Origin of the sequence: Bradyrhizobium sp. NDS-1 (assembly GCF_032918005.1) — a bacterium.
Lineage (GTDB): Bacteria > Pseudomonadota > Alphaproteobacteria > Rhizobiales > Xanthobacteraceae > Bradyrhizobium > Bradyrhizobium tunisiense.
Window position 1 is genome coordinate 1,705,629 of sequence record NZ_CP136628.1, and the last position, 114,566, is coordinate 1,820,194.

Annotated in this window: 110 protein-coding genes and 2 pseudogenes (2 of these 112 cut by a window edge); 63 read left to right on the forward strand and 49 right to left on the reverse strand. The window is 63.0% G+C overall.

What is annotated here, in order from left to right; translation table 11 throughout:
• A protein-coding gene (locus RX330_RS08055) for an SDR family NAD(P)-dependent oxidoreductase (protein WP_212091787.1) crosses the window boundary here: on the forward strand, positions 1-81 show its 3' end. 666 nt of this gene lie to the left of the window's left edge; the window shows 81 of its 747 coding nt (coding positions 667-747); the start codon falls outside the window, past its left edge; its stop codon occupies positions 79-81.
• 68 nt (positions 82-149) lie between these two features.
• Here RX330_RS08055 and RX330_RS08060 read toward each other — a convergent pair whose 3' ends face one another.
• From RX330_RS08060 to RX330_RS08155, 20 genes are all read right to left on the reverse strand, one after another.
• Positions 150-2,519 carry a xanthine dehydrogenase family protein molybdopterin-binding subunit gene (locus RX330_RS08060; RefSeq protein WP_317242646.1) on the reverse strand — a complete coding sequence of 790 codons (2,370 nt, stop codon included), beginning with the start codon at positions 2,517-2,519 and terminating at the stop codon, positions 150-152.
• Between the two features lie 14 nt (positions 2,520-2,533).
• Positions 2,534-2,992, reverse strand: a complete 459-nt coding sequence (locus tag RX330_RS08065; RefSeq protein WP_212091791.1) for a (2Fe-2S)-binding protein — start codon at positions 2,990-2,992, stop codon at positions 2,534-2,536.
• A gap of 16 nt (positions 2,993-3,008) precedes the next feature.
• Positions 3,009-3,863 carry an FAD binding domain-containing protein gene (locus RX330_RS08070; RefSeq protein WP_317242648.1) on the reverse strand — a complete coding sequence of 285 codons (855 nt, stop codon included), beginning with the start codon at positions 3,861-3,863 and terminating at the stop codon, positions 3,009-3,011.
• A 26-nt stretch (positions 3,864-3,889) separates the two neighbouring features.
• A complete protein-coding gene (locus RX330_RS08075; protein WP_317242649.1) occupies positions 3,890-5,851 on the reverse strand; it encodes a hydantoinase B/oxoprolinase family protein in 1,962 nt (653 codons plus the stop codon).
• 3 nt (positions 5,852-5,854) lie between these two features.
• Entirely contained in the window at positions 5,855-7,879 is a 2,025-nt protein-coding gene (locus RX330_RS08080; protein ID WP_212092127.1) for a hydantoinase/oxoprolinase family protein, read from the reverse strand.
• Between the two features lie 170 nt (positions 7,880-8,049).
• On the reverse strand, positions 8,050-9,009 hold the full coding sequence (locus RX330_RS08085; RefSeq protein WP_317242650.1) for a helix-turn-helix domain-containing protein: 960 nt from the start codon (positions 9,007-9,009) through the stop codon (positions 8,050-8,052).
• A gap of 128 nt (positions 9,010-9,137) precedes the next feature.
• Positions 9,138-10,103 (reverse strand): LysR family transcriptional regulator, encoded by a 966-nt coding sequence (locus RX330_RS08090; RefSeq protein ID WP_212091799.1) that lies wholly within the window; start codon positions 10,101-10,103, stop codon positions 9,138-9,140.
• Between the two features lie 234 nt (positions 10,104-10,337).
• Positions 10,338-11,315, reverse strand: a complete 978-nt coding sequence (locus tag RX330_RS08095) for a biotin-dependent carboxyltransferase family protein (RefSeq protein WP_317242651.1) — start codon at positions 11,313-11,315, stop codon at positions 10,338-10,340.
• Entirely contained in the window at positions 11,305-12,180 is an 876-nt protein-coding gene (locus tag RX330_RS08100; RefSeq protein WP_212091803.1) for a 5-oxoprolinase subunit B family protein, read from the reverse strand. Before RX330_RS08100 ends, RX330_RS08095 begins: the two co-directional genes overlap by 11 nt.
• Positions 12,181-12,223: 43 nt before the next feature.
• A complete protein-coding gene (locus RX330_RS08105; protein ID WP_317242652.1) occupies positions 12,224-13,624 on the reverse strand; it encodes an acetyl-CoA carboxylase biotin carboxylase subunit in 1,401 nt (466 codons plus the stop codon).
• Between the two features lie 16 nt (positions 13,625-13,640).
• Positions 13,641-13,883 carry an acetyl-CoA carboxylase gene (locus RX330_RS08110; protein ID WP_212091807.1) on the reverse strand — a complete coding sequence of 81 codons (243 nt, stop codon included), beginning with the start codon at positions 13,881-13,883 and terminating at the stop codon, positions 13,641-13,643.
• A 39-nt stretch (positions 13,884-13,922) separates the two neighbouring features.
• On the reverse strand, positions 13,923-14,651 hold the full coding sequence (locus RX330_RS08115; protein WP_212091809.1) for a LamB/YcsF family protein: 729 nt from the start codon (positions 14,649-14,651) through the stop codon (positions 13,923-13,925).
• Between the two features lie 90 nt (positions 14,652-14,741).
• Positions 14,742-15,929, reverse strand: coding sequence for an ABC transporter substrate-binding protein (locus tag RX330_RS08120; RefSeq protein ID WP_249153697.1), 1,188 nt, complete (start codon positions 15,927-15,929; stop codon positions 14,742-14,744).
• 28 nt (positions 15,930-15,957) lie between these two features.
• Positions 15,958-17,028: a branched-chain amino acid ABC transporter permease gene (locus RX330_RS08125; RefSeq protein ID WP_317242653.1), complete on the reverse strand. Its 1,071-nt coding sequence runs from the start codon at positions 17,026-17,028 to the stop codon at positions 15,958-15,960.
• A 3-nt stretch (positions 17,029-17,031) separates the two neighbouring features.
• Positions 17,032-17,946: a branched-chain amino acid ABC transporter permease gene (locus RX330_RS08130; RefSeq protein WP_212091815.1), complete on the reverse strand. Its 915-nt coding sequence runs from the start codon at positions 17,944-17,946 to the stop codon at positions 17,032-17,034.
• Positions 17,947-17,948: 2 nt separating this feature from the next.
• Positions 17,949-18,671: an ABC transporter ATP-binding protein gene (locus tag RX330_RS08135; RefSeq protein ID WP_212091817.1), complete on the reverse strand. Its 723-nt coding sequence runs from the start codon at positions 18,669-18,671 to the stop codon at positions 17,949-17,951.
• Positions 18,668-19,444: an ABC transporter ATP-binding protein gene (locus RX330_RS08140; protein ID WP_317242654.1), complete on the reverse strand. Its 777-nt coding sequence runs from the start codon at positions 19,442-19,444 to the stop codon at positions 18,668-18,670. Before RX330_RS08140 ends, RX330_RS08135 begins: the two co-directional genes overlap by 4 nt.
• A 12-nt stretch (positions 19,445-19,456) precedes the next feature.
• Positions 19,457-19,687, reverse strand: coding sequence for a hypothetical protein (locus RX330_RS08145; protein WP_317242655.1), 231 nt, complete (start codon positions 19,685-19,687; stop codon positions 19,457-19,459).
• Positions 19,687-20,643, reverse strand: a complete 957-nt coding sequence (locus tag RX330_RS08150) for a phosphotransferase enzyme family protein (RefSeq protein ID WP_249153699.1) — start codon at positions 20,641-20,643, stop codon at positions 19,687-19,689. The genes RX330_RS08145 and RX330_RS08150 overlap by 1 nt, the downstream gene beginning before the upstream one ends.
• Before the next feature lie 23 nt (positions 20,644-20,666).
• A complete protein-coding gene (locus RX330_RS08155) occupies positions 20,667-21,473 on the reverse strand; it encodes an HAD-IIA family hydrolase (RefSeq protein ID WP_317242656.1) in 807 nt (268 codons plus the stop codon).
• Between the two features lie 333 nt (positions 21,474-21,806).
• On the opposite strand from RX330_RS08155, the gene RX330_RS08160 reads away from it, so the two are divergent.
• The 4 genes from RX330_RS08160 to RX330_RS08175 all read left to right on the forward strand — a co-directional run bounded on the left by RX330_RS08160 (position 21,807) and on the right by RX330_RS08175 (position 27,206).
• Positions 21,807-23,369, forward strand: a complete 1,563-nt coding sequence (locus RX330_RS08160) for an ABC transporter substrate-binding protein (protein ID WP_317242657.1) — start codon at positions 21,807-21,809, stop codon at positions 23,367-23,369.
• Between the two features lie 114 nt (positions 23,370-23,483).
• On the forward strand, positions 23,484-24,464 hold the full coding sequence (locus RX330_RS08165) for an ABC transporter permease (protein WP_212091829.1): 981 nt from the start codon (positions 23,484-23,486) through the stop codon (positions 24,462-24,464).
• A 2-nt stretch (positions 24,465-24,466) separates the two neighbouring features.
• Entirely contained in the window at positions 24,467-25,384 is a 918-nt protein-coding gene (locus tag RX330_RS08170) for an ABC transporter permease (RefSeq protein ID WP_317242658.1), read from the forward strand.
• 1 nt (position 25,385) lies between these two features.
• A complete protein-coding gene (locus RX330_RS08175) occupies positions 25,386-27,206 on the forward strand; it encodes an ABC transporter ATP-binding protein (protein ID WP_317242659.1) in 1,821 nt (606 codons plus the stop codon).
• A 3-nt stretch (positions 27,207-27,209) separates the two neighbouring features.
• Here RX330_RS08175 and RX330_RS08180 read toward each other — a convergent pair whose 3' ends face one another.
• Complete coding sequence (locus RX330_RS08180) at positions 27,210-28,616, reverse strand: amidase (protein ID WP_317242660.1); 1,407 nt, start codon at positions 28,614-28,616, stop codon at positions 27,210-27,212.
• Between the two features lie 148 nt (positions 28,617-28,764).
• Between RX330_RS08180 and RX330_RS08185 the strand changes: the two genes are divergently transcribed.
• On the forward strand, positions 28,765-29,790 hold the full coding sequence (locus RX330_RS08185) for a phosphotransferase (RefSeq protein ID WP_317242661.1): 1,026 nt from the start codon (positions 28,765-28,767) through the stop codon (positions 29,788-29,790).
• Positions 29,787-30,743 carry a choline/ethanolamine kinase family protein gene (locus RX330_RS08190; protein ID WP_212091837.1) on the forward strand — a complete coding sequence of 319 codons (957 nt, stop codon included), beginning with the start codon at positions 29,787-29,789 and terminating at the stop codon, positions 30,741-30,743. Before RX330_RS08185 ends, RX330_RS08190 begins: the two co-directional genes overlap by 4 nt.
• A 30-nt stretch (positions 30,744-30,773) precedes the next feature.
• Here RX330_RS08190 and RX330_RS08195 read toward each other — a convergent pair whose 3' ends face one another.
• From RX330_RS08195 to RX330_RS08205, 3 genes are all read right to left on the reverse strand, one after another.
• Positions 30,774-31,565: an inositol monophosphatase family protein gene (locus RX330_RS08195; RefSeq protein WP_212092129.1), complete on the reverse strand. Its 792-nt coding sequence runs from the start codon at positions 31,563-31,565 to the stop codon at positions 30,774-30,776.
• 65 nt (positions 31,566-31,630) lie between these two features.
• Positions 31,631-32,665 carry a helix-turn-helix domain-containing protein gene (locus RX330_RS08200; protein WP_212091840.1) on the reverse strand — a complete coding sequence of 345 codons (1,035 nt, stop codon included), beginning with the start codon at positions 32,663-32,665 and terminating at the stop codon, positions 31,631-31,633.
• A gap of 13 nt (positions 32,666-32,678) precedes the next feature.
• Entirely contained in the window at positions 32,679-33,515 is an 837-nt protein-coding gene (locus tag RX330_RS08205; RefSeq protein WP_212091842.1) for a DeoR/GlpR family DNA-binding transcription regulator, read from the reverse strand.
• 400 nt (positions 33,516-33,915) lie between these two features.
• Here RX330_RS08205 and RX330_RS08210 point away from each other — a divergent pair, with 400 nt between their 5' ends.
• From RX330_RS08210 to RX330_RS08275, 14 genes are all read left to right on the forward strand, one after another.
• The gene (locus RX330_RS08210) at positions 33,916-35,199 is read left to right on the forward strand and encodes an aspartate aminotransferase family protein (protein ID WP_249153749.1); all 1,284 of its coding nucleotides are present in this window, start codon (positions 33,916-33,918) and stop codon (positions 35,197-35,199) included.
• Positions 35,200-35,417: 218 nt separating this feature from the next.
• The gene (locus tag RX330_RS08215; protein WP_317242662.1) at positions 35,418-36,584 is read left to right on the forward strand and encodes a glutamine synthetase family protein; all 1,167 of its coding nucleotides are present in this window, start codon (positions 35,418-35,420) and stop codon (positions 36,582-36,584) included.
• A gap of 64 nt (positions 36,585-36,648) precedes the next feature.
• Complete coding sequence (locus tag RX330_RS08220) at positions 36,649-37,821, forward strand: iron-containing alcohol dehydrogenase (protein ID WP_317242663.1); 1,173 nt, start codon at positions 36,649-36,651, stop codon at positions 37,819-37,821.
• Positions 37,818-39,041 (forward strand): allantoate amidohydrolase, encoded by a 1,224-nt coding sequence (locus RX330_RS08225; RefSeq protein WP_317242664.1) that lies wholly within the window; start codon positions 37,818-37,820, stop codon positions 39,039-39,041. The genes RX330_RS08220 and RX330_RS08225 overlap by 4 nt, the downstream gene beginning before the upstream one ends.
• The gene (gene otnK / locus RX330_RS08230; protein ID WP_317242665.1) at positions 39,017-40,531 is read left to right on the forward strand and encodes a 3-oxo-tetronate kinase; all 1,515 of its coding nucleotides are present in this window, start codon (positions 39,017-39,019) and stop codon (positions 40,529-40,531) included. The genes RX330_RS08225 and otnK overlap by 25 nt, the downstream gene beginning before the upstream one ends.
• Positions 40,528-41,175 (forward strand): class II aldolase/adducin family protein, encoded by a 648-nt coding sequence (locus RX330_RS08235; RefSeq protein WP_317242666.1) that lies wholly within the window; start codon positions 40,528-40,530, stop codon positions 41,173-41,175. Before otnK ends, RX330_RS08235 begins: the two co-directional genes overlap by 4 nt.
• Before the next feature lie 13 nt (positions 41,176-41,188).
• Positions 41,189-41,977, forward strand: coding sequence for a shikimate dehydrogenase family protein (locus RX330_RS08240; RefSeq protein WP_317242668.1), 789 nt, complete (start codon positions 41,189-41,191; stop codon positions 41,975-41,977).
• A 101-nt stretch (positions 41,978-42,078) separates the two neighbouring features.
• Entirely contained in the window at positions 42,079-43,188 is a 1,110-nt protein-coding gene (locus tag RX330_RS08245) for an ABC transporter ATP-binding protein (protein WP_317243858.1), read from the forward strand.
• On the forward strand, positions 43,185-44,060 hold the full coding sequence (locus tag RX330_RS08250) for an ABC transporter permease (protein ID WP_249153714.1): 876 nt from the start codon (positions 43,185-43,187) through the stop codon (positions 44,058-44,060). The genes RX330_RS08245 and RX330_RS08250 overlap by 4 nt, the downstream gene beginning before the upstream one ends.
• Positions 44,057-44,851, forward strand: coding sequence for an ABC transporter permease (locus RX330_RS08255; protein ID WP_212091865.1), 795 nt, complete (start codon positions 44,057-44,059; stop codon positions 44,849-44,851). The genes RX330_RS08250 and RX330_RS08255 overlap by 4 nt, the downstream gene beginning before the upstream one ends.
• A gap of 34 nt (positions 44,852-44,885) precedes the next feature.
• Entirely contained in the window at positions 44,886-45,953 is a 1,068-nt protein-coding gene (locus RX330_RS08260; protein WP_375848899.1) for an extracellular solute-binding protein, read from the forward strand.
• Between the two features lie 49 nt (positions 45,954-46,002).
• Positions 46,003-46,353, forward strand: a complete 351-nt coding sequence (locus tag RX330_RS08265; RefSeq protein WP_212091868.1) for a hypothetical protein — start codon at positions 46,003-46,005, stop codon at positions 46,351-46,353.
• The gene (locus tag RX330_RS08270) at positions 46,343-48,604 is read left to right on the forward strand and encodes a N,N-dimethylformamidase beta subunit family domain-containing protein (RefSeq protein ID WP_317242670.1); all 2,262 of its coding nucleotides are present in this window, start codon (positions 46,343-46,345) and stop codon (positions 48,602-48,604) included. Before RX330_RS08265 ends, RX330_RS08270 begins: the two co-directional genes overlap by 11 nt.
• An 80-nt stretch (positions 48,605-48,684) precedes the next feature.
• The gene (locus RX330_RS08275) at positions 48,685-50,361 is read left to right on the forward strand and encodes a N,N-dimethylformamidase beta subunit family domain-containing protein (RefSeq protein WP_317242671.1); all 1,677 of its coding nucleotides are present in this window, start codon (positions 48,685-48,687) and stop codon (positions 50,359-50,361) included.
• Positions 50,362-50,470: 109 nt separating this feature from the next.
• Here RX330_RS08275 and RX330_RS08280 read toward each other — a convergent pair.
• Positions 50,471-51,175, reverse strand: a pseudogene (locus tag RX330_RS08280) (GntR family transcriptional regulator); the annotation flags it as partial.
• Positions 51,176-51,451: 276 nt separating this feature from the next.
• Here RX330_RS08280 and RX330_RS08285 point away from each other — a divergent pair.
• A complete protein-coding gene (locus tag RX330_RS08285; protein ID WP_317242673.1) occupies positions 51,452-52,678 on the forward strand; it encodes an aminotransferase class III-fold pyridoxal phosphate-dependent enzyme in 1,227 nt (408 codons plus the stop codon).
• 470 nt (positions 52,679-53,148) lie between these two features.
• On the opposite strand, the gene RX330_RS08290 is transcribed toward RX330_RS08285, so the two are convergent.
• Positions 53,149-53,436: a hypothetical protein gene (locus tag RX330_RS08290; RefSeq protein ID WP_317242674.1), complete on the reverse strand. Its 288-nt coding sequence runs from the start codon at positions 53,434-53,436 to the stop codon at positions 53,149-53,151.
• A 167-nt stretch (positions 53,437-53,603) separates the two neighbouring features.
• On the opposite strand from RX330_RS08290, the gene RX330_RS08295 reads away from it, so the two are divergent.
• The 15 genes from RX330_RS08295 (at position 53,604) to RX330_RS08365 (ending at position 66,799) form a co-directional block, all read left to right on the forward strand.
• Complete coding sequence (locus tag RX330_RS08295) at positions 53,604-54,101, forward strand: pilus assembly protein N-terminal domain-containing protein (RefSeq protein WP_317242675.1); 498 nt, start codon at positions 53,604-53,606, stop codon at positions 54,099-54,101.
• A gap of 406 nt (positions 54,102-54,507) precedes the next feature.
• Positions 54,508-54,717, forward strand: a complete 210-nt coding sequence (locus tag RX330_RS08300; protein ID WP_317242676.1) for a Flp family type IVb pilin — start codon at positions 54,508-54,510, stop codon at positions 54,715-54,717.
• A 285-nt stretch (positions 54,718-55,002) separates the two neighbouring features.
• Positions 55,003-55,509 (forward strand): prepilin peptidase, encoded by a 507-nt coding sequence (locus tag RX330_RS08305; protein ID WP_317242677.1) that lies wholly within the window; start codon positions 55,003-55,005, stop codon positions 55,507-55,509.
• A 1-nt stretch (position 55,510) separates the two neighbouring features.
• Positions 55,511-56,467 carry a Flp pilus assembly protein CpaB gene (gene cpaB, locus RX330_RS08310; protein WP_317242678.1) on the forward strand — a complete coding sequence of 319 codons (957 nt, stop codon included), beginning with the start codon at positions 55,511-55,513 and terminating at the stop codon, positions 56,465-56,467.
• Complete coding sequence (locus RX330_RS08315) at positions 56,467-57,663, forward strand: CpaE family protein (protein ID WP_317242679.1); 1,197 nt, start codon at positions 56,467-56,469, stop codon at positions 57,661-57,663. The genes cpaB and RX330_RS08315 overlap by 1 nt, the downstream gene beginning before the upstream one ends.
• Positions 57,660-59,093 carry a CpaF family protein gene (locus RX330_RS08320; RefSeq protein ID WP_317242680.1) on the forward strand — a complete coding sequence of 478 codons (1,434 nt, stop codon included), beginning with the start codon at positions 57,660-57,662 and terminating at the stop codon, positions 59,091-59,093. Before RX330_RS08315 ends, RX330_RS08320 begins: the two co-directional genes overlap by 4 nt.
• Complete coding sequence (locus RX330_RS08325) at positions 59,090-60,022, forward strand: type II secretion system F family protein (protein ID WP_317242681.1); 933 nt, start codon at positions 59,090-59,092, stop codon at positions 60,020-60,022. Before RX330_RS08320 ends, RX330_RS08325 begins: the two co-directional genes overlap by 4 nt.
• The gene (locus RX330_RS08330) at positions 60,019-60,906 is read left to right on the forward strand and encodes a type II secretion system F family protein (protein ID WP_317242682.1); all 888 of its coding nucleotides are present in this window, start codon (positions 60,019-60,021) and stop codon (positions 60,904-60,906) included. The genes RX330_RS08325 and RX330_RS08330 overlap by 4 nt, the downstream gene beginning before the upstream one ends.
• A gap of 39 nt (positions 60,907-60,945) precedes the next feature.
• On the forward strand, positions 60,946-61,371 hold the full coding sequence (locus tag RX330_RS08335) for a hypothetical protein (protein ID WP_317242683.1): 426 nt from the start codon (positions 60,946-60,948) through the stop codon (positions 61,369-61,371).
• Between the two features lie 9 nt (positions 61,372-61,380).
• Complete coding sequence (locus tag RX330_RS08340) at positions 61,381-62,748, forward strand: pilus assembly protein TadG-related protein (RefSeq protein ID WP_317242684.1); 1,368 nt, start codon at positions 61,381-61,383, stop codon at positions 62,746-62,748.
• Positions 62,748-63,164, forward strand: coding sequence for a TadE family protein (locus RX330_RS08345; RefSeq protein WP_317242685.1), 417 nt, complete (start codon positions 62,748-62,750; stop codon positions 63,162-63,164). The genes RX330_RS08340 and RX330_RS08345 overlap by 1 nt, the downstream gene beginning before the upstream one ends.
• Positions 63,165-63,582: 418 nt before the next feature.
• Positions 63,583-65,169, forward strand: coding sequence for a type II and III secretion system protein family protein (locus RX330_RS08350; RefSeq protein WP_317242686.1), 1,587 nt, complete (start codon positions 63,583-63,585; stop codon positions 65,167-65,169).
• Between the two features lie 12 nt (positions 65,170-65,181).
• Entirely contained in the window at positions 65,182-65,580 is a 399-nt protein-coding gene (locus RX330_RS08355) for a hypothetical protein (RefSeq protein ID WP_317242687.1), read from the forward strand.
• A 106-nt stretch (positions 65,581-65,686) separates the two neighbouring features.
• The gene (locus RX330_RS08360; RefSeq protein ID WP_212091906.1) at positions 65,687-66,223 is read left to right on the forward strand and encodes a tetratricopeptide repeat protein; all 537 of its coding nucleotides are present in this window, start codon (positions 65,687-65,689) and stop codon (positions 66,221-66,223) included.
• Between the two features lie 144 nt (positions 66,224-66,367).
• Positions 66,368-66,799, forward strand: a complete 432-nt coding sequence (locus RX330_RS08365) for a hypothetical protein (RefSeq protein ID WP_212091908.1) — start codon at positions 66,368-66,370, stop codon at positions 66,797-66,799.
• Between the two features lie 43 nt (positions 66,800-66,842).
• On the opposite strand, the gene RX330_RS08370 is transcribed toward RX330_RS08365, so the two are convergent.
• The gene (locus RX330_RS08370) at positions 66,843-68,015 is read right to left on the reverse strand and encodes a hypothetical protein (RefSeq protein ID WP_317242688.1); all 1,173 of its coding nucleotides are present in this window, start codon (positions 68,013-68,015) and stop codon (positions 66,843-66,845) included.
• A gap of 537 nt (positions 68,016-68,552) precedes the next feature.
• Between RX330_RS08370 and RX330_RS08375 the strand changes: the two genes are divergently transcribed.
• The 10 genes from RX330_RS08375 to RX330_RS08420 all read left to right on the forward strand — a co-directional run bounded on the left by RX330_RS08375 (position 68,553) and on the right by RX330_RS08420 (position 77,491).
• Positions 68,553-69,422 (forward strand): AraC family transcriptional regulator, encoded by an 870-nt coding sequence (locus RX330_RS08375; RefSeq protein WP_317242689.1) that lies wholly within the window; start codon positions 68,553-68,555, stop codon positions 69,420-69,422.
• 197 nt (positions 69,423-69,619) lie between these two features.
• Positions 69,620-70,831, forward strand: a complete 1,212-nt coding sequence (locus RX330_RS08380; RefSeq protein WP_317242690.1) for an ABC transporter substrate-binding protein — start codon at positions 69,620-69,622, stop codon at positions 70,829-70,831.
• A gap of 65 nt (positions 70,832-70,896) precedes the next feature.
• Positions 70,897-71,763, forward strand: coding sequence for a branched-chain amino acid ABC transporter permease (locus RX330_RS08385; RefSeq protein WP_317242691.1), 867 nt, complete (start codon positions 70,897-70,899; stop codon positions 71,761-71,763).
• Entirely contained in the window at positions 71,760-72,764 is a 1,005-nt protein-coding gene (locus RX330_RS08390) for a branched-chain amino acid ABC transporter permease (RefSeq protein WP_317242692.1), read from the forward strand. Before RX330_RS08385 ends, RX330_RS08390 begins: the two co-directional genes overlap by 4 nt.
• On the forward strand, positions 72,761-73,507 hold the full coding sequence (locus tag RX330_RS08395; protein WP_317242693.1) for an ABC transporter ATP-binding protein: 747 nt from the start codon (positions 72,761-72,763) through the stop codon (positions 73,505-73,507). The genes RX330_RS08390 and RX330_RS08395 overlap by 4 nt, the downstream gene beginning before the upstream one ends.
• Positions 73,500-74,201, forward strand: a complete 702-nt coding sequence (locus RX330_RS08400) for an ABC transporter ATP-binding protein (protein WP_317242694.1) — start codon at positions 73,500-73,502, stop codon at positions 74,199-74,201. The genes RX330_RS08395 and RX330_RS08400 overlap by 8 nt, the downstream gene beginning before the upstream one ends.
• 32 nt (positions 74,202-74,233) lie before the next feature.
• On the forward strand, positions 74,234-75,436 hold the full coding sequence (locus RX330_RS08405; RefSeq protein WP_317242695.1) for a CaiB/BaiF CoA transferase family protein: 1,203 nt from the start codon (positions 74,234-74,236) through the stop codon (positions 75,434-75,436).
• Positions 75,437-75,459: 23 nt separating this feature from the next.
• The gene (locus RX330_RS08410) at positions 75,460-76,203 is read left to right on the forward strand and encodes an SDR family NAD(P)-dependent oxidoreductase (protein ID WP_317242696.1); all 744 of its coding nucleotides are present in this window, start codon (positions 75,460-75,462) and stop codon (positions 76,201-76,203) included.
• Positions 76,203-76,850, forward strand: a complete 648-nt coding sequence (locus RX330_RS08415) for a glutathione S-transferase family protein (protein ID WP_317242697.1) — start codon at positions 76,203-76,205, stop codon at positions 76,848-76,850. Before RX330_RS08410 ends, RX330_RS08415 begins: the two co-directional genes overlap by 1 nt.
• Positions 76,851-77,101: 251 nt before the next feature.
• The gene (locus RX330_RS08420; protein ID WP_317242698.1) at positions 77,102-77,491 is read left to right on the forward strand and encodes an acyl-CoA dehydrogenase family protein; all 390 of its coding nucleotides are present in this window, start codon (positions 77,102-77,104) and stop codon (positions 77,489-77,491) included.
• Positions 77,492-77,529: 38 nt separating this feature from the next.
• Here the strand turns inward: RX330_RS08420 and RX330_RS08425 are convergent, their stop codons facing one another.
• The 11 genes and pseudogenes from RX330_RS08425 to RX330_RS08475 form a co-directional block, all read right to left on the reverse strand.
• On the reverse strand, positions 77,530-80,652 hold the full coding sequence (locus RX330_RS08425; RefSeq protein ID WP_317242699.1) for an efflux RND transporter permease subunit: 3,123 nt from the start codon (positions 80,650-80,652) through the stop codon (positions 77,530-77,532).
• Complete coding sequence (locus tag RX330_RS08430) at positions 80,649-81,890, reverse strand: efflux RND transporter periplasmic adaptor subunit (RefSeq protein WP_317242700.1); 1,242 nt, start codon at positions 81,888-81,890, stop codon at positions 80,649-80,651. Before RX330_RS08430 ends, RX330_RS08425 begins: the two co-directional genes overlap by 4 nt.
• Before the next feature lie 55 nt (positions 81,891-81,945).
• Positions 81,946-82,188 carry a hypothetical protein gene (locus tag RX330_RS08435; RefSeq protein ID WP_317242701.1) on the reverse strand — a complete coding sequence of 81 codons (243 nt, stop codon included), beginning with the start codon at positions 82,186-82,188 and terminating at the stop codon, positions 81,946-81,948.
• 82 nt (positions 82,189-82,270) lie between these two features.
• Entirely contained in the window at positions 82,271-82,549 is a 279-nt protein-coding gene (locus tag RX330_RS08440; RefSeq protein WP_317242702.1) for a hypothetical protein, read from the reverse strand.
• A 14-nt stretch (positions 82,550-82,563) separates the two neighbouring features.
• Positions 82,564-83,121: an HdeD family acid-resistance protein gene (locus RX330_RS08445; protein ID WP_317242703.1), complete on the reverse strand. Its 558-nt coding sequence runs from the start codon at positions 83,119-83,121 to the stop codon at positions 82,564-82,566.
• 139 nt (positions 83,122-83,260) lie between these two features.
• Positions 83,261-83,746 (reverse strand): DUF992 domain-containing protein, encoded by a 486-nt coding sequence (locus tag RX330_RS08450; protein ID WP_317242704.1) that lies wholly within the window; start codon positions 83,744-83,746, stop codon positions 83,261-83,263.
• Complete coding sequence (locus tag RX330_RS08455; protein WP_317242705.1) at positions 83,747-84,340, reverse strand: hypothetical protein; 594 nt, start codon at positions 84,338-84,340, stop codon at positions 83,747-83,749.
• A gap of 11 nt (positions 84,341-84,351) precedes the next feature.
• A complete protein-coding gene (locus RX330_RS08460; protein WP_212091943.1) occupies positions 84,352-85,473 on the reverse strand; it encodes an AI-2E family transporter in 1,122 nt (373 codons plus the stop codon).
• Positions 85,474-85,514: 41 nt separating this feature from the next.
• On the reverse strand, positions 85,515-85,751 hold the full coding sequence (locus RX330_RS08465; RefSeq protein ID WP_212091945.1) for a hypothetical protein: 237 nt from the start codon (positions 85,749-85,751) through the stop codon (positions 85,515-85,517).
• 30 nt (positions 85,752-85,781) lie between these two features.
• A pseudogene (locus RX330_RS08470) lies at positions 85,782-87,220 on the reverse strand (basic amino acid/polyamine antiporter).
• Positions 87,221-87,309: 89 nt separating this feature from the next.
• Positions 87,310-87,591, reverse strand: coding sequence for a DUF6894 family protein (locus RX330_RS08475; RefSeq protein WP_212092141.1), 282 nt, complete (start codon positions 87,589-87,591; stop codon positions 87,310-87,312).
• 255 nt (positions 87,592-87,846) lie between these two features.
• Here RX330_RS08475 and RX330_RS08480 point away from each other — a divergent pair, with 255 nt between their 5' ends.
• Positions 87,847-88,560 carry a Bax inhibitor-1/YccA family protein gene (locus tag RX330_RS08480; RefSeq protein WP_317242706.1) on the forward strand — a complete coding sequence of 238 codons (714 nt, stop codon included), beginning with the start codon at positions 87,847-87,849 and terminating at the stop codon, positions 88,558-88,560.
• Positions 88,561-88,578: 18 nt separating this feature from the next.
• Here RX330_RS08480 and RX330_RS08485 read toward each other — a convergent pair whose 3' ends face one another.
• Positions 88,579-89,082, reverse strand: a complete 504-nt coding sequence (locus RX330_RS08485) for a DUF1269 domain-containing protein (RefSeq protein ID WP_212091950.1) — start codon at positions 89,080-89,082, stop codon at positions 88,579-88,581.
• Positions 89,083-89,513: 431 nt separating this feature from the next.
• On the opposite strand from RX330_RS08485, the gene RX330_RS08490 reads away from it, so the two are divergent.
• From RX330_RS08490 to RX330_RS08545, 12 genes are all read left to right on the forward strand, one after another.
• Positions 89,514-90,947, forward strand: coding sequence for a basic amino acid/polyamine antiporter (locus RX330_RS08490; RefSeq protein ID WP_317242707.1), 1,434 nt, complete (start codon positions 89,514-89,516; stop codon positions 90,945-90,947).
• Positions 90,948-90,973: 26 nt separating this feature from the next.
• The gene (gene arcA, locus RX330_RS08495) at positions 90,974-92,233 is read left to right on the forward strand and encodes an arginine deiminase (protein ID WP_317242708.1); all 1,260 of its coding nucleotides are present in this window, start codon (positions 90,974-90,976) and stop codon (positions 92,231-92,233) included.
• 256 nt (positions 92,234-92,489) lie between these two features.
• Positions 92,490-93,308 (forward strand): outer membrane beta-barrel protein, encoded by an 819-nt coding sequence (locus tag RX330_RS08500; protein WP_212091956.1) that lies wholly within the window; start codon positions 92,490-92,492, stop codon positions 93,306-93,308.
• Positions 93,309-93,998: 690 nt separating this feature from the next.
• Positions 93,999-95,141 (forward strand): ATP-binding protein, encoded by a 1,143-nt coding sequence (locus RX330_RS08505; RefSeq protein WP_317242709.1) that lies wholly within the window; start codon positions 93,999-94,001, stop codon positions 95,139-95,141.
• Positions 95,142-95,227: 86 nt separating this feature from the next.
• Positions 95,228-95,857 carry a response regulator transcription factor gene (locus RX330_RS08510; protein ID WP_317243860.1) on the forward strand — a complete coding sequence of 210 codons (630 nt, stop codon included), beginning with the start codon at positions 95,228-95,230 and terminating at the stop codon, positions 95,855-95,857.
• 161 nt (positions 95,858-96,018) lie between these two features.
• Positions 96,019-96,654, forward strand: coding sequence for a response regulator (locus tag RX330_RS08515; protein WP_212091960.1), 636 nt, complete (start codon positions 96,019-96,021; stop codon positions 96,652-96,654).
• 151 nt (positions 96,655-96,805) lie between these two features.
• Positions 96,806-97,069, forward strand: a complete 264-nt coding sequence (locus RX330_RS08520; protein WP_317242710.1) for a PepSY domain-containing protein — start codon at positions 96,806-96,808, stop codon at positions 97,067-97,069.
• A 670-nt stretch (positions 97,070-97,739) separates the two neighbouring features.
• The gene (locus RX330_RS08525) at positions 97,740-98,939 is read left to right on the forward strand and encodes an ABC transporter substrate-binding protein (RefSeq protein WP_317242711.1); all 1,200 of its coding nucleotides are present in this window, start codon (positions 97,740-97,742) and stop codon (positions 98,937-98,939) included.
• A gap of 617 nt (positions 98,940-99,556) precedes the next feature.
• The gene (locus RX330_RS08530) at positions 99,557-99,775 is read left to right on the forward strand and encodes a DUF6894 family protein (protein WP_212091966.1); all 219 of its coding nucleotides are present in this window, start codon (positions 99,557-99,559) and stop codon (positions 99,773-99,775) included.
• A 262-nt stretch (positions 99,776-100,037) separates the two neighbouring features.
• Positions 100,038-101,384, forward strand: a complete 1,347-nt coding sequence (locus RX330_RS08535) for a hypothetical protein (protein WP_317242712.1) — start codon at positions 100,038-100,040, stop codon at positions 101,382-101,384.
• 12 nt (positions 101,385-101,396) lie between these two features.
• The gene (locus RX330_RS08540; RefSeq protein WP_317242713.1) at positions 101,397-101,906 is read left to right on the forward strand and encodes a DUF2249 domain-containing protein; all 510 of its coding nucleotides are present in this window, start codon (positions 101,397-101,399) and stop codon (positions 101,904-101,906) included.
• Entirely contained in the window at positions 101,903-102,226 is a 324-nt protein-coding gene (locus RX330_RS08545) for a metal-sulfur cluster assembly factor (RefSeq protein ID WP_317242714.1), read from the forward strand. The genes RX330_RS08540 and RX330_RS08545 overlap by 4 nt, the downstream gene beginning before the upstream one ends.
• Before the next feature lie 23 nt (positions 102,227-102,249).
• Here RX330_RS08545 and RX330_RS08550 read toward each other — a convergent pair whose 3' ends face one another.
• Positions 102,250-102,846 carry a UbiX family flavin prenyltransferase gene (locus tag RX330_RS08550; protein ID WP_317242715.1) on the reverse strand — a complete coding sequence of 199 codons (597 nt, stop codon included), beginning with the start codon at positions 102,844-102,846 and terminating at the stop codon, positions 102,250-102,252.
• The gene (locus RX330_RS08555; RefSeq protein ID WP_317242716.1) at positions 102,843-104,342 is read right to left on the reverse strand and encodes a UbiD family decarboxylase; all 1,500 of its coding nucleotides are present in this window, start codon (positions 104,340-104,342) and stop codon (positions 102,843-102,845) included. Before RX330_RS08555 ends, RX330_RS08550 begins: the two co-directional genes overlap by 4 nt.
• A 131-nt stretch (positions 104,343-104,473) precedes the next feature.
• Between RX330_RS08555 and RX330_RS08560 the strand changes: the two genes are divergently transcribed.
• From RX330_RS08560 to RX330_RS08570, 3 genes are read left to right on the forward strand one after another with little or no spacing between them, the layout of a single operon-like run.
• A complete protein-coding gene (locus RX330_RS08560; protein ID WP_317242717.1) occupies positions 104,474-105,019 on the forward strand; it encodes an SCP2 domain-containing protein in 546 nt (181 codons plus the stop codon).
• Positions 105,019-105,996: a peptidase U32 family protein gene (locus RX330_RS08565; protein WP_317243861.1), complete on the forward strand. Its 978-nt coding sequence runs from the start codon at positions 105,019-105,021 to the stop codon at positions 105,994-105,996. The genes RX330_RS08560 and RX330_RS08565 overlap by 1 nt, the downstream gene beginning before the upstream one ends.
• 26 nt (positions 105,997-106,022) lie before the next feature.
• A complete protein-coding gene (locus tag RX330_RS08570; protein ID WP_317242718.1) occupies positions 106,023-106,943 on the forward strand; it encodes a U32 family peptidase in 921 nt (306 codons plus the stop codon).
• Between the two features lie 23 nt (positions 106,944-106,966).
• Here the strand turns inward: RX330_RS08570 and RX330_RS08575 are convergent, their stop codons facing one another.
• The 8 genes in view from RX330_RS08575 to RX330_RS08610 are tightly spaced (at most 31 nt apart) and all read right to left on the reverse strand, a layout consistent with a single transcriptional unit that may run on beyond the window.
• On the reverse strand, positions 106,967-107,593 hold the full coding sequence (locus RX330_RS08575; RefSeq protein ID WP_317243862.1) for an FMN-dependent NADH-azoreductase: 627 nt from the start codon (positions 107,591-107,593) through the stop codon (positions 106,967-106,969).
• Between the two features lie 3 nt (positions 107,594-107,596).
• Positions 107,597-109,174, reverse strand: a complete 1,578-nt coding sequence (locus tag RX330_RS08580; protein WP_317242719.1) for an isochorismatase family protein — start codon at positions 109,172-109,174, stop codon at positions 107,597-107,599.
• Positions 109,175-109,194: 20 nt separating this feature from the next.
• Positions 109,195-110,043, reverse strand: coding sequence for an MBL fold metallo-hydrolase (locus RX330_RS08585; RefSeq protein WP_317242720.1), 849 nt, complete (start codon positions 110,041-110,043; stop codon positions 109,195-109,197).
• Between the two features lie 31 nt (positions 110,044-110,074).
• Positions 110,075-110,959, reverse strand: coding sequence for an amidohydrolase family protein (locus RX330_RS08590; RefSeq protein WP_317242721.1), 885 nt, complete (start codon positions 110,957-110,959; stop codon positions 110,075-110,077).
• Positions 110,956-112,077 carry a vWA domain-containing protein gene (locus RX330_RS08595; protein WP_317242722.1) on the reverse strand — a complete coding sequence of 374 codons (1,122 nt, stop codon included), beginning with the start codon at positions 112,075-112,077 and terminating at the stop codon, positions 110,956-110,958. The genes RX330_RS08590 and RX330_RS08595 overlap by 4 nt, the downstream gene beginning before the upstream one ends.
• Positions 112,074-112,955: an AAA family ATPase gene (locus tag RX330_RS08600; RefSeq protein ID WP_317242723.1), complete on the reverse strand. Its 882-nt coding sequence runs from the start codon at positions 112,953-112,955 to the stop codon at positions 112,074-112,076. Before RX330_RS08600 ends, RX330_RS08595 begins: the two co-directional genes overlap by 4 nt.
• 10 nt (positions 112,956-112,965) lie before the next feature.
• Positions 112,966-113,988, reverse strand: a complete 1,023-nt coding sequence (locus RX330_RS08605) for a xanthine dehydrogenase family protein molybdopterin-binding subunit (protein ID WP_011086158.1) — start codon at positions 113,986-113,988, stop codon at positions 112,966-112,968.
• 1 nt (position 113,989) lies between these two features.
• A protein-coding gene (locus RX330_RS08610) for a xanthine dehydrogenase family protein molybdopterin-binding subunit (RefSeq protein WP_317242724.1) crosses the window boundary here: on the reverse strand, positions 113,990-114,566 show its end. The gene runs 1,019 nt beyond the window's last position; the window shows 577 of its 1,596 coding nt (coding positions 1,020-1,596); the start codon falls outside the window, past its right edge; the stop codon is at positions 113,990-113,992.

A 114,566-nucleotide genomic window follows, 5' to 3' on the forward strand; every position in this document is an offset into this window, starting at 1 on the left:
GTGGCGTTTTTCGCGTCCGATGATTCAGCGTTTGTGACAGGTCAGGCCCTCAACGTGGACGGAGGTATTTTCTACAGCTAACGCGTGCAACCCGGCGTCCCGAGCCGGCAGGCAACTCATAGGCGGATGGTCTCGTCGCCTTCGGTTGTTCAATTCGATCCGCCACCGCTGTGCGGGCGCACCAGATTGTCTGTCCAGGCCGCGGCAATGTGGGACAGGGAGAGAGTTGGCTTTTGGTCGAGGAGGAGTTCGAGCACCCGCGGCGGAGTCAATGGCAGTTCCTGGACAGGCTTTCCGGTTGCGTTGGCGACGGCACATGCGACGGCGGCCGCGACATTCAGGATCGGAACTTCGCCGGCGCCCTTCGTCCCTAGCGGTCCGATCGACGGCGCACCTTCGTACAGGTTGATATCGACCGGCAAGACATCGAGGGCCAGCGGCACGCGGTAGGTCTCGAAGCCATTTTGACAGACGCGGCCATTGCTGCCGATCGTGACTTCCTCGTGCAAGGCGTAACCCAATCCCTGAACCACGCCACCCTGGATCTGGCCATGGATCGCGCGCGGGTTCAGCGCGCGGCCAACGTCCTGGACGACGCGGTAGCTCAACACCTCGACGTGTCCTGTCTCGGTGTCGACGGCGACCTCGCAATCATGGACGGCGAAGACGGGGATGTCGATCGCGTCGATGAAATGGCCGGCGACGCAGCCGGGCATCGAGGGCACGCCAGCTCCCGTGAAGGCCCCGGTGCCGGAGATCGGACCGATCTGCGCCTGGGCACGCGTTGCGACTTCGGAGATCAGGCGGCCGGAGCCGGGCGCTCCGGCGATTTCAATCCGCCCCGATCGCATGACCAGATCCTCAGGCGCGGCCTCGATCATCTCGGAGGCGACCTTCAACAGTTTCGTGCGGACCTCTTGCGCCGCCGACAGACTGGCGGCACCGAGCGAGACAGTGGTTCGGCCGCCTCCGACACCGACATCGTAGCCGGCGGCATCGGTGTCGGCCGCGCGGACGATCACATCGTTGGGGTTGAGGCCGAGCGTGCCGGCCACGATCTGAGGCAGAGCCTGCATCATGGAGCCTGACCCGATCTCGACGCCCGATGTCACCAGCGTTGCCGTCCCGTCGGCATTCATGTTCACGGTCGCGGCGGATGGTCCGACAAAGACGAACCAGGTGCCGACAACCGTCGCGCGTCCATAGAGCCGGCCGTCGGTACGCTTGGGCGGCGTTGCGGCGGCATCGCGCAACGTATCCATCCGGTCAAGCATCGGACCGAGCACGTCGCCTTCGAACACCTGGCCGGTGGCGCCGAGATCGCCGTCGCCGAGCACGTTGCGGCGGCGGAAGGCGAGGGGGTCCATGCCGATTCTGGCCGCGATTTCGTCGGTATGCCGCTCGAGCGCGAAGGTGTTGTAGACGCCGTTGCAGGCGCGGAAAGCGCCGTTCGGGGCGGTGTTGGTATAGACCGCGCGCGAGACCAGCCGGACCGCGCCAAGAGAATAATTTCCGCCGAGCGTGTGAGCGGTCATCGTGGTCAGGAAAACCTGTTCGCCACCATACGCGCCGCAATCCATCAGGACCACGGCCTCGCGTCCGACGATCTCGCCATCGCGCGTCACCGCCGAGCGGATGCGGATGTCGGCGTTTTCGCGAAAGAGGCAGGTGAGCATCTCGTCCTCGCGCGAATTGACCAGCCGGACCGGCCGTCCGCTTGCCCGCGCGAGCAAGGCTGCAAAGGGCTCGATCGCGAGATCGAATTTGAGGCCGAAGCCGCCGCCGACCGGCGGTACGGTGACGCGAACCTGGGAGGCCGGCACGCCCAGCAGGCGTGCGGTTGCGTTGCGGATGGTCCAGGGCACCTGGGTCGACGTCTCGATGTGGAAGCGCCCGTCTTCATAACTTGCGACCACCGCGCGCGGCTCGAAGGCGACATGGTTTTGGCGGCCGACCCGGAACGAGCTTTCGATGATGTAGACATCGGGCCGGGCAAACGCGGCATCGACGTCGCCGCGAACGACGGTCGCCTCCCAGGCGACGTTGCCTCCGCGGGCCCCGCCTTCGAGCAGAACCTCGTAGTTCCGCCAGTCGGGGTGCACGAGCGGAGCGCCAGGCGCAAGCGCATCCGCCATGGTGAGAACCACGGGCAGCGGTTCGATCTCGACGTCAATTGTCGCAAGCGCGGCCCGCGCCTGCACCAGCGTGTCCGCCGCGATCGCGGCGATCGGCTCGCCGTCGTAACGGATCACGTCGCGGGCAAACAGCGGGTGGTCGGCGATGCCGATTCCGATCATGCCGGGCGCATCGGCTGCGGTGACGATGGCGCGCACACCGGGCATGCGGGCAGCCTTGGTGATGTCGAGGCGGGCGATCCGGCCCGACGGCACGCCGGCGCGCAAGATCGCCGCGTGCAGCATGCCGGGCAGGTAACGATCGATGGTGTAGCGCGTGCGGCCGCGCAGCTTGTCGGCCGCGTCGCGTCGCGCGAAATTCATGGTTGCGGAAGCGTCGGACATCTTTGCCTCTCCCGTCATGTCGTCGCAAGCGCCAGCAGTGCGGCCTCGATGATGCGTTCGTATCCGGTGCAACGGCAGATGTTGCCCGTCAGTGCAGCTCGAATGTCGTGGCGCGTTGCCCCGGGGCGGGTCGTCAGGAGATGCGTCAGGCTCACGACCATGCCGGGAAAGCACATGCCGCATTGGACTGCGTCGCAGGCCTCGAGCGCGGCCTGGATCGGGTTCAATCCGCCATTTATGGCAAGGCCTTCGACGGTGCGGATATCGCAGCCCTGGGCGAGCGCGACCGGCATCAGGCACGACGGGGTGGGATCGCCGTCGATCAACACCATGCAGGCGCCGCAAAAGCCCTCGCGACAGACGGGCTTTGCGCCTGTCAGATGGAATTCCTCGCGCAGGACGTCGACGAGAGGCGTGACAGGATCGGCAGTGGAGGTGAGGTGGTCGCCGTTGACGGTCAGGCTATGGCTCATGTTCACCCCCGACGGTTCAAGAGCCAAGCGCGGCGACTGCACGGCGGACGAGGCCGGGCAGGACGCGCGCCCGGTACCAGGCAGGCACGTCGGCACTGTCGCGGCCTGTAAATTTGTCCGCGAGCCCGGCCGCGGCCTCCGCGGCCCTCGCCGCGTTCAACGGACGTCCAACGAGCGCGGCCTCGAGGCGCTCCCATCGGCGCGCGACCGGCTCGACTGAACCGACGGCGACACGTGCCGTCTGAACGCGCTCGGCATCGTCGATGCTCACGGCGAGACTGACGATGGCAGTCGGATAGTCCCCGGCCTGCCGCAGCGGCAGGCGGGCGTGAACGGTCTTGCGCCCGCGCCGGGGCACGATGATCCTTTGGAGCAGCCGCCCGGGCGCCAGTGTCGATCTCATCCTCAGGAACTGCTCCATGCTGGTTCGCTCCGGGCCGCCTCGGCTCGCGATCTCGACGTCGGCGTCGAGGCAGAGAAGCGCGGGCACGCAATCGGCTGCGGCGAACGCCGTCGTTGCGAGATTGCCGCCGATGGTCGCCATCCCGCGGATAGCAGGATTGGCAGAGCGGCCGGCTGCCGCCGTAAGCACGTCAAACTCCGAAATTTCCGCCAGCGCTGCCGCTAGCGCGGCGTGCGTCACCGCCGCACCGATCTCGACCTCGCCGACATCGATCTTGATCGCGTGGAGCTCTGGTATCTTCCCGATCGCAACGTAACGCGACTTGAGCGGCTCATGCCGGATAGGGGCGCGCATGATCCACGTGCCACCGGCGAAGGGCGCGGCTTCAGAGCCGCCTTCGTCGAGCGCATCGAGCGCCGCCATTAGCGATGGCGCGACATAGAGGGATCCTGAAGCAAACGTCTCCATGGTGGCGGCACTCCCGATTCGATCCGTCAGCCTGTGCTCCATTTCGCCACCGACCGCCGCTCGAACACCTCGCGGAACTGGCTTGTGGATTTTGGAAGCAGGGCGCCCGTGCCCCAGTCGAGGATCACGGCATGCTGGCGGATCACGTCGAGCGCGCCGATCGTGCCGCTGCGGTAATTCTCCGCCACGATCTCAGGATCGAGCCGCACATTGGCGACACGCTCGGCCCTGATCTTGGCGCGAAGCGCTGCGGTCGCGGCCTTGTCCACCTCATAGTCGCACAGCTCGGCATCGACGGTGCGCACGACCACGCCATAATCCTTGGCAGCGCGTTCGACCGAGACGTAGTCGTCCTTGATATCTTCGATCACGAGGGCCGGGTCGCGTTCGAGCGGATCGCCGAATCCGCCACCGCCGGCTGTCGGGCGCGAGAAAATATCGCCTTCGCCGATCGGGACATCGGAGAAGATCGAGCCGAGCCGCTCTTCGCCTTTGCCGCCGGCACGCGTCAATGTCAGCCCGTGCGGCATGGACGGCAGGCCACCCTCGATGCCCCACACCACGGCGCGCTCGCGGTCGCAGATGTAGGAAATCACGGTCTTCTCGGCCTGGAGCATGCGGGAAGTTTTCACGACACCGGCGCCGCCCCGCCATTTGCCCGGACCGGGCGAGTCCTTGAGGATCTCGCATTCGGTGGTCAGGATCGGATTGGCGCGCTCCTGGCCTTCGACGGGTTGCGACATCAGGCCGGTGCCGAAGCAAGCCGTCGTGACATTGCTGCCGTCCTTGCCGTTGCGTCCGCCCCAGCCGCCGGGTAGCCAGTCATAGAACATGAAGATGGGCTTGTCGGAACTGCGGGCGTCGAGCCCGCCGGTGAGCAGATATTCGAGATTGAAGGCGCAGGCGAGCGCGCGCTCCGGCATCAGTTTCGACCACATCTCGTAGATCGAGTTCATGATCTTCTCGAACGGCATCAGGAATCCGGTGACCGCGATCGGCCATTTGGCATCGACGATCGAGTCTTCCGGCGCGATGATTTCGAAGCAGCGGTAGAAGCCCGAATTGAGCGGAAGGTCCGGGAAGAAGGTTTTCATGCCGGCTGCGACGGCGGAGAAGGTCGTGCCGAAGGCGGAGTTGTAGATCGAGCCGATGGTCGGATGGCTGCCGGTAAAGTCGTAGATGGCGCGGTCGCCCTTGATCGTCAGCTTGATGCGGATCGGAATCATGCCCTCGCTGCCGGCGGGATCGCGGTCGATGAAGTCCACCGTCTCCCACTCGCCATCAGGCAGGGCCGCGATGCGCTGGCGCACCGAACGTTCGACATAGTCCTGCACGGCAGCAAGGCCGGTCTCGACCGTGTCGCGACCGTACTTGTTGACGAGGCGCAGGATCTCACGTTCGCAGACCTGGGTGGCCTGGGACTGCGCCTGGATGTCGCCGATGATCGACGCCGGATCGCGGGTGTTGGAGGCGATCAGATGTGCGACGTCCTTGCAGAAGCGGCCCTTGTCGAACAGGCGGATCGGCGTGATGCGCAGGCCTTCGCGGAACATTTCGCGCGCGGCGACATCGAACGATCCCGGCACGCTGCCGCCGACGTCGGACCAATGGCCGTTCGACTGGCTGAAGGCGATGATCTTGCCGTCGGCGAAGATCGGCCGGATCAGGCGCACGTCCGGGAAGTGCGTGCCGCCGGCGTAGGGGTCGTTGATGGCGAAGACGTCGCCCTCATGCATGTCCCCGTCGAAGAAACGCATGACGTCCTTGCAGGTGAAATGCAGCGTGCCGACATGGACGGCGATGTCCTGATTGCCCTGTGCGGCGCATTCGCCCTTGGCGTCGTGCAGGGCACTGGAGAAATCGCGGTTGTAGATGACGAAGGAGTAGCAGGTCCGCAGCACCTGCTCGCCCATCTGGTCGACACTGGTGATGAAGGAGTTCTTGAGAACCTCGAAGGTCACGGGGTCGAGCGGGAGATCTCCGGCCATGGTTCACTCCTTCACGCGGATGATGATGTTGAGATATTTGTCGACTTCGGCGCTGGCGCCTGGCGGCACGACGGTCGTCGCGTCGACCTGCTCGACGATCGCGGGGCCTTGAAAGGAGAAGCCGCAGGGCAGGTCGTCGCGCTCGTAGACGGGCGTGTCCAACCCGTTGCCTTCGAACCACACCCTGCGGCGGCCAACCGGCTCAGGGATCACACCGGTCGGTTCGTGGACGGCGAACTCCGCCTTGGGGACGACGCCCACCGCCTTGAGATTGAGACGGAAGAAGCTGACCGGGGCGCTGTCACGGCGAAAATTGTATTCGCGCTGATGCTCGGAATGGAAGCTCTGGACGAGGTCGGTGATTGCGCCGATCGGACTGGGCGCGTGGACCGCGAGCGAGCGCCACTGACCGCGATACATCATGTCGATGGAGCGCTGGAGCACGATATCCTGTGACGCGATGCCTTCATGGGTGAGCCGGGCAAGCGCATCCTTCTCCAACGCCGCGAACTGCGCCTCGATGTCGGCGGCATCGGCCTCGTCGGCGCCGACCATGCAGCTCTGCGAGAAATCGTGCTGCATGTCGACCAGCAGACAGCCGAGCGCCGAGGTCACGCCGGGATTGGGCGGCACGATCACGACCGGGATCGCCAGTTCGCGCGCGACATCGACCCCGTGCAGCGCACCGGCGCCGCCGAAGGCCACCAGGGCAAAGTCGCGTGGATCGTAGCCGCGGCTGATTGAGATTAGCCGCACCGCGTCCGACATGTTGGCGTTGGCAACCTTGACAATCGCGTCGGCAGCTTCGTGCAATCCGAGACCGAACGGCTTTGCGACGCCGTCCTCGACCGCCTGGCGTGCCAGTGCGGGGTCCAGCTTTACCTTGCCGCCCGCCAGATTGGTGCCGAGCCGGCCCAGGGTGACGTTGGCGTCCGTGTTGGTCGGTTGCGTGTTGCCGTTGCTGTAGCAGGCCGGGCCCGGAAAGGCGCCGGCCGATTGCGGGCCGTTGCGCAGGGAGCCGGCCGCGTCGGTCCAGGCCAGCGATCCGCCGCCGGCACCGATGGTGAGGACCTCGATGGACGCGAAGCGGATCGGATAGCCGAACTCGATGTACCAGTCCTTGGTGATGCGCGACTGCCCTTCATAGGCCAGCGACACGTCGGTCGAGGTGCCGCCCATGTCGAGGCCGATCGAATTGGGAAAGCCGCAGAGGCCGGCGATGTAGCGGCTGGCGATGGCACCGGCGGCGATTCCGGAACCAGCTAGGCGCGCGGCGAAGTCCTTGACGCTGGCCGGCGTCATGACGCCGCCACCGGTGTGCAGCAGCAGGAGATCGCGGGTATAGCCTTCGTCGGCGAGACGTTCGCCGAGCCGGCTCGTATAACTGACGACGACCGGACTGACGACGGCATTGGCGACCGTGGTCGAGAACCGCTCGTGCTCGAAGATTTCAGGGAGCACCTGCGAGGAGATCGAGACTGGAATGTCGGGCATTTCCTCGATGAGGATGTCGCGCATGGCCCGCTCGTTCGCCCCGTTGAGATAGGCATTCATGAAGCAGACTGCGATCGCGGCAACGCCGCGGCGCTTGAGAATGCGCGCGACGTTGCGTGCGGCCTCGACATCGAGCGGCTCGATCACGATGCCGCCGGCATCGACGCGCTCGGGCACGGTCAGGCGGTCGCGCCGCGGAACGTAAGGCTTGACGACATCCTTGTAGGTATCCCAGAGGTCTTCCTTGTTGGCGCGCCGGATCTCGATGACGTCGCGAAACCCCTTGGTCGTGACCACGGCGGTGCGGGGCAAGCGGCGCGTGATCAGTGCGTTGGTCGCAACTGTCGTGCCATGAGAGAACAGCGCCACCCCGGCAAGATCGACACCGGCCTTGGACACGCCGCCCATGATCCCGTCGATCGGATCGGGGGTTGACGCCGTCTTCTCGATGCGGATGAGGCCGGTTGTTTCGTCCATGATGCAGATGTCGGTAAAGGTGCCGCCGACGTCGACGGCCACACGAAGGTTCTGCACCATGCGACTTCCTCATCGAATTGCGTTTCGCCGATCATAGGCAGATCGGTGGCGGCAGTTCTTGACGCTGAGCGCAGGAAGATTTGTGCGAGAGAGCACCAACGGCCGATCCGCCAGGAGGGCTGCCGGATGCCTAAGGATCGGTCAGGTCGCGGCGCACGGATGCGCTGTCAGGGAAGGGCGATGCGTGCCGCGGCGCGGGCTTCGCTCGGGGTGCAGCCGAACCGGCGGCGGTAGTTCCGGCTGAACTGCGCCTGGTCTCCGAAACCCCATTGGTAGGCGATTTCCGAGATGCTCTTGCGGCAGCCGGGATCACGCAGCATGGCGTCGGACATCGACAGGCGTTGGTTCCTGATATGGGCGCAAACGGTGATGCCTTCTCCCTCAAATATCTGGTGCAGATATCTAAGCGAGATGCCACAGCCGTCCGCGACCATTTGCGGGGTGAGCCGCATGTCGGCAAGGCGTGAGCGAATGAACTGTTCGCAGCGATGGAGGTGGCCGTTGCGAACGGAGGAGGAATGCCCGACCAGCACGCGGTCGTCGGACTCGATCACCATCGCCAGGAGATCGATGAGATGCTTGCCCATCACGGTGCGGGCCGCATCGTCCATGTCCGCGATGCGTTCGCCGGCAAGCCGCAGCGTGTCGACGAAAAGCGCGCCCACGCTGCGGCTGGCGTCGAATTGCAGCGTCGCAAGGCGTTCGGGGCGCGATATCCGGGCGCGCAGGACGGCGCTCGGCACTTTCAGCACCCATAGCGCTGCCGGATCCTGATGGCTGAATTCGTAGGGCAGATGGCTTCGCTCGATCACGAAGGCGCCCGGCCGGCAGCGCACGTCCTTGCCGTCCTGCTCAAAACGGATCTCGGCGAGCTCAGGGACCGTAATGAGGAAGCATTCTTCGCGCTCGTTCACGAGGTGCTGCTCGCGGCGCCTGTAGAGCAGGCCATTCGAGACATTGCGGGATACCGAGAGCGGACCCATGGACCAGGCGCCCAGGCTCGCGTGGAAGTCGCGGCCGCCGGGAAAGACAAGCTCGAGTGGGAAGTAGGTTTTGGAGACAACGTCCTGCCAGAAATGCCGCCGACTTTGCGAGGGAACATTGCTGGTCGCGTAAGTGGCCTGCATGCCGCACTCCGTCCCTGCCGTCGCCCGTTCGGGCCCTATGCTCTGTCATCGCGCCGGCCGCCGTGATCACCCAAGCTTGGCGAGGACGACTTGACGGCGTCAAATCGAATTAAGCGGGCACCGATATCTCAGATTTCGATGGCCTCGTCCGATCGTTGCCGGTGGTCGGTGCCGACCGGAGGACGCGCCGGGCCGACGCCCGCCACGGCAAAGCGCATGAAGTCGCGATACGCCTTCGCGGCCTCGGAAAATTGGCTGTCACGGCGCCAGGCCAGTCCGACGTCCATGCTGGGCACCTCGTTCTCGATGACGCGCGTCTCGATCCGCTGGCCCTCGAGCGACCAGGGCCGGTAGACGAGGTCGGACAGGATGGTGATGCCCATTCCGCCCGCAACCATGGACCGGACGGCTTCGACGGAGGAGGTGCGGAAGATCGTTCGTGGTTCGAGCGACAACGCGTTCCAGTAGCGCATCGACGTGTGCTTGGCCTCGTCGACGGTGAGCATGACGTAAGGGTAGGTTGCGATCTCAGCGAGATGGACCCGCTCGGCGCGCGTTAGTGGATGATCAGGAGCAAGCCACAACCGGCGCGGCGAGCGCAACAACGTCTCGCTCGCAAGCATGGCATTATTGTGCAGGTTCGAGACCAGCATGACGGCGAGATCGAGCGCACCGTCAACGACGGCGCGTTCAAGCACGTCGCGCGGCGCCTCGTACAGCTCGACCGTGATCCCGGGAAAGCTCGCCTGGAAACGCATCTGATGGCGCGGCAGAAAATAACCGGAAACGGTATAGGTGACGCCGATGCGCACCGTTCCGAATAGCGGACCGGCGGACATGTGCGTCCCGCGGACGGCTTCGGCGACGGAAGCAAGGATCTGGCGCCCCTGCGACAGGAACCGGTTGCCCTCCATGGTGACCGTCACGCCGGTCTGGGTGCGTTCCAGCAGGCGGGCGCAGACTGTGGCTTCGAGTTGCTGGATCGCGGCGGTGACCGCGGATTGCGAGACATTCAGGTCGATGGCCGCCTGGCTGATGCGTCCAGTTTCGGCTGCGGCGACGAAATAGCGGATTTGTTTCAGAGAAACGGACATCGCGGTCGATCCGATATTCTGATTTTGCTTAAACTCAGGAGCGGTCGAGCAAGGCTTCTCGGCGCAGAGGTTTTCACTGCAACTCTCGTGCCCAACGGCGCACTGGCAAGTGGAAGAACAGAATTAGTGGAAAGTTGGGCGGTCAGAGCGACCAGGCGCCGTCGCATCGGCGCCTGGCAGTCGGGTATACAGCCAGATACCGCACGCCCCTTCAGTGCCAGAGCTGCAGGGCGGCTATGTCAAAGCGCTGCGAAGCTTGCCCAGCAACTCGGCCCGGCTCTTGCGCGCCGCAAGAGCCTCATCCATTCCGACCTTTACGAATTTCACCGGAGTGTTGGGCTGGAGCTGGCCGATCAAATCCATGTCCGCTGCGATGACCGTGCCGACCATGAAATAGCCGCCGCCTGAGACCGCGTCACGATGCAGCACGATCGGCTCGGTGCCGCCGGGGACCTGGATCGAACCATAGGGATAGCAGGCATCGGTGATGTTGGACGGATCGGAACCCGCGCCGAAAGGCGGCTCGCGCGGCACGAATTCGAGCGGCTTGCCGCCCTTGAAGCGATAGCCGATCCGGTCAGCTTCCGGCGCGACCTTCCAGGTGTCGCCGAAAAACCCGACGCCGGCCGTCTCGGTGATGCGATGCCAGTAGAGCCCGGGCATCACGCGCAGTTCCGTCGGCATCGCCGCCGGCAGGCCGCGCAGCTCCTTCGCGACGGTGCGGCCGTCCTTGACGGGCAGACTGGCCTTGCCGATGGGAAGTTCGTCACCGGCTTCGAGCTTCCGGCCCTTGAAGCCGCCGAGCGCGCCGAGCGCATAGGTGGAGCGAGAGCCCAGGACGAGCGGCACGTCGATGCCGCCGGCGATTGCAATATAGCCGCGCGCGCCCTGCTTGAGGAAATCGAAGGAGAGTTTTTGGCCGCGCTTCACCTTGAAGCTCGTCCAGGTCTCGCGCGGCTCGCCATCGAGCTTTGGCGGCAGCTCGGCGCCGGTGACTGCGATCAGGGCGTCCTCGGTGAATTCGAGCTCCGGCCCCATGAAGACGGCCTCGAGGACGGCTGCGCCCTCCTCGTTGCCCACGAGCAGGTTTGCAGCGGCGAGCGCGTGACGATCCATGCCGCCGGAGAGCGGGATGCCGATGTGATAGTAGCCGGGACGCCCCAGATCCTGCACGGTGGTGGCAAGGCCGGGCTTCAAGACTCTAATTGCCATGGAGAACCCCCTCGAGCTTGCGATTATAGGCGTCGATGTCGTTGTTGAACTCGGTCAGCGAGAATGAGACATCGCGGATGATAGGCGCGAAACGGCCCGCATCGACATCGGCGACCGCAGCGTCATAGGCCGGCCGGTCGATCGGTTTCCATTTCACGATGTCGCCCGGCTTGAACAGGCACATGAAGTCGCGCAGATAGCTGATCTTCTGGTTAGGGTCGTAGATCGGCATCGGCGTGATGCCGAACATCTGATAGCCGCCGGCGCCGCGTACCGAATAGATGCAGCTGAAGCATCCGCCGTGCCCGACGGTGAGTTTTGGCGTGTCCGTGCGCGGACGCAGATATTTCGGCGCCTGGATCTGCCGCTGGCGCTCCACCATCTGGTACAGGAACGGCAGGCCGGCGACGAAGCCGACCATCGAGACGAACCACGGCGCGCTGGAGTGCGCCTTGATGAAGGCGTCGACTCCGTCGAGACCGTTGATCCGCGCAGCGTATTCGAGATCGGTGCCGTTCGGATCCTGATGGCGCTCACGGAAGCGCATCAAGGTCTCGTGCGTCCAGGGATCATTGTAAAGAACGGGGATTTCGATGATCCGCGTCTTGATGACCGGTGCGGATGTTTCAGATGCGGAATCCAGCTGTTTCAGCTCGGCAAGCAGGTCATCGGGCTTGATCCGGTCCGGATCGAACTTGACCTGATAGGATGCGTTGGCCGGGCAGATCTCGGTCACGCCCTTGATCTTGGCGTCGCGGACCGCATTGGTGACGAAGAGGCCCTTGAAGAAGGCCTCCAGCGACATGGACTCGGCGACTTCGGCGAAGATGTGCTCGTCGCCGCCGTAGGAAAATCGGGTTTGCATGACTAGCGGCCTCCTGTTGCTGACGGGGCGGGTTCTCTCGCGGTCATTGTGCGACCTTGGCGGTCGGTGACGGCGTCGCGGTGCCGAGCGACGAAGCATGGGTTTCCAGCCATGGCTCAAGCCAGGCTGTATGAAAGCGCGCGGCCATGACGTCGGGATCGCGCGCGAGCGCCTGATGCAGGGGCTTTGTGGTCGCAAGGCCCTCGACGCGGAGCTCCGCAAGGGCGCGCTCGAGCCGCCGGATCGCACTCGGTCTATCCTTGTCGTGCACGATCAGCTTGCCGAGCAGGCTGTCGTAGAACGGCGGCACCGTGTAGCCCTGGTAGAGCATGCTGTCGAAGCGCACGCCTTCGCCTTCGGGCACACTGAGTGCGCTGATAGTGCCGGGGCTCGGCATAAAACCCTTCGCCGGATCCTCGGCGTTGATGCGGACCTCGATCGAATGACCGCGAACGCGAATCTGCTCCTGGCGGATGCGCAGCGGCTCGCCGCCGGCAATCCGGATCATCTCGCACACGAGGTCGATGCCGGTGATCATCTCCGTCACGGGATGCTCGACCTGGATGCGCGTGTTCATCTCCAGGAAGTAGAATTCGTGACTGCGGTCGTCATAGAGATATTCGAGGGTTCCGGCACCGCGATAGTCGACGGCCTTGGCAAGCGCAACGGCAGACGAGCACAGTCTGTCACGAACCGCCGGCGTCAGCGAAGGCGAGGGGGCTTCCTCCCAGACCTTCTGGCGGCGTCGTTGCAGCGAGCACTCGCGCTCGAAACAATGGATGACATCGCGCCCGTCGCCGAGGATCTGCACCTCGATGTGCCGCGCGCCTTCGATCAGCTTCTCGACATAGAGCCCGCCATCGCCGAAAGCGGCGAGCGCTTCTGCCTGCGCCTGCGGCATCAGATGATGGAATTCCTCGGCCGAACGCGCGATGCGGATGCCGCGTCCGCCGCCGCCGGCGGCGGCCTTGATCATCACGGGAAAGCCGGTTGTCTCGACCAGAGCGAAAGCTGCGTCGGCAGATTCCAGGCGTCCGGCGCTGCCGGGGACGGTCGGCACGCCGGCCGCGGCCGCAGCCTCGCGAGCCGCAACCTTGTCACCCATCAGCCGGATCGATTGCGCCGTCGGGCCGACAAAGACCAGTCCCGCCGCCTCGACGGCGGCGGCGAACTCGGCGTTCTCGGCCAGGAAGCCGTAGCCGGGATGGATGGCGTCGGCGCCGGTCGTACGCGCAGCAGCGAGGATCGTCGTCTGGTTGAGATACGACTTTGAAGCCTGCGGCGGGCCGATCTCGATCGACTCGTCAGCGAGCCGGACAGCAAGCGAGTCCTTGTCGGCCTTGCTGTAGACCTGGACGGTCGCAATGCCGAGTTCGCGCGCCGCACGAATGATGCGGACGGCGATCTCGCCGCGATTGGCTATGAGGAGCTTGTGAATGGTCATGGACGCTTGAAAGCTCTCAAACGTCGATTTCGGCGATCGGCTGGCCGGCCATCACCGGTTCCTCGTTCTCGGCCAGGAAACGCAGGATCTTGCCTGCCGCGCCGGCCTTCACTTCGTTGAATGACTTCATCACTTCGATGAGCCCGATCGTGTCGTTCTCCGTGATCGCGTCTCCATCGGTCTTGTAGTCCGGCTTGTCGGGTGCGGGTTTGCGATAGAATATGCCCGGTAGCGGCGAGAAGATCTGCTGTGTTGCCATGGGGTTCTCCTGGTGGATCGTCTTTTCCGGCCTTCCGCCTCACCGCGCGGTGAGATAGGGGCGGACGGCCTCGCGAACGGCGTGCGCGATTGCAACCGCATTGGGCGTGTCGGAGTGGATGCAGATCGAGTCGGCTCCGACCAGGACGTCGTTGCCGGCCACCGAGCGGGTCTTGCCTTCATTCACGGCTCGTGTGCATCGCGATGCCGCATCGGCCGGATCCTTGGCCTCGTGCTCGCGCGTGATGATGAGACTGCCGTCGGCATTGTAGTCGAGGTCGGCGTAGTATTCGGCGACGAAGGTGTGGCCGCGCCGCTCGTAGACCATCTGATGCAGCGTGCCCTTCATGCCGAGCAGCGGTACCTTGTAGACATCGGCGGCGTCCGCGACGGCCTCCGCGATGTTCTCGTTGCGCGCGGCCATGCCATAGAGGGCGCCGTGCGGCTTGATGTGATTGAGCGGCAGGCCTTCGGCATCCAGGAATGCCTTGAGCGCGCCGATCTGATAGAGCAGGCAGTTCGTCAGCTCCTCGCGGTCGATCTTCATCTCGCGCCGTCCGAAACCCTGCAAGTCCGGCAGTGACGGATGGGCGCCGACCTTGACGCCGAATTGCTTGGCGAGCTGCACCGTCTTGCGCATGTGGTTGAAGTCGGATGCATGGAAGCCGCAAGCCACGTTGGCGACATCGATGTGGGGCATCAACCCCTTGTCGTCGCCCATCTTGTAGAGGCCATAGGCCTCGCCCATGTCGCAATTAATCACGACCATTCTCCTGTTTCCTCTCAACGGCTTGCGTTCGATCCAAGGGGGACGGCAGCCCGCAGGTGCGACAGGCACCGCGGGCGGCGCGTGGCCGGTTTACTTCGAGACCAGATAGTCGACCGGGATCTTCTCCGAAATCGTCCACTGATCGACCATCTTCGGCTTGCCGCCCTCGGTGTCGATGATCAGGTAACGGCCCTGGTTCTGATGGTGGATGTCCTTGTTGAAGGTGCGCGGTCCGAACAGCGTGGCCTCGTTGTTCATCTTTTCCAGCTCGGCGACGACGGCCGGGGCGTCGGTGGTCTTGGCGCGTTCGACCGCCTTGGCCCAGACTTCGATCAGGACATAGCCGGGATAGACGTACTGGCTGGAGGGATCGCCGCCGGTCACGTCCTTGTACTTCTTGTTGAACTCGTTAACCTTCGGATTGGGATCGTCGCCGTAGATCGAGCCTTGCACCGGAACGTAGAAGTTCGACAGGTCAGGAATGGCGTTCAGCCAGTAGCTGCCGTCCATGCTGGAGCCGTTGAGGATCATCGATTTGATGCCGGCGGCCCGGATCTGCTTGATGGCCGAGACCGCGCCCGGCATCATCGTGCAGACCATGATGGCGTCGGGCTCCTTCGGCAGGCTCTTGATGCGCGTGATCTGGGACGCGATCGAGGCGTCGTCATTCTTGAACGTGTCGCTTCCGGCCAGCTTGGCGTCCTTCAGCTTCGGCATCATCCAGTCGAAACCGTCGCAGATACCCTTGTTGTAGACGGTCCAGCTGTCGAGCAGCCGGTAGAAGCTGCGGGCATTCTTCTTGTTGTAGGCCCATTCCGCCATGGTCGCGCCTTGCACAGCGGCCAGCACGGAGGCGGAGAACGAGTAGGGACCGACGCCGGGGATGCCGGCTTTGATCGATTCGGCGCAAAGGAAGAACGAGACCTTGCCGGCCGCTTGCGCCTGGAGCGCCGCCGGCGCGCCGAAGTCGTAGTCGCAGGAAACGATCACGAGGTCGGCGCCCTGGTCGAGGACGGCGAGGCCGGCCTTGGCGCCTTCAGCCTGATCGGTCTTGGTGTCGGCGAAGACGGCCTTGATTTTCTTGCCGAGCAGGCCGCCCGCCTTGTTGATCTCGTCGATGCGGATCATGGCCGCATCCTGTGCCGGCTTGTCATAGGCCTGCATGAAGCCTGAAGCCGCGGTCGCAAATCCGATGACGATCTCGTCGGCCGCTTTGGCCGGTGTGAGCCAGAGTGCGGCCACTCCGGTCAGGACGCCCAGTATTCTCGCAAGACGCATAACCATTCCTCCAGTTGTGCAGTGAAATTCAGCTCAGTTCCTTCGCCGTCCGCACGGGGCGTGACCATCGTCGCAGCACCGGCCATCCGCGCCAGGAGAACTCCCGGTTGCGAGTGAGGCCGGTCGGCAGATACATCAGGATGACGATGGTGATGATGCCGATCGCGATCTCCTGGATCCCGTTGGGCAGTGCGACCTTGAGTGCGCCAAGGCTGATGCCCTTTTCGAGGTTGCGGAACAGCTCGATCAGCACCGAGATCGCGACGACGCCGGTGACGGCACCGCTGAGGCTGTACATGCCGCCGACGACCAGCATCGACAGTGTGATGAACGTCGTGCGCAGGTAAAAGGCGCCGGGATTGACGATGCTGAGGAAGTGCGCATAGAGCGCGCCGGCGATGCCGATGATGAAGGCGCTGACCACGAACGCGATCAGCCGTTCGCGGACAATGTCGATTCCCGAGGCGCTGGCGGCGACGGACTCGTCGCGCGTGGCGCGAAGCGCGAGCCCGGAGCGGGAAATCGCGTACAGGTATGCGATCACGATCGCAACCGCCGCACCCAGCCAGCCGATCCAGACGTTCATGGTCGGCGGTATGCCGACGATCGAACCCTGTCCGCCCGTGACCGAATCCCAGTTCGAATAGACGTTGTTGATGACGCCAAGCAGTCCGAAGGTCGCGATCGAGGCCGCAATCCCCGACAGGCGCATGATCACGCGTCCGACGACGAGCGCGAACAAGGCCGCGAAAATCCCTGAGATCGGTGTGGCCACCCACATCGGCAGTTGCGTATGCAGCAGCCAGGCGGGCAGTCCCTTGAGCGTGATCGATTTCATCACGGGCGGAATCGCGAGCCAGGCGGTCATGTAAGCGCCGAGGCACATGAAGCTGATGTGCCCGAACGACAGCAGGCCGGAATTGCCGACGAAGACGTAGAGGCCGACGACCACCATGATGTTGATGAACATCTCGACCGCAGTTCGGTTGAACGCACGGCTGCCGAATTGATAGCTTAGAGCGGCCATGACGAGCAGCACGACGATCAGGATGATCGGTGTCAGGATCGTTCGCCGGATGACAGACGGCCGCTTTGGCATCGATCAGACCCTCTGCTTGGCGGATTTCGGTGCGAACAGGCCTTGCGGCCGCACCAGCAGGACGACGATCACCGCGCCATAGACGAAGGCGTCACGGAAGACGCGCGCGTCGTGCGGCAATGTTGCCTGGAAGACGACGCTGGCGGCGCCGATGATGAAGCCGCCGGCGACAGCGCCGGGCACACTGCCGAGACCGCCGATCACGGTGGCGATGAAGGCGATCAGCATCACATTGGCGCCCATGTTGATGTCGGCCGTGCCTGAGATGGTGGCCAGGATTAATCCGATTGCCGCGGCCAGCATGCCGCTGATGGCAAAGGCCAGCAGGATGACGCCGTTGGCACGGACTCCGAGCATGCGCGCCATGGTGAAGTTTTCGGCGGCCGCGCGCATTTCGAGGCCATAGCGCGTGCGCTTGAGGAACAGCACGAGCACGGCGAGCGCGGCCAGCGTGATGACGATGGTCACGACTTGCAGCATCGGGATATGGGCGCCGAGAAATTCCACCGGCAGGCCGAGGCTTGGCCACAGGGTGATCGATTTCGGGCGGCTCGAATAGAAGGTCAGCAGGACGTGGCGGATGACGAATCCGAGAGCGAAGGAGGCGATCATCATCGTTGCCGGATTGGCGTTGCGGAAACGGCGGAACACGACGATCTCCGACAGGATCGAGAGTGCCGCGCCGATCATGAGCAAGAGCGGAATCAGGAGATAGAACGGCAGCATGCCGGCAAAGACCACCGCTGTTGCGTTGACCGACGGCCACAGCATTGCGAACACACAGAAGGCGATGAAGTCGCCATGGGCGAAGTTGACGAGCCGCATGACGCCGAAGATCAGCGCGATACCGAGCGCGCCCAGGGCATAGAGACTGCCGAGGCTCAGTGCGTCGAAGATGATCTGCAGGACCGCGGTCATTCTCAGTGATCTCCGAAGCCGAAATAGGCCTGCTTCAGGCGCTCGTCCTTGATCATGTCGGCGGCTGCGCCCTCGAGGACGATGCGCCCGCCGCGGATCAGGATCATGCGTCCGCCGGCCATCATGGCGCGCGTCGAGCTCTGCTCGACGATCAGCAGCGTCAGCTTGCGCTGCGCCCGCAGCCGCACCAGGATCTCGTAGACCTGATCGATGATCTTGGGTGCAAGTCCGAGCGACGGCTCGTCGATCGCCATGATGCGCGGAGCCGTCATCAACGCGCGACCGATGACGAGCATCTGCTGCTGGCCGCCCGAGAGCATGCCGGCCGCCGTGTGTCGGCGATCGGCCAGCATCGGGAATTCGGCGTAGACCGACTCGAGGTCGCCGGCGATCTTGTGCCTGTCGGCTCGCATGCCGGTGCCGACCTTGAGATTCTCCTCGATGCTCAGTGCGCCGAAGACGTTGCGTCCTTCCGGCACCAGCGAGAATCCGCGGCGCGCGATGTCCTCCGGCGCGGCGCCCGTCACTTTCGCGCCGTCCATGGTGATGGAGCCCGATCCCACCGGTACGACCCCGGCGAGCGCGTTCAGCAGCGTCGACTTTCCTGCGCCGTTGGGGCCTGTCACGAAGAGAACCTCACCCTCGGCGACCTCTAGCGTGACGCCGCGCAGGGCTGTCAGGCGTCCGTAGCTGACGGTGATGTCGTCGACGGCGAGCAGCGTCATGATGCGGCGCCCATCTCGGTCGCGAGCGCCGGAATCACGTCGTCGCGCTGCGTGCCCATGTAGGCGTGCCGGACCGCGTCGCTGTCGCGGATCTGCGCAGGCGCGCCGACTTCGATGATCTCGCCGGAATCGAGCACGAAGATGCGCTCGCAGAGTTCAAGCACGAGGCCAATGTTGTGCTCGATCAGCAGCACGCCGACGCCGAGTTCGCCGGCGATCCGCCTGATGATGACGGCCAGATCGTGGCTTTCATGCTCGGACATGCCGGCCGCGGGCTCGTCCAGCAGCAGATAGCGCGGCGTGCACATGATGGCGCGGCCGATAGCGACGCGGCGTTCGTCGGTATAGGGCAGGGCGCCTGCGATCGTGCTGCCGAGGTGCGATATGCCGAGCCAGGTCAGCACGCGCTCGGCCTCCGTGATCGCCTCGCGCCGGGTCTGACCGAGACCCACGCCTGTAACCTCTAGATTGTCCACAACCGGCAGATCGCGGAAAAGTCGTCCGGACTGGAACGTGCGCGCGACGCCCTTGCGTCGCAGCTTGTGGGCCGCGATGCCGTTGAGGACCTCGCCTTCCAGCTCGACGGTCCCCGTGCCGACCGGCTGAAACCCCGTCAGCACATTAATAAGTGTCGTTTTCCCGGCGCCGTTGGGGCCGATCAGTCCGGTGATGCGTCCCCGCGGAACCGTGAGCGTGACTTTTGACAGCGCCTTCAAGCCTTCGAACTGGACGCTGACGTCGCGAGCGCCCAACTCCAAACCACCGGAAGCCATCTCAACGCCTTCTCACTCGCCGCCCATCACAAACGGAGTTTTGCGTTGCGGCAGACGCTTGTAAAATTCGAAATATCGTTCGCCGATATCGGAAATTGTGATGATGCTGACGTTCCCAGGATTCTTTCCCGGCTGGGCAGCGCCGGTCATGGCGCTCTGGAGCCGCGGAACAGCAAGACTGGAGCGAGGGCAAAACTGGAACGAAATCAAAACAAGCGACTTGGTCGCGTCACGCGCGACCATCAAAGCGCTTGCAGGAATCGCTCTCCCATCGCGACGGTTGCATCGGTGTAGTCCGTTCCCAGCCGTCGTGCGGTCTCGGTGTCCGAATGCGAGGCGATCCAGGCAGTCAGCAGCATGCGCCGGAGCATCACGAAAATGGGCAGCATGAGCTCGTCTTCGCGCGAAACCGACGCGATCGCGCGATATCCGTCGAGCCATGATGCCTGGAGTTCAGCCACCACGGGCTCGTGCTCCATGAAGCTGACGGCGGCGGCAAAGTCGTAGAAGAACCAGGAGAAGCCGCAATCGTCGAAGTCGATGACGCCGAGACGCGCACCGTCGACGAGAAGATTGGCCGGCCGCAGATCGGCGTGGATCAGACCGAATCGGTCGTGAGTGTTTCCGTAGCTATCGAGACGCTGCTTGAGTGTGTCGGCGACCCTCTGCAGCAATTGTCGGCCATCGTCGCGAAGACCGAGGCCGGCCCGCCAATCGCCCCACAACGGTCGTGTGCCCAACATTGCATCAAAATCCCAGATCTTGCGCTGAAAGTCCGGCGGCCGCTTCCATCGGCGGCTATGCGCATGAAGCCTGGCACAGATCGCACCGAGCTTGCCGAACCAGGCAACGAGATCGTCCGATGGATCGGGCTCCTTGCCGCTGAGAAACTCGAATGCCGCAACCTGTCGCCGCGAGCCGTTCAAGACGATCGGACATAGCGCCCGGCTCTCACGATCGGCGACCGGGCGAGGCGTGACGACAATATCCTCCGCTATCAGCGCATTGATCCAGGCGAGCTCGGACCTGATCTCGGCCGACGTGTGGTAGCCGATCCGTTGCACGCGCAGCACAAGCCTCCGTCCAGATGCCGCATCCTGTGCCAGGAATGTCGTGTTCTCGGAATGGCTGAGGAAGGAGACCGTCGATTGTGACGAGAGACCCCAGAGCGGCAATGCCGCGCCAAGCTCGGTCTGCATGCTTTCGATCAAGCTCGGAGTCATCATGAGAGCCGGCCGGCCGTCCCGGAAGTGGCATCGAGGAGATCAAGAAGGCTCGACACGATGCGATCGGGGACGACGCCCGCGGCCGCGTTGAACGGCACGTCGCTGGCGAGCAAGATGGAGCGCAGGCCGGCGGCGTTGCCCGCCGCGATATCGGTCGCGACCTGGTCGCCGATCATGATCGTTTCGTGCTTGGCGGTGCCGAGATGCGCAAGCGCCTGCTCGATCAGGAACGGATGTGGCTTGCCGACGACGATCGGCTTCGCACTTGGTACTGCAGCGACCACCGCCGCCGTCAGCACGCCGACGCAAGGGTCATATCCATCGTGCACGGGCGTGAGGACGTCGGGATTGGTCGCAATGATCGCTGCTCCCGCCAGTGCGGCCCGTATGGCCGTTCGCAGCTTGGCGTAGTCGAGCATCGAATCGAAGCCGAGCACCACGACTTCCGGGTCCACAGAGGTCAGATCATAGCCGGCTGCCTCAATGGCCGCGAGTAACGGCTGTTCGCCGATCGCAAAGACCGGTGTGCCTTGCGGCCAGCGTCTTGCGAGCAGGGCCGTCGCCGCCGAGATGGTATTGAAGACCTGCCGTGAGTTTGCCGGAATGCCGATGCTGGTCAGCTTCGTCACAAATTGCGCGGCAGATTTCGTCGAGTTGTTGGTGACGAACGCATACGGCAGGCCCTGGTCGTGCCAGGCGCGGAACGCTCTTACCGAGCTTGGGATCGCGGCATCTCCTCGATAGGCCACGCCGTCGAGGTCCGAGATGATGCCGCGAACGGTCGGGAACGTCTGTGTTTTCAAGGCAGGGATTCCGCTCATTTCGAAAGGCGAAAATTATAGGCTCACCGTCTCCGAACCGCTGTTCCGAGCGTCCATCATTCCTGTCCTGCACAGTGGAGAGGCGCGGATGCCTCGGAGTTGGGCGCTGCGCTCCGGGCGATCAGGAGTCGCCGCGCGCAATCGTCGCATCCGGGAGTGTCAGCAACGGAATCGTGGAGCAGCAGGAATCGGGCAAGCGCGGCCTTTGGTCTACGCTTTGCAGGTTGAGGACGTTGCGCGAGACGATCGAAACGGCTGAGGCCCCGCGCCCTCGGCAGCAGTTTCAACGTTGCCAAAATCATCGAGGGATAGGACATGATCAACCGTAGAGACGTGATGTTAGGAGGGCTTGCCGGTGCCGCAGCGTTCGGCTTCGGACGGGTCAACCCGGACTTCCTAGTAAATTCAGCTTTTGCGGCCGAAGGCAAGGCGCTGCGTTTTCTCGGCGCCGAGGCGCTGTCCGGCAATTGGGATCCGACCACGCACACCAATCTTGGCCAGCTCATCGTCGAGGGGTTTGTGTTTGGCTATCTGACGCGGGCGCCGATGAAGCCGGACAAGCCGGACGAGCTGATCTTCGAATTGGCGGAGTCGATGACGCCGATCGATGCTTCCACGATGGAAGTCAAGCTTCGGAAGGGCATCAAGTTTCACGACGGCACGCCGTTTACGGCAGCCGACGTCAAGGCGACCTATGAATATGGCTGCCTGCCCGATCGACCGGCGCAGTGGTATCCGGGCCTCGTCACCGTTGACGTCGTCGACGACTTCACCTGCCGCATCAACACCAAGGCACACGGTTATCCGGCGGCGCTCTACTATTATCTTTCCTCGTTCCTGCCGATCATGTCCGCCAAGGACGTCGCCAACAAGGCGCAGTTGTCGGCTCGCATGAACGGCACCGGGCCGTACAAATATGTCGAGCAGAAGGGCGACACCACCGTTCTCGCCGCCAACGCCGACTTCTTCCTCGGCGCACCCAAGATTCCTGGCGTCGAATATCATTTCGTCGGCGACACCACGACCCGGACGCTGTCGTTGCTGAATGGCTCGGCGGACATCATCGAGCGGCTGGAGCAGGAGCAGGTCGATACGATTTCCAAGGATGCCCGCTTCAACATCCACAAGGCGGTGTCGGTCGAGAACAAATATCTGTTCTTCCGCTGCTCCAAGAAGCCGTTCGACGATCCCCGCGTTCGTCTCGCGGCGTGCCATTCAATCGACCGCAAGCAGGTTCTTGAAATTCTCGGCGTCTCCGGAACCTACTCCAAGGCGCATATCTCGCCGGTGAAGTTCGGCTATACGGAGGTCGCCGAGTATCCGGAATTCGATCCAGCCAAGGCCCAGAAGCTGCTGGCGGAAGCCGGCTTCCCGAAGGGCCAGGGCCTGCCCGAACTCACCTATTACACCTCGGTGGGCTTCTATCCGAAGACCAAGGAATATGCCGAGCTGATCACCGGCATGCTCCAGGAACAGGGTTTCAAGGTCAATCTTCAGACCCTCGAAGTCGCGGCCTGGGGCAATTTGCTCTATGACAAGCCGGGCGGCGGCGAAGGCAACATGATCGACTGCGGCTGGTGCACGGGTTCGCCCGAGCCGGATCTGGTGCTGCGCACCCACTTCCATTCCTCATCCAAGCGCATCACCGGCATCGTCGACAAGGACATCGACGCGGTGCTCGACAAGGAGCGCAACGCCACCTCTATCGAAGAGCGCAAGAAGATCCTCCAGACCGAGACGCTGCCGACCATCGCCAAAAAGGCGCCGGCACTGGCGTTGTTCACCTCGGTCTTCATCCACGCCTACAGCAAGAAGCTCGACGGCCTCTACATCTACCCGAACGGCATGCAGGACATGACCAAGGCCACACTGGCATGATGATTGCTCCGATAGGTCGGACTTGTCCGACCTATCGGGTTTCTCAGGTCGGTTGCAGGGCCAGACGACCCGGCCTGCCGGAACTCCCGACGAATGCAAGGGTAGCTCTTCCCGATGTTGATCCTGGAATTCCTGGTCAAGCGGATCGCGCAGGGCCTCCTGATCGTCTTCATCACCTCGTTGATCATCTTTACGCTGTTGCGCGTGGTTCCAGGCGATCCCGTTCGTCTGATCGTCGGCGGCATGGCGCCGCCCGATGTGGTCGAGCAGGTGGCGACCAAGATGGGGCTGCGCGATCCCATCATCGTTCAATACGGCCGCTATATGCGCGGTCTGCTCCAGGGCGACCTCGGACAGTCCTATCTTCGGCCGCGTAGCGGGATGATTGCGGCCGGTGGCCAATATGTCGATCCGACCAAGTCGGACATGGCGCTTGTGACCGACCTCATTCTCGAACGATTGCCATTCACGCTGCAATTGGGCGGCATGGCCTTGTTGTTCGCGCTGTTGATCTCGTTTCCGGTCGGAATAGCCGGTGGTCTGCATCAGCATCGATGGCAGAACGCCCTGGCGTTCGGCATGCAGTCGCTTTTCGTGTCGATCCCGAATTTCTGGCTCGCGATCGTTCTGATCCTGTTTCTGTCAATCAAGCTGAAGCTGCTTCCGGCGCTCGGCTACCAGGGCTTCTCCTATGTCATTCTGCCGGCCCTGGTGCTGGCGGTGGAGATCGCGCCCTTCATCATCCGGACACTGACGACGTCACTTGGCGAGGTGATGCAGGCGCCGTTCATCGATGAAGCCCGGGTTCGCGGCCTGTCGCGCCGCCGCATCGTCTATTCCCATGCGCTGCGCAATGCCGCGGTGCCGCTGGTCAATTTGCTCGGCATCCAGCTTTCGACCCTGATCGGCGGCGTGCTGGTGATCGAATACATCTTCGATTATCCGGGCCTCGGCAATCTGACCGTCGTCTCCGTCGTCGGACGTGATTTCCCGGTCATCCAGGGCATCGCCATTACGACCAGCGCGGTGTTCGTCTTCATCAATATCATCGTGGATCTGGTCGCTTATCTCATCGACCCTCGCGTGGAGATCTGACCATGACGGCCACCACGGTGATTGCTGCGGAGCTTGAACCTCGATTGGCCCGCATCCGGTCCGTCAATCGGCGGATACTGGCTGCAGCCTGGAGCATGTCGAGCTTCAAGGTCGGTTTCTTTGTCTTCATCGCGTTGCTGCTGGCGTCCGCGATCTATCCCGAAGTGTCCTCGGTCAGCGCCACCAAGATGGTGGTGAAGGACAAATTCCTGGCGCCGGTCTATCTGGGCGAGAAATGGACCTGGGATCACGTGCTCGGCACGGATCAGCTCGGCCGTGACATCCTGATGCGCAGCCTTATCGGACTGCGCTATTCGCTGCTGGTCGGCATCGTCACGGTGCTCCTGATCTTCATCATCGGCTGCGGCCTCGGCCTGTTCGCGGGCTTCAAGGGCAGGTGGTGGGACACCATCATCATGCGGATCACCGACGCGCAGCTCTCGATTCCGATGATCATCCTGGCGATCACGATTCTCGGCGTGTCGCGGCCGACCGTCCCGACCATCATTATCGTGCTGGCGCTGTCCGGCTGGCCGCTCTACGCGCGGGTGGCCCGCAGTGCCGCGGTCGCCGAGCGCGGCAAGGAATATGTGCGTGGCTTGCGGGTGCTCGGGGCCGGGGACTGGCGCATCCTGCTGCTGTTCGCTGCGCCCAACATCCTGCCGCCGATCGCGTTCGTCGCAGTGCTCGATGTCGCCCGCATGATGATCTTCGAAGCGATCCTGGGCTTCCTCGGGCTCGGCATTCAGCCGCCGACCCCGAGCTTTGGCAGCATCATCGCCGATTCCCGCAAATATCTGCTCAATGCCTGGTGGATCGGAACCATCCCGGGCATCTTCCTCGCCATCGCGCTCACCTCGATCAATCTGATGGGCTCTGCGCTGGAAAAGGCGCGCAACCGCATCTATGGAGGTCTTTGAGATGGATCTCTCGCTCATTCTCGAAATCGACGATCTGACGGTTGGTGCGACGACACCCGGGGCGGCTCCCATTCTCGATCACGTCAGCTTCCGCCTCAGCACGTCGGAGATTTTCGGCATCTACGGGGAAAGCGGTGCGGGCAAGACGGTGCTCAGCCGCGCGCTGGCGAACTGGTTGCCGGAGAGCCTGGAATATCGCGCCGGACGGGTCGCCTTCGCCGGTCATGACATCCTCGGCGCCGGCGCGCGCGAAGTCCGGATCGGGCGCGATATCGCCTATATCGGCTCCAAGCCGCAGAGTTCGCTCGATCCGACCGTGCCGGTGGGCGTCCAGATCGCGGAGAAGCTGCACAGTGTGAGGCCTGAATGGAACGGGCGCGAGTGTCGTGACCGGGTCATGCAGCTGCTCGGCGAGGTCCGCATCCCCTCGCCAAAGGAGCGCTACTGGGACTACCCGTCGAAATTCTCCGGCGGCATGATGCAGCGCGCGATGATCGTGGATGCCATTTGCGCCGAACCCGCCGTGCTGATCGCCGACAACGTGACCCAGCCGCTGGACGTCACCATCGCCGCGCAGATCGTGGCCTTGCTCCATGACCTCTGCACGCGGCACAAGATGGCGACGATCTATTTGTCGTCTTCCTTGCCGACGCTCGGCCAGTTCGGCGATCGAACGGCCGTGCTGCACCAGGGCCGGTTTGTCGAGCAACAGGCGTTCGCCGACCTGCTGGCTTCGCCGCAATCCGACTACACGCGCAAGGCCATCGCAAGCGTGCCGCGGATGTGGGAGACGGCGGAGGGCCCGCTTGCTCGCCGTCAGGCGCAGGGCGAGGCGCCGTTGATGAAGGTGGAGAATGTCCATCGCACCTATCGCGCCCGCAAGCGCGGCACCTTCAACAGCTACAGCAACGTGCAGGCGGTGCGCGGTGTCACGCTCGACATCATGCCACGCGAGAATTTCGGCATCGTCGGAGAATCCGGCTGCGGCAAGTCGACCCTGACCCGGCTCTTGGCCTGGCTGGAGACGCCTGACAGCGGCAGCATCGTCTTGAACGGGACTTCGCTCGGTGCGCTGTCGTCGGGGGATTTGATCCGCAAGCGCAACGAGTTCCAGCTGCTCCTGCAGGATCCCTACAATGCCTTGCCGCCGCGGACCACGGTCGGCCGCATGATCGAGGAGAGTCTCCTGATCCGTGGCAGGGTCAAGCGCGCCGATTTGAGGAAGCGAGTGATCGCGGCGATGGCCGAAGTCGGTCTTGCCGCTGACCTCTACGATCAGCTGCCGAACGCGCTCTCGACCGGCGAGCGCCAGCGCATCTCGATCGCACGAGCCCTGATTCTCGATCCCAAGCTCCTGATCCTCGACGAGACCTTGTCGGCGCTGGACCAGCGCGAGCAGGGCAGGCTGATCGAGCTGTTCTCGAAATTGCAGGAGAAGAACGACCTCACCTACGTCTTCATCTCGCACGATCTCGCCATGGTGCGGAAGGTCTGCACGCGGATCGCGGTGATGTATCTCGGCGAGATGGTCGAGATTGCCGACAACCACCATCTCTTCTTCGACCCGCAGCATCCTTATACCAAGGCGCTGCTGTCGGCGGCCCCGACGTTGGAGCAGAAGCCGTTTGATCCCTCCGATTTTCTGCTCGAGGGCGAGCCGCCCAGCCCGATCGACATCCCAGCCGGCTGCAGCTTCGCGTCGCGCTGTCCGAAGGCCTTCGGCCGCTGTCGGGTGGAGACGCCAGGGCTCGTCGAGCATTCGCCGGGGCGCTTCGCCGCTTGCCATCTGCTCGATGGTGATCAGGCGCAGGCGGCGGCCTGACGGTCAGGGTCGTGGCTTGAACGGCCAGCCCATCTTGATTGAACGCAGATCTTCCAGCGCCTTCGTCACCTGGAGGACGCCGAGATCGTCGAAGCGATGGCCGATGACCTGGACACCGATTGGCAGATCCCGGGAATCGAACGCCATGCAGACTGTGGAAGCGGGTTGGCAGGTCTGGTTGAACATGGCCGTGAACAGCGTGTGCGCGAGCGGCGTCTCGCGGGAGACACCCGGTTCTTCCGCCGGAAAATTCACCACCGGCAGCGTCGGTGAGATGACATAGTCCCAGCCTTCGAACGCCCCCAGCAGCGCCGCCTTCATTTTGGCGATCTGCCCCAGGGCCCGGTAGAGATCGGTGCCTGAATGCTTTTCTCCGCCGAGAGACCACGCGCGAACGTAGGGATCGATGTCGCGTGGGGTGTCAGTATGCGCGGGCAGCGAGGTGTATTCGAGATACCCGCGGACCTGGAGGAACAGGTCAATCGCCGCATAGGCGTCATGGTCTAGCTGCGAGGCAAACGGTTCAACGAACGCGCCTGCGCCCGCCAGCAGCTTTCCGGTCGCCTCGACGGTCTCGCGCACGACCGCTTCGGGTTTCATGCCAAAGCCCATGTCGGTGAGGATTCCGATCTTCAATCCCTTCACATCGCGCTCGAGGCGCTCGTGATAGCGCACGCCGTCGGCGGGGAGGCTCCAGGTGTCGCGCTCGTCCTGCTGCGTCAGCACGGTCAGCAGGCGGGCGATATCGTCGACGCTGCGGCCCATGGGACCGGCCATGCGCATGGTGTCGGCCGGCAGATGCGGCACGCGTCCGTGGGTGGGCTTGAGTCCGGCGAGGCCGCAATGTGCAGCTGGAAGGCGGACGGAGCCCGCGATATCCGTGCCGACGGAGACATATCCGGCGCCGGCAGCGACCGACGCGGCGGCGCCGGCCGACGAGCCGCCGGTGTTCCAGGCAAGCCCCCAGGGGTTGCGGGTGATGCCGTGCAGCGAGCTGATGCCTGACGCCATCAGGCCGCAATCCGGCATCGTGGTTTTTGCAAAGATCACCGCGCCGGCTTCGCGCAATGCGATCGCCGGTGGTGAATCGTAATTTGAAGGCGGCAGGGCGCGGTTGGCTCCGATGCCATGAAAGTAGGGCCAGCCGGCCATGGCGACGCTGTCCTTGACGGTCATTGGAATACCATCGAGCGGACCCAGCGCAGCTCCGGCCTTCCATCGGGCTTCCGAGCGTTGCGCGCTGGCCATGGCCTGTTCCGGACGGAAGCTGAACAAGGCGTTGATCGCGGTATTGACCCCTTCGGAGTGGTTGAGGGTCGCTCGCAGCACCTCCACCGGAGACAGCGCGCGCGAGGCGTACGCCTCCGCCAGCTCGGCAAGGCTCATCCCGATCAGTTCTGCAGCAGACATGGTGGCCTCGATGGGTCGCGTCCCGGATCACACTCCGGATAGCGGACATAGCGCGCATAAGGGTAGGCCCGCTGGTTCAACGGCATGATTTGGTGGAGCGCGAGGCATCCCTTTTGCATCTGTCCTGATCAAAATCTGCCTGATCAAATTGGGCGGACACGAAGGTCGGCTGAACGGCAACTGCAAGAGATCGGAAGTCGCCATGAGTCAATCTGGAATGAGTCAATCTGGAACGGAACTGGCTACCATCCGGAATTCCATTGCCGGGTTCCCCGGATGGGGATCCGGAGACATCGTGATCGAACCTGCCATCCCGATCCTGGCTTCGCCAAGCTGGCGAGGCGTCGACGGCTTTCCCTGGCGCGCCACCAGAAAGGGCAGTGGCGAGAGCATCTTCATCAAGGCCATGGATCGCGATGCGGAGCTTTATATCGACGTGGCGTGCGCCTTCGAGGCGGCGCAGCGTGCATCCGATCTCGGCATCGGGCCCAAAGTGCTGATGGCCGATCCGAAGGCGGGCCTGCTGGTGATGGAGGATCTCAACCAGGGCTGGCGGGTCGGTACCTTGGAGCGGATGCTCGAGCCCGACATCGTCGACGCCGTCATTGCGGCGATGCGCCTGTTTCAATCCGGACCGCCGCTGCCACGCCGCAAGAGCGTCTTTGACGAGATCGAGCATTTCCATGCTGCTGCGGCGGCCGCGAAAGCACAGTTGCCGTCGGATGCCGAATGGCTGGTCAAGGAGTTGCGCTTTGCGGCCGACGCCCTCCGGATGCTGGACATCAACGCGGTGCCGATCCACGGCGACGGCAATGTTTCGAATATCCTGATCAGCGACGCAGGCGAGGTTCGTCTGATCGACTGGGATCGCGCGACGACGGCCGACCCGCTGGAGGATATTGGCACCTTCTTCGTCGAGGCCTGCGCGCAGGAGCCTGAGGCGCGCGACCTCTTCACCCGCAGCACCGGGACATTCGACGAGGGGACGTTCAACCGTGCGCGGATTTACGGCGTGGCTGATGATCTGCGCTGGGGATTGATCGGCGCGCTGCTCGCCGCCAAATCGGCGCGCAATACGCTGGAGTTCTACAAATTCGCCAGTTGGCGCTTCGTGCGTTGCCGCATGGCGGTTCGGGAGCCCCGCTTTGGCGAGATGCTTCGGAGGATCGCATGACCGTTCGCAGAAAAGTTGGTGAGGGGACCACGGTTCACGAACGCAACGTCGAAGCCGCCATCGCTCGCGTCCCGCAATGGCGCGGCAAGGCGGCCGTCTATGCACCGCTGGTCGGCGGCCTGTCGAACCAGAACTGGCTGGTCGAGATGTCCGGCGACGCGCGCCGCTATTTCGTCAAGGTGCCGGGCGAGGGCTCGGAAATGTTCATCGATCGCGTCACCGCCAACGAGGCCGCGCGCAATGCCCATGCCATGGGTGTCGGGCCGGAGGTCATCTTCTTCGACGCGGCGGACGGGCTGGAGATCAGTGAATTTCTGGAGGGCTACCGCGCCTGCACCAATGCGGATTTCGGCGATTCCGCCATCCAGTCCGACGTGCTCGATCTCTATCGCCGTTTGCATGGCGGCCCCAAGCTCGGCCAGACCAAGACGATCTTCGACATGATCGAGGAACATATCGAGCAGGGCAAGGAACTGGGATCGCATTTCCCGCAGGACATGCCCTGGCTGATGCACCGCTACAATCAGGCCAAGTCGGCCTTCCTGGCGTCGGGCCTCGACCTCGTTCCGTGCTTCAACGATCCCATGCCGGGGAATTTCCTCATTTCGGCCGAAGTCGGCGCGCCCAGGCCGATGAAGCTGATCGACTACGAATTCGCCTCCAACAATGAGCGCAGCTACGAGCTCGGCGTGCTATTTGCCGAAATGTTCTTTGACGAGAAGCTGACGGAAGCCCTCATCGAGCAATATCTGGGCGAGGTTCGTCCGCAGATGATTGCGCGCGTCATTCTCAACCGCGCGCTCGCGGATATGAAATGGGCCTCATGGGCGGTCGTCAACCGCAAGCTCAACACCTGGGATTTCGACTACCAGAAGTACGGCGTCTGGAAATACATGCGCGCCCGCGACGTGATGTATGACCCGCGCTGGGACGGCTGGTTACGGCTGGTGTGAGCCGGCGCCGGCCCCGACGGTCTCTTGCGGCTATTGCTTCAGGATGGTCAGGGCCTGCTCGAGCAGGCTGTCGTTCGCCGCGGCGATCACGCGGCCGTCGGAGTCCGGTGTGAGTGGCCGCCCATCCCAGTCGCGTATGATTCCGCCGGCGCCCTCGACCACGGGAATCAATGCCATGAAGTCGAACGATTTGAGCGACGTCTCCACGACAAGATCGCAATGGCCGGACGCCAGCAGCCCATACTGATAGCAATCGCCGCCAAATCGTCGGAACATGGCTTTCTTGCTCAGCAAGTCATAGCGAGCCCAATCCTGCGGCGTAAAGAAGTCCGGCGAAGATGTGTAGATCTGTGCGTCTTCCAGTCTTGCCGTGCGGCTGACCATGGCGGGCTTGCCGTTGAAGCTGACCCCACGCCGCGTGCCATACCACCGTTCGGCCAGCGCCGGCATGTCAATCATGCCGGCGACGACCGATCCTTCGTGTTCGTCGGCGAGCGCGACAAGCGTGCCGAACAGCGGCATTCCGGAGATAAAGCTCTTCGTTCCGTCGATCGGATCGAGGTACCAGGTGTGGCGCTCGCCGAAGGTCGATCCCATCTCCTCACCGACGATGCCGTGATCGGGGAAGCGCGCGCTGATCAGGCGCCGCAATTCCACTTCGATCGCACGATCGGCGATCGTCACCGGCGTCAGATCCTGCTTGCGTTCGAAATCGACACTGGAACGGAAATGGGTCAACGCAATCCGGCCGGCCACGTCGGCGAGTTCATGGAAGAACGCAGCGAGTTCGTTCGCAGAAATCTTGTCTTGAATGTCGTCCAATGCTCGCTCCAGGGGAAAGCACGTCGCGCATGAGCGGCGCAGAGGCTGGCCTTGGGAATTCGGCTCTAAACCGTCTCGTGAAGCTGTTGCTTGCGAACGTTCCAATACGGGGACCCGAATGCCTTGCGTGAGGAGGCCATTCGTGGCGAAGACGATCCGTTCGGTCCGGCAGCGCGCGCAGCTGGGCCCGGCCGCGGCGCGGCTTGCGGTGCCTGGCGAACGTCACGCGGGGCCACCTTGAAGTGGCGGCTGAAGCAGCGCGAGAAATGCGAGACGTTCTTGAAGCCCACTTCGTAGGCGACCTCCGACACGGTACGGTGGCCCTTGGGATCGGCAACCAGGATTTCGTAGGCTCGCTGCAGTCGTTTGGTCTGCACGAACTGGCTGACCGTGGTCTCGTTGTCCGTGAACAGACTGTAGAGATAGCTCAGCGAGATGCGGCTGCTGGCCGCAATCTTCTTCGGTGACAGGGATTGGTCGCCGAGATGGCTTTCAATGAAATCAACGATCCGGCGACGCAGGTGATAGCGCGCATTGCGGACGTCTGTGGCGGCGCCCCTGTCCTCCGAGCCGATCGTGAGGGCCACGAAGCTGATGACTTCCGTCGCAAGCGCCTGTGGATTCGGCGCCGGCAACTCGATGAACAGCTCGGCCACGTTTTGGACCATTCCGGCCAGAAGGCGGGTCATCTGCTCGTTTGGCTTGAAGCGTCGGCTGATGTGATCCTCGATCGAGACGAGACGTCCGCGCAGCTCCGCGGCCGGGATCCGAAGCATCAGAAGGCGTGTGGTCTTGTCGGACGACAATTCGTAGAAGGCGAGTTCGCTGAGCAGGACATATTCGCCGGCCCGGGCAATGCCGACGCGGCCGTCCTGGCTGAACGTCACACATCCGGTCAGGGGAAATACGAGCACATAGGAAGCATCGTGAATGCTGGAGGTGCGTTTCCAGCTGCAGGCGAAGGCTTGCTGCGGCGCGACGAGTTCAAGATCCAGGCGTCCGATCCTGGTTCGCCTATGCGATGCAGGACCCTTGTCGCCGCCACCATCATCAAGGCCGGTATACTCCTCGCGAGAAGCAAGAGATGTGAGGCTTGCCATGGTTTGGTCTCTCTCAGGGTTGGGCAACGATCAACTCCGTTCCGGCTTCTCGGAGCGCCGTTGCCAGAGATCCTTCCGGTTGCCGGTCGGTAACCAGACGGTCGATGTCGGTCCATTGCGCAAACACGGTCAGGGCGCGCTGGTCGAACTTGCTGTGATCGGCGACGAGGATCGCTTCCGCTGCGCGCTTGACCATCGCGCCATAGATCGCGCCGGCCTCATCATCCGCATCGTTGGCGCCCCGTGCGCTGATGCCTGTCGCACTCACGATGGCGCGGTTGGCCTCGTAGCTGTTGATGTTGGCGATCGTCTGTGTGCCGAACACATAGCCTTCGGTCGGGTGATAGCGACCCGGACAGCACAGCACCCGGATGGATGAATTGACCGCGAGCGCGCCCGCAATCGCATAGTCGTGCGTGATGACCGTGATGTCGCGCGCGCGCAAAGCCAATCGTCTGGCGACATGAAACGTCGTGGCGCCGGCGGCCAGCATCAGGACTTCGTTCGGTAGAACGAGGTCGGCGATCACGGCGGCGATCGCCTCGCGTTCGGCGATCATGAGCGCCTTGCGATCGGTGAGAGCCGGTTCGAGCGCAAACGGACGGGACGCGCCGCCATAGGTGCGGTTGATGAGCTTCTGTTCCTGAAGCTCCACGAGGTCTCGGCGTATGGTTTCGCCGGAGACACCAAGCGACGCCGCAATCTCGGAGGCGCGCAGGGTCGGGGCGGCGGTGAGTTGCGCGATGATGTGCTTGTGTCGCGCCAGCTTCGAGAGGCGATCGCCGTCGCTCTTTCGTGGCCGTCTGTCGGCCGCGGAGGCGTCGCTGGTCTGAAGCGGCTCGCTCGTCATTGACGTGTCCTCATCTGCCTCGGCCGTCGGGACAAGGAAGTCTTTCTCACGGCAGTTTGGAAAGATACACCAATTATGTGGCAAGTCCCTCAAATTCTGGGCAGTGGAGTGCCCAGTATCTCCGCATGCAACGGTTGGTATCGATCTAATCCATTGAAAGCAGGATAGTATTTGGAGTGACGTGAGGCTGCATGCCTGAGGCTCCGATGTCTTTTGCCTCTGGTCGGCTTGTCATTGTGGGAATTCGCACATTTCTTCAAGCTGATCGGGAAATGACTGCGGCACGATCGCTGCAGTGATCGCTTTGACTTGCGCAAGGCGCGGTCAGAGGAGGCGTGTAGTGCAGCGGGAAACAGAAATTCTGGCGTTGAATGCCTTCGACCAGAGTCGTGCGCCCGCGATGGGCGCCGAACTCGGGGAGGCGGTGCAACGACGCCTGCGGTCGTTCGGCAAGGCTTCGGTCCTGTTTTACCAGGAGCCGATCCGAATGGAGCGCGCCGAAGGCGTCTACATGTTCGACGTCGAGGGCCGCCGATATCTCGATCTCTATAACAACGTCCCATCGGTCGGGCATTCGCACCCTCGCGTCGTTGAGGCCATTCGTCGCCAGGTCGGTCTGCTCAACACCCACACGCGCTATCTCAACGACATGGTGGATGGCTATGCGGAGCGCTTGCTGGCGACATTTCCATCCGAGATCGATCATCTGGTGCTGACGTGCACTGGTAGCGAGGCTAACGATCTGGCGCTGCGGATCGCGAAGGTCGCGACCGGCCGGGCCGGCTTCATCGTCACGGAGACGGCATATCACGGCAACACCACAGCCGTGACCGACATATCGCCGTCCTCACGTCCGGGCCAACCGTTGCCGTCTCATGTGCGGGTGGTGCCAGCGCCCGAGATGTTCCGCAATCTCGTCGGCGATCCGGGGCGGCGTTTCGCCGACAATGTTGCGGCGGCAATTGCCGATCTCGAGCGAAGCGGTGTCGGGTTCGCAGGGCTACTGGTGGACACGATCTTTTCGAGCGACGGTGTCTACGCCGAACCGGCCGGCTTCCTGGCATCGACCATAAAGCTCGTCCATGAACGCCAGGGGTTGTTCATCGCCGACGAGGTGCAACCAGGTTTTGGACGCACCGGTGCAGCCATGTGGGGCTTTGCGCGCCATGGTGTTGTCCCCGACATTGTGACCATGGGCAAGCCCATGGGCAATGGCTTTCCCATGGGAGGCGTCGCCTTGCGTGCACAATTGCTCGATTGTTTTGCGGCGGAAGTGAAGTACTTCAACACGTTCGGTGGCAATCCAGTGGCCGCAGCGGCGGGGCTTGCGGTGCTCGACGTGATCGAAGATGAGGGCCTGTTGCAGAATGCGGGCGAGGTCGGACGTCATCTGATGGACGGATTGCGCGAGATCGGCAATCGCCACATCCAGATCGGGGATGTTCGCGGCGCCGGTCTGTTCATCGGCCTCGAGCTCGTACTTGATCGTGACAGCAAGGAGCCGGCGCCGGAGCTCGCAATCATGCTAATCAACCGCCTGCGCCAGCGCGGCTTCCTGATCGGCGCTGCCGGACCATTCGGCAGCACTCTCAAGATTCGCCCGCCGCTGTGTTTCGGCACGGACCACGCGGATTTGTTCATCACTGCTTGCGATGAAGAGTTGCGCGCGATCGCGTCGGCCTAAGGGGCTCGTTCAAGTTCATGGAAGCAAGACACGTAAAAACCGCCGCCGATGCCAAGGCTCTGGTCGAGAAACGGAACCTGTCTCACGTCAAACTTGGGGTCGTCGATCTCGATGGTGTCATTCGTGGAAAATATCTCGCGCGTGACAAGTTCTTTGGCGCATTGGAGAGTGGCCTCAGCTTCTGCGATATCATCTTCGGTTGGGATTCCAACGACCAGATGTACGACGCCGGCAAGTTTACTGGCTGGCACACGGCCTTTCCCGACGCCACTGCCCGCATCGATCCGGCGACCTGCCGCGATATCCCGATGGAAGAGAACATGCTGTTCTTTCTCGGCGAGTTCGAGGGTGAGGCGGAAAAGCTCTGCCCGCGCCGGCTGCTTCGCCGGGTCATCGATCGTGCCGAAGTCATGGGATTTGCCCCATCGGTGGCTGCCGAGTTTGAATTCTTCGTGTTCGACGAAACGCCCCACAGCGTGCGAGAAAAGGGCTTTCGCGGGCTGAAGAATCTCACGCCGGGCTGGTTCGGCTATTCCATGCTGCGCGCCTCCGTGGAGTCGGAATTCCATCGCTCGCTCCTCAAGCTGTGTGACGAGATGGATATGCCGATCGAGGGTCTGCACACTGAGACCGGGCCCGGTGTCCTGGAAGCCGCGATCCAATACACCGATGCGCTCGAGGCTGCGGATCGCGCGGTGCTGTTCAAGACCTTTTCAAAAGTCTGGGCCGAGCGTCAGGGCAAGATGCTCACCTTCATGGCCAAATGGTCGAGCGCGTATCCTGGACAATCCGGGCACCTGCATCTTTCGCTGCGCGACAAGGACGGCAACCCAGCATTCTACCAGAGCGGGCGCCCCGGCAACATGTCCGACACCATGCGCTGGTTTGTCGGCGGCCAGCAGGCATTGCTGCCGGAATTGCTGGCGATGGTTGCATCCACCGTGAACAGCTATTCGCGTCTGGTACCGGGCTTCTGGGCGCCGACGGATGCTACCTGGGGAATCGAGAACCGCACCTGTGCGCTGCGGGTCATTCCCGGAAAACCTGCGAGTCAGCGTGTGGAATATCGGGTCGCTGCCGCCGATATCAATCCGTACCTTGCGATCGCCGCGGCGCTGGGATCGGGGCTCTGGGGGATCGAGCACAAGATCGAACCGAGCGAGCCAATCGCCGGGAATGCCTATGAGCGAATGCTCCCGCCCGAGCGGGCGTTTCCGCGCACGCTGTCGGAAGCCGCCGAGCGATTGATGGCTTCGCAGGCGGCCCGCAATCTGTTTGGAGACGTCTTCGTCGATCACTACGCCATGACACGGCAGTGGGAGGAACGCGAATTCCGCAAAGCCATCACCGATTGGGAACTTGCCCGCTACTTCGAGATCGTCTGATTTCGCTGGAGCGCTGACCCGGCGGAAATCGTTCCACCTTCGCATCGAGCACTGAGAGCCGCACATGGATGTTCAGATCACCGGGGCCTGGAATTTTCCGACGCGTGTCATTACCGGTCCGGGCCGCATCGCCGAGCTCCCCGAATCCTGCCGGACATATGGCCTTACCAGACCGTTGCTGGTCACCGACCACGGTCTCGCCAAGACCGATCTCATCGCCGGCATTGTCAGCCGCATTCGCGAGGCGAGAATACCGCTCGGCATATTTTCCGACGTGAAGACAAATCCGACAGCGGCGAACCTGAGCGCTGGAGTGCGCGCATTCAAAGCGGGCGGCCATGACGGCGTGATCGCGGTCGGGGGAGGTTCGGCGCTGGACGTCGGAAAATGCGTGGCGTTCATGGTGGCGCAGTCGCGGCCGGTATGGGACTTCGAGGACATCGGCGACTGGTGGACCCGCGCCAACACGCATGGCATCGCACCGATCATCGCCGTGCCGACCACGGCCGGCACCGGTTCCGAGGTGGGCCGTGCCGTCGTGATCACGCGCGAAGACACCCATGAGAAGAAGATCATCTTCCATCCCATGATGATGCCGAAGATCGCGATCGAGGACCCCGAGCTTGCAGTTGGGCTCTCGCCATTTCTCACGATGGCGACGGGTGTGGACGCTCTGTCCCATTGCTTTGAGGCCTATTGCGTCAAGGCGTTTCATCCACTCGCCGACGGCATTGCCCTTGAGGGGATGAAGATCGTCGACACCTACCTGCCACGCGCCGTCGAGAATGGTCGGGATCTCGAATCCAGATCCTACATGTTCGCCGCGGCGTCGATGGGGGCCGCCGCCTTCCAGAAGGGACTGGGCGCGATCCACTCGGTATCCCATCCGGTCGGTGCGCGCTACGACACCCACCATGGGCTGACCAACGCTGTGGTCTTTCCTTACGTCGTCGTTTGCAACAGAAACGCGATTGCCGACAAGATGCCGCACATAGCTCGCGCGCTGAATTTGCCTAGCCATGATTTCGATGCGGTGTTGTCCTGGATCCTGGCCTTGCGAAAGAAGCTTGGCGTACCGCACACTTTGGCCGAGCTCGGTGTGAAGGAGAGTGAGGCCCGGACGATTGCCGCCGATGCGGCGAGGGATCCGACCGCGAGCACCAATCCTCGCCAGTTGACCGAAGCAGAGTTCGAGCAACTGACGCTTGCAGCCATTCGTGGTGATCTCGGAACATGACCGTCTTGCACGATCTCATCGCAAGTTTCTCGGCGATTGGCGCGACTGACGGCGGCGGCGTCTGCAGGCTTGCGGCAACGGCGCTCGACAAACTGGCGCGAGATCTCTTTCTGCGCGAGATCGGCAACCGTGGCCTCGTCCCGAGGATCGATGCGATCGGCAATATGTTCGGCGTCGCAATTCTCGACCCCGCGTTGGACGACGTCGTGATCACCGGCTCGCACCTCGATTCCCAGCCGACGGGCGGGCGATACGATGGTGTCTATGGTGTACTGGCAGGGCTCCTTGCGGTCGAAGCGGTCAGGGAGCGCTGTTTTGCGAACCCCGGCGCCGCACGACGCAACCTGGCCGTCGTGAACTGGACCAATGAGGAAGGAGCCCGTTTTCAGCCTAGCCTGACCGGCAGCTCCGTTTTCGCCGGCAGCTTGAGCTTGCCGGACGCCTATGCCTGTGCGGATGGCGACGGCGTCACGCTCGGCGCTGCACTGGCCGCGATCGGCTACTGCGGTGTCACGCCGCTCGAGTACCGCCCGGTACGTTATGTGGAACTTCACGTCGAGCAGGGTGATCGGCTCGAGCTGGTTTCCGGGGACATTGCCGCGGTTTCCGGCGCCTGGATGACGCGCAAGATATCGGTCGTCTTCGAGGGTGATTACTCGCATACGGGACCGATGCCGATGCCCCTGCGCCGGGACGCCCTACGCGCGGCGGCCCGCGCGATCGAAGCCCTCTACGTCGAAGTCGCGCGCGAGAACGCCGGCGCGCACGCCTCTGCGGCGCGTATCAGCGTTCACCCGAATTCGCCGAATGTGGTCGCAGGCCGAGTTAGAGTCTGGTTCGAGATCCGACACGAAGAAGAAGCCGTGGTGGCCGCCATCAGTGACCGCTTTCTAACGCGGATCGAGCGCGAAGCTCGCCAGATCGGAGTCGGAATCTCGATAGCCGCCGACGAGAGGCGGTCGGCCCCCGTGCTCGATCCGGATGGTGTCGAGTTGATCCTTGCCGTTGCGACCGATCTCGGCTGCAAGGCCATGACGCTCAAGACCATCACAGGGCATGACGCGTTGGCGGTCCAGAAATGCATCCCGGCCTCGCTCATATTCGTGCCGAGCCAGGGCGGGCTCAGCCACAATCCGCGCGAATTCACGGCACCTGAAGCTCTCGACAAGGGCTACGCCGTGCTGGTCGAGACGTTGTGGCGGATAGTCACTGCCGTGTAGCGACCCGTCGCGCAATACAGACCCTAAGATCGGGGCCACGCCCAGCGGGTCCCGGGTTCGAGCCCTTGTGCGCCGACCATATAGATAAAAGACTTGCCAGCTTTGAGCACCGCCGCGCTCGCAGACGGGCAAGCCGGTATTGCAAATATTTGATATATCATGTATCAAGACTGCGCCGGTATTGCAGGAGACCTGCGGGACGCATGACGAAGCTCATCTTCGGAGTGGTGGCGGACGATCTGTCGGGCGGCATGGAAACGGCCGCCATGCTGGTCGCTGCCGGGATCGAATGCGGATTTGTCACCGACCCCGATCTCGTCGGCAACTGCGGCGATGTGCCGGCCATCGTGGTCGCGCAGAAGACGCGGGTGATCCCCGCAAGCGAAGCCGTCAGCATGACGGCGAAGGCGGCACGTGAGCTGCTTGCGCGGGGCGCGAAGCAGATCTTCTTCAAATATTGTGCGACGTTCGATTCCACCGACCAGGGAAATATCGGCCCGGTCTCCGATCTGCTGATGCAGCTGACCGGCGCCGAATACACCGCCTTCTGCCCGGCTTCTCCCGCCCTTCGAAGGACCGTCTATAATGGTCATCTGTTTCTCGGAACCGAGCTGATCTCGGATTCGCCGAAGCGCAATGACCCGCTGACCCCGATGACCGATCCCGATCTCGTCCGGGTTCTGCAACGTCAAACGCGGGTCAGGGTCGGTCTTCTGGCGCATTCGCAGGTCAACGCCGGCGCCGACACGGCCGGTTGTGCGATCGCGGAAGCGGCGGCTCGCGGTATCCGCTACTTCATTGCGGACACGATCTACGATCGGGATCTCGATACGCTTGCCACGCTCACCTGCGATTGGAAGCTGATGACGGGCAATGCGACGATCGTGCAGCACTACCCGGCAATCTGGAAGGCGCGGGGGCTCATCGCCACGGCCAGGAGACCGCCCGGCTTGCGCGCGGTTGGCGGCGGCGGCGTGGTTCTCGCCGGAAGTTGCGCCGAGCGGACGTTGGAGCAACTTGCCGAATTCGAGAGGAGCCATCCCTTGTTTCGCATCGATCTTCCGAACGCCGAAGATGTGGCGGCGACGGTTGACGATGCGCTCGACTGGGCGCGGCCGCGGCTGGACCGCGGTCCTGTCGGCTTCGCCACCTCGGGCGCGCCGGAGGCCGTCAAAATGGCTCAGCAGCGCTATGGTCGTGAAGGCGCGGCGCAACTCGCCGAAGCCATTCTTGGTCGGCTCGCCGTGTCTCTTCGCAGCATCGGCGTGCGGCGCTTCGTTGTGGCCGGTGGCGAGACGTCTGGTGCGATCGTCGAACACCTCGGCATTCGGCGCTTGCGGGTCGGTCCCTATGGCGGACCCGGCATCGGCACCGCGGTGACCGAAGACGAGGATCCGGTCGCCCTTTGTCTGAAGTCCGGCAAGCTGGGCCCCATCGACCTGTTCGCGACGACGCTGGAAGCGATGTCGAATCCGGAGGCGGTCAATTGAACGAACGCGAACTTAGACAATCCGTGCTGGATACCGTGGCGCGCCTCGAAGCCAAGGGCTTCAATCACGGCAGCAGCGGAAATGTCAGCTGTCGCATCGGAGAAGACGTTCTCATCACGCCGAGCGGCGGCAATAGCGGCAACACGACCATCGATGGTCTCGTCCATTTGAAGCGCGACGGAACCGTGGTTGGCGGCGGCTTGCCCTCCAGTGAATGGCACATGCATCTGGCGATCTTGAACGCCTATCCGCACGTGAACGCGGTGGTGCACACCCATGCCGACTGCTGCGTCGCGCTGTCCTGCCTCGCAAAACCAATTCCGGCATTCCACTACATGGTCGCCGGCTTTGGCGGAAACGATGTGCCTTGTGCACCCTACGCCACATTCGGCACCAGGGCTCTCGCCGACGGCGCCGTCGCGGCGCTGAATGGGCGCAAGGCCTGCCTGCTCGCAAACCACGGGATGATTGCCGTCGGCAAAGGGCTGCCGGCGGCCTTCGACCTCACCGTGAAGCTCGAAACCCTTGCTCGGCAGTATCTTCTTGCCCGTCAGGCCGGCCCACCCGCGATCCTTCCCGACGACGAAATGGCGCGGGTGGTCGCGCGCTATGGCAGCTACGGCCGCGCTGCTCTGCCGGCCTGAGAAGGACAGCTCCATGGAGATCACCGGGAAGACCAGGATCATGTTTGTGCTTGCCGACCCGATCGATCATGTGCGGGCGAGTGCGGTCATGAATACCTATTTCGCATCGATCGGCGACAATCTGGCGGTGTCTCCGATTCATGTCCTGCCCGGCGATCTCGGCCAGGTCGTCGCAAGCATCAGGCTCATGCGCAACGTCTTCGGCTTCGGCGTGACGATCCCGCACAAGACCTGCGTGATCGAGCATCTCGATGAGATCACGCAGACGGCGCAACTGATTGGCGCGGTCAATTTCGTCAAGCGGACGGCGGAAGGGCGCCTCGTGGGCGACAATCTGGATTCCAGGGGATTCATCGCCAGCCTCGCTCAGCACGAGGTTGCCGTTCGCGGTCGGAAGGTGCTCCAGGTCGGTGCAGGTGGTGCGGGACGTGCCACTGCATTCGGCCTGGCGGAGGCCGGCGTGCGCGAACTCACGATCATGAACCGGGATGATCAGAAAGCCCGCGCGCTTGCGGCTGCCGTGGCTGCGCACTATCCCGCCGCGAAGGTCAGCGCCGGCCGCGCGGAGGCGCGCGCATTCGATCTCATCGTCAATACGACGTCGCTCGGCATGAAACCGGATGATCCGCTTCCGGTGGATATCGAAGGTGTCGGTGCCGGCACCACCGTCAGCGACATTATCGTAAATCCAGCCGTGACCCGGCTTCTTGCAAGGGCGGCTGCGCAGGGCGCAAAGGTCATCGGCGGAAAGCCTATGCTTGATGCGCAGATGGCCCTTGTCGCGGGGTTCATCGCGCGATAGCCTGATATATCAAATATTATATCTAGAACGGTGGCATTGGGATTGGGTGCAAGGGCCGCCGGATCGAAGGCAAGACGGAAGGGAAGCGAGGCTCCGTGAATATTGCATCGGCCAGGCAATCGGCGTCGGGCGCATCGATCCGCATCAGTCGCTTGGAGAAGCGCTTCGGTGCCGTGTCCGCCGTCGATGGCGTCGATATCGATGTTGCTGCCGGTGAGTTCATCGCCTTGCTCGGACCAAGCGGCTCCGGAAAGACGACGATCCTGATGAGTGTTGCAGGATTCGAATTCCCGACCAGCGGCACCATTCACGTCGATTCCGAAGACCTGACCTATGTTCCTTCGAACAGGCGTAACCTGGGAATGGTGTTCCAGAATTATACGCTGTTCCCGCACATGTCGATCCTGGACAATGTCGCCTTTCCCTTGAAGATGCGCGGTCTCCGGACAGCTGAGCGCCACGCGCGCGCCGAAGCCGCGCTCGCGACCGTGCGTCTGGCGGGCTATGGCCACCGCCGTCCGAATGAGCTTTCAGGCGGTCAGCAGCAGCGTGTGGCGCTCGCGCGTGCGATCGTCTACCAACCGCGCGTGCTCTTGATGGACGAGCCGCTAAGTGCGCTCGACAAGAATTTGCGCGAAGACATGCAACTCGAGATCAAGCGATTGCATGCCGAACTCGGCATCACCGTCATCTTCGTCACTCACGACCAGAGCGAGGCGCTGACTATGGCCGATCGGATCGCTGTCCTGAGAGACGGCAAGATCCAGCAGATCGGGCCGGCGCGCCAGCTTTACGAAAGGCCCGCGAATCTCTTTACCGCCGGCTTCATCGGCGAAATGAATTTCGTCGACGTCGCCGTCCAAAGCGTCGGCGACGACATCTCCGTGGCCCTGCCATCGGGTGAGACATGGCGCCTGCCGGCGACGGCGGCAGTCGAGCCGGTTGCGGCCGGCGAGGCAGCGGTGCTGGCCGTGAGGCCCGAGCGGCTGCAACTCGGCGCCAGTCCCGCCGGGCAAGTCATCGCTGTAACGTTAAGCGACGTCGTCTATGCCGGGGCCGCCCTGCTTCTGATAGGACGTCTGCCTGATGGCACCGAGATGCGCGCGCGAATCCCCGGCGCCTCGCAGTTCAGCTCCTTGGCCGCGGGTGACGTTGCGTCCTTCACGATCCCTACCGAGGCGATGCTGCTCTACCGGGGAAAGCGGCGATGAGGGAGGAGCGATCGCATTTCTGGCATTCCGACGGCCGCCGGCTGAGCGGCCTGTCGACGCTGTTGCTGCTCCTTCCGTTCTTCGCCATCATCGCCTTCGTCTTCGTCTATCCGATCCTGCAGCTCCTGGCGATCAGCATTCTCGAGCCGCATCCGACCTTGGACAACTATGCGCGCGTCGTCGACAATCCGGTTCACATGCGCGTCCTGATGCGCACGGTCTGGACCGCTACGCTGGTGACCGCCTTGTCCGTGATCCTCGGCTTCCCGGTGGCCTATTACATGAGCCGGGCAAAGGGGACGGTCGCCGCCCTTGTCGCTGTCTGTGTCATCCTGCCGCTCTGGTCGAGCGTCCTGGTGCGCACCGCCGCCTGGTCATTCCTGTTCCAGCGCAACGGTCTGATCAATTCGGCTTTCATGTCTCTCGGTCTGACGTCACAGCCGTTCAAGCTGCTGTATACCCAGAGCGCCGTCGTCATCGCCATGACCCACGTGCTCTTGCCGTTCATGATCCTGCCGATCTACGGCGCATTGCGCAGTATTCCGAGCGACTACGGGCGTGCGGCCGCCGTGCTCGGCGCAACGCGCCTGCGGACCTTTCTGGAAGTGATCCTCCCCTTGAGCCTGCCGGGCGTCGTCTCCGGTTCGCTACTCGTGTTCCTTACGGCGCTCGGCTTCTTCATTACGCCCGCGCTGCTCGGCTCGCCGCAGGAGATGATGATCTCGACGCTCGTCTCGAAGCAGATTCGTGAGATTCTCGATTGGCCCTTCGCTGCGGCGCTGGTCGGAGTGCTGACCGTATTCGTCACGTTGCTGGCGGTCATTTTCAGCAAGATGCTCCGTTTCGACCGGCTGATGGGGAATGCCTCATGAGACCGCCGACCGACCGCGGATCGCTCGCGCTGGGAGCCTATGTCTATGCCGTGCTGGCCTTCATCATCGTGCCGTTGGTCATCGTCATTCCAATGTCGTTCAGCCAGAACGACTATCTGGCATTTCCGCCGTCCGGCTTTACGCTGAAATGGTACGCGGAGTATTTTGACAGCAGGCAATGGCGTGCCGCGACCTGGCTCAGCGTACAGGTAGCATTGCTGACCTCTCTCTTCGCGTCGGTCATCGGCACGGCCGCGACCTATGCAATGATCCGCGGCCGCAGCCGGTTGGTAACGGCTTTCCAGATCCTCCTGATCGGGCCGATCATTGTGCCGCATATCGCGCTCGCCGTCGGGCTCTATCTGTTTTTTCAGACGATCGGTCTCTCCGGCACCATTCCCGGCTTCGTGCTGGCGCATACGGTGCTTACCTTGCCGTTCGTCGTTTTCACGATGGCTGCCGCCCTGGGAAAGGTTGATGCCAATCTGGAGGCGGCGGCCATGAGCTGCGGCGCGACACGCTTTCAAGCCTTCCGCCTGGTCACGCTGCCGCTCGTCCTGCCGAGTCTCGCCAGCAGTGCGCTGTTTGCCTTCATCATTTCCTTCGACGAGCCGGTGGTATCGTTCTTTCTGTCCGGCGTGCGCCAGAAGACGCTACCGCGCCGAATGTTCGAGGACATCGAGCAGAACCTGACGCCGGTGATTCCCGCGATCGCGACACTGTTGATCGTCTTGTCCATCTTGATTCTGCTGGGGGCCCATGTCCTCAGATCCCGCAGCGTCACCCGGTAGCGAACCGGGCGAGAAGCCAGAGAGGAGATCGTCGATGCCAAGAACAGGTTGGATGTGGAGCTCGGCAGCTGTCGTGTTTGCTTGGGTTCTTTGTGGAGCGCTGTCGGCAGCCGCCCAAAAGCTGGAAGACCAGTTGGTGATTGCCACGACCGGCGGCCTGATGGGCAACACCCTCGCGAAATATTTCTACGATCCCTTCAACAAGGCCAAGAATGTCGAGATCGTCCCGGTCGCAATCGAGGTCCCCGATCAGTGGGCGCGCGCCAAGGCGATGCAGCGAACCGGCAAGGTGGAATTCGATATCGTCACGGCAACGGGTCCCGACCTGGTCGGACGCACCGACATGCTCGAGAAGATCGACTGTGCGAAACTGCCGAGCGTCCAGAAGTTCGGTGTCTCCGACGCCTGTCAGCCCTACGGTGTCGCCCGGACGACCGGCGGCATGCTGATCACCTACAATACCGAAACGTTCAAGGGCAAGGCGCCGAAGACATGGGCGGATTTTTGGGACGTCAAGCAGTTTCCCGGGCCGCGAGGGCTGCCGGACACCGGCGACAGCGATTGGTGGGTTCCGGTAGCTGCGCTCCTCGCCGACGGCGTCAAGCCGGAGCAGCTCTTCCCGCTGGACATCAATCGTGCCTACAAGAAGCTGGACGAGATCCGTCCCAATGTCGCGGTGTGGTGGAAGACAGGCGACCAGGTGCAGCAGATCATGCGCAGCCGCGAGGTCGTCATGGCCATGAGCTACTCGGGCCGCGCGCTCGCCGTCGTGAAGGAGGGCGTACCGGTTGCCATGTCCTGGGATCAGGCCATCCGCGACACCGGCTACATGGCTGTCCTCAAGGGCGCGCCTGATCTCAATGCAGCCATGGCCTATCTCGATTTCTTCTATGCGAGCTCCGACGCGCATGTTCCGTTCATGCGCGCTGTCAACTATGCGACCGCCAGCAAGTCGGCCATCGAGCTGTTGAAGCCGGAGGAGCGCAATCTCTACGCGACCTCGCCCGAGAACTACGAAAAGCTGGTCAAGCCCGATTTCGCCTGGATCGGCGAACATCGTAACGCGCTGCGTGAGCGGTGGATGGCTTGGCTGACCCGCTAAGCCGCACTGGCTTCTCCCGCCATTCGCACTTGCAAGACGAGGATGGACCATGGATCACACCAGTGACCCCGGCGCGCTGCGCTACGTGATCGATCCTCGAAGGCTCGATCTCGTCGAGGAGTTCCGCGCAAGTCCGCTCGGCGTGCATAGCCCGGAACTTCGCAAGCTGTTGGCCCGGATGCGATGGGGCAAGCCGGAAGGGCGGCTTGTCCTGATCGTGCTCGAGCCTGGCAAAGCCTGGCGGCTGTCGCGCATCCCCAAGCGTCGAGGCGATCCGATGCCTTTCGTCGATGATCGCGTCTTCACGTCTCTTGTTGAAGCGGAGTGGCATGTCTTCAAGCTGCGTTGGCAGGAAATGACGGGAACGACTTTGCCTTCGGAGATGTCCGGTGATCTATAGGACCAACGAGTATCTCGGCTATCCGGACCGCATCAGCGTCCCGGCAGGGGAAGCCGTCAGGTTTCAGCTCAGCAGCAAGCGGCCGAGCGTGAAGGTCGAGGTGCTCAGGCTGCGCTGCGGCGATGTCGATACCAACGGCCCAGGCTTCAAATATGAGGTCATGACGAGCCCCATTGACGGTGAGCATGCCTGCCTCGACCAACCGATCCGGCCGGGATCCAACGCCGTCGTCGACCACGACGGTGCACTGGTCCCGACCGGCGGGCACTGGTGTTTCGGAGCCTACGTGTATCCGACGCGGATCGCGGACAATGCCAAGGCCGTGTTGGGAAATTGGTGCGAGGGCTCGGCGCGCGGCTATGCGCTAGAGCTCGACGAGGAAGGGTATCTGGTCCTGGTGCTGGGCCAGGCGAGCGGTGCGCCGGCGCGTTATGCCCTCGACGTCAAGCTGCGCCCACGCGTCTGGACATTCGTATCGTGCGCGCTTGACCTTGCGCGGGGATCGGCCTCCTTGTCGCTGATTGTTCCGGCAGACGGCGTTCGGCCGGCCGCTGCCCATTCGAAATCGTTCGCCCTGCCGCAAGCGCCTGCGCTCGATTCCGGCCTGCCGTTCCTGATCGCGGCCCATCATGCGAATGGTGATCGCCAATATACCTCGCACTTCGACGGCAAGATCGAAGCTCCGCGTGTCCTTTCATGTCCGTTGGACGCAGAGGCGTTGCGGGTATTCGACGGCCGGCTGCGGACGGGGGTAAGCGATGCCGGGCTTGTCGCCTTCTGGGACTTCTCGAACGGAATCTCGTCTCTGTCGATCAAGGATATTTCACCGAACGGCCTGCACGGTAGCCTCCGCCAGCTGCCCCGCAGGGGCGTGACCGGCTTTCAATGGTCTGGATCCGTTCACGACTGGCGGCTGTCGCCGCAGGAATATGCGGCGATTCATTTCCACAGCGACGACATCTACGATTGCGAATGGCAGACAACCTGCACGCTCGATGTGCCAGCCCACTGGCGATCCGGCGTCTACGCGCTCCGGCTGACCTCGGCAGGCGACAATCCAGACCGGGACTGCGAAAGCTACGTCACCTTCTTCGTGACGCCCGGCAAGGCGTCCCGGCGGGCGGATCTGGTCGTGGTCGCTTCGATCGCGACATATCTGGCTTATGCCAACAGCGCGTTGCGCCTCTATCAGGTTCACTTCGAGACTCTGATGGAGCACGTTCTGTGGTTGCCGCAAGATGACGTCTTCATGCAGGAGAACCCGGAGATCGGCCAGTCGACCTATGATTGCCATGTCGACGGCTCGGGGCGAGCATACAGCTCTTGGCTGCGGCCGGTCCTCAACATGCGTCCGCGCGGCTATTGGTTCAATTTGATCAACGACACACATATCCTCGACTGGCTCGAGGAGAAGGGGATCGCCTACGATCTGATCACGGATGTCGAGCTTGACCGGGAGGGAGCGCGGGCGCTCGCTCCTTACCGAGTCATGATGACGCCGACCCACCCCGAATATTACAGCTTCAACATGATGAACGCGATCATGGCGTATCAGAACGCCGGAGGGCGGCACATCTCGATGGGAGGCAATGCATTCTACTGGCGCTGCGGCTTTCACCCGGCCGCACCCGCCGCGCTGGAGGTTCGCCGCGGCATGGCAGGAACGCGCACCTGGGAATCGGAGCCCGGCGAAGTGCATCTTGCCGGCACCGGCGAGCCGGGCTCGCTGTGGCGGCATTCGGGCTTTGCGCCGCAAAAGCTGGTCGGCGTCGGGTTCTCGGCCATGATCAACGATACCTGCGGCTATTATCTGCGTACCGCCGAAAGCGAGGATGCGCGCGTCGCGTTTATCTTCGAGGGCACAGGGCGTCACGAAAAGTTCGGTGATTTCGGGTTTCGCTACAATGGTGCGGTCGGCAGCGAGATCGACCGGTACGATCTCGAGCTCGGAACGCCGCCGCATGCGTTGCGGATCGCAACGTCCGAAGGATTGGGTGCGGGCGCGCTGCCCACGCCGGAGGAGTTCCGCACCGTGGTCGACGGACTCGACGGCACGCAGAATGCGCTGGTGCGCGCCGACATGGTGTTCTTCGAGACTGCCCATGGCGGCGCCGTCTTTGCGACCGGATCGATCACCTACGGCATGTCGTTGGGTCACAACAACTACGACAACAACATCAGCACCATCACGTTGAACGTCGTGAATCGGTTTCTCGATCCAAGGCCGTTCATCATGCCTGCCAAAACCTAGACTGCGGCCTCGATTTCGGCCCAACATGCAAGATCGCCATCTCGTCGCCAGAGATGGCTTCTCGAACCAGGGAGGCTGTCATGTCGGACAAGCCTGAGTTTCACCCCCCGGAATTGGGACCGGTCAACGTCGCTCCCCGCCAGGCGCGCCCGATGCATGCGGACGAGCACTGGGCCAGCCAGCCCTGGTATGAGGCTCCGCGTGGCGATCCCTCCGTCGCGGAAGTCTACACCTATACCGATGCGATGTCTTACGACCCGGGAGACGAAGTCGTCTTTCGCTCCTCCGCGACCGCAAAGGCCTGGCGGCTGCAGATCTATCGCGACGGTCTCGAGCCCGAGATGGTGCATGAGGTCGATGCGCTTGACGGCGTGTTCGCGGCCACGCCATCCGATGCCTATCGCAATGGCTGCAACTGGCCCGTCGCTCATCGCTGGACGTTGCCGCCGGATCTGCGCTCGGGCTTCTATCGTGTGGTCTCCTCGTGCGAGCGAGCGAACGGGGCCCGCTTCATCCAGCATCATTTCTTCGTCGTGCGTCCGACGGAGAAAACGCGGCGCGCGAAGATCCTGATGATCCTGCCGACGGGCACCTGGACCGCCTACAACGATTTTGGCGGTGCCAATCATTATTTCGGCGTCGAAGGTCCTGACAGGGACGAGCCGTCGCCGGTTTTGTCGCTGCAGCGGCCATGGACGCGCGGCGTGGTCTGGCTGCCGCCCGGTGCGCCGCGCATCTGCGCCGATCCCGCGCCCGAGATGGGTGACGCGCCACGCTATCAGATGAAGGAGTGGGCGTTCTCCAACGGCTTTGGCCAATATTACGCGGCAGCGGGCTGGGCCCAGTACGACCGGCATTTCGTGCTCTGGGCGCAGAAGGAAGGCTACGCCGTCGACATGATCACCCAGACCGATCTTCACTACAGGCCCGAGCTGCTCGACGCCTACCCTTGCGTCACCATCATCGGCCATGACGAGTACTGGACATGGGAGATGCGCGAGGCGATGGAGCGCTATGTGGAGGGCGGCGGGCGGCTCGCGCGCTTTGGCGCGAATTTCCTGTGGCAGATCCGGCTCGAGGACGATGGCAAGCGCCAAGTCTGCTACAAGTTCAAAGCCGTCCACAAGGATCCGATCGTCGGCACGGACCGCGCGCGCCTGATGACGTCTGCCTGGGAAGATCGCAACGTCCGTTGGCCCGGCGCCTCGACGGTCGGCGTGAACGGTGCGCACGGCCTCTACGCGTCCTGGGGTGGCTTCGCGCCGAACGGCCAACGAGGCTTTACGGTCTATCGCCCCGAACATTGGGCATTTGCCGGCACAGGACTGCACTATGCCGACATCTTCGGCGACAAGCAGCACATCTTCGCCTACGAGGTCGACGGGCTGGACTACACGTTCCGCAACGGTCTTCCTTTTCCGGTGCCGGTCGAAGGGCAGCCCGAGACCATTCAGATCCTGGCGATGGCGCCAGCCGTCCTGGCCGAAGACGAGCCGCAGGGTGAGGGCTTCCGCTACTACGTACGCAGCAGCGACCACGAAGGCCTGGTGGAGTGCATCACCGGCGAGGTTACGCCCGAGGGTCTGGCCCGCTACAAATACGGCTCCGGCATGATGGTGCACATGACCCGCGGCAAGGGCGAGGTGCTGACGGCTGCGACTTGCGAATGGGTGATGGGGCTGAAGCGCGGCGATCCGTTCACGCAGCGGATCACCCGCAACATCCTCGATCGCTTCACTGCGCCCCGTTCCGCGTGAGCAGCTCTCAGCGACGCCTGGATTTCGCGCGGGCTGCCTTGGCAGGTGGTGCAGTGCGCGTCTTCATCGCTTCGATCTCGAGGTCGTCGTCGATGGCCGTCTCGGGAGTCATGAAGCGCGTGCCGCCATGCTTTTCCAGCAACCGGACGAGATTCTGGCCGCCTTCCATCATGTCCGCCTGGATCGACTCGCGAACCTTGTCCGGCCGGCGCTGCCGCAGATTCTTGAGAACGGACAGGTGCTGGTGCTCTTTTGGATAGGTCGGGGGGGCGTGCGGGTAATGGAAATTCAACAAGGGGCCGTTCCGCATCCAGATATCGTCGAGGATGGCGAGCACTTCGGGAAGCCCCGATCCATCATAGAGACCGCGGTGGAATTGCCAGTTGGCGCGAACGGCGTCGGACCATCTGTGCTCCTTCTCCGCGCTGATCAGCTCGCGGTGAGTGGCCTCCATTTTGTCGATGTCGGCTTCCGAGATGCGCGTGGTTGCGTGCTCGGCGGCAAGTCCCTCGAGAAACAGCCTGACGGTCCTGAGCTCGATATACTGCTTGGCCGTCATGTGGGCGACCATGATCGAGCGTCCCGCCTGCATCTCGAGCGCGCGGCCGCGCACGAGCTGCATCAGGGCTTCGCGAATGGGCGTCTCCGACACGCTCATGGTCGCAGCAAGGTCGCGGATCTTGAAGCGATGGCCCGGCCAGAACCGGCCTTCCATCAGCGCCTGGCGCAGATTGTTGTAGACCAGGTTTGTCAGGCTGTCGCGCGCGACCGGGCCCACGCCGCCCTCGCCACGCCTCTGTTCAACGTCAACCATGCTCGGTCCCCGAAAGGTCTGGGCCGTTTCGGCCATCAGCGCCGACCCGGGTTCGAATCCATTTCGTATATAATATAGGATGTCGTTGTCGCGCACTGACCGTCTGCGCTTCTTCTGCGGCAGAGCCCTCAAGCTCGCCGCCTCCCTGAAAATCCAAATTCGTCAGCTCCGGGATCGGCTGCCGCCCACGAGGTCTACGGGGCCTGGGCAGCAACAATTCCCTTGTAGCCGAGATAATAATATATGATATATCAAAACTCGAGGAGAGGAGAAGGCATGCCGGAATTGATCAGGACAAGGGATGCCGCCCTGCGGGCGCGGGCCGAGAAGGTCGTGCCAGGCGGGATGTGGGGACATCTCCACGCGGCCAAGTTGCCGGAGGCGTATCCGCAGTTCTTCAGCCGTGGCGAAGGCGGCGTGCTCTGGGATGTCGACGGTCACCGCTACGTGGACTTCATGTGCAGCTGGGGTCCCAACCTGCTCGGCCACCACCATCCCGAGGTGGAGGAAGCCGCCGAGCGTCAGCGGCGCGACGGCGACTGCCTCAATGGTCCGGCCGAAGTCATGGTCGAGTTGGCCGAGCTTGTCGTCGATATGGTGGGACATGCCGATTGGACGCAGTTTCAGAAGAACGGCACCGATGCGACGACGACGTGCGTCACGATCGCGAGGGCTGCAACAGGTCGACGAAAGATCCTCGTCGCCAAGGGCGCCTATCATGGTGCCGTGCCGTGGTGCTCACCGTCCCTGCTCGGTGTGACCGCGGAGGATCGCGCCCATCTCGCTTACTTCACGTTCAACGACGTCGAGAGCCTCGAGGCGGCGGCCAAGGAGGCGGGTGATGATCTTGCCGGAATTCTGGTTTCGGCGTTCCGCCACGATCTCGGGTTCGACCAGGAACTTCCAACCGTAGAGTTTGCGCGCGCGGCGCGTCGCATCTGTGACAGCAAGGGGGCCGCGCTGCTCATCGACGAAGTTCGCGCCGGCTTCCGCCTGAATGCCGCGGGTAGCTGGGAAGGCCTTGGTGTTCGGCCCGACTTGTCCGCCTGGAGCAAGGCGATCGCCAATGGTCATGCCCTGGCGGCCGTCACCGGAGCCGATTGGCTGCGCCGCGCCGCCAGTCAGGTCTTTGTCACGGGGTCATTCTGGGCCGGCGCCGTCGCCATGGCTGCTGCCGTCGCGACGTTGAAGATCGTGCGCAGGGACGATGTTCCGGCCCGCCTTGCGCAGCTCGGGCAGACGCTGCGTGATGGGCTCGAGACGCGTTCCCGCCAGTTCGGTCTTTCAATCCGTCAGTCGGGGCCTGTGCAAATGCCGACCCTATTGTTTGAAGTGGACCCGGACTATCGGAAAGGTTCGGCCTTTTGCAGCGCGATGCTTGCAAGGGGTGTCTACTTCCATCCCAAGCACAACATGTTCCTTTGCGCCGCCCATACCGAGGCCGACATCGCCGTGGCTCTCGAGGCTGCGGAGCACGGCTTCGCAAGCGTGGCCGCACTTTGATGTCACGGGGCTTTCCGAAGCCGCAACCGTGAGCGCGTTGGGTCTGGTTCTTTGCCTCGTTGCCGATGTTTGTCGCGGTCTTCGCGATCTGGATCAGTATCGGCGCCTTCTGGTCAAAACCTTGCGACCGGTATTGTTACGGGTGCCGGGCCGGATTTCCGAGTGCTAGGGTTCCATTGCGAAGCGACGCTTCCCAAGCCAGCCCCGGGAAGTTCAGGCGCCGCGAAAAGACCTTGGCCCGCCTCCGATCGCTATATTGCCGGGGGCGGGCTTCCTTTCCCGCCAAACTGAACAACTGAAAGGGGCCACCTTTCGGTGACCCCTTGCCGGTTGAAATCGCGTTCGGGATGAAATGCCAGCCCCGGCGATGCCTACGTTAGAGGTACGGAAGGAGGGAGGCGATTCCGGGAAAATACTGTACCTAATACTGTCCTGATGCGAGGCGTGACGCCGGCTTGCCGCCGGCGATGCTATTCGCCGGGATGACAGATCAGTCGGCGCGGATGCTCGGTACCGAGCTCGGACGCCAGGTAGGCAGGCGCCCGGCTCTGCTGAACCAGACGCTCGGCCAGATCGCCGTCGCAGCGCTTGATCTTGGTGACGTAGTCGCACCATTCGTTGGCGCGCGGCTGCCGCAGGCGGGGGTCCTGGTCCGGGCAGGGGCGCTCGTCGACCAGGTACGCGGCCTGTCCGTGCGCGCCGCCGGCCGACATCCAGCAGCAAACCAGAAGTGCGGATAAACAGGAATAGATGCGCATGGCTGTCCCCGGCGGCCCGCGTTCAGCTTCTCCCAAGCCTCGCTCGAACGCAAGCGCGGGGCGCATCGCATCAACACGAAAGAGACGGCGGCTGCGGACCGTGCTAGGGTTCGCTGCCCGCGTGTCATTTGCACTCACCAGCTTTTCTGTCTCTCGGGAGGTTTTTCATGAAACGATTGATTTTACCGGCGGCATTGCTGTCCTTCATCACGGTCTGCGTCACCGGCCCGGCAACCGCCCAGCGGATGCAGGAGATCGTCGCCACCGAGACGATCGAGCTTCGCGCCGAGCAGGCCCGCACCTTCACCCTGGATCAGCCCGTGACCAGGTTCTCGCTCTCCGTCGAGGACATCGCGCAGGTCATTCCCGAAACCGATCGCGTCTTCACGATCCGCGGCCTGAAGGCCGGGCGCGTGTTGATGTCGGCCTATGCCGCCGATGGTCAGGTGGTCCACCGCTCCAACATCATCGTGGACCAGACCCAGGGGCTGGTGAAGATCTACCGGGCCGACGCCAAGGACTATGTCGGCTATTTCTGCACCAGCCGCTCCTGCGGCCGCGCTGACCCCGATGCCAAGCCGCTGCCTTACGGGGCAACAGCGGAGAACCAGCAGCGCGGCGAGCCCTCCGGCCCCAGCGCCGGGCTGCCGCGGGAATCTCGCTGAGCAAGAGGGGGTGAGGTCGGCCATGGCGCCTCACGCCTAGCGGGTTGGCGCCTGCGGCCACTGCCTTCGGAAATTCGGATCGGGCCTGGTCGTCCTCAACCAGCCGTCGGCGGTCATTTGTCGCGGTTGGTGACGGCGACGGCGCGCCGTGCTCTGCCACTCATTTCGTCAAATCCGCGGGTGATTGCCCGTCGATGATGCAGTTCGGTGCTTCCGAATGGGCATCGATCGCCTCGTCGCCCGGGAAAAAGTTCCTCACCGTAGTCGCCCGGGCGCCCCGAGTAAGGTTAAGAAAGGATTACCAGGTGACAACTTTGCCGGGAAATAGTAGCAATTTCTCAGTTGGCTCAATTTTGCCTGCCAACGGTAACGGTCAGTTCATCTTTAGTAAGAGGGATTTTCTCCTATGTTGAAATATTACATCAAGACCACCGAAGCCCTGAAGCAGCTGCGCAAGGACCAGGACGGCGTCGTGTCGTTCGAGTACATCATCGTCGCCGCGGCTGTGATCACCGTCGTGATCACCTTCTTCGCCGGCACCGGCAGCACCAGCCTCAATACCGCGTTGACCGCTGCGGTCGCCAAGATCACGACCGCTATCGCTCTTCCTCTCTAAACTTCAGATGGGAGGGGGCAGACAAGCCGTCATCCTCCTCCCACTGCTTATTATTCGCGAGCCTGTACTTAAGTTGGGTCGGCTGCACGACCTCGTTTGAAATTTTTCTGCGCAGCGGTTGTCGCTGCTTTCATTCCGTGCTGGTCGGGCCAAACGGGCCGATCCATGCGATGCGCATGATCGGTCAGCGTCTCCAGGACTTCAGAGGTCAACTCGCGAGTCCAAGACGGCGGACATTGATACTATTGCCAGCTTCCCCCTGAGGTGCCCTGAGGCACGAGTTCCATGAGTTGGTTCATTTACATAGTTTCCATTTTGGAAGTCCTGTTGTTGCTCCATGTTGCGACGCTCGATATCGCAACACGAACAATCCGTAATGAAATTTGCCTGGCGCTGGCGCTGCTTGGAATCGTCGCTCAGTTGGCGAGCCCGATGCAGCTCCTGGAGTCGCTGATCGCGGCTGCCATCCTCTTTCTGGTGTTGCTGGTCATCTACATGCGCGGCTGGATGGGCGGCGGCGATGTCAAGCTGCTGGCTGCTCTGGCGGTCGGCCTTCCCGTGAACGGCATCATTCTGATGCTGGTGGTCACTGCGTGGGCTGGCGGCGTTCTCGCCGTGCTGCATGTGACCATGCGTAACCTGCCATATCCGAAGCTCGCTCCCGCCGGATCGTCTTTCGCACGCCGCGTCTACGCGGTCGAGCGTTGGCGCCATTTGCGCCATGCTCCATTGCCTTACGGAGTTGCCATCGCCTGCGGCGGCATCTGGGCCATTTTCAGTCGAGGATTTTGACATGTCATCCGCCTTGCGCATCTCGATCATTATGGTCCTTTTGCTCGCGACCACGGCCCTCGGGCTCATCGCCTACAACATGAACCTGCCGAAGCAGGCCCCCGTGCAAATTGCGGAAAAGGGGCCGGTGGCGCCTGCGACGGTCGGCTACTACGTCGCGGCACGACCGCTGCCGAAGGGGACTTTGGCCCGCCAGGAAGATTTCACGCTTCGCCAGGTGGCGCCGGATCGCGTCCCGACGGGCGCGATCCTCGAAACGCCGGAATCGGCAGCCGGGCTGCCCGGCTCTCTGGTGCGAAAGTTCGTCGAGGCCGGCAGCCCCGTCACATTGCAGGACATCCTGCGTCCGCGGGACCGCGGCTTCCTCGCCAGCGTGCTGGCGCCGGATAGTCGCGCCATCAGCATCAAGGTCGACGAGGAGTCAGGCGTCTCGGGCCTGGTCAGGCCGGGCGATCATGTCGACGTCGTGCTGACCCAGGTGTTCGAGAAGGCGGATCCCGCCCGTCGCGCGATGAGCGAGACCGTCTTGCGCAATGTCCGTGTCATCGCGATCGATCAGGAGATCGTGCAGGGCGGGCGCAGCGTTGCCTCTGTGACAGGGAAGCTGCCGCAGACGGTGTCGCTGGAGCTGACGCAGGAGCAGGTCAAGAAGGTCACGGTCGCCAAGCAGCTCGGTACGCTGTCTCTCGCGGTCCGGGCTGCCATCGACCAGTGGGACAAGGGCGATAGCGGTTCGATCTCGAGTTGCGACGTCTCGCCGGAGCTTGCGCGCCAGAATGCCATGGCGGGGCAGAGGACGGCGGTGGTCGTTCATTCCGGGGGCGAGGTCAAGCAGTACACGGTCCGGAAGCAGGACTCCGAAGGCAGCGACGTCGCCGTGAGCTGCGACGGATCGGAAGCTGCCGCCCGCACCGCAAGCGCAATTGGCTTTGCCGCCAGGCTGCCGGAGAAACGTTGATGAACATGGCCGTGGTCACTCCGCCCCAGGAAACGACGTCCGTCGTGGCGCGCAATCGGATCGTCTGTTTCGTCAACGACGAGATCAGCGCCGGCGCTCTCGGCAAGGGGCTCGAAGGCAGCAATCTCACGATCAAGCATGGCACCATCCGCAATGCCATCAGGATGCTGGAGACGGATACCGATCTGTTCGCCCTCGTCACCGACATCAGCGGCATCGATGATCCCTTTCCGGAGCTGGAGCGCCTCGCCGGCGTCTGCCCGCCGGATGTCCACGTGGCGCTGGTCGGCGACAACAGGGAGATCACGTTTTATCGCCAATTGATGGATCTCGGCCTCACCGAGTATCTGCCCAAGCCGCTGACGCGGGATGTCGTGCTGGATCAGTTGCGCCCGAAGCTGCTGGGTGCCGTGTCGCACGTGCCGGCCGATCGCGGCGGCCATGTGGTCTCCATCTGCGGCGCGCAAGGTGGCGCCGGCGCCACCAGCATCGCCATCAATCTCGCGCTGCAGATCGCCGAGACCACCAAGGCCAAGGTCGCGCTGCTCGATCTGCATCTGCAGGGCGGCGAGACAGCCGTGATGCTCGGCGTCCGGCCCGGCCCGGGCCTGCGGATCGCGCTGGAAAACCCCGCGCGTGCCGACACCCTGTTTCTCGAGCGCGCGGCCATCGAGGTCAACGAGCGGGTGTCGCTGATCTCGGCCGATGAGGAGCTCGACGCGCAGCTCGACATCACCCAGGCGGGGGTGCGGCACGTGCTCGGCCTGCTCCGTCAGCGCTTCAACTACGTCATCGTCGACGTGCCCGTGCCGTTCCCGTCCTCGATGCATTCGGTCATCGAGCTCTCGCGTCACGTCGTGGTGCTGCTGGAAGCCGAGGTGACCGGGCTGCGCAACGCCCATGCGCTCCGCAACGCCGTCACCAACATCGCCGGCAAGGACCGGGTGTTCACGCTGCTCAACCGGGCCGATCGCGCGGGCGGGCTTCCCCGGGCCACCATGGTCAAGGCGCTCGGCGCCGAGCCGGATATGGTGATCCCGGATCTCGGCAAGGGCATGACACAGGCGGTCAATCTCGGCATCCCCGCGCTGAAGCACGTCAGGAAATTGCGGCGCCATCTGGCCCCCATCGTCCGGGAGATCACCGGCATCGGCGCCCAGCGTAAGGGCCGGCTGCGGAGGCTGCTCGGGCTATGAAGAAATTTGGCCGCCGCCCTGACGAGATGCCGGATAGTCTGCCTTCATTGCCGGCAGGCTTGCCTCTGGCGATGCCCGCTGCACCGCCGCCGATCCTGAATCAGTCGCCGCCTCCAGGCGCGCCTGCCGCGACACCCGTCGTGACGGCAAGGCGCGAGGAAAGCGCGATTCATCACCCCGTCATGTCGGCGTCGTTGCGCGAACGCGTCATCGAGCAGATCGATCCCGCGGTCGCGGCGACGGTTTCCCGCGATATCCTGCGGCGGCAGGTCGAGGAAATCATCCACGCCATTGCCAACCAGGACCGGCTCGAACTGTCGGGCCGCGAGCAGATGCTGCTCGCGGACGAGATCGCGGACGACATGACCGGCTATGGCCCGCTCCGTCCGCTCCTGATGGATCAGTCGATCAGCGACATCATGATCAACGGGCCCAGCAACGTCTATGTCGAGCGAAGTGGCAAGCTGGAGCGGCTCGCGGTCCGCTTCCGCGACAATGACCACATCGCCTCGGTGGCGCAGAAGATCGCAGCGCAGGTCGGGCGCCGCGTCGACGAATCCAGCCCGATGGTGGACTGCCGCCTGCCGGACGGCAGCCGCGTCAACATCATCCTGCCGCCGCTCGCGATCCACAGCCCCTGCATCTCGATCCGCAAGTTTCCAAGCCGCCGGCTGGACATGACCGGCATGGTCGAGAACGGCTCGATGACCCCGGCCATCGCGAAGCTGCTGGAGATTGCCGGCCGGTCCCGGCTCAACGTGCTGGTCTCCGGCGGCACCGGCTCCGGCAAGACCACGCTGCTCAACGCCATGAGCCAGTTCATCGATCCCCGCGAGCGCGTCGTCACGATCGAGGACGCGGCGGAATTGCAGCTCCAGCAACCGCATGTGATCAGCCTGGAGACCCGCCCGCCCAGCCTCGAAGGCACCGGGCAAGTGACGCAGCGCGATCTCCTCTGGAATGCCCTGCGCATGCGTCCTGACAGGATCGTGGTCGGCGAGGTGCGCGGCGCCGAGGCCTTCGACATGCTCCAGGCGATGAACACCGGCCATGACGGCTCGATCTCCACCGTGCACGCCAACAGCACCCGCGACGCCCTGACCCGTGTCGAGAACATGGTGCAGATGGGGCAGGTCAATTTGCCCTCGCGCGCGATCCGGGCCCAGATCGTCGCGGCATTGGATCTCATCGTGCAGGTCGAGCGCATGCGCGACGGGCAGCGCCGCATCATCCAGGTCAGCGAGGTGGTCGGCCTGGAAGGCGAGGTGATCACCACCAACGACATCGCGGCCTTCGAGTACAAGGAGGAGGACGTTCACGGGCGGATTTCGGGCGTATACACGAGCACCAATGCGATCCCGAAGTTTAAGAGCCGCCTGGTATATTTCGGGCTGGATCGTGCCTGGGCCGAGGCCATGGGGCAGATATGATCCCTCAATCCGCGATACTCATCGTTCTTGTTCTCCTGTTGTGCGCCACGGTCGCCTCCTTGTGGCTCGACGCACGCGAGAAGCGGTTTGACCGTCAGTTGACGACGGTTCTCAAGTCCACGACCACGGAGAGCCTGCCGACGATCCGCAGGTCCGAGGCCGCGCCTCGTTCTCGATTGATCTACCTCTTGGTCGATTACAGGCCTGAATTGAGCTATTCATTGCATCCGGCTTACGTATTGCTTGCGGCATTTGTCGTCGCGTCCGCGATATTCTACGTTGTCGACCTCTTTGATTATCCCATTTCTTACGGGTCGATCGCAGCCGCGATTGCTGCCGTTGTGGTCAGTCGCGGTCTTTTTGGATGGCAGCGGCGTCGGTTCACCGACCGGCTCTTTCGACAGCTGCCGGACACCATTCAGATCGTAACCAGTACGGTCCGCTCCGGCCTGCCTGTGCAGGAGGCCTTTCGTACCATCGCGCGCGATATGCCGGAGCCGACCGCCGGTCAGTTCGCGATCGTATGCAGCGAACTGGGCACGGGAAGAGCTCCAGACGAAGCGGTTGAAGCGGTCTATCGAAGAACGGGCGTCACGGAATACGGTATCTTCGCGGTGACCCTCGGGGTTCAGTTGAAGTCTGGCGGCAGTTTATCCGAGACATTGCAGACTTTGGGCGAAACCATCAGTCAGCGTGTTGCCCTTGCTGCTCGCGCAAAAGCGCTGGCCGGCGAAGTGATCTTCTCGTCGCGCGCGCTCACCTTCGCGCCCCTCATCATCGGCGGAATTATTTACAAGATTAATCCGCAATCGATCGAGCCGCTCTTCCAGGACCCGATTGGCAACAACATGCTGGCTTACGCGGTCGTCTCGGTGGTTACCGGGCACTTCGTGATCCGATGGTTGATCCGAAGGGAGACGACGCTATGACCGCTGGTCTCGGTTTCGTGTCCCTTGCCATTTTGGCGGCGACTGCAACACTCCTGTTGATCATTCGTGAAATGCACCTGCGGGCATTGAACACTCGGGTGTCGAATGCCGTACGGGGCGTTCCCACGGTGTCGCACGACGTGACGGGTTGGATCTCGTCCATCGGCATGCGGTATCGGCGCTTCCACGCTGAGGAGAACCTGGATCAGCTGCGAGCCGTGTTGAAGTCGACGGGTCTCAACCATCACAAGACTCTGCCGATCTGGCTCGGCATCAAGATCGTCAGCATGGTCCTCTTGCCGGTCGTCATCTTTGTTGGTGCGCTGCTCTCGGGAAGTGAGCAGAAGGATGTTTTCCTCCTGACGCTCGTTGGTCTGGTAGTCGGGATTGTAGGACCCCGGCTCATCTTGTTTGTGCTGAAGCGGCGTTTCGATGCCGCAATCAGACTGGGGACGCCGGATGCGATAGATCTTTTGGTCGTCTGCAGCGAAGCCGGAATGGGGCTCGAGGGGGCTTTGCAGCGCGTGGCCACGGAAATGGGCGAGACAAATCCGGCCATGTCTCGCGTCCTCTACGGGCTTCTGGATGATCTCCGGTTGCTGCCAAATCGTTTCGATGCATTCGAGAAGATGGGGCTTCTATCGGATGGACTTCGCCGCTTCGGCACCATGATCAGCCAGAGCCTCCAATACGGTACGCCATTGAGTCAGGTTTTGCGCAGCATCGCCACGGATCTTCGGCGGGAGCGGATCACCAAGCTTGAGGAACGCGCTCACAAGCTCGGTGCCAAGCTGACCATCCCGATGGTGTTGTTTCTCCTGCCGGCCATGTTCGTCATCCTGGGCGGGGGGCCGCTCTTGAATCTGATCCGTGTGCTGAAGTAGGCGCGGCGCGCGCGCAGGAAGTTGCATGGTGAGGTAGGCATGGGCCGCAAGATTTCGTTCATCCAGGATCAAGGCGGGGCTGTTTCTTTCGAGCTGCCCATTGTCCTTCTTTTCATGCTGATAACCATCTTGTTTCCGCTGGCTGATGTTGCGATCGCTGGCTTCAAGTACCTTTCCGCGCATCAGGCTTTGCGTGATATGGGCCAGTTCACCCAATACAAGCCGCCGAGCGACGTCACGAGTTCATCCGCTGTCAACGACTGGAAAAGCTCACTGCCGTCGTCCGTCGGAGGTTATTCCATCACTGCGGAGGTGTACTGTGATGGCACGCCCGCTCCGTGCGCTTCGGGCGCAACATTGCCCAAATACTACACCTTCACGACAAGCTTCTCATTGTCTCCGATGGTGCTCAGTTCGATGTTGTGCAGCACCTGCACGGTCAAATATTCAGAACGATTTCAGTAGGAGAACGTTATGCGCAACCTGCGTCGCTGTAATCGTGGCTCCGTTGCTTTTGCATACGTCATCGCGCTTGTCCCGCTGGTCGGAGTCATGGCGCTCGGGGCCGAGGCTGGATCGTGGCACGTGACCAAGCAACACGCCCAGAGCGCCGCCGATGCGGCGGCGTATTCCGGCGGCTTGACCCTCGCCTGCACAATCTCCGCAAGCACCAATTGTGATACCGGGCAGGACTATGTCTACCGCGGCAAGCAGTTCGCGGCACAGAACTCGTTCTGCAATACCGGCGAGTCGTTTACGGGCTGCGCGCTTCCGGCAGGTACGACGCGGACCGTTGAGATCGATCGGGGCAGTTATTCTGCCGGCGCGTGGGCCGGCTCGACGAGCGGCAGTTTCGTTCGCGCCGTTGTGACCCAGCAGCAGCCGACATACCTCGCCGGTATACTTGGCCTATCCACCGCCAACATCCGCGCCCAAGCGATTGTCGAAATTCAGAACCCGAAGGACCTTTGTGCGTTGGGGCTGGCTCCCAACACCATCGGACTTACGTTGGGCGGGAGCGTCAATATCACCGGAAATGGTTGTGGGCTGATGGCGAATAATACCGTCAAATATGCGAGCACTCCGACATTCACCGGTTCGGGTTGGGCTGTGAATGCTGTCAATGGCTGCACCAATTCGGGCAATTGCGATCCCGGGGTGCCCTATAATTACAACATGCTGCCCGCGACGAATCCGCTTGCGCCATTGAATACTGCATCGTTCAACAGCAGAACCGGCAATACGGCGCCACTACAGAAAATAACGTGCGCCCCTGGGTTACCTGCTGATGTCAAGAATTGCTATAAGATCACTCCGAACAGTTCGGGCACGGGGGCATACAAGGACCTCACCGTGACGACAGGGGACTACGTAACTTTTGACACAGAAGGCGCAACGTCCGGCACGTATATCTTTTATAAGGCGGCGATTAAGATCAACGGCGGATACGTCAACTGCACGTGCACGAGTTCAGGAACAGGCGTAACCCTCGTTTTGCTGGGGGACTCGAGCATTTCCATCAGTGGCGCTACGGTCAGTCTCTCCGCTCCTGCAGTCAACTCCTTCTCTTCTCTTCTGAATGGCGTTTTGATCGACGATCAGGCCCCGACCAAGAGCAACAACAATGTCACCATCAACGGCAGTGGTAACGTTGCTCTGGGCGGCGCGCTCTATTTCCCCAATGTCGATGTGACGTGGAACGGAACAACGGCCAGTACAAATACGGCCTGTACGGAAGTGATTGCCAATACTCTCACCATGAGCGGTAGTGCCTACATGAGCACGTCAGGCTGCGCGCCGGGCACCATCGCCAAAACCCAAGTCGTTGCTCTGGTGAAGTGATGAGGAAGCTCGACAATCGCGGAGTGGCGGCCCTCGAGTTCTGCGTGGTTGGCGGGGTGTTCTTCATGCTGGTGTTCGCGATCGTCGATTTCGGACGTTATGCGATCACGATGCAGTCGCTTCGGCATCTCGCGGGAGCCGGCGCCCGTGCCATGATGATCCAGTGCTATACGCCTGCTGTCATCAGCAACAACTCACCCTCGGGCTGTACGGGTGACTATATGACCAGCACGGAGAAGCAGAATACGGCCCCGTTCCTCTATGCCGGTGGTCTAAGCCCGACGCTCGCCACAACATCGGGAGGAGGAATGCTGACGGTCACGGCGTCTCAGCCGGATTTTGCAATGCTCGTTCCGATCTGGGGATCGTCCCTGAACGCGCCGAGCGCCTCGACCCAGGTTCCGTTCTCTCCATGAGCCGAGTTTTCCCGGCCTCGACGCTGCAATGAGCACGCTCATCGGCAGTCGCGGGCTGTGCGATGGCACCTGTGGATTGTGGGCCTAGAGATACCCGCTCTGCCGCGGATAAGCCGGGAAAAGTGGTGCCGCGCGGCAACAATTGACAGTTTTCTGTGGCGTTACCGCACTGCGAGAGACGTCTCGCCTTGCCATTTCATCCCGGGATTGATGATGATCCTCAGGCGGATGCATTGCGCGGCCGGCGCTTTGGGCGGGACGGGTTGACGTCCCAAGCCTCCGCCGACCGGGAAATATTGGTAACGGTTTGTAGTGGAACGAATTGTAAGCTCTGTGGCGTTGCGTGCGAAGGAGAGTTGCTAAGGCGCCCGGGAATACATTGTTGGGGCAGCCGCAGAATGCGGCAAGGGGTTTTGAAATGGGTGGCGGTCGCGTTTTCATGAGGGCCGGAGCTGGGCGTTTCGCCCTGGGCGTTTTGGCTCTGGGCGCCGGCCTTGCTTTGGTCGGCTCCGCGGATCGCGCCGGCGCGGCCGACCGGCGCGTATCCGGCGGCGGCGTTTTCGTCAGCGAGATGAACGACGTCCAGCGCGTCAAGGTCATCGTCAACAAGTCCAGGACCTTCCGGGTTGACCAGGCCTTCGCGACCATCGTCGCGGGCTCGTCCGACATTGCCGACGTCAAGTCGCTGAGCGATCACCTGATCTACATCCAGGGCAAGCAGACCGGCACCACCAACGTCATCCTGCTCGACTCCTCGATGAAGCAGATCGGCATCCTCGATGTCGAGGTTGCCATCGACACCAACAGCCTGCAGCAGAACATCCGCGCCAGCACCGGCTCGCAAGGCATTCGCGTCTCGTCGTCTGAGGGGCAGGTGGTGCTGAGCGGGACGGCGAGCGACGCCGTCACCGCCGAGCGCGCCGTGGCGATTGCCACCGGTACGCTTCCAAAAGGGGGCACGGTCGTCAACGCCATGAACGTTGCAGCGCCTCAGCAGGTGATGCTGGAAGTCCGCTTCCTCGAAGTTTTCAGGAAGGCTGGACGTGATCTCGGCGTCAACCTGTATGCCGCCAATGCGAACGGCACCAATATCGGGCAAACTGGCCTCGGAGACGTCACTCAAGCAGGGCGCACTCCCATCGGGGGGAATGCTCCTCCCAGTACGCTTCCTCTGCTTGGCACTGCAGGCACGCTGGCGAGCGGAGCGGTCCCGTACGGCGCATTGCTTACGAGCGTGCTAAGGCTCAATAACGGCATGTCGATCGACAGTCTGGTAACGGCGCTTGAAACCAAGGGGATGATACGTCGCCTGGCCGAGCCGAACCTTATGGCGCTATCGGGCGATGCGGCGCGTTTTCTGGCCGGCGGCGAATTCCCGGTGCCAATACCAAACACGACCTCGACCGGCTTTCCCACCATTACGATCGACTACAAGAAGTTCGGCGTCGAACTGGCCTTCGTGCCCACCGTTCTCTCGCGCGGCGTGATCAATCTTCGGGTTGAGCCGTCAGTCAGCGAACTCGATTTCGCCAACGCGGTGACGATTCAGGGGACACGAATTCCTGCCTTGACGCGTCGCGACGCGCGGACCACGGTCGAGCTGCGCGACGGCCAGAGTTTTGCCATCGCCGGCCTGCTCCAGACACGAAACCGCGAGGACGTCTCTCAATTGCCCTGGATCGGCTCGGTGCCGGTGCTCGGCACGCTGTTCCGCTCCGCGTCTTACCAGCAGGAGGAAACCGATCTCGTCATCATCGTCACGCCGCGGCTAGTTGCGCCGGCCGCGCCGGGCCAGCAACTGGCCTCGCCGCTGGATTCGCGGCTGCCGCCCAACGACGTCGATTTCTTCCTCAACGGCCAGATGGAAGTCCGCAAGCGCTACAACGATTACGTCAATTCCGGCGGCGAGGTGAAGGGGCCCTATGGCCACATCATCGCGCCTGAGCTCAGGGCGCCGCCTCCGCCGCCTCCCGCCGACCAGACCGTCGTGAAAACCCTCAACTGAAGGACGCGAGAGATGACCATCAGGTATCTGGCTCTGTGCGCGCCCTTCCTGCTCGGGGGATGTTACGGCCTCGCCGGGCATGACGAGATGGACCGCTATTTCCAGCGCTCCGACACCATCACCATGAGCGCCGGCGACGCCAAGCAGGTCAACGCCGCCACCCACACCATCACGCCCTGGCCGCGCTATGTCGGCGACACTCGCATCGCCACCGATGCGCGCCGCGCCGGCTCCGCCGTCACGCGCTATGGAACCTTGAGACAGCCGACTGATCAGCTTCCGGATATCGGCGATTCCACCAAGATGATGGGCCAACGGCCGCCCACGACACAGAACGTCAACATCGAAGGGTTGGGGGCCGGCTCATCGGCCGGTGTCTCGGTACCGGTTGGCGGAGCTGGAGCAAGATAAATAGTTTAGCTATTTCAATGATATGCCTACTGTGCATGGGGTTGTTTTGCAGAATTTTGCTGGGGGCTGGCAGAGATTAGGGAAAGCCGGCGGGGGACAAGGACTGATGCGGCGTCTCATTCTGATGCTGACCTGTTGCTGGCTCGCGACTGGCCTTGCCGCGTGTGACTACACGGTGCGGCAGGCCGCGATCGTCGCGCCCGTCGACGCCGGCGGCCCGGATCCGGTGCAGGAGCCGACCGACGTCAAATATTATCCGTCGGACGAGCCGGTGCGGCTGGGGCTGGAGCACTTCAATCGCGGCAATTACGGCATCGCCAACCGTTATTTTCGTGATGGCGTCGAGAAGTCGCCGAAGGATCTGACCGCCTGGATGGGTCTTGCGGCGAGCTACGACCGCCTGCGCCGCTTCGATCTCGCCGACCAGGCCTACGCGCAGGCAGTCCGCCTCGGCGGCGAGACCGTCCAGCTCCTGAACGATCAGGGCTACTCCTACATGCTGCGCGGCAATTTGTCGGCGGCGCGCCGCAAGTTCGAGAAGGCCTATGCGCTCGACCCCGGCAATCCCGTCATCGCCAACAATCTCGAGCTGCTCAACGGCAGCCGGCGCTTCATCGAGCGCCCGCCGAACAACCAGCCCTGAAGGGGGCTTAACCGGCGATTGACGGCGTTCGGCTTTCCGGCCGGGGCTCGGGAACTCTTAAGACAGGATCAACGTTTGCAACGTTAGTCTTGTCCCATGAGTCGGCTATTCAAACTCCAGTTTCTCGGACCCCTGGCCCTGTTCGTGGCGACGCTGTCGGCCGAGCTGGCCGCCCTCGCGCTCGAGCGCACCCCGTCCTCCGCGACGCTCTGGTACCTGAACCTCAGGGTGTTCGGGCTGTTTCAGCGCAGCCACGAGGCGCTGGCCGAATACACCGACCTCGCAGGCGTCCAGCTGTTTGGCATTGCGCTGCCGATCTTCGCGCTGGCGTGTCTCGGCCTGATGATGCGCTCCAAGCTGCCGCTCGCCGTTTCGACGCAGTTCGCCGCCGGATATGCCGGCTTCCTGCTGATGTCGTGGCAAAGCCCTGCACAGGCGGCCCGGCAGGCATCATTGGGCTGGATCGCGGTGCCGTCGGGGGAAGGATTCTACCTGCTGGCAGGGATCCTGGGCGCTACCCTGACGTCGTGCCTCATCTCCCATTTCCTCTACCTGCGCGCGCCCCGCACGGCCTGAAACCGATTGCGTCGTGATCGTCGGCGCACTCGCGAGATTCAAATCAATTCGGACCCAGCACAGCGTCGACCTGGCGACTGTCGCGCCGCACGACGAGGATGGCGCCGTTGCGAATCGTGAACCGCGCCCCAAGCAATTTGGGCACCTTCTCCGTCACGGGCGAAGGAAACGGAATCGTCGGCCATGCGACGGCATCTCCTACGTTTGCCAATGCCGTGGAAGGGCCGCTGGCAGGCGCCGGCTTGATGTATTCGCGAATGAGTTGAATCTCCTCGCGGGACAGGCTGAGAGGTGCCTGCTGAGAAACAGCTGCCGGCCGTCGGTCGGCTTCCTCTCGCGCCTTTGCATCCTTGGCCTCTCTGGCCTTCTCTGCCAGATCCATGCGAGCGAGCCGCTCCTTCAGAGGTGACAGCTCGCGCTGCAGCGAGGAAATTTCCGTCTTCAACGATCTGATCTGCGCCAGCGCGATGACCGCTCCGGCGCAGATGATGAGGGCCAGCAAGCTGACCAGCGCAACGAGTCCGCCGTTGAGGCCCGTGCTCCGGCCCGTCGGTCGTTCTTTCGGCAGATCCGGCTCCAAGTGCTTACGCCACATGAGGCCCAGGCGACTAAGCTTGCCGCCTATGCTCTTGCCGACAGGCACTCGCGATGCGGGGGCTCGCGGGGCTGTGTGGCCGGTGTCGTTGGAAAACGCGCGCCGAGCGCTCGGTCGGGGATCAGGTCTGACTGAGGGCGAATGCTCGATGGGCTCGGGAATGGGGGAATTCGCTGGGTCTTGTGAACCTAGAGCTGCGATGGGCAAGGACTGTTGCGCTGCGGTGAGCGGCTCTATGGGAGGCGGCGGCTGCTGGTCTTTGCCCTCTTCGCCGGCTCGTTCGGCCGAGTCTGTGTCTGCACCCCGGAATTCAAGGTCGAAAATCCGCGATCTCACGTCCGAGCCGATAAGACGGTCGATCAGCCCTAAAGCCTCGGCGCCCGGCGTTCCGGCCGTAAAGGGGAGTTGATCGCGATAGTGCCTAATTACATTTGCGACCTCACGGCCGGCGTCGGTGATCTGTAGTTCTTTGCCGTCGGATATGACGAGGCCCGTTTCGATCATATCGATGTCGTCAAGCAGCTTGTCTACGACTTCTGGCACTTGAGTATCGGCATTGTCCCGGAGGTGCTGCTCGAGCTCCGCGACGGTTGCTCGCCCATCGGGCCTGATGGCAAGCAACGTAAGAACGCGCGATTTGCAAAATTGCATATTGTGTCAGCCGGATGAAATTCACCCAACAGGGTGCCGTCGGCAACCGATTCCGGCGGAATATAACAGGCATCCTTGATATCCGCTGCAGACAAGCTCTTCGAGGGCGCCTGCCATGACGACGCGGCCGAGATTGGAAGCAGGGGGACACCCCGGCCCTGTCGTGGTCGCCAACATGGTCGAAATTACCTCGGGCACAACGAGCCGAAGCACGTCTTGCGCTCTGCGCCGACACGGTCCGGTCAGGGGCAGGCCGGCCGGTGGTCACTCCAGCAACCGAACTTGAAGCTGCGCCGAAGGCTGATCAGACCGAGATCGTCTTGGCCGATCCGACCTTGTCGCGCAGAACGAACTTCTGGATCAGGAGTGTCGCAACAACAATTACCGGGACCGTGCAGCAATTGAACCATTAAGAACTATGCTGCATCGCATCAAGGAAAGGGCCTCGCCCTTCCCCCCATTTGAGTGCATTCTATATTGGAACGCGCGTTCAATGAGGTTTGCGGAATGGGAACCGTCGGTCAGAACTACGTTCGGTTGGTTGGCGGCGATCTCGTGTCATCCGTCATCACCGATACCCCGAGCATGCGGATCGAAATTCTTCGCAGGGAGACGATCGGGCGCATGCACTGGCATTTTCGTCAGCCCGAGCTGTCGTTGTTCTGGTTCGGAAAGGGGGCCGAACGTCTAAGAGCGACGATTGACGGACGTCCGGTTGAGCGGCGATTTTCCGGGAAGTCGAAGCTGGCCATCTTTCCTGCCGCAATCGAGATCGAAGGTGAGTGGAACGTCGGACCGACCCTCGATTACACCGTGGTATTCTTAAACCCATCTTTTGTGGGCGAACGCCTGCAGCACGCGATCACGAACTGCACGATCGCTTTTGAGCACGATGGACTGACGCGTGGCCTCGCCGAACTTTGCCGCGAAGCGACCTCGCCGGACAATGTTTTCAGCCTCATGGCGGAGGGGTGGTCGATCCAGGCGCTGGCTCATATTTCTCGCATCAGCGATCGAAGTCATCAGCCGTCCAACAAACTGCGCGGCGGTTTATCGGGCCGAAGCCTACGGAGTGTTGAGGAGTATGTGCGTGAGAACCTTACTCAGCCCATATCTCTCGCGGAACTCTCCGAAATCGCCGGGCTGAGCAAGCGGCACTTCCTGCGCGCATTTCAGGAAAGCGTCGGCTTGACGCCGTACAACTACGTGCTCTCGCTTCGGATCGAGGAGGCGAAGCGACGGCTCTCGGCAACGGAAGACAACATTGTCGATGTAGCCCTTGCGACCGGTTTCAACGACGCCCAGCATTTCTCGACGAGTTTCAAGAAGGCGACCGGCATCACTCCCTCGGGGTTCCGTCAGCGTTGCCTGTCATAGGCAACGCCAGCTTGAGTGCGCCACCGGCCTTCGGGACAAGATGGCGCTTTGACGAAAGCCGTGGCGCTATTCTGCAAGTCAGGATCAGCCTCGCGATCTAACACTCTCCCATAAAAATCGACGCAGACCGCGACCGCCGTGCCGCGACTCCTCAAGCGGGAGTTCCGGGCGGACGGGCCGGCACGAGGGAGAGCGAAATGGCAACTTCTTTCAAGGGATATGTGCTTGTGGGGCTCGCCGGGGCGATCGGTCTCGCAGCATCGGCCGGCGTGCCGACCTACGCGCAGGAGAAGGGCGCCATCAAGATCGGTCTGATGCTGCCGTACAAGGGCGTCTATGCAGTTCCGGCGGAAAGCATCGATCGCGGCTTTCAAATCGCACTGGAAGAGTTCGGCAACAAGAGTAACGGTCGTCCCATCGAGATTGTCCGCGCGGACGACGAGTTGACGCCGAGCGTGGGCGTTCAGAGATTCAACAAGTTCGTTCAGTCGGACAAGGTCGACCTGGTTGCCGGTGTCGTCGGTTCGAATGTCGGCATTGCCATCTCGGAGCTTGCCGACAAGAACAAAATGCCGATGGTGTTCGTAAACGCTTTCGCGGACGAGATCACCGGCAAGTTCTGCAGCCCATACATCGCCCGCACCTCTTTCAGCGCCAACGGATTTGAATATGCCTCCGGCAAGTACTGGGCAAGCAAGGGGATCAAGACCGCCGTGACGATGGGGCCTGATTACTCTGCGGGCCGCGCATTCATCGGGGGGTTCAAGCGCGGCTTCGAAGACAACGGCGGAAAGGTTATCGAGGAAATCTGGACACCGTTCCAGAAGACAAAGGATTACAGCGCCGCATTGACGCAGGCTGCCAACTCCGGCGCGCAAATCATCTACGCATTCTATGCAGGCGCGGAAGCAATCCAGGTCGTCAAGCAGCACGCCGATTTCGGCCTTCGCACCAAGATTCCGCTTATTGGCGATCACTGGGTCTACGACGAGGCGCTGTGGCCCGCACTCGGCGATCTGGCGCTCAATGCCCAGCACGTCGCCACGCATTACCCCAGCATCGAAACCGAGGTGAATCAGAAGTTCGTCAAGGCCTATAACGCAAAGTACAAGCAGGATCCCGACGTGAGCGCGGCGCTTGGTTACGACAACGGCAAGGCCATCATGCTCACTCTCGAAAAGCTCGGCGGCGAGATGCCGCAAGACCGCGCGAAGTTCATTTCGACCATGCGAGACCTGACGTTCGATTCGCCACGCGGGAAGATCAAGTTCAACGCGCAGAACAGCGCATTGCTTGAGAAGGTCTATGTGGTCGAGATCGTCAAGGGCCCCGACGGCAAGATGCAGCGTAAGCCGCTGGACCAGTTTCCTGGCGCTGGCGATCTGCCGGGTTGCACGAAATCGTTCTGATCCGAGGCGGGCTTCGCCCCGGCGGGCCCGCGTCTCTCGAATTTGGGTGAAGCATGCAGCCTTTCATGATTCAACTTCTCAACGGCGTGCAGTTGAGCATGTTGGTGTTCCTTCTCGCCGTCGGCCTTACATTGATCTTCGGGCTGATGAACATTCTCAATCTGGCTCACGGCGCCTTCTTTACGATGGGGGCCTATTTCGGGTTGGTCGTCGCCAACAACACGGGTTCGTTCTGGCTCGCGCTGCTCGTTGGTCCGCTGCTCCCGTTCGCGGCCGGTTTCATCCTGCAGTTCTTCGTGCTGCAGCCCCTGGCGCAGCGCGGCCGCTCGACGCATCTCGATCTTGCGTTGCTGACGTTTGGCCTGCTGTTCGCCACCGCCGGCGCAGTCGAGTATATCTTTGGATCGGCGTTTCACAGCATTGTCACGCCTGATGTCCTGATGGGCCGTGTCGCCTTGCTGGGAATTGAATATCCGATCTATCGGCTATTCATCATCGCAATTGGCATCGTCATCGCCGTCGGGCTCATCCTGGTGATCGATCGCACCCTGGTCGGGGCCACGCTGCGGGCCGGGGTCGACAACCGCGAGATGGTCACGGCGCTCGGCATCAACATCAATGTCTTGTTCGCGCTGGTATTCGGGTTCGGTTCCGCGCTAGCCGGATTTGCCGGCGTCGTCTCGGCGCCGGTTATGAGCATCTACTCCAGCATGGGCATCGGAATTGTCGTCACGACCTTTGTGGTCGTGGTGGTGGGCGGCCTCGGCAATCTCAAGGGGTCGTTCTACGCCTCGCTTATCGTCGGCATGACGGATACATTTGCTCAGGCCTATCTTCCGGAAGCCGAGCTGTTTGCAATCTACATCCTTCTGATAGCTGTGATGATCTTTCGCCCGCAGGGCCTTTTCGGCGCGGTCGGGAGGGTTGCATGAGCGCAGATGTCACGCTCACGAGCGAGCGGAGAGCCGGCGCAATGAAGCCTCTGCCGCTTCCCGCTTCACGTCGTGCGTACGCCGCCTTGTTCGTCACTATTGGCTTCGGCTTATGCGCGCTGCCATCGTTCGTGTCTGGCTACGTCATGACCCTGGCAGTCGAAGTCATGATCGCGGGAATATTTGCATCTGGCATCAATCTTCTGACCGGATACACCGGTCTCGTATCTCTAGGACAGGCGATGTTTCTCGGGTTCGGGGGATACGGCATCGCGATCGGAACGGCTCTGTTGGGCTGGCCGCTGTGGATCTCAGCCCCGGTCACGTTAGTAGTCGTGGCCGCAATCGCGGCGCCAATCGGCGCGATTTGCACCCGGACGCGTGGCGTTGAATTCCTCCTGATCACACTGGCGTTCTCGCAGATGTTCTATGGCGCCGCGATCAAGTTGCGCTGGACCAACGGGTCGGATGGAATGACGGGAATTCCGCGCCCCGATCTGTCGCTGCTCGGCATGAGCGCGGACAACCCCACCGTCTTCTATTATTACGTACTCGTTGTCGCGGTTCTCTCCCTGCTGATGCTGTGGCGGATCGTAACTTCGCCCTTTGGCAGCGTCCTCGTCGGCATTCGTGAAAACGAGCGTCGCATGATGTCGATGGGATATGCGGTCGCCAACTACAAGGTCGGATCGTTCGCGCTGGCTGCCGTGATCTGTGCGGTCGCAGGTATTCTTCAGTCACAGTACACCTATTTCGTCAATCCCGATGCGATGAGCTGGCAGATGAGCGGTGAGGGAGTTCTGATGGTCATCATCGGCGGCGCCAATGTAATTCTAGGGCCATTTGTGGGAGCCGCGGTCTTCGTCGTGGTCAAGCAGGCGCTGAGCATGATTACGGAAGAATACAATTTGTTCTTCGGTATCTTCTTCATGCTTGTGGTCGCGTTCTTCCGCGGTGGCGTTCTCGGCTCCATCAGCGCGCTGATCGGAAAACGGCAATGAGCGCCCTCGAAATTCGAAACCTGCGCAAGGCCTTCGGCGGGCTGCAGGTCATCAGTGACCTCGATCTGAAGGTGCCGTCTGGTCAACGCCATGCGGTGATCGGCCCCAACGGCGCCGGCAAGACCACGCTGTTCAACATCATCACGGGATGGCAGCCGCCGACCAGCGGCGAAATTCTCATCCAGGGGGTTCCGGTGAAGCAGGGGCGGCCCGATCTCGTCACGCGAGGCGGTCTTTCACGCTCCTTTCAAAAGAACATGCTGCTTGAGAGTGTCACTGTTCTTGAGAACCTGCGTGTTGCATGTCAAGCATTTGATGCCTCGCGGCGTTCCATATTCCAGTCGTGCCGGTCATTTACCGACGTCGTCCGGAAAGCGCGGCTTGCGGCAGAGCAGATGCATCTGGACACCGTGCTGCACCGGAAGGTCAACGAACTCTCCTACGGACAGAAGCGTCAACTCGAGGTCGCGATCGCGCTCTGTGCGGAGCCGAAGATCTTGCTGATGGACGAGCCTGCGGCGGGCACGTCGCCTGACGAGCGTACCAGTCTGATCAAGCTGATCAACGGCTTGTCATCCGAATTGACCATTCTGCTTGTGGAGCACGACATGGATGTCGTGTTTGCGATCTGCGACATCATCACGGTGCTGAGCTACGGCAGGGTGCTCGCAACGGGGACGAGGGATCAGATCCAGTCCAATCCTCAGGTGATCCAGGCTTATCTGGGGCAGCGCCATGCTTAAGGTCGAGCACCTTCACACCTATTATGGCGAAAGCCACGTCCTGCAAGGCGTTGATCTCTCCGTAACCACCGCGCAGTGCGTGGCGGTGCTCGGCCGCAACGGTGCTGGCAAGACGACGACGCTGCGCTCAATATTGGGGCTGACGCCCGCGCGGCGTGGCCGCGTTGTCTTCAATGAGATTGACATCACACGGCTGCCGACGCATCGGATCGTGAAATCCGGCATTGCCTTCGTGCCGGAGGATCGCGGCATCTTCCCCACCGTAACTGTCGAAGAGCATCTTGCCATTGCCTATGGTGCGTCGAAACGCCGGCCCCGACGTAAGCCCATCGAGTATGTGTTCGAGATATTTCCCCGCCTTGCCGAACGGCGCAAGAGTCTCGGCGGACAATTGTCTGGCGGTGAGCAGCAGATGCTGGCTATCGGGCGGGCGCTGGTGGCAGGTCCAGACCTCATGATTCTCGATGAGCCCAGCGAAGGCCTGGCGCCGGTGATCATAGAGAAGCTCGAAGCCGTGCTCATGGACATCAAGGCGTCCGGGACCCCGCTTCTGCTGGTGGAGCAGAACTATCACCTTGCGACCCAACTGGCTGACTATGTCTACGTGCTCAGTCAGGGGCGGGTTCAATTCGCCGGCGACACGAAATCCCTGATCGAGAACGACGATATCAGGCGCATGTATTTGAGCGTGTGACAAGACGACGGACCAACGGAGGAAGTGAGGAAATGCCAGGACCTTTGAGCGGAGTGCGCGTCCTGGATCTGACAGCGGTGGTGTCGGGTCCATACGCGACCATGTTTCTGGCGGATCAGGGAGCGGATGTGCTCAAGATCGAGCCGACGAGCGGCGACGGCACGCGCCGGAGCCGGACGCTGATCGACGCGGCCGGCGAGTTCTCGGCGCTGTTCGTTTCGTGCAATCGCGGCAAGCGCTCCCTTTCGATCGATATCAAGAGCGAGACGGGCCGCGAGGTGCTGGCCAAGCTGGCGGCGCAGAGCGACGTGCTGGTGCAGAACTTCCGTCCCGGCACAATGGAGCGCCTCGGACTCGGCCAGGAGGAGCTGCGCAAGAAGTACCCGCGGCTGATTTATGTCTCGATCAGCGGGGTCGGCGACAGCGGGCCGTATGTGAAGAAGCGCGTCTATGATCCGATCGTGCAGGCGCTGTCCGGTTTTGCCGACATTCAGTCGCAGCCGGTGACCAATCGCCCGCAGATGATCCGCACCATCGTTTGCGACAAGACAACGTCGGTGTTCACGGCGCAGGCGGTGTCCTCGGCGCTTTATGCACGGGAGAAGACCGGGCAGGGCGACCACATCCAGGTGGCAATGCTGGATGCCATGATCTCGTATCTGTGGCCGGAAGGCATGATGCAATATACGGTGGTCGGCGCCGAGGCCACGACCACGGATCCCAACGATCGGCCGGACCTCGTATTCAAGACGCTCGACGGCTATATCACCTGCGGCACGATTTCGGACTCCGAATGGCAGGGCTTCTGCAAGGCGTCGGGCGATCCAAAGCTGGCCGAGGACGAGCGGTTTGCGACCCCGGGGGCGCGCTTCGTAAACGCCACCGCGCGCATCAACAAGATGCAGGAGTACATCGCTGAGCGAACCACCGCTGAGTGGCTGCAGCGGTTGGATGCCGCCGATGTGCCGTGCGCGCCGATCTTGCGTCGCGGAGAGATCGTCCAGAACGAGCAGGTCGTAGCGCGCAGGCTGATCGAAGAGTTCGACCAGCCGACGGTGGGGCGGGTGCGGCAGCCCAAGCCTGCGGCCATCTTCGAGGTCAACAAGGCCGCCATCGGTGGTCCGGCGCCACGGGTAGGTGAACACTCGCGCGTGGTACTGCGCGAGCTCGGCTACAGTGACAGCGCAATCGATGCGATGATCGCGAACAAGTCCGTCCGCGCGGCGTCCAAGTAGAAACTGATGTTGTGGAGACAGCAATGACGAAGTCAAACGGTGTAGCCCTTCTGGTCGGTGCGGGGGACGCCATAGGCGCAGCCGTGGCGCGCCGTTTTGCGCAAGGCGGGTACAAGGTCTGCATCGCACGGCGAGAGGCCGCCAAATCTCAGGCACTGGTTGACGAACTCAGCGCAGCTGGACATGAGGTGCGTGCTTACAGCGTCGATGCGCGCAAGGAAGAGGAAATTCAGAAACTGTTCACGGATGTCGAGAGAGATGTCGGTCCGATCGAAGTGTGTCTCTTCAACGCCGGATCGAACGTGAACAAGCCATTGCTAGAGACGACTGAGAAGCTGTTCTTCAAGGCCTGGGAACTTGCTTGCTATGCGGGTTTTCTAGTGGGCCGTGAGGCGGCGAAGCACATGTCCACACGTGGACGGGGTACGATGCTGTTCACCGGCGCGACCGCAAGCGTTCGAGGAGGAAAGGGCTTTGTAGCATTTTCGGCGGCAAAGTTCGGCTTGCGGGCGGTCGCCCAAGCGATGGCCCGTGAGCTTGGACCGAAGAACGTTCACGTCGTCCATCTCTTGATCGACGCGGGCGTTGACAGCGAAGCCATTCATCAGCGCATGAAGGCGGCGACCGGAGTCAGCGCTAGCGAAATTCCACCCGATAGCCTTACCAAAACGGCTTCCATTGCCGAAGCGTACTGGTTTGCTCACCAGCAATCCAGAGACGGCTGGACTCACGAACTCGATTTGCGCCCGTCGGTGGAGACATGGTGATGACAGATGGTCTCATCCTGTGGGGTGTCGGCACCTCACGCACCATTCGCGCGCATTGGGCGCTTCATGAACTCGATCTTCCGTACCAGTCGCGGCCGATCCTGCCGCGATCGGGAGAGACCAAGACGGCGGAATATACGGCGCTGAATCCGCGCCAGAAGATTCCGCTTCTGCAGGACGGTGACCTGACCATCGGAGAAAGTGCTGCGATCGTAGCGTATCTGGCCAGCAAGCACCGGACGTCCGATGGCGGCCTCGTTCCGAGCTGCCCGAAGCTTTACGCGAAGTGGCTGGAGTGGTGCTTCTTTATCGTAACCGAACTGGATTCAACGAGCCTGTATGTCATGAGGCGGCATGGCACCAACAAGGGGCTGGCCCACATCTACGGCGAAGCTCCTCAGGTCGTTTCCCAGGCTGCCGAGTACTTTCGCGGGCAACTCCGCCATGTCGACGTTGCGCTGTCCGACGGCCGTCAATACCTCATGGGAAACCAGTTCACCACGGCCGATATATTGCTAACGACCTGTCTGACATGGGCGATCGAATACGGCGTCGGGATCTGCGACAGTGCCGTTCCGTATCTTGAGCGCGTTACCTCGCGCGAGGGATACCGGAGCGGGGAAAGGGCAAATCTCGCTCAGATCTAGGACGAGAGCAGAGGGGAGATGACCACCTCCCGGACCGTTTTGGCAGCTAACGAGGTCATCACGAGCGATCTCCTGCGCCGCTACGGCGCGCCATGCACGCAATGATTGGCAATGTGAGGCGTCTTCACCTGGATTAAGTACTTGCGCTCTGCCTCGCCGGCTAAGCACTCGCGACATCGCTTCGCCTGCACCCCCCGCAGCTTTTCTGCGTGGCAGGCGATGGCCCATGTTCGCACGACGCGAGCGAGAGGATGCTCGACATGGCCGTCCGTCATGCCACGAGCCGCGTCCAGTTCGGCGAGCCGGTTGCGAACTATCAGCTCGTCCAGGCGATGATCGCCGACTGCCGCACCGAGATCTTTGCGGCGCAATCGATGATTCTCGAGACGGCGTGCAAGCGCGACCGCGGCGAAGACGTCGCGATCGAAGCGTCGATGTGCAAGTATTTCGCGACGGAGATGTGCGGCCGCGTGGCCGACCGTTGCGTGCGGACGTTCGGCGGCGCCGGCTATATCGCGGACCTTTCGTCGATCGAGCGCTGGTACAGGGACGTCCGCCTGTTCCGGCTCTACGAGGGCACCAAACAGATTCATCAGCTCAACATCGCGCGGCTGGTGCTGCGGGACGGCGTGAGCGAGTGACTCAATTCAATGTGGTCGACCAAGTGCGCCCGGTCGATTCAATGGGCGGGCAATGGCTTGCTCTTCACGAGTTCCCGCAGACGCTGGAACGTCACGTAGAGCATCGGCACCAGGAAGATTCCGATCGAGCTCGCGGCGAGCATCCCCGCAAACACGGCTGTACCGACAGCCCTGCGGCTGAGCTCCGCAGCGCCGGTCGCGATCACGAGCGGCAGCAGACCAAGGATGAAGGCCACGGAGGTCATCATGACCGCGCGGAAGCGCATATGGGCGCCCTGGACCGCGGCGTCCTCTAGCGCCACGCCCGCTTCGCGTTGCTCCTTGGCGAATTCGACGATCAGAATCCCGTTTTTGGCGGCGAGCGCGATCAGCACCACCAGCCCGACCTGGCCGTAGAGGTCGAGATTGAGGCCTGCGAGCTTGATGCCGACATAGGAGCCGAGCACGCCGACGACGACGGACAGAAGCACCGGGATCGGGATCACCGTGCTCTCATAGAGCGCCACCAGGAACAAATAGGCGAACAGCACGGCAAGCATCAGCACGATCCCGGTCTGGCCGGCCGCCTGTTGCTCCTGGTACGCGGTGCCGGTCCATGCGAAACTGTAACCCACGGGCAGCACGGCATTTGAGACATCGGCCATCGCGGCCATCGCGGTGCCCGAGGAGACGCCGGGGGCCGGGCTGCCGTTCACTGTGACCGAGCGGTAATTGTTGTAGCGGGTGATCACCTGGGGCCCGGTCACGATCCTGACCCCAGCCAGCGATCTGATCGGCACCATCTGTCCGGCGGCGTTGCGCAGATAGATGCGCCATATGTCAGAGATATCGCTGCGGTCGAACGCTTCGCCCTGGACGTTAACCTGCCAGGTGCGGCCAAACCGGTTGAAGTTGTTGACGTAGATGCCGCCGAGCGTCGCCTGCAGGGCGGTGAAGATATCGCTGATCGTCACTCCGAGCGCCTGCGCCTTGCCGCGGTCGATGTCGAGATGGATCGACGGATTGGTCGCTGTGAAGGTGGAAAAGACGCGCGCCAGACGTGGATCGGCATTGGCGGCGCCGATCAGCGCGTTTGTGACGCTCGAGATCTCGGCCGGGCTCTGTCCTTCCAGTGCCTGGAGCTGGTATTCGAACCCGCCGCCGGTGGAGAGACCGATGATCGGTGGCAGGTTGAACGGCAGCACATTGGCCTGTCGGATCTGCGCGCCGGCCGCGAAGGTCTGCCGGATCAGTGCTTGCGCGGAATCCGTTGCTGCCTTGCGGTCGGCAAATGGCTTCAGGCGCGTCACGACCAGCGCGCTGTTCGATTCGGAGGCGCCGTCGAGCAGGGAAAAGCCGACGATGGCAAGAACGTGGTCGACAGCTGGCATCTGCTTCAGGATGTCTTCGATCTCTCGGGTGACTTCGCTGGTTCGCGCCACCGACGCGCCGTCCGGCAATTGCACCGAGGTGAAGAAGGCGCCCTGATCTTCCTCGGGCAGGAAACCCGTCGGCGTGATCAGCGACATGCCGAAGATGCCGGCGGCAAGGAGCGCGACGAGCAGAGCGGAGAGGCTGGCCATGCGCACGAGGCGACGGACGCCGCTGCTGTAGCGGTCGCGAATCCAGTCGATCGAGCCGAGGACGCGGCCCATAATGCCGCGCCTGGGTCCGGCGTGGCGCAGGAACAGCGCGCACAGAGCGGGCGACAGTGTCAGCGCGTTCAACGCTGAGATCACCATCGCGGCGCTGATCGTCACCGCGAACTGGCGAAACAGAGTTCCGGAAACGCCTGGAATGAATGCAATAGGTACGAAGACCGACAGCAGCACCAGGGTGATCGCCACGATCGGTGCGGTGATCTGGGTCATGGCCTTCTTGCTGGCCTCGGTCGGAGAAAGGTCAGGCTCCTCCTGCATGACCCGTTCGACGTTCTCGACGACGACGATGGCATCGTCCACGACGATGCCGATCGCGAGCACCATCGCCAGCAGGGATACCGTATTGGCGGAATAACCCAGCACCAGCAGGACGGCGAATGTGCCGATCAGGCTCACCGGAACCGCGATTGCCGGGATGACCGTGGCTCGGAGATTGCCGAGGAAGAGGTACACCACGATCACGACCAGCACGAAGGCCTCGCCCAGCGTCTGCAACACCTCCGCGATGGTGTCGCGCACGAAGCTCGTGGAATCGTATTGCACGAGGTAGCTCAGCCCGGCGGGGAAGTGCTGCGACAGCCGCTGCATCGTCGCCGCCACGGCTTGCGCGGTGGTCACCGCGTTGGCGCCCGGCGCCAGATAGATCGCGACCGGTACGGCTGCGCGTCCGTCGATCCGCGCTTCGCTGTCGAGGTTTTGCGCGCCCATCTCGACACGGGCAACGTCCTTCACCAGCAGGGACGAGCCGTCCGGGTTGGCGCGAAGCACGATATTGGCGAACTGGTCGACGGTGGCGAGCCGGCCCAGGGTCTGCACGTTGAACTGGAATTGCTGGTCCTCACTGATCGGGCGCGCGCCGATGCGGCCGACCGGCGCCTGGACGCTTTGCGTGCGAATTGCGGCAATGACGTCCGACGGCGTGAGATTGAGGCTGGTGAGCCGTTGCGTGTCGAACCAGATCCGCATCGAGTAGTTCATCTTGGCGAACAGATTGGCCTGGCCGACGCCCGGGGTGCTCGCGATCGCGTCGAGCACGTTGATGATGGCGTAGTTCGTGATGAACAGCGGATCCTGCTCGCCATTGGCGCTGTAGAGCACGAGGAATTGCAGGATCGACGAGGACCGCTTGCGGACCGTCACGCCCTGTTGCTGCACTTCGGTCGGCAACTGCGACAGCGCGCTTTGCACGCGGTTGTTGACATTGACGGTGTTGATGTCGGGGTTCGTGCCGAGCGCGAACGAAACCGTCAGCGTGTAGCTCCCGTCGCTGGCGCTGGTCGATTTCATGTAGAGCGCGCGGTCGACGCCGATGATCTGTGCCTCCAGGGGCTGGGCGACGCTGTTCTCGACGACTTCGGCGGATGCGCCCGGGAAGGTGCCCGAGACGGTGACCTGTGGCGGCACGATGTCGGGAAATTGCGCCACCGGAATCTGCGTCAGAGCGAGCGCGCCGGCGATGGTGATGATGAAGGCGATCACCATCGCCAGCCGGGGACGATCGATGAAGACCGCGGACATCATGGCCTGTCGCCCGCCCGTCCGGCCTTGCCGGAGGTGCCCGGAGCTGCTTGCGGGGCCGCACCATCCGCGGCCTTCATGATCGACAGGATCATTGGGCTTGCCGGCCCCGGCGAAACGACCTGGCCGGGGCGAACCCGCTGCAGCCCTTCGACGATCACCCTGTCGCCGGCCGCGAGCCCGGCGATGACTGCCGCGATGGTCGGCGTCGATTGCCCGAGCTGGATGCGGCGCTGCTCGGCCTTGTCGTCGGCGCCGACTGCGAGAACATAATCGCCCTGCTGATCGGAGAGTACGGCGGAGCGCGGGATCGCCAGCACCTCGATCGGCTGGACCCCCTCCAGCACGACCGTCACGAATTCGCCGTCGGTCAGCTCGTGAACGGTGACGCCGGGCGCCGAGGACGCCCGCAGGATGGGATTGCCGATCTCGCCGCGCACGGTGATCGTGTCGGTGTTCTGGGCAATGGTATTGTCGACGAAATTCAGTTTGCCGGACTGACCGTACATGCGGCCGTCGGGCAGTCGCAGCCTGATGACGACGGCCTCCAGGCCGCCTTGCGGCCCGTATCGTTCCCGTAGTTCCAGTCCTTGGCGCAATGGCACGGGGAAGGTGACATACATCGGGTCCTGACTGACGATGGTGGTCAGCACGCCCGAGCTTGGGCCGACGACGTTGCCTTCCGTCAAAGCCGTGCGTCCGATCTTGCCGGCGATCGGCGCGACGATCTTGGTGTAGTCGAGATTGATCCGGGAGGCCTGAGCCTGGGCTTGCGCGGCCTGGACCTGGGCTTCGAGGCTGAGCTGGTTCGCGATGGCGGCGTCGTAGGTGGATTGTTGCCCGGCAGGGCCTCCGAGCAGAGTCCGCGCACGTTCCGTCGTCTGCTTGGCATTCTCGAGTGTCGCCTGAAGCTGCGCCACCTGCGCCTGTTTCGACGCCAGATCCGCTTCGAATGGGCCACGTTCGAGCCGGTAGAGCTCATCGCCTTTGCTGACCTCGGCGCCTTCCTCGAACAGGCGCCGTTCCAGAAATGCGGTGACGCGCGCAACAACATCGACCCGGTTGATCGCCTCGATCCGCCCGAGAAATTCACTGCTCTCGGTGATGGGTCGCCTTATTGCCTCCACCACGCCGACCGCGGGTGGCCCCGGCGCGGCGGGCTGGGTCCGGCCCGGCCCGCCGGCGATGATCGTCGGGAGAATTGCCACCAGCAGCCTGATCGAGACGCCAGCAAGGTTCATTGTCCGCTCCTTGCAACCGGGCTTGGGACCGGGCCGGTGCTTCACCGGCGCCTCCTTACTCCCGCGGTGCTCGATCGCCGCGCACGGGCTCGTCGTAACCCCTGCGCCGGCTATAGAACATCAGTGCGATCAAGCCGCCGCCGGACACCAGCATCAGGATTGCAGCGCCTACCAGGATGGCGTTGCGGTAAAACGGCATTGATGGCGCTTCCTGCCATACCGCCAGGGTGTACCAGGTCGCCAGAACGAGAAGCGCCGCGAGAATGGCTCCGAGAAGCCATAGGTTGGTGTGGCGCACGATCTCCTCCGTCGTCCGGCTCGGTGCTACCCGGCGCCTTCATGACCCGTCGGCCGCCTTGCGGTTGCGCAAGGGCGTGGGCCTAGAGCCACCGCCATCCGCAGCGCCGACGCCCGCGATGCCACCAGCAAACCCAGCGGCGGCTGCGCGGTCGCCGGCGGCGCCAGCCAGGACGAGGCGGCGGTCCCCATTGTGCCTGCGTCAGGAGATCCGGCCGCCGGTCGGTCTGGCCGAGATCGGGTGCGATCGGCATCGCTTCCGCAACCGCAATGAAGCGGACGCCGATGGCGCCGATCGCCGCGACAGCTGCGGCATTTCGGGCAAGGCCAAGGAAAGCGCGGCGGTTGGGCGTATCCATCATCTTCTCTCCCTGTGTTACGCAGTCCGTCGCACGGACTGAAGCGCGTAAAGCAGCCAGGCGAGGCCGTGCGAGATCAGGTCGACGCCAAGCAGGAATCCGAGGATCCACGGGCTCATGGTGACGAAGCTGAACAGGATCAGCGCGCCGGCGACCAACCCGAAGATGCCGGAGATCAGCATCATCCATCCGCTTTCGCGCCAATGGGCAAAGCTCAGCACGCATCGAATGACACCTGAGGCGATCAGGACCGCGCCTAGAAAATACGTGAGGATCAGGGCGCCGGAGGCGGGTTCAGTCAGCAGCACGAGCCCGAAGGCGACGTAGAGGGCGCCGAGCAGGATCTGCCACAGGAAGCCGCCCCATCCTTTGGTCCAGAAGGCGTGGACGATCTCGAATGCGCCGGCCGCGATCGCGGTCAATCCGATCAACTTCACGCTGATGATGGTCGCGAACGCCACGTCGCTGAGGGCTGCGATACCGGCGGCGATCATGACGACGCCAAGGAGAGCGCAAACCCACAGGGGTGGAGGGCCCAGAGCTGCGATGCCGGACCGGCTGTCATAGACTGTCATGCCACGCTCCTGATCTACTAGGGATCGCCACCCCGACGCGACGGTAGCTTTGGAGCCGGAGCGTCGACATCCGACGAAACCCTGAGCGACCGGGCGGGAATGTTCGCATGGAGTCTCGGGAGGGATCGCCCTGAACGAGCTAGCGCCTGCGGCGCGGACCGAGAGAGAGGTTGGTCACGCCCGCCGCCAGGTTGATTCCAATGGATCGCTCGATCGAAAGCGGCTGCAACATCACGCTCCGGCGCGAGCCGCCAATCAGGACATTGGCCCCGAGGCCGGGGCCGAATGCGACATTGGCGCTCGCGCCCACATAGTTTCCGCGCAACGTGCCGGGACCGATCCGCGAATTCTTGGCGAAGACCGCCCAGGAGAGACTACCCGCGGAGGTCGCTCCCAGGTCGAGACCGACGCGCCTTATGCGTCCCTCGTAGATGTATTGTCGAGGCGGTCTGCGGGCATAGAAGAAAGTACAGCGCAGCGATTGCACCGATCCGAGGACCAAGCCCACGCGCGGTGAGCTGAGGCATAGCAGTCTGCCGACCCGGAATGCGTCGGCGCGGGCGGGCGAGGCGGCGGTGCAAAGCAACGCGCATGCGGCAAGGCAAAGGAACCGTATCATTGGCATTCAAGCCTCCATCTGGTCGTTCATGGGCGCGGCCGCGGGCCGTCGATCCTGGCGAAGCCAGAACGTGATGCCGAGGCCGATCAACAGCACCGCGCCAAGCAGGAAAAAGAAGACGGATTGCTTCAGCCAGGATATCGCCGGAACGGTCACGCCCATCGCAAGGCCCAGAAATGAAATCTGTAGCGACAGAAGGCTGACGCCCGCGAGGAAAGTGCCGAGCGCGAGCAACGTCAGCAGGACCAAGCCGGTCGCAGGTGTCGGGAGCAGTTGCTGAACCCCCGACATCAGCATGATGTTCATCGTGACCAGTACGGCAATCCAGTGCAGCGCCTGGGTCCAGATCAATCGGAGCTGGGCGTCCTTGCCTTGTGTCTCCGGCCATTTCGTGACGACGCAGACCACGCCGATGGCGAGCGCCAGGAACTCCCAGTAGCCGACGAGAGGCTGGTGGGAGACGTTGGTATAGGCGACGCCTGCGACGGCGAGCACCAGCGCCACCACATAAGGGAGTTGCTGCCACAAGAAACGGGCCATGTTGAATTGAGGCGCGGCAGGCTCCGCGCCCTCGTTCCGTTGTAGATCGGTCTCGCTCATGGTCCACCCACTCACGATCGGTTGCTGCCGAACGTCGGCTTGGGGTCGTCGCCGAGATAGTCCTCGACGTAGAACCGGATGATTGCGACACGGCCGATTGCCACCAGGGGCATGGCCATCGCGATGCCCAGGACGCCGAACAGTGCGCCAAGCATCACGATCGCGACGAGCGTCCAGGCAGGTGGGATCTCGACCGCCTGACGGTGGATCAGCGGGCCGATCACGTAGCCTTCGATCGACTGGATGATCGTGTAGATGAGCACGGCCCAGATCAGAAGCGAGCCGCCGAGTGGCATTGCGACGAGCGCGATCGGAAGCGCCGCCACGATCGGTCCGAGGTACGGAATGAAGTTCGACAAGCCTGCCTGCAGTCCGAGCACCAGAGGTCCGGGCAGCCCGACCAGATAGAGTGCGACCCAGACGCACAGCGTCATGAGAATGATTCGAATGAACTGTCCGATCAGCCACAACCGCATTACGCTGCCCATCTCGTCCATGACCGCTCTTGTTCGCGCGCGGTAGGGTCGCTTCACCAACATGACCAGGCTCTCGCGATGGCTGGTCGGATCGAAGGCGAAGAGGATTCCGAGGAATACGATGACCAGCGCGCCGGTCAGAAGACTCGATGCTCCGCCGAGCACGAACTGGGCGTGGCTGAGAAAACGCCCCTGGTCCGAGAACAGCCATTGCGCAAAGTCGCGGCCCCATTCCGGGCCGAGCAGGTCGACTCCGTAGGACAGGAGATGCTCCTGCAGGACGTCGATCTGGCTGTCCATGACCTTCAGCAGCAGGCGGGTCTGCTCCGGTAGCTTGCCAGCGCCCCATACCAATCCAAATCCCGACAGGGCGGAGAACAGCAGCAGGACGATCGTCAGCCGCCAGACGCGAGCGAGCGGAAGGATCGGGGCCAGCGCCCTTGCGCAGGCATCCAGAAATGCGCCGAACAACACGCCTGCAAAGATGAGCAGGAGACTGGACACTGTCTGCCACGCCAGGAACAGGAGGACGCAGGCAGCGAGCAGGCTGAGCGCGGTCGCGAGAACGCCGCGCCCGGCTTGCTCCGGCAGGCCGCTGGACTCCTCGTGCGGAACGAGTTCGCGAAGCCGCTCCGGCCCTGTTCTGGAATCGCTCATGGATCGGTCCAATCGCGAGGGTGGATGATCGTTCGCGGCACCTAGGTGCGGACGCGCCGGCTGCCGAAATGCGGATGCTTGCCGCCGCGATGGCGCCAGTAGCGGTGCTTGGTCGGGTTCGTATTGACATTGGGCGCCACGTTCTTCGCCGACGCGCCGGTGTCCTTCGGCGCCAGCACTCCCTTGTCAGTCGACTGGGCCAGCAACGGGGTTGGAGTTACGGAAATCGCCACCAACCCGCCCAGGATCAGGGCGCCCCAGATGGTTCGAATGCTCATATTCGCCTCCATGCAGCCAAGGACCAGGACTCAAATCGAGATGGCTCCGGTGGACAGTGCGTAGACGCCGACACATGCGGCGACCGTGATCACCGCAAAGAGGACTGCCTCGAATGGCCTGAATGCCGCTTCCTTGCGCTCGCGCCGGGCGAGAAGAAACAGCAGCGTGCCGGGCGCATAGAGGATCGAGGACAGCAGGAGAAACTTCGGCCCGCCTGCGTAGATCATGCCGGCCGCGTAGACCGTCGCGACTGCCGAGCGGATCCAATCAACGACACGGGCGCGTTCGCCGGCGCCGTAGGCCTCGCCGGTCCAGGCGAGCTTGAGACCGTAAGCCGCAACAAAGAAATACGGGATCAGCGTCATCGCGCTCGTCATCTTCAAGGCGAGCGTGAAGGCATATTCCGCAAACCAGGTGACGAGGAGGAAAGTCTGGATGACGCAGTTGGTGAGCCAGAGCGCTCCAGCAGGGACCTTGTACGCGTTCACTGTTGCGAGAAAGGACGGCATGGTGCGGTGGACCGCCGCGGAATGCAGCACCTCAGCCGCCAGGAGTGACCAGGACAGGTAGTTGCCGAGGACCGAGATCAGGAGTGCCACGCTGATGAACATGCTGCCCCAGCGGCCGACGATCGCTTCCATGACCCGGCCATGGATGGCGTCGGCAGATCCGCCAGTTCCGGCCGCAGCAGCACGCCATAGGACAGCAATGTCACGAGGACGAGCAAGCTGAGCACCGTCAGAAAGCCGGCAATGGTTGCAAACCCAACATCGGTGCGGCTCCTGGCATAGCGGGAATAGACACTGGCGCCTTCAATCCCGACGAACACGAACACGGTCAGGAGCATCGTGCCGCGAACCTGGGTGAGCACATTTGAATGCTCAGGCTGCTCCGTTCCCGTGAAGTTCATGGAGAAAAGCCCGCCGTCGAAGGCGATGGCCGCGGCCGCGATGAACAGCAGGATCGGGATGATCTTGGCGTAGGTCGCGATCGTATTGAGCGTGGCGGCGTTTTTGATGCCGCGCAGCAGCAGAATGTGCACGCTCCACAGCAGGACGGACGCCGAAGCGATCGCCACCGCCGTTGTACCGTCACCGAAGACAGGAAAGAACTGTCCGAGTGTTGCCTTGATCAAGACGAGACAGGCGACATCCGCAAGGCAGCATCCGATCCAGTACCCCACGGCCGAAGCGAAGCCGATATACTCGCCGAAGCCGGCCCTGGCGTAGGCATAGATGCCGGCGTCGAGGTCCGGCTTTCGGTACGACAAGGCCTGGAACACGAAGGCGAGCATCAGCATGCCGGAGCCTGCGATCGTCCAGGCGATCATCGCGCCGAGCGCACCCGTGGTCCGCCCGAATGATGCAGGGAGTGCGAAAATGCCGGAGCCGACCATCGACCCCACCACGAGCGCGATGAGCGCATTGCGCGAGAGTTTTTGGTCGACCTCATTCGGTAACGAAGCCATGGCAAGATGGCCTTCCAATCCGCGATCGGCGGACACCGATGCCGCTCGATCCCGGCGAAGACCTTAGAGGCGGCTTTCCCGCTGGCACATCAGGGATTCTCTGTAGGAAGCAGGGGCAGGAAATGGCCAGTCGGTTCTGCGCCGCCTGCAGGCCGTAGCAGTGGGGCGGTCGTGCCTTCGTTGGGATCCGATGATGGCCCGGGAGCGGCCGCCAAAAGCACGACGCCGGCACGGCAGAATTCACCGGCCTTCGCGAGCTCGGCCGCAATGCGTTGGGCGTGCAGAACTGCCGCATCCTGATCGGAATATTCGCAGCCGATCCCATCGGGAGTGAGACCGTATCTGTCGACGATGTGAAAATAGAAGCGCATGTCAGCGGATTAGTCCGCGCGGCGACCATCTCCTAGTGACAAACGCGTAAGGCTCCCCCTCCAAAAGGAGGACAGGTGAGCGGCGGTTCCAGATTTCCGCATTGTAATGGGCGGGACGGTCGCTGCGGATCGCCAGTAAATTGCAGGGCAAACAGAGTGGTTTCCCCGCCGGCATTCGGGTGATTGTCCGATGCCGTCCTCTGATCGCGGGGAATAGCATAGGCCCTGTCAGTAAGCGCTGAGAGGAGACGAGCGATGCCGAATTACGATCAGAACCTGACGGCCGCGCGTGCGGGCGGTGGTGGCACAATCGCGGTGGATGCCGGACTGCGTGACTACATGATGCGCATCTACAATTACATGGCCGCCGGCGTCGGCCTGACCGCCGTCGTCGCATGGCTGACCTATCAGCTCACCGGTCCCGCCTTGCTGCAGAGTCCGCTGATGTGGGTCTTCATCCTGGCGCCGTTGGCGCTGGTCTTCTTCATCGGTTCGCGCATCGATACGCTGTCGGTATCAACGGCACGGCTTCTGTTCTTCATCTATGCCGCCCTGGTCGGCGTGTCGCTCTCGACGCTGTTTCACATCTACACCAATGCGTCGATCACGCGCGTCTTCTTCATCGCGGCAGCAACCTTCGGAGCGCTCAGCGTATTCGGCTACACCACACGACGCGACCTGTCCGGTCTCGGCACCTTCTTGTTCATGGGCCTGATCGGCGTCATCATCACCAGCCTGGTCAACTTCTTCCTGCAATCTTCCGGGCTGGACTGGCTGATCTCGGTCGTTGGCGTCGGTGTGTTTGCCGGACTCACGGCCTACGACACGCAGCGGATCAAGGCGATGTACGACGGCAGGGATGATGAAACGTCGGCTGGCCGCAAGTCCGTGATTTCGGCATTGTCGCTCTACCTCAATTTCATCAACCTGTTCATGATGCTGCTGCGCCTCGCCGGTGGTCGGCGCTGAGCAGGCCGAAGGCGCCGTTCAGGCCGCCGGCCGTTCAGCCGCGCTCGCGAGCGCGTCGCGCAAGGCCTGTTCCTTGGTGTCATCCAGCGACGTTTTCAGCACAGTCCCCCCGGCGTCCTTGATCTCCTTCAGCACCTTGTCCGCCGTCATGTTCTTGATCAGGACGAACAAGGCGGCGTTGCCGGTGTGAAGCGAAGCAGACAATTCCTTCATGAAGGCGTCGTCGATGCCGAAATCGGACAGGGCGCCGCCGAGCGCGCCGGATGCCGCGCCGACCGCGACACCGAGGATCGGATTGAGGAAGATCACGCCGATCAGGAGACCCCAGAAACTTCCGGTCATCGCGCCCACCGCCGTCGTGTTGACGAGTTGATTGAGCTTGATGCCGCCGGAATCGGTTTTCACGGCGATCACGGCGTCGCTGAGTGTGATCAGATATTCCTTCTGCAGCCTGAGCAGCCGTTGACGCACTTCTTCGGCCTTCGCCTCGGATGGATACACGATCGCTACGAGATCGGACATGCAAGCCTCCTGCTGGGTCGAGCTCCGCCGGCCAAGCCTGGGAGGCCCGGCGGGACACACCGAAAGATTAGCTGCAGGCTCCCCGGCGCGGCATCGGAGAAAACCCCGGGAGTTGTGGGATGAATGTTCCTGATCATCTCCATGGAGGGACAGCGGATCCGATCCATTCCCAACCGATGCTTGAGCTCCCGCCTCCCACGGCCACAGGCATCGACATACTGAACGGCAGTGCCTGGCGCGAAGAGAAAACGGCTCCCCAACGGCTGCGTAATGCGTCTTCATCGGGAGCGCTCCTTCATTGGCGAGGAGAATCCCGATCCTCGGCTAGGTAATCACCCGATATTCCAGCCCCGGCGCAAGGCGCATGGTGCAACCGGTGGACAAGTCGATCGGCCGGGATGCAACGCAAGCTCGTGTCGCGAGGTCTTCACATGGCTGAGACGTCGTCAATCCAGAAGCTCTCGCTGTTCGCGTTGACCGCGATGGTGGTCGGCTCGATGGTCGGCTCGGGCATCTTTTCGCTGCCGAGAACCTTCGGCATCGCCACCGGACCGTTCGGTGCCATCTTCGCCTGGTGCATCGCAGGCGGCGGCATGTACACCCTCGCGCGAGTATTCCAGGCGCTGGCGGAACGAAAGCCCGAGCTCGATGCCGGCGTCTATGCCTACGCGAAGGAGGGGTTCGGCGACTATCCCGGCTTTCTGTCGGCATTCGGATACTGGATAGGGAGCTGCATCGGCAACGTCTCCTATTGGGTGCTGATCAAGTCGACGCTGGGCGCCTTCTTCCCGGTCTTCGGGGACGGGAATACCGTGATCGCGATCGTCGTCGCTTCGATCGGAATATGGCTGTTCCATTTCATGATTCTGCGCGGCGTGCAGCAGGCGGCCGCGATCAACACGATCGTGACGATCGCGAAGATCGTGCCGATCCTCGTCTTCATCGTCATTCTGATCGTCGGGTTCAAGGCGGACCTGTTTCAAACGAATTTCTGGGGCGGTGAAGGCATGCCGGACAAGGGCTTGTTCGAGCAGATTCGTGCGACCATGCTCGTCACCGTTTTCGTCTTTCTCGGCATCGAGGGCGCCAGCGTCTATTCGCGCTACGCCAAGGAACGCGCGCATGTCGGCGCTGCGACCATTTTGGGATTTGCGATCGTGACGAGCCTGATGGTGCTCGTGACCATGCTGCCCTATGCCGTGCTTCCCCGCGCCGAGATCGCCGGCATGCGGCAGCCATCGATGGCGACCGTACTTGAGGCGGTCGTCGGACATTGGGGCGCGATCTTCGTCAGCGTCGGACTTCTGGTTTCGGTGCTGGGGGCCTATCTCGCCTGGTCGCTGATCTGCGCCGAAGTGCTCTCCGCCGCGGGCCGGACCAGGGACATGCCGGCCTTGTTCGGCACGGAAAATGCGAACAAGGTGCCGGCCGCGGCGCTTTGGCTCACCAATGCGATCGTTCAGCTCTTCGTCATCAGCACCTATTGGTCGCAGGATGCATTCGCGTTGATGCTCAATCTGACGAGCGTGATGTCGCTGATTCCGTTCTTCCTCGTCGCAGCCTATGGGCTTCTGCTCGCCAGGCGAGGCGAGACCTATGGGAAGGACAACGGCGACAGAACGCGCGACATGATCTTTGCCGGCATCGCCGTCGTCTACACGCTATTCCTGATCTACGCCGCCGGAATGAAGTTCCTGCTGCTGTCCTTGATCCTCTATGCGCCCGGGACGGTACTCTACTTCTGGGCGCGTCTGGAGCAGAAAGCGAGGGTCTTTACGGCCGTCGAGTGGGTCATCTTCATCGCCGCCGCCGTGGGCGCTGCTGTCGGAATCCACGGTTTGGCCATCGGCTACATCACCATCTAGGCAAGGCAACTCCCGGGAGAACTCCCATGGCAAAGCAGGCGTCGGGCTCGGTTTCCTTCGGGGTCCATTCGGAGGTCGGTCAACTCCGGAAGGTGATGGTCTGCTCACCCGGCCGCGCCCATCAACGCCTTACACCGTCCAATTGCGACACCCTGCTGTTCGATGACGTGCTGTGGGTCGAGAATGCCAAGCGCGATCACTTCGACTTCGTCCAGAAGATGCGTGACCGCGGTATCGAAGTCGTCGAGATGCACGACCTGCTGACGGAAACGGTCGCAATCCCTGAGGCGCGGAAGTGGATTCTCGATAACCAGGTGGTGCCCGATCAGGTCGGTCTCGGCCTGGTCGACGAACTGCGGAGCTATCTGGACGGCTTGAAGCCACGCGACCTGGCCGAAACACTGATCGGGGGCGTTTCCACCCACGACTTCCCCGACGCTCATGGCGGCGAGATGCTCAGGCTCGTGCGCGAAGCCGCCGGCATGACCGAGTATCTGCTGCCGCCGCTTCCCAACACGTTGTATACGCGGGACACGACCTGCTGGATCTATGGCGGGGTCACGCTGAACTCGCTCTACTGGCCGGCGCGGCACGAAGAGCCGATCCTCGCGACCGCCATCTACATGTTCCATCCGGATTTCGCCGGTAAGGTCAATGTCTGGTGGGGTGATCCGACGCGGGACCACGGTCTTGCGACGCTGGAAGGCGGCGACGTGATGCCGATCGGTAAGGGCAACGTACTGATCGGGTTGAGCGAGCGCACCTCGCGGCAGGCGATCAGCCAGGTCGCCGCAGCCTTGTTCAAGAAGAAGGCAGCGGAGCGCGTGATCGTGGCGGCGATGCCGAAGCTCCGTGCGGCGATGCATCTCGATACCGTCTTCACGTTCGCTGACAGGGATTGCGTTCTGCTGTATCCCGACATCGTCGACAACATCGCGGCGTTTTCCTACCGGCCAGCCGACAATTCGGCCGGCATCGAACTACGCAGGGATGAAAAGCCGTTCGTGGATGTCGTGGCGCAAGCCCTTGGTCTGAAGAAGTTGCGTGTGATCGAGACCGGGGGAAACGCCTATATGCGCGAGCGAACACAGTGGGACAGCGGCGCCAATCTGGTTTGCGCGTCTCCTGGCGTGGTGTTCGCCTATGACCGCAATACCTACACCAACACCCTGCTGCGCAAGGAAGGGATCGAGGTGATCACGATCGTCGGTGCGGAGCTCGGGCGCGGACGGGGAGGCGGTCATTGCATGACCTGTCCGATCATCAGGGATGCGGCGGACTACTAGGCCATGCAAAAAGACGGGGCTCGGTCGTGAGGCCGGTCTGTCGGGGCGGAGCGCTGCTCTGGCCCTCTTGCACCTGCGCGATTGGTGGAAGCGCAGGATTGGCTCCATGCGACGCGGTGAGTGAGAACCTTTCGGCAATTCACGAAATGGCGGTCGTCGATTCAATCTCTGATTTTGAATCATATCATCAACACGCCACAATCGTTGCCCAGGCTAAGGCGATTCCTGGTGCACGCAAGAGCCAACGAGGCACACGATGCGCAGGTCGAGAGCTTTTTTGCCGGTCTTGTGGTTGTTGGGAACCGGCACTGTTTGGGCTGCCGACGTTGATCTCACCGAATTGAAGGCGAGCAGTCCCGTTCCGTACTACTCCGCTCCGTCCTGGAGTGTCGTCGGTTCCGTCACGTCGAACTTTACCGATAATGCCCTGTTCAGCCGGGACAATCGCAGGTCGGATTTCTTCTATGAGCCCGACGTGAGCGTCAGGCTGGATGGGAACCTCACAGATGACCTGTCGTATCGGCTCTACGCACGCGCACAATACGATGCCTTTGCGAGAGAGAAGGACGGCAATGCCGCAGTGGCGCGGATGGGAGCGCGCCTGACGGAGAACTGGAACGGCTGGCGCTTCTCCGCCATCTACGAGCACCGATACGATTTCGACGGGGTCTACCGCGATCTCGCTTTCACGTCGGACGATCTGATGGGCTCGGTGGCACGCGACTTCCGCGTGAACAATGTGACATTCTCACCGCTATTACTCCTGACCTACCGGTTTTCCGACCTAGCGGAAGCTCGGCGCTGGCGCTTCGATGCCTTGCTCGGCATTGAGGTCAAGCTCGATCCGGAATGGTCGATCGTGAGCACGCCGTTGTTCGAAGCCTTCTGGTTCACCGACGGCTTGAACAGGGGACGACAGGATCAGATCTACTCCGCGGACATCGGCCTGAGGTATAATTTCGCCAGCAACATTTCGCTTACGACGAGTGTGCTGTATGAGGCGCGAGAATCGAACGTCATGGTGCGGCGCTACAGGGATATCAGGATCGGTCCCCGGCTTGACTTTGCCTTTTGAGAGATCTGCAAGATGACGTTGAGGCGCGCTTGGGTGCTATTCGGGGTCATAGCCAGTTTGACGGCGGCATCCGCCGCGGCCGCGGACGCGCGCGACTCCGTGGACCGGAGCCAGCGTCTCGATACGGATGCACTCAGGGACGACGCCGGCACCCAACGGTTACGGGCGCCGTCTCATCCGCTGGTGATCGTGCCGCCGCAACAGCCTGTGCCAAACGCAAGGAAGGGAAAGAAGAACAAGTCGAATACGCGCGGCGCTATGAGCCGCTAGCACATCGCGTCTCAACTGGTGCGATCGCCTCGGCGCAATCGTGAAGGCGATTTGCTGCGCTTGAGTATCTGTTGCAGCTTATTTGAATTACGGCGGGATAATCCGGCAAAAACCAGCCATTCGATCCCTCCCGACGTCATTTCACCGGTGCGAGATTTTATTCCGTCAGCAACACTACCTGGTGGTGTGAGCAACCTTACGGTGTATACTCTGCCGACCCCAAGGGCGTGTGTCTCCTGGTCCATGGATGGATATCTCGCCGGCGGGGCAGGGAGGAGACTCTCGATGTTCGACCTCAATGTATTGAGCTTCAATATGTTGAGCTTCAATGTCGGGCGTCACCGGTGAATAGTGGTGCGTACCGTGAAGCTGCATAGCTCGCCCGCCTGTGAGTCGAGTGGAACCAGTGTCAGAGGGTGGTTGCGACTTGGCTCGCAAGAAAGACTTGGCCCGGAAGAAACCAGCGAACGCCTTTACTGGGTCTTCTCATCCGATCTTCTTTTTGCAGTACGCCCTTCGTTTGAAGGGCACTTCGTGTATGAGGGGATCAATCCGGCGTTCGAGCTTTGCCTCGGCGTCTCGTCGGAAGACATCCGGGAGATGGACGTCTCCAACTGCCTCGGCAGAGACGACGCCAGAGCCGTCGGCGAAGCTCTCCGCGCGTGTCTCGCAGAAGGAGCCGAGGTCAGGATTCGCCATCGCCTTGCGTTTGGCGGCCAGCGCCAGAACATGGAAACGACCATCGCTCCGATCATGGACGGCGCCGCCGGTGGTGCGGTCCGGTTGATCGGCAGCCATCGCATCGCGCGCAACGGACTTCTCGAAGGCGGCGTCGAAGAATCTGACGCCGCGCAGGCGAGTGTCAATTTGCTGTCTATTCAGGAGGATATTCAACAACGCATTGCATCCGATCTGCACGACTCGACGTGTCAGCATCTGATTGCCGCGAGCCTCGGTCTGATGCGGATCCGGCGGACCATGGACGATCCGGTCGGAGCCGAGCGCCTTTGCGATGAGATCGACGCGTCGATCGACGAGGCGCTCAGGGAAATCCGCGCCTTCGCCTACCTGCTGCACCCGCAGAATCTGACGGAAGGGCTCAAGGCCACGATCGAGCATTATGCCGATGGATTCGCGGCGCGCACGTCGTTGCGGGTCACGACCAGGATCCTGGCCGACGTTGATCGATTGCCCTACGAGACGCAGCGCTCATTGCTTCGGGTCGTTCAGGAAGCTCTCACGAACGTATTCCGCCATGCAAAGGCGACGGAGGTGAGCATCGTCATTGACGGGGCCGGCAGCCAGTTTCGGCTGACCATCAGCGACAACGGGCGCGGGCTTCAGGCCGGCCGCGCGAACCGGCCGATATCGACCGGCGTTGGAATTCCCGCCATGAGAGCAAGACTGGAGCAGATCGGAGGTTCGCTGGAGATCCGCACCGATCCGGCAACGCCTCGTTCCGGCACCGTTCTGTGCGCCGTCTTTCCGCATGCGTTGGTCACTAACAGGCGAAACCGGCGAAAGGACGCCACTGTCACGAGGGTCCCCGCGGGCACCCACTGAGGGAAGAAAAACACTGATCACCGGCAGCAGGTCGGAACGCGTTCGTTTCGGCCAAGCCGCCGAGTAACGACATTGGAGTGCTCGTCATGAAGCGATTTCTCATCGCAGATGACCACGAAGCGGTACGGTCGGGCTTGCGAGCGGTGCTCGAACAACGGGCGGATTGGGAAGTGGTCGCCGAGGCGAGCGACGGCGGCAAGGCGCTGACAGCGGCGATCGAGAGCCGGCCTCACGTGGCCATCGTCGATTTTTCCATGCCGCGAATGACCGGACTGGAGGTCGCGCGGCGGATCAGGGAATATCCGCTGCAGACCGAGGTCCTGATTTTCACGGTGCACAGCTCCGGCCTGCTCGCCCAGCAGGCATTTGAGGCCGGCGCGCGCGCCTTCCTGGTGAAATCCGACGCCAACAGATTGCTGATGACGGCCGTCGATTCGCTTCTGGCGCACAAACGGTTCTGCACCGAGAGGTGCCGGAACGAGCTGAACGGCCAATCTGGCAGCACTGCAGACAGGCATCCGGGGCTCACTCCGCGCGAGCAACTGGTCGTCAAACTGGTTGCCGAAGGCTACAGCAACAAGGGCATCAGTGCGATCCTCAACCTCAGCGTCAAGACCACCGAGGCCCATCGGGCCGCCGCGATGCGCAAGCTGGACGTGAGCTCGACTGCGGGCCTGGTCCGATACGCGGTCCGCGCGCAACTGGTCGAGGCATGACGATGCCCCGCCGGGTTTGATGGCCGCGGCCGCGTCAGTACATTCGCCCGGCCATCTCGGGGTTTTGCAGGATGATGCTCAGGCCCGCGATCGGTATGATCGCTCGACCGTTCTGCTGCCGATCATCTCCGCCGATTGCGGTCGGATAAGAGAACCACGCCGTGAAGCGCATCCTGATTGCGGATGATCATGAAATCGTGCGTTCAGGGCTCCGCGCGATCATCGACACGCGCTCCGACTGGATCGTCGTCGGCGAAGCAATGAACGGCGAGCAGGCCGTGGCATTGGCCTTGGAGACGACGCCGGACGTCGTGATCGTCGACTATTCGATGCCCCTCATGAATGGGCTGGAGGTCAGCCGCCGATTGAAGTCACTTCGCTTGCGCAGCGAAGTTCTGATTCTGACGATGCATGAAAACGAAGAGCTGCTGACCGAAGCCATTCTGGCGGGTGTTCGCGGCTTCTTGTTCAAATCGGATGCGAGAAAGCACCTGCTGTCCGCCGTCGAGGCGCTGCTGGATCGCAGACCTTATTTCACCAGCGTGTTGCTGGAGAAATTGCTCCACGACTACCAGCTCAACAAGCTGAACAAGTCGGATATGCTGCTCACCTCGCGCGAGCAGAGCGTGGTCCAGTTGATCGCGGAAGGACATACCAACAGGTCCATAAGTGCCATTTTGCAGTTGAGCGTCAAAACCGTCGAAACCCATCGCGCGTCGGCGATGCGCAAGCTGGGAATGTCGTCGACCGCTGAACTGGTCCGTTACGCGATCCGCAAGAAACTGGTAGCGCCCTGAGAGGCTCCGCCGGCCGAGCGATGTTTCGTCGGACCATGTCACAGCCGGCTCTGTCCGTATTTGTCCCATGGCGCCCTAGGCGGAATTTGGGAGTGCTCTGGTTCCACAAATGCTGCAAGACTTGCCAGCATCCGCTGCAAGGAGGATCCGCATGAACAAGAGTGCACCTGTAGTTCTCGCAGTCGTTCTGGCGGCAGTTGCCCTAAACGTCGCGCATGCCGACCGGCCGGGGGCCGACTGGATGCCGATCCAGCAAGTCATCGAGAAGGTTCTCAAGTCGGGTTTCACGCTGGTCAGCAAAATCGAGGCCGATGACGGTCGTTGGGAGGGCGAAGGCATCAAGGATGGTCAGAGGATGAAGTTCCACGCCGACGCGAAGACGGGTGAGATCATATCCACGAAGCCTGATCGCTAGGCGGAGTCCCGCACGGTCAGCAGCCGACATTGCTGGCGCACGAGCGAAGTCAGGCGCTCGATGCTGCGCCACGTTGCCTTCAGGCGCCTACTTTCAACGAGACCGTCACCTACGAGCGGCCACGAGTTGGCCCGTGGTCGCCCCATCCATCGACATCGGCTTGGCGAGCCTATGGCAGGAACGGCTGGTCATGCCGAATGCGGACGGCCGATCCGATGGCGGTCCAAGGTGAGAGCTCTCGTTCGCAAGGAAGGCATCCGATTGTGAAGCGATCGGTGGTCATGGGCCTGCCCGCAGACTGCGATCAACGCAAGTTCAATAATAGAATTAATATCCCACCTGAGCGATCCGACTTGCCTGTCGGGCGCGGCATTCACCCGGATCAGCGTTGGATCCTGAAAGGACTATCCGACCGAACGTCGCACCGACTGCTGGGCCGGAGGGCGCGGCCGACGAATGATCATCCGGGCGCTTGACTAGTTCTATAAAAGAACTGTAGGTTCCGCGCATGACGGCCGAGCGCGACGGCCGCGGGCCGGCCACGCGCTGGCAATGACGGTCGGACAGCGCGGCGCGCAGTTCGCGCGGCGCGATGCCGGGCAAGCGGCCGGGTAAGGCAACAAAACACAATGCCGTGCCCCCGGATGGGCGCGCATCAGGGAGGACTAGCATGTTGGCGAAATGGAAGAGTCTTGCGGCTCTGGCTTTGCTTTTGAGCAGTCCGGCGTTCGCAGCTGACGAGCCCGGAGTTACCGCGACCGAGATCAAGATCGGTGGAGTGTTTCCGTTCAGCGGCCCGGCATCGTCGATCGGTCTCGTCGGCAAGGGACTGATTGCCTACATTCAATCGATAAATGACCGCGGCGGCATCAACGGCCGCAAGATCAACTACATCGCCTATGACGACGCCTACAGCCCTCCGAAGGCGGTAGAGCATGTCCGCAAGCTCGTCGAGAGCGACGAAGTGGCGTTCATGTTCGGCCAGCTCGGCACGCCGGGCCTTTCGGCCACGGCGAAGTACCTGAGGGCGAAGGGGGTGCCCAGCATCGCCATCATCAGCGGCTCGTCCAAGTTCACCGACGTCGCGAGTTACCCGCTGACCACGACAGGCCTCGTCAGCTACGCCACCGAGGGAAAAATCTACGCGAAGTATCTGACCAAAACGCTGCCGAAGGCCAAATACGCGATCCTCTATCAGAACGACGATCTCGGCAAAGATTACGTCAATGCGTTCAAGTCGTTTCTAGGCAAGGACTACGACGGGAAGGTCGTCAGCGCGTCCTATGAGGTCACGGAGCCGACCGTCGATTCGCAGATCACAACTCTGAAGAGCTCCGGCGCCGAGGCCCTGATAATCGCGGGAACGCCGAAATTCGCAGCGCAGGCGATCCGGCAGGCTTCTGTGATCGGCTGGAAAGCGACAGTGATCATCAACTTTCCGTCCGGTTCGGTCGGAGGCACACTGGCGCCGGCCGGCCTCGACAAGTCGACCGGCGTGATCGTCGGGACGACCAACAAGGATGTCATGGATCCGAATTGGAAGGACGATCCGGGCATGCAGGCTTATCGGGCATTCCTCGACAAGTATCTCGCGGGGGTCGACATCACCAACGGCAGCTATCTGACCGGCTATCAGCAGGGCATCCTGCTCGAGCAGATCCTGAAGCAATGCGGCAATGATCTGTCTCGCAAGAACATCCTCGCGCAGGCCAAGAACTTCAAGGATTTCATCGTTCCGACGGTACTGCCAGGGATCAAGGTCAATACCAGCGAATCCGAAAACATGATCTGGACGCAGATGCGGCTGCAGCGGTGGACCGGATCGACCTGGGAAGCCTTCGGCGAGGTGTTGGACGCCAAGTCCGAATGAATTCGCGACGGCCAGAGCGGCGGACGCGGCGTGAGCTGCGTCCGGGCCTGCGCTGTTCATGGATGCTGCCGTCAATATGAGCGTCACGCGTACCGATGACCGCCGATCGTAGTCGCGCGCCGCGGTCGATTGGCGAGCGGCAGTGGCCCGGGACGTGCTCGGTCCGCCCCACGCTTTCTCGCGGATGTCCCGACTGCCGCGCTATTGCCGGCCTGCTGTTTGCAGGCCTGACACAGCCATCAAGCGGTCCTCGGTACCGATTTGCCGCCGCGCGCCGAGTCCAATACGGTGCAGGAGGTGACCGCGGCAGTGGCTTCGCCGCATTCTGGAATCGAACTGGCAGAGTGCCGGGGTTGTGCATGATGCGGGATTCTTGACCCCGCCACTGCCGGCTATCCTCGCCCCATACCGGGACGAACGTCCGACACGCGACCCGCGGCGCAAGAACGTAATGGCAGATCGGGACTTGATCCCGATCAAGCCTTGATCGGGCCGGGCCCGCTAGCATGCTGCTTGCGTAAGGCGACGCGCAGTTGCGCCCCAATCCATGGGCCTTGGCGGCCCTTTCCGGGAATGATGACTTCAACCGAGTCGCGTGGTAGCGCGGGAATGAGCCGATGCCGACTTACTATTTCGACTTCAAGGACGGCGTGCCCCTCCGGGACAGGTCAGGACTGGAGCTAGTGAGTGATGGGGCGGCCATTGCGCACAGCAAGAACTTGGCCGACAGGGTACGCAGAGAGAAGCCGAAAGGCCATCCGGACCTCCGGATCGTGGTCATCGACGAGAGCGGCCGGGAAGTTCACCGCGAGCAGATCTATCCCAACGCGACTTGACCATTGGCGCAGACGGCACCGAAGCAAGAGTGTCAGCCGAAGGATCATTGGTTAGTCGAAGCTTCCGGACGCCTCCTTCGAAAGCCGTGGCGACGGGTTCGCCGCCATAGCCGAGGCGTAGCTCGGCAGGGCGATGAGGTGATTCCGCCCCTTGTCGCGAATGGTGGTGGAGTTTGCGCCTCGACAACGTCATTGCGACTGCAACCTCTACCGTTTTGGTGCGCTGGCACGGAATTTCGTGTGCAGCTATAGGAAGCGCACCGTGATCGGAACCAGCCTCTGTCGATGGGCCATCAGTTACTTCGCGGTCGCGATCGCATGGCTGCTGCTTGCAGAAGCGCTGATCGTCATCGGATTCGGTTTTCCGAACCACGACATCGGCGGCCCGGATACGCTCGTCGTCGTTCACATGGTCAGCATCGGCTGGTTGAGCACCGTCCTGTGTGGCGCGCTGTTCCAATTCGTGCCGGTGCTGGTCGCAAGGCCGCTCTATGCGGAGCGCTGGACGCTGCCGGCTCTCGCGCTGCTGACGCTGGGGCTGACGGTCCTGCTCGCAGGCTTTCTGGCGCTGGGCGGGCACTTCAACGGGCCGCCCTGGCTGCTTCCCCTCGGAGCTGGCCTACTGATTGCCGGTTTCGCGTCGGTCGTTGCCAATCTCGGCATGACGCTCTGGTCGGCCCGCCCGCTGCCGGGGCCCGCGCGTTTCGTCGCAGGCGGGCTTGTCGGCATCTGCGTCACGGCGGCATTCGGCGGCACATTCTCGCTGGTGCTGTCCGGCATCGCGGTTGGTGCGCAATGGCCGGACCTGTTGGTCGCAGGCGTTCCGATCCACGCGATTGCGGGGCTTGGCGGATGGCTGACGTTCACTGCCATGGGCGTCAGCTATCGCCTGCTTGCGATGTTCATGCTCGCGCCCGACGGCGATGCGAGGCTCGGGCGGCTTGCCTGGCTTGCGGGAATCGCCGCGCTGGCCATCGGACTTGTCGGTGGCGTGCTTGCATTCTGGCGCATGACCGGGCTGAACTTGGCGCTTCTGCTTGCAGGAGCTGCGGCACTGCTGTCGCTGGGCGCCTACGGCCGCGACGTGCTCGGCCTGTACAGGAACCGCAAACGTCGCGCGCTTGAGCTCAACACGCGCATGAGCCTCGTCTCGCTGGCAAGCCTCGTCGCGGCCGCAATCCTTGGCGCCGCGCTTCTTGCGGCCGGATCATCTCCGTCCCATGTCGGCGCGATCGCCTTTCTCGTCGCGTTCGGTTGGCTCACAGGCCTCGTGCTCGCCAATCTCTACAAGATCGTCCCGTTCCTGACCTGGCTCGAGACCTATGGTCCGGTGATGGGCAGGGTGGCGACGCCTCGCGTCCAGGACCTCGTTGCCGAGCGCCGCGCGTTGAGATGGTTTGTCTTGTTCTTCGCCGGAAGCTGGACGGCGACGTTGATGCTCCTGTTCGATGCGCCGCTCGGCTTCCGCGCCGCCGTGGCGGTGGTGACGCTTGCGACGCTCGCCCTGAGCGAGGAGTTCATCAGGGCCCGGCGGCTCACCGACGTTGCGCAGCCGATGCGCCTGCCGGCTGGAGCCGTCATGCCTCATCTTCTGGTCTCGCGGAACTGAAAGGAGATTGCCATGACCGAATTCATCGACGTCGATGTGCGGCCGATCCTGCGCGCAGGCGGCGAGCCGTTCTCCGTCATCATGGCCGCGCTCGAGCGGCTCGAGCCCGGAGAGGGGCTGCGGCTCTATGCTCCCTTCAAGCCGGTTCCTCTGTTCGACGTCATGGCGAGCAGAGGCTTTGCGCATCGGGAAGCCGAACTGGAAGGCGGCGAATGGGAGATCCGCTTCATGCCGGACGACGGCTCGATCGAGGCGGCTGAACCGCCCCCCGCCGCGCCGGGCGACGGCGACTGGCCGGAGCCCGCGGTTCATCTCGACAACCGCGATCTCGATCCGCCGGAGCCTATGGTGCGCATTCTGGCCGCCCTGGAGCGGCTCGCGCCGGGCCAGACTCTCCACGCCTTGCTCAGTCGCGAACCGGTCTTCCTGTTTCGGGAGCTGACCAAGCGCGGCCATCAGTGGCGCGGCGGCTTCACGCGGCAGAAGGATGCCTATCACCTGAGGGTGAGGGCGCACGCATGACGACCAACGACGACGATCTCGTGGCGCAGATCAAGCAGGCGCTGAAGGTCGTGATCGATCCGGAACTCGGGTACAACATCGTCGACCTGGGCTTCATCTATGATGTGTCGGTCGACGATGGCGCCGCGCACATCACCATGACGGCGACGACGCGCGGCTGTCCCGCCGCGTCCTTTCTCAAGGAGGGTGTCGCGAGCAGCGCGTGCCTCGTTCCGGGCGTGGACTCGGTCGATGTCACCATGACGTTCGAGCCGCCCTGGCAGCCCTTGATGATCTCGCCGGGTGTCAGGTCATCGCTCGGCTTTGCCGAGGTGAATTGAACCGGTCGGGGCGGCCGGGCCGGCTACATGCCGTCGGAGCCCGGGCCGGGCCAGATCTTCGCGGGGGCGCGAAGCTTCGCGAGGTCGAGCAGATTGATCGCCCGGGCGGCGATCTGGTCGATCACCTCGTCCAGCGACCGTGGTTTTAGATAGAAGGCCGGCATCGGCGGGGCAACGATCGCGCCGATCTCGGTCGCCTGCAGCATGCTGCGCAAATGGCCGAGATGCAGCGGGCTCTCGCGGACCAGCAATACCAGCCGGCGGCGCTCCTTGAGCTGCACGTCGGCCGCGCGCGTCAGAAGGTTGTCGAGCTGTCCCCAGGCGATGGCGGAGAGCGTGCGGATCGAGCACGGTGCCACGATCATGCCGGCAACCGGATACGAGCCGCTGGCGATCGCGGTGCCGATGTCAGAATGCGAATGGTCGCGGAAGGCGAGCGCGCGCAGCCGCGAGAGCGCATCGCTCCCCACTTCCGCGCTCAGCGTACGCTCTGCCGCGGGCGAAACCACGAGGTGCACCGCGTAATGCGGGTTGTCGGCCAGCAGCTCGACGATGCGCATGCCGATTGCGGCGCCCGAGGCGCCGCTGATGCCGACGACGATGCCCTGCCGCCCGCTCATGTGAGGACCGGTACGCGTGCGGGCATGCCGGACAGGCCGAGGCTGGACCAGATCGCATCGACACGCGCGATCACGGCAGGATCCATGGCCAGCGGAACGCCCCATTCCCGATCCGTCTCCGGAGGAATCTTGGTCGTGGCATCGATGCCGAGCTTGCCGCCGAGTCCCGATTTCGGCGACGCGAAGTCGAGATAGTCGATCGGCGTGTCGGTGAGCGTCACGAGATCGCGCGAGGAATCGCTACGCGTGGAGACGGCCCACATCACGGCGCGCCAGTCGCGGATGTCGATGTCGTCGTCGACCACGATCAGCAGTTTCGTGTAGCTGAACTGCGGCAGCATCGACCACAGGCCGAGCATCAGCCGCCGCGCCTGGCCGGGATAGCGCTTCCTGATCGCCGCGACGGCGATGCGGTATGAGCAGGCCTCCGGCGGCAGCCAGCAGTCGGTCACCTCGGGGAATTGCTGTCGGATCAGCGGTACGAACAGGCGATTGAGCGCCTCGCCGATCCGCGACGGCTCGTCCGGCGGTCGGCCCGTGAAGGTCGAGAGGTAGACGGGCTGCCGACGGGTGGTGATCGCGGTCACGCGCATCACGGGGAATGCCTCGACGGAATTGTAGTACCCGGTGTGATCGCCATACGGTCCCTCGGGCGCGGTCTCGGTCGCGGAGACGAAGCCTTCGATGACGATTTCGGCCTCGGCCGGGATCGCGAGCGGGACGGTGAGGCATGGCGCGAGGTCGGGTCGTTCGCCGCGCAGGATTCCGGCGAAGCGCAGCTCGGACATCGTCTCCGGTAGCGGCAGCACCGCAGCAAGGATCGTCGCGGGATCGGCTCCGATGACGATCGCGACCGGCATGTCGCGCCCGGTCGCCTTCCATTGCTGGTGATGCCTGGCGCTGCCGCGATGCGCGAGCCAGCGGATGATGGCGCGGTCGCGACCGAGCACCTGCATGCGGTAGACGCCGACATTTTCCTCCTGGTCGGCCGTCGCGGATTCGGGCGGCACGGTGATCACGAGAGGCCAGGTGATCAGCGGCGCCGGCTCGCCGGGCCAGCAGACCTGGACCGGCAAGCGCGCGAGATCGATGTCGGGCCCCATCGTGACGCAGTCCTGGACCGGCGCCGCCGCGCGCGTGCGCGGACGCGTCGCCAGCGCGGCGCGGGCGAGCGGAAGCTTGTCGAAGACATCCCTGATGCTGTTCGGCGGTCGCGGCGCGCGGAGCTCGGCCATCAGCGCGCCGAGCTCTTCGAGACGGTCGGGCGAGATTCCCATACCCCATGCGATCCGCTCGACCGTTCCGAACAGATTGGTGAGGAGAGGCATTTTCGATGGGCTGCCGTCGGCCTTGACGGGCTGCTCGAACAATAATGCCGGTCCGTGCGCGCCGAGCACACGCCGGTGGATTTCCGTGATCTCGTGGACGACGGAGATCTTCTCGCGAATGCGTTGCAACTGCCCCCGGCTTTCGATGAAGCGGAGAAAGTTGGACAAGTCGCGAAAGCGCGGCACATCACGTTGCAATCGAGCAAGCTCCCAAAAAATCACAGCTAGCCGGCCTGTTTTCGGTCTTCATTGTTCCCGCTCAAATACAGCGGCGTGCAATCCGTCCAGATGTGAGGCCCATGAATGATCCGTCCGCCCCATCGCCCGGCCAATTGCCGACGATTCCGCCGCTCGTCGCAATTGCCATGCGTCCGCTGCCTCTGCTGCCGTTGCAGCTCGTTCTCGGCGGCGTCCTGCAACGGATCCACCGGCGCAACCCTGCAATGTTCGATCGGCTGGGCGAGCACGCGCGCGCGCGGTTTGGGATCAAGCCGATCGATCTGCCCTTTGCCTTCGTGGTCGAGGCGAGGTCGCCGCGCTTGTCCGTCGTGCGCAACCTGCCGAAAGACCTGGACGCGCGGATCTTTGCCTCGCTCGCCAATCTCCTGGCTCTGCTCGAAGGCAGGGTCGATGGCGATGCCCTGATGTTCTCGCGCGAGCTCCTCGTCGAGGGCGATGTCGAGGCGGTGCTGGCGCTGCGCAATACGATCGACGACACCCAGCTCGATCTCGTCACTGAGCTGTCCTCGTTGTTTGGCCCGCTGGGCGCGCCGGCGCGGCGCGCCTTCGAGGCCGCCCGTGGCCGCGTGATCGGTTCACCGGGGCAAGGCGAGCAATCGAGATGATGGAGTTGATCTGTCCTGCCGGCACGCCGGCCGCGTTGAAGAGCGCCATTGATGCCGGCGCCGATGCGATCTATTGCGGCTTCAACGACGAGACCAACGCGCGTAATTTTCCCGGGCTGAACTTCAGCCGCGACGAGCTGCGCAAGGGGATCGCGCTGGCGCACGCCCGCGGCGCCAAGGTCCTGGTGGCCATCAACACGTTCCCGCGCGCCTCCGCCGTGGACATCTGGCATCGCGCCGTGGACGACGCGGTGAGTGCCGGCGCCGATGCGCTGATCCTCGCCGACATCGGCTTGATGGACTACACCGCGCGGCGCCATCCGAACCAGCGTCTGCATGTTTCGGTTCAGGCCGCGGCCGCAAATCCCGATGCCATCGCCTTCTACGCCGAAACCTTCGGCGCCAAGCGCGTCGTGCTGCCGCGCGTGCTCAGCGTGCCTGAGATCGCCGAGATCACCCGCGAGTCCGCCTGCGAGACCGAGGTGTTCGTGTTCGGCGGCCTCTGCGTGATGGCCGAGGGGCGCTGCTCGCTGTCGTCCTATGCCACCGGAAAGTCGCCGAACATGCAGGGCGTCTGCTCGCCGCCGAGCCACGTGACCTATGAGCAGACCGCGGAGGGGACCAAGTCCAGCCTCGGCGGCTTCACCATCAATCGGTTCGGCATGCGCGAGCCCGCCGGCTATCCGACGCTGTGCAAGGGCCGCTTCTCGACCGCACAGGGCGCCGGCTATATTTTCGAGGATCCCGTCAGCCTGGACGCCACGACCCTGCTCAAGGGCATGCGCGATGCCGGCGTGACCGCGCTCAAGATCGAGGGCCGCCAGCGCGGCCGGGCCTATGTCGAAAGCGTGGTACGCCATTTCCGTCATGCGCTCGCGGCGCTCGAGACCGGGAGTGAGACGGACATTGCGAGCCTGAAGCCGTTCACCGAGGGCCAGGCCTCCACGCTCGGCGCCTATCGCAAGACCTGGCGTTGATCCTTTCGAATATGTGAGCTCAAGCGATGCAACTCAGCCTCGGTCCAGTTCTGTACAATTGGGCGCCGGAACGCTGGCGCGACTTCTATTTCCGCATCGCCGACGAGGCGCCGGTCGACGTCGTCTCCGTCGGCGAGATCGTCTGCTCGAAACGCTCGCCGTTCTTCGCCGACCACATCCCCTCCGTGGTGGAGCGGCTGCAGGGCGCGGGCAAACAGGTACTGCTGGGCTCGCTCATCCTGGTCTCGCTGCGGCGTGAACGCCGCCAGACCGAAGAGCTCGCTGCGGCTGAGGGCCTGCTGGTCGAGGTGAATGATCTGACCTGCCTCAGGGCGCTCGCAGGCCGGCCGCACGCCATCGGGCCCTTCGTCAACATCTACAACGAGGCGAGCGCGGCCTTTCACACCGCGCATGGAGCGAAACGCATCTGCCTGCCGCCGGAATTGCCGCTGGCTTCGATCGCGGCGATCGCGCAGGCCGTTCCTGATGTTACAACCGAGGTGTTCGCGTTCGGCCGGGTGCCGCTCGCCATCTCTGCCCGCTGCTATCATGCGCGCCTCCACAAGCTCGCGAAGGACAATTGTCGCTTCGTCTGCGAGAAGGATCCGGACGGTCTGCTCTTGAGCACGCTGGAGCATCAGGATTTCCTGACCATCAATGGCGTGCAGACCCTGTCTCACACCTGCGCCAATCTGCTGAGTGAGGCCGGCCTGCTCCGCGAGAGCGGCGTCCGCGCGCTGCGCCTGTCGCCGCAGGATTGCGACATGGTCGAGATCGCGAAGATCTTTTGCGACGTGCTTGACGGTCGTGACGATGTCGAGGGCGGCAACCGCCGTCTTGCCGCAGCCTATCCCGGCGTTCCGTTCTCGAACGGGTTCCTGTGGGCAGAGCCAGGTCATCGCTATCATCTGGCCCGATCAGGCGATGCGCCAGGCTCGGCGGCGTAACAGGACAAAGCGACGCCGGCGCATCAGAAGGTCGTGGCCATCGTAGCCAGACGCCGATACGCCCTTTCCCGTGCAGCCTCTATCCGCTCCTGCGGCCCGGTGGTTGGCCCGATCGGCACGAAGCGGATGTTGTCGATGCCGATGAAGCGCAGGATATCTCGCAGGTAGGGTGTCGTCATGTCGATGCGGCCGCGATTCATGCCGGTGGAAAAGTCGCTGCCGCTGGCGAGAATCACCAATGTCGGCCGGTCTTTGAGCAGCGGAAGATAGCCCTGTGACGGGTCGAACCGAAAGGTCAGCCCGGGCTGGACGATGATGTCGAACCAATGCTTGAGCTTGTAGGGAATGCCGAAGTTCCACATCGGCGTCGAGATCAGCACGCGATCGGCGAGCGCGAAGCGGGTGGCCATTCGCTCGGCCTCGGCAAAGCTATCACGCTCCGTGTCGTTTAAGGCCTGTCCGTTCATCCTTGCATATTTGGCTTCGACGATGGGACCTGCGAATTCCGGCATCCGCTCCCGCCAGAGGTCGACGACATCGATGTCCCAGTCCGGCCGCGCCTGACGAAAGCCGTCGATAAAAACGCGCGCGCCAGCGCTCGAGACGGAGTCGGTGCGGGGCGAGCAGGACAGGTGCAGGAGCTTCACCAGCGTTCATCCCAACGCTCTGATGACAGTGTCCGCCCGGGTGACGATCGCGACGTTCTGCATGGCGAAATTGATCGACGCGGCGTGCCAATCGGCATTCATGGTCGAGCAGCAATCTTCGGGGACGATCATGAAGTAGCCCTTGTCGGCGCCGGTGCGGGCGGTGTGCTCGACCGACATGTTGGTCCAGGCGCCGGTGTTGATGATCATGTCGCGCCCGGTCGCCTTCAGGATCGTTTCAAGCCGCGTGCCTTCCCAGGCGCTCATGCGCATTTTCTCGACGACGAAATCGCCGGGCCGGGGTTCGAGGCCGGAGACGGGCGCTGCGCCCCAGCTTCCGCGCACCATCGCCTTGCTGTCGACGAGACCCTCGAATAGCGGCGCATTCAGCGTCACGCCGGGCGCGCCGGGCTCGACGACGAACCAGACGTGGATAATGGCGACGCCGCGGCTCCGCGCGGTCTCTGCGAGGCGGCGGACATTCTCGACAACATGCTGTTGCTTCGCGTGGCCTGGAGCGCCCGAATCGGCGAAAGCGCCGCCGTCCATGATGACGTCGTTTTGCAGATCCTGGATGATCATGGCGCAGCGCTGCGGATCGAGCCGCATGTCCCCATCAGCGAGGATCGGCGCTGCCGGTGCAACGCCTGCGGTCGCGCCGCCGCCGCCGCTCCGTCGGCCGCTCATATAGGGCTCGTGCCGCGGGCCTACCTTGGTCGGAATCGCATAGACCGAATGGGTCGCGGTCAGGTACAGCGTTCGGAAATCCGGCCCGCCCCAGGCGAGGTTGGCGACCATCTCGGGGACGCGGACCTTGCCGAGCAGCTCGCCGCGCGGCGAATAGACCCAGACGCCTCCGGGCGCGGTGACCCAGACATTGCCGTGCTGGTCGCACTTCATGCCGTCGGGCAGGCCGGCTTCGAGCTCGGAGCGAATGCCGCTTGCGAATACCCGCGCATTCGAGAGCGTGCCGTCGGCATTGACGTCGAAGACGCGGATCAGCGCCTGCACGGTGTCGTTGACATAGAGCAGCTTCTCGTCCGGCGAGAAGCACAGACCGTTCGGCTGATCGAACAAACTGCGCTCGACCACGAGCTTCGGTTCACCACCGGGGACGACGCGATAGACGCCCTGAAAGCCGAGCTGGCGCGGCCGCTCGACGCCATAGACCGGCATGCGGCCGTACCAGGGGTCCGAGAAATAGATCGCGCCGGACGAGTGTACGCAGACGTCATTCGGGCTGTTCAGCTCCTGTCCCCCGAAATGCGAAGCCAGCACTTCGCGCCGCCCGTCCGGCCGCTCGCGGATCAGCGACGATGTCGCGTGCTCGCAGACGATCAGATTGAACTCGGCATCATAGGTCATGCCGTTGCACTTGTTGGAAGGGCGCTTGACCTCGACCACGCCGCGCCGCGCATCCCAGCGCCGACGCACGTCGCCCGGCATGTCCGAGAACAGCAGATAATGATCGACCGGATGCCAGATCGGTCCCTCCGTGAAGTCGAAGCCGGTGCCGACCTGCGCGACCGGGGCATAGGGGTCGATCAGGGCCTCGAACTCGCTGCGCAAGGTGACATGGGTCATCGGCCGATCCTCAACTCACGTTACGCCGGGAACCAGTTGCGCGGGGGCAACGATTGCACGATCGGTCCGGGGACCTGATCGTGCAGGCGCCCGACGACGTTGCCGCCTTCGATCTTCGCGGGACGGTCGTGCACCGGCAGCAGATAGCGCGAATTGCTCAGCAGCTTCTTGATCGAGGCCTTCTCCGCCCGCTTGCTGGTGCCATGGTTGCCCGTCGTGCGCGGCTCCCAATCGTGGATCTCGTTGAACGGCGTCACGATCTGGTCGTTGAAGTCGTAGATCACGTCGCCGCAGATGGTTGCGATGCCATCGGCGGTCTCGACGATGACGTTCATCGAGCCTTCCGTATGCGCATTGGCGGCATCGCAATAGACGCCGGGCATCAACTCGATCGGACCGGTGATCTCGAGGTCGAGGAAGCGCAGCGCGCTTTTGGTGTGCAGGCGGTCGATCAGGTGCTTGATGTCGGGGGCCGGATATTGCGGATGCATCAGGCCGGAGACCGAGTATTCGAGCTCCTTGCGATTGAGCACGACGGTCGTGTTCATCGAGAACAGATCGTCCTTGCCGGCATGGTCGATGTGCAGATGGGTATGGCAGACGAAGCGGACGTCGCCCATGCGCACACCGTGGCGCGCGAGCTGGTTCTCGATCATGTTCTCGTGGTACTGCAGCCCGCGCATGCCCAGCGTCTCCATGATCTGGTTGGAGCGGTAGCCGGTGTCGACCACGACGGGATATTTCCCCCCGAGGATCAGGAAGCCGAGGGTGAGGACGCGGCGGGTGCGGCCGCAATCGCGGCCGAGAACCAGAAAGCTCGATTCCAGCTCGATATCGCCATAGTCCAGGATCTTGATCTCCAGCGCCATTCGTTGCCCTCCCTCATCTGTTTCTTGTCTGTCAAAGCCGGTAGACGCGCGTCGCCGTCGTCCTGAAGATGGCGTCCTGCTGCTCGGCGCTGAACGGCGCCGCGGCGCCGCGAAAGGCGTTCACGAGCTCGCGATAGCTGGTCCACAATTTCTCGATCGGGAAGTTGGAGCCGAACAGACAGCGTTCGGCGCCGAAGATCGCGACGGTGTCGGTGAGCACGGCGGCGATGTGCGCGGGATCGTTGCGATGGATGAAGGTGCCGAGCCCCGAAAGCTTCGAGACCACGTTCGGACAGGCCGCGAGCCGGGCCATTCCGGCACGCCAGGCCGCGCGTCCCGCCGGGGAGAGATCCTCCAGCATACCGGCATGCTGGAGGATGAAGGTCACCTCGGGGCAAGCCTCGGCAAGCGCCGCGGCGTCCGGCATCTGCGGGGTGAACACCTGCAGGTCGAAGCTCCAGCCATAGTCGGCGAGGCGCGCGACGTTGCGCTGAATGATCGGATCGGCGCAGAGATCTGCGCGGGCTGCGAAGCGGTAGAGCGGGTTCTCGTGCCAGTGCAGCTGCATGCGCGCGCCGCGCATCAGCCGGTAGCGCTTCAGGCGGTCGAGCTGCGGGCGTACGTCGTCCACGGCAAAATTGGCATAGGCGACGATCGCGTGCGGCCAGCCGTGTTCGTCCGCAGTCTGTTGCACCCAGGCGGCCTCGTCCTCGAAGCGGTCGTTGGCCCAGTTGGTCTGGACATAGACCGAGCGCGTGACGCCGGTGTCCTTGAGGTCCTCGAGATATTCTTGAATCGGATAGTCGCGCCGGATCGGCTCGTAAGGTCCGAAGATGCGCGGTTGCATGGGGCCGATCAGCCAGGGCAGGTCGGCCTGCCGCCAGATGTGATGATGGCCATCGACAATACCGGTCACGCCGCTCTCCTTCGTCCCAAAGCCAGAATGTGCGCGACGATCGACGCGCTCGAACTGCCATCCACGAGGTCGTCGACGAAGCGCTCGATGGCGACCAGCGCCTCGGTCTGCGGGCGGAAGCCGGGGCCCGTCGCCAGCGGCGTCAACCAGCTCACGCGCCAGGCCCGGCGCGACAGCTTCGCGACGGCGTCGCGGAGGGCGTCGGTCTCGCCGCGTTCGAGCCCGTCGGAAACGATCACCACGGCGGCGCCGCGGGCGTAGCCACCGAACCGCGGGACGGCCAGGAACGCTTGCAGCGCGTCGCCGATCCGGGTGCCGCCGTCCCAGTCGCTGACCAGATGCGCGGCAGCATTCATGGCCTGCTCGCGGCGCTTCAGCCGCAACGGTCGGGTGACGCGGGTGAGCCGCGTGCCGAAGGTGAACACCTCGACATTGGGCGCAGCCTGCACCAGCGCATGGGCGAGCTTCATGTTCTCCTCGGTGCGGCTCTTCATCGAGCCGGAGACGTCGATCAGCAGCAGCATCTTGCGCGGGCGTCGGCGCCGCTTCATGTGGCCGAGCCGCAAAATCTCGCCGTCGCTGCGGACGCTGTCGCGCAAGGTGCGGCGAAGGTCCACAAAGGGCCCGCGCCGGGTGCGCATGCGGCGGTGGCCGCGCCGCCGCGGCAGGCGTCGCGGCGCCTCCCGCGCAAGGCGGCGCAACGCATCCGCGTTCGCGGTCGCTCCGAAGCGGCGCTCGACCAGCGCCTCGGCGCGCGTTGCGGTCAAGCCGGATTCGCTCGCCTCTTCCGAGAGAAGCGGCTCCTCATCACCACGGCCTTCCTCCTGAAGCCGGACGGTCTCGTCATCCTCGCCGTCGTCGGTGCGCTCGATGGCCTCGCTGCCGCGGAAATGCAAATCGAACAGCCGATCGAAGGTCGCGCGGCGCTCGGGCGGCGGGGCCAGCGTCGCCAGGGCAGCCTGCCTGATGTGCTCGACGCTATCGGGGCCAAGCAATCCGATCGCCGCTAGGAACGTCGTGGTCTGCTCCGGTGCCACGGCAAAGCCGTTCGCGCGCAGCAGGGGAACGAAGGCGACGAAGACGCGCGCGGCGCGCGGGAGCTGCGGCTCGGTGCTCATGCCGTCGCCTCCGCGAGCATGGCATCGAGCCGCGGCGAGATGAAATGCAGATCCTCCTCGTCCTTCAGCGCCACCCCGATCGAGCGCTTGAAGGCATCCGGCCATCGCGCACCGCCCTTGTTGAGGAGCGTCGCGGCCTCGGCCCAGTCGACCGCCTCGGCAATGCCCGGCGCCTTGCTGAGGGGTTCGCGCCGCAACTTTTCCACGGCTGCGACGACGGCGCGGGCGGTGGCCTCGGCGACGCTGGAGGCGCGCATCATGATGATCCGTGCCTCGCGCTCGGCGGTCGGATAGTCGATCCAGTGATAGACGCAGCGGCGGCGCAGGGCCTCGTGCAAATCGCGCGTGCGGTTCGACGTCAGCACGACCACGGGACGTTCGGCCGCGCGAACCGTGCCGCGCTCGGGAATCGAGATCTGGAAGTCGGAGAGGAATTCGAGCAGGAACGCCTCGAACTCCTGGTCGGCGCGGTCGATCTCGTCGATCAGGAGCACGGTGGAATCGGGCGCGCGGAGCGCGGCCAGCATCGGCCGCTCGATCAGGAAGGTTTCGCCATAGATGTCGATGTTCTCGTCGCCGGCCTGGCGGATCGCCAGCATCTGGCGCGGGTAGTTCCATTCGTAGAGCGCGGCGGACGCGTCGATGCCTTCATAGCATTGCAGGCGGATGAGGCGGCGGCCGAGCACGGCGGCGATCGCTTTTGCGGCTTCCGTCTTGCCGACGCCCGGCGCGCCTTCCAGCAGCAGCGGCTTGCCGAGTGCGAGGCCGAGATAGGCTGATGTCGCAAGGCCCTCGTCGGCGAGGTAATAGGCCGCGCGAAGCGCCTTCTCCAGTGCCTCCGGGCTGTCGATGCCGACGATGTTGCTGCGAACCGCCACGGCCGTTCCTCTAGCGCCGAGCCTGCGGCCGCGCGCCGCCCTGGCTCTTGATGGCGCGCAGTACCTTTTCAGGCGTGATCGGCAGGTCGTCGATGCGCACGCCCACGGCGTTGAAGATCGCATTGGCGACGGCCGGCAGAACCGGGTTGGCGCACATCTCGCCGGGGCCTTTTGCCCCGAAGGGACCATCGGGCGCGGGGCGTTCCAGCACCGCGATATCGTGCGGACAGATGTCGCCGGGACCTGGCATCAGATACTCGACGAAGTCGCGGGGGCCGTGAACGGGGTCGGGATAATAGGGTTCCGGGGTCTCGTAGAGCGCGTGGCTGACGCCCATCCAGGCGCCACCGACGAGCTGCTGCTCCACCAGACGCGGGTTGAGCGCGCGGCCGAGCTCATAGGCGGAGTCCATCCGTACCATCGCGACCTCGCCGGTCTCGTCGTCGACCTCGACCTCGGCGACGAGACAGGCATGGGCGTAACACGTCGCCGGGGACATCTCGCCGGTTTCAGGGTCGACGTTCGACAGCGGCACCAGAAAGATGCCGCGGCCCGAAATGGTCTTGCCCTGCTTGAACTGCGCGGCAATCGCGACGTCCTTGGTCGAGATCGAGCGGTGCGGTGCACCTTTGACGTGGATGTTGCCGCGGCCGTCGGTCTCCAGATCGGCCGCGTTGACCTCCAGCTCCTCGGCGGCCGCCTCCATCATCACGCCGCGCGCCTCGCGGGCGGCGGCCATCACGGCGTTGCCGACGCGGTGGGTGCCGCGCGAGGCGAACGAGCCCATGCAGTGCGGACCGGTGTCGGAGTCCGCCGTGTCGACATAGACGTCCTCGACCGGCACGCCCAGCGTCTCGGCGCAGATCTGCCGCGTCACCGATTTCATGCCCTGGCCGAGGTCGATCGACGACAAGGCCACGGTGAACTTGCCGCTGGGATTGGAGTGAACCAGGGCCTGGCTGGGATCCCCGCCAAGGTTCATGCCGATGGGATAATTGATCGACGCCATGCCGCGTCCGCGATGCCTGGTCATGTCAGCGTCTCCTGGTGCCGAACACCGACGAGAACCGCGTCGCGCCGTGGGATGGCGCAGCCGGGCGCGGCGGGGGAGATGGCGGCGCCGGCGGGGGCGGATCGCGCGGCGGTTCTCGCGTGACCGTTGGCGGCAGCCGGTCATAGCTGGTGCGTTGCTGGACCGGCGCGGCTGGACGTGCGCGCGAAGAATCCGTCGGCGTTGGTGGGATCACCGCGCGGCTGCCGCCGCCCTCCTTGCGCGAGGAGGCGCGCCTGAACTCGTCGCGGATCGGCCATTTGGCTTTCTCAGCGGCGACCTGCACGCATTCGATCAGCGCCGTGTTCTTGGCCTCGCGCCGGTGTGCCTTCATGTCGCCGTCGCGATAGGCGTTGAGGATGCGAAACTCCATCGGGTCCATGCCGACGAGGTTCGCGAGCTTGTCCATCTGGCATTCGATGGCGAAGTCCATCGCCGTGACGCCGAAGCCGCGCATGGCGGTGGCCGGCGTGCGGTTGGTGAAGACGCAATAGACGTCGCCATAGACGTTCGGGATGGTGTAGGGGCCCGGCAGATGCGCGGCGCACTTCACCGCGGCG

Coding starts and splice junctions, on each gene's coding strand:
- RX330_RS08060 (WP_317242646.1), bottom strand. CDS start 2,519: ATGTCCGACGCTTCCGCAACCATGAATTTCGCGCGACGCGACGCGGCC.
- RX330_RS08065 (WP_212091791.1), bottom strand. CDS start 2,992: ATGAGCCATAGCCTGACCGTCAACGGCGACCACCTCACCTCCACTGCC.
- RX330_RS08070 (WP_317242648.1), bottom strand. CDS start 3,863: ATGGAGACGTTTGCTTCAGGATCCCTCTATGTCGCGCCATCGCTAATG.
- RX330_RS08075 (WP_317242649.1), bottom strand. CDS start 5,851: ATGGCCGGAGATCTCCCGCTCGACCCCGTGACCTTCGAGGTTCTCAAG.
- RX330_RS08085 (WP_317242650.1), bottom strand. CDS start 9,009: ATGCAGGCCACTTACGCGACCAGCAATGTTCCCTCGCAAAGTCGGCGG.
- RX330_RS08090 (WP_212091799.1), bottom strand. CDS start 10,103: ATGTCCGTTTCTCTGAAACAAATCCGCTATTTCGTCGCCGCAGCCGAA.
- RX330_RS08095 (WP_317242651.1), bottom strand. CDS start 11,315: ATGGCAATTAGAGTCTTGAAGCCCGGCCTTGCCACCACCGTGCAGGAT.
- RX330_RS08100 (WP_212091803.1), bottom strand. CDS start 12,180: ATGCAAACCCGATTTTCCTACGGCGGCGACGAGCACATCTTCGCCGAA.
- RX330_RS08105 (WP_317242652.1), bottom strand. CDS start 13,624: ATGACCATTCACAAGCTCCTCATAGCCAATCGCGGCGAGATCGCCGTC.
- RX330_RS08110 (WP_212091807.1), bottom strand. CDS start 13,883: ATGGCAACACAGCAGATCTTCTCGCCGCTACCGGGCATATTCTATCGC.
- RX330_RS08115 (WP_212091809.1), bottom strand. CDS start 14,651: ATGGTCGTGATTAATTGCGACATGGGCGAGGCCTATGGCCTCTACAAG.
- RX330_RS08120 (WP_249153697.1), bottom strand. CDS start 15,929: ATGCGTCTTGCGAGAATACTGGGCGTCCTGACCGGAGTGGCCGCACTC.
- RX330_RS08125 (WP_317242653.1), bottom strand. CDS start 17,028: ATGCCAAAGCGGCCGTCTGTCATCCGGCGAACGATCCTGACACCGATC.
- RX330_RS08130 (WP_212091815.1), bottom strand. CDS start 17,946: ATGACCGCGGTCCTGCAGATCATCTTCGACGCACTGAGCCTCGGCAGT.
- RX330_RS08135 (WP_212091817.1), bottom strand. CDS start 18,671: ATGACGCTGCTCGCCGTCGACGACATCACCGTCAGCTACGGACGCCTG.
- RX330_RS08140 (WP_317242654.1), bottom strand. CDS start 19,444: ATGGCTTCCGGTGGTTTGGAGTTGGGCGCTCGCGACGTCAGCGTCCAG.
- RX330_RS08145 (WP_317242655.1), bottom strand. CDS start 19,687: ATGGTCGCGCGTGACGCGACCAAGTCGCTTGTTTTGATTTCGTTCCAG.
- RX330_RS08150 (WP_249153699.1), bottom strand. CDS start 20,643: ATGCAGACCGAGCTTGGCGCGGCATTGCCGCTCTGGGGTCTCTCGTCA.
- RX330_RS08160 (WP_317242657.1), top strand. CDS start 21,807: ATGATCAACCGTAGAGACGTGATGTTAGGAGGGCTTGCCGGTGCCGCA.
- RX330_RS08165 (WP_212091829.1), top strand. CDS start 23,484: ATGTTGATCCTGGAATTCCTGGTCAAGCGGATCGCGCAGGGCCTCCTG.
- RX330_RS08170 (WP_317242658.1), top strand. CDS start 24,467: ATGACGGCCACCACGGTGATTGCTGCGGAGCTTGAACCTCGATTGGCC.
- RX330_RS08175 (WP_317242659.1), top strand. CDS start 25,386: ATGGATCTCTCGCTCATTCTCGAAATCGACGATCTGACGGTTGGTGCG.
- RX330_RS08180 (WP_317242660.1), bottom strand. CDS start 28,616: ATGTCTGCTGCAGAACTGATCGGGATGAGCCTTGCCGAGCTGGCGGAG.
- RX330_RS08190 (WP_212091837.1), top strand. CDS start 29,787: ATGACCGTTCGCAGAAAAGTTGGTGAGGGGACCACGGTTCACGAACGC.
- RX330_RS08200 (WP_212091840.1), bottom strand. CDS start 32,665: ATGGCAAGCCTCACATCTCTTGCTTCTCGCGAGGAGTATACCGGCCTT.
- RX330_RS08205 (WP_212091842.1), bottom strand. CDS start 33,515: ATGACGAGCGAGCCGCTTCAGACCAGCGACGCCTCCGCGGCCGACAGA.
- RX330_RS08210 (WP_249153749.1), top strand. CDS start 33,916: ATGGGCGCCGAACTCGGGGAGGCGGTGCAACGACGCCTGCGGTCGTTC.
- RX330_RS08215 (WP_317242662.1), top strand. CDS start 35,418: ATGTACGACGCCGGCAAGTTTACTGGCTGGCACACGGCCTTTCCCGAC.
- RX330_RS08220 (WP_317242663.1), top strand. CDS start 36,649: ATGGATGTTCAGATCACCGGGGCCTGGAATTTTCCGACGCGTGTCATT.
- RX330_RS08225 (WP_317242664.1), top strand. CDS start 37,818: ATGACCGTCTTGCACGATCTCATCGCAAGTTTCTCGGCGATTGGCGCG.
- RX330_RS08240 (WP_317242668.1), top strand. CDS start 41,189: ATGGAGATCACCGGGAAGACCAGGATCATGTTTGTGCTTGCCGACCCG.
- RX330_RS08250 (WP_249153714.1), top strand. CDS start 43,185: ATGAGGGAGGAGCGATCGCATTTCTGGCATTCCGACGGCCGCCGGCTG.
- RX330_RS08255 (WP_212091865.1), top strand. CDS start 44,057: ATGAGACCGCCGACCGACCGCGGATCGCTCGCGCTGGGAGCCTATGTC.
- RX330_RS08260 (WP_375848899.1), top strand. CDS start 44,886: ATGCCAAGAACAGGTTGGATGTGGAGCTCGGCAGCTGTCGTGTTTGCT.
- RX330_RS08265 (WP_212091868.1), top strand. CDS start 46,003: ATGGATCACACCAGTGACCCCGGCGCGCTGCGCTACGTGATCGATCCT.
- RX330_RS08275 (WP_317242671.1), top strand. CDS start 48,685: ATGTCGGACAAGCCTGAGTTTCACCCCCCGGAATTGGGACCGGTCAAC.
- RX330_RS08285 (WP_317242673.1), top strand. CDS start 51,452: ATGCCGGAATTGATCAGGACAAGGGATGCCGCCCTGCGGGCGCGGGCC.
- RX330_RS08290 (WP_317242674.1), bottom strand. CDS start 53,436: ATGCGCATCTATTCCTGTTTATCCGCACTTCTGGTTTGCTGCTGGATG.
- RX330_RS08295 (WP_317242675.1), top strand. CDS start 53,604: ATGAAACGATTGATTTTACCGGCGGCATTGCTGTCCTTCATCACGGTC.
- RX330_RS08300 (WP_317242676.1), top strand. CDS start 54,508: ATGTTGAAATATTACATCAAGACCACCGAAGCCCTGAAGCAGCTGCGC.
- RX330_RS08305 (WP_317242677.1), top strand. CDS start 55,003: ATGAGTTGGTTCATTTACATAGTTTCCATTTTGGAAGTCCTGTTGTTG.
- cpaB (WP_317242678.1), top strand. CDS start 55,511: ATGTCATCCGCCTTGCGCATCTCGATCATTATGGTCCTTTTGCTCGCG.
- RX330_RS08315 (WP_317242679.1), top strand. CDS start 56,467: ATGAACATGGCCGTGGTCACTCCGCCCCAGGAAACGACGTCCGTCGTG.
- RX330_RS08320 (WP_317242680.1), top strand. CDS start 57,660: ATGAAGAAATTTGGCCGCCGCCCTGACGAGATGCCGGATAGTCTGCCT.
- RX330_RS08325 (WP_317242681.1), top strand. CDS start 59,090: ATGATCCCTCAATCCGCGATACTCATCGTTCTTGTTCTCCTGTTGTGC.
- RX330_RS08330 (WP_317242682.1), top strand. CDS start 60,019: ATGACCGCTGGTCTCGGTTTCGTGTCCCTTGCCATTTTGGCGGCGACT.
- RX330_RS08335 (WP_317242683.1), top strand. CDS start 60,946: ATGGGCCGCAAGATTTCGTTCATCCAGGATCAAGGCGGGGCTGTTTCT.
- RX330_RS08340 (WP_317242684.1), top strand. CDS start 61,381: ATGCGCAACCTGCGTCGCTGTAATCGTGGCTCCGTTGCTTTTGCATAC.
- RX330_RS08345 (WP_317242685.1), top strand. CDS start 62,748: ATGAGGAAGCTCGACAATCGCGGAGTGGCGGCCCTCGAGTTCTGCGTG.
- RX330_RS08350 (WP_317242686.1), top strand. CDS start 63,583: ATGGGTGGCGGTCGCGTTTTCATGAGGGCCGGAGCTGGGCGTTTCGCC.
- RX330_RS08355 (WP_317242687.1), top strand. CDS start 65,182: ATGACCATCAGGTATCTGGCTCTGTGCGCGCCCTTCCTGCTCGGGGGA.
- RX330_RS08360 (WP_212091906.1), top strand. CDS start 65,687: ATGCGGCGTCTCATTCTGATGCTGACCTGTTGCTGGCTCGCGACTGGC.
- RX330_RS08375 (WP_317242689.1), top strand. CDS start 68,553: ATGGGAACCGTCGGTCAGAACTACGTTCGGTTGGTTGGCGGCGATCTC.
- RX330_RS08380 (WP_317242690.1), top strand. CDS start 69,620: ATGGCAACTTCTTTCAAGGGATATGTGCTTGTGGGGCTCGCCGGGGCG.
- RX330_RS08385 (WP_317242691.1), top strand. CDS start 70,897: ATGATTCAACTTCTCAACGGCGTGCAGTTGAGCATGTTGGTGTTCCTT.
- RX330_RS08390 (WP_317242692.1), top strand. CDS start 71,760: ATGAGCGCAGATGTCACGCTCACGAGCGAGCGGAGAGCCGGCGCAATG.
- RX330_RS08395 (WP_317242693.1), top strand. CDS start 72,761: ATGAGCGCCCTCGAAATTCGAAACCTGCGCAAGGCCTTCGGCGGGCTG.
- RX330_RS08400 (WP_317242694.1), top strand. CDS start 73,500: ATGCTTAAGGTCGAGCACCTTCACACCTATTATGGCGAAAGCCACGTC.
- RX330_RS08405 (WP_317242695.1), top strand. CDS start 74,234: ATGCCAGGACCTTTGAGCGGAGTGCGCGTCCTGGATCTGACAGCGGTG.
- RX330_RS08410 (WP_317242696.1), top strand. CDS start 75,460: ATGACGAAGTCAAACGGTGTAGCCCTTCTGGTCGGTGCGGGGGACGCC.
- RX330_RS08415 (WP_317242697.1), top strand. CDS start 76,203: ATGACAGATGGTCTCATCCTGTGGGGTGTCGGCACCTCACGCACCATT.
- RX330_RS08420 (WP_317242698.1), top strand. CDS start 77,102: ATGCTCGACATGGCCGTCCGTCATGCCACGAGCCGCGTCCAGTTCGGC.
- RX330_RS08425 (WP_317242699.1), bottom strand. CDS start 80,652: ATGATGTCCGCGGTCTTCATCGATCGTCCCCGGCTGGCGATGGTGATC.
- RX330_RS08430 (WP_317242700.1), bottom strand. CDS start 81,890: ATGAACCTTGCTGGCGTCTCGATCAGGCTGCTGGTGGCAATTCTCCCG.
- RX330_RS08440 (WP_317242702.1), bottom strand. CDS start 82,549: ATGATGGATACGCCCAACCGCCGCGCTTTCCTTGGCCTTGCCCGAAAT.
- RX330_RS08445 (WP_317242703.1), bottom strand. CDS start 83,121: ATGACAGTCTATGACAGCCGGTCCGGCATCGCAGCTCTGGGCCCTCCA.
- RX330_RS08450 (WP_317242704.1), bottom strand. CDS start 83,746: ATGCCAATGATACGGTTCCTTTGCCTTGCCGCATGCGCGTTGCTTTGC.
- RX330_RS08455 (WP_317242705.1), bottom strand. CDS start 84,340: ATGAGCGAGACCGATCTACAACGGAACGAGGGCGCGGAGCCTGCCGCG.
- RX330_RS08460 (WP_212091943.1), bottom strand. CDS start 85,473: ATGAGCGATTCCAGAACAGGGCCGGAGCGGCTTCGCGAACTCGTTCCG.
- RX330_RS08465 (WP_212091945.1), bottom strand. CDS start 85,751: ATGAGCATTCGAACCATCTGGGGCGCCCTGATCCTGGGCGGGTTGGTG.
- RX330_RS08475 (WP_212092141.1), bottom strand. CDS start 87,591: ATGCGCTTCTATTTTCACATCGTCGACAGATACGGTCTCACTCCCGAT.
- RX330_RS08480 (WP_317242706.1), top strand. CDS start 87,847: ATGCCGAATTACGATCAGAACCTGACGGCCGCGCGTGCGGGCGGTGGT.
- RX330_RS08485 (WP_212091950.1), bottom strand. CDS start 89,082: ATGTCCGATCTCGTAGCGATCGTGTATCCATCCGAGGCGAAGGCCGAA.
- RX330_RS08490 (WP_317242707.1), top strand. CDS start 89,514: ATGGCTGAGACGTCGTCAATCCAGAAGCTCTCGCTGTTCGCGTTGACC.
- arcA (WP_317242708.1), top strand. CDS start 90,974: ATGGCAAAGCAGGCGTCGGGCTCGGTTTCCTTCGGGGTCCATTCGGAG.
- RX330_RS08500 (WP_212091956.1), top strand. CDS start 92,490: ATGCGCAGGTCGAGAGCTTTTTTGCCGGTCTTGTGGTTGTTGGGAACC.
- RX330_RS08510 (WP_317243860.1), top strand. CDS start 95,228: ATGAAGCGATTTCTCATCGCAGATGACCACGAAGCGGTACGGTCGGGC.
- RX330_RS08520 (WP_317242710.1), top strand. CDS start 96,806: ATGAACAAGAGTGCACCTGTAGTTCTCGCAGTCGTTCTGGCGGCAGTT.
- RX330_RS08525 (WP_317242711.1), top strand. CDS start 97,740: ATGTTGGCGAAATGGAAGAGTCTTGCGGCTCTGGCTTTGCTTTTGAGC.
- RX330_RS08530 (WP_212091966.1), top strand. CDS start 99,557: ATGCCGACTTACTATTTCGACTTCAAGGACGGCGTGCCCCTCCGGGAC.
- RX330_RS08540 (WP_317242713.1), top strand. CDS start 101,397: ATGACCGAATTCATCGACGTCGATGTGCGGCCGATCCTGCGCGCAGGC.
- RX330_RS08545 (WP_317242714.1), top strand. CDS start 101,903: ATGACGACCAACGACGACGATCTCGTGGCGCAGATCAAGCAGGCGCTG.
- RX330_RS08550 (WP_317242715.1), bottom strand. CDS start 102,846: ATGAGCGGGCGGCAGGGCATCGTCGTCGGCATCAGCGGCGCCTCGGGC.
- RX330_RS08560 (WP_317242717.1), top strand. CDS start 104,474: ATGAATGATCCGTCCGCCCCATCGCCCGGCCAATTGCCGACGATTCCG.
- RX330_RS08565 (WP_317243861.1), top strand. CDS start 105,019: ATGGAGTTGATCTGTCCTGCCGGCACGCCGGCCGCGTTGAAGAGCGCC.
- RX330_RS08570 (WP_317242718.1), top strand. CDS start 106,023: ATGCAACTCAGCCTCGGTCCAGTTCTGTACAATTGGGCGCCGGAACGC.
- RX330_RS08580 (WP_317242719.1), bottom strand. CDS start 109,174: ATGACCCATGTCACCTTGCGCAGCGAGTTCGAGGCCCTGATCGACCCC.
- RX330_RS08585 (WP_317242720.1), bottom strand. CDS start 110,043: ATGGCGCTGGAGATCAAGATCCTGGACTATGGCGATATCGAGCTGGAA.
- RX330_RS08595 (WP_317242722.1), bottom strand. CDS start 112,077: ATGAGCACCGAGCCGCAGCTCCCGCGCGCCGCGCGCGTCTTCGTCGCC.
- RX330_RS08605 (WP_011086158.1), bottom strand. CDS start 113,988: ATGACCAGGCATCGCGGACGCGGCATGGCGTCGATCAATTATCCCATC.